This window comes from Arthrobacter sp. zg-Y1110 (assembly GCF_025244865.1).
In the GTDB taxonomy this organism is placed as follows: domain Bacteria; phylum Actinomycetota; class Actinomycetes; order Actinomycetales; family Micrococcaceae; genus Arthrobacter_B.
On the sequence record NZ_CP104273.1, the window covers coordinates 54,733 to 160,929 of the forward strand.

A 106,197-nucleotide genomic window follows, 5' to 3' on the forward strand; every position below is an offset into this window, starting at 1 on the left:
ACGCAGGCCGTGCAGCAGAGCGCCGCCGCCGATGAGCGTGATGCCGGCCAGGGACGCCGGGGACTTGCGCAGGTCAAGGTAGGACTGGATGGCGCCGCGGATGGCGCCGGTGGCCGTGAAGCAGTAGTCGTCAACCGCCTGGCGGACCCGGTAGTCACGGGAGAAGACAACCTTTTCCCGGCTGATCCGCTCAACATCCTCGTCCTGGAGGGCGGCGGCGATGGTGCTGCTGGCTGCCTCGCCGGCGGCACCGGTCTGGAGCGTGAGGGAGTACGGCTTGCCGTTGTCGTGGATCAGCACCGAGAGTGCGTCGCGGCCGACGTCGACAATGACGTCCAGGTTGTCCGCGGGGCGTTCGATCCGGGTCAGTGCGCGCAGGGCGGCAAGACCGGAAAGGTCGGCACCGGAAGGGTTCAGCCCCGCCTTCTGCAGGATCTCCACCTGGGTGTTCACCAGCTTGGAGGTCACACCGCACAGCAGTACGTCCAGCCGGCGCTTTTCGGTGGCCGGGTCGGTGAACTCATCGAAGACCACCGCATCAAGGATCACGTCCTCGGGGGCGCCCAGCAGCAGCGACGGATTGTCGATGATGTCGAAGGCAATCGCGGCGTGGAAATCCTTGGGCGCATGCCAGGGGGCGCTGGCCCGGTTCACGAAGATGTCGTCCACCGAATTCAGCCCCATGACCGCGTCGCGGGTGGTGAACTTCTCCGTCGCCAGGAAGGACTTCAGGTCCGCTGCGATAGTGGCAGCCGCCTTCGGATCCGGGGCGCCGTCGATGATCTGGCCCGGCTCAAGGGGCATGTAGGCCTGCTTGATGACCGTGGAGGTTCCTTTGACGGTTCTGACTTCAGCGAGCTTGATGCCCGATGACCCGAAGTCGATACCGATGACGCTGTCGGCCAAGGAATGTGCCCCTCTTTCGTGTGGACGTGGGTGTGTTCTGCCAAGGACATGCGTAGATTCCCGCAGCGCACTCCACTGCCTGGTTCGAGGTGCCGAGCGGGCGTGTCTACGCATGTGAAGAGGTAGCCCCCGCCGCCCCTTCAGTCAGGAACAGACACCCGATGTCCTCATTGCGCCTTTCCACCTTCTTCATTTCCAGAGGGATCCTCAGCCAGGAAGCCTGGGACGGCGCGGAGGCACAGGCTTCCATCGCCGGCAAGACGGTCCTGCGGCACCTGGTGGATACGCAGATGATCACCACGGCACAGGCCAGCGAAGCTTTCGCCTACAGCCGCGGATGGACCTACTACCCCCTGGGCACGGACCTGGAAATCCCCGAAGAGGTCATCGGACTGCTCAAGGACCCCTTCGCCCGTGAGCACCAGCTGATTCCCGTCTCCCGGGAAGGCGACGAACTAACGGTTGCCGTGCGCAACCCCTCCGACCTGAACGTTTCCAAGCTGCTGCGCGGCGCGACAGGCCTGAGCATCAACCTGGTCTACTCCACCGGCGATGAACTCACCCGCAGCGTCCACAAGTACTACTCCACCTCGGCCGAGGCACGGCGCAAGGGCGAACTGGCCACCAAGGCCGTGGAAGCCAGCAGCGTCAGGTACCAGGGCATCGGCAAGCTTGCGGACACCGGTGAGATCGTCGACGCGCTGAACATCATTATCGAAGGCGCCCTGCGTGTAGGGGCTTCCGATATTCACCTGGAGCCGGCGGAGCACCACCTCTCCGTCAGGTACTCCGTGGACGGCAAGCTCGTGTCCGAGCCCATCCAGTCCCGCTCCATCGCTCCCCGCCTTGCGTCACTGATCAAGACGCGCGCCAAGATGAACTCCGCTGCGCTGACCAACCAGGACGGCGGCATCCGCCACACCTATGAAGGCAGGGACTACGACATCCGTGTCGCGGTCCTGCCGACCAACTGGGGCGAGTCGATCACGATGCGTCTGGGCGCCGAAACAGTCCGCGACCTCACCGAGATCGGCTTCGCCACCGACACCGAGGCGCGCTGGCGCAGGGTTCTCGCCCAGCCCAACGGCATCTCACTGGCTGTGGGCCCCATGGGTTCGGGCAAGACGACCCTGCTGTACGCCAGCCTTGCCGAGCTCATGAAGGAGCAGCGCAAGATCGTCTCCCTTGAAGCCCCTGTGGAAATGAACTTCCCCTCCGGCATCACCCAGGTCTCCATCAACCCCGGGCAGAAGCTCACCTGGGAAGGGGCCATGGAGACCGTGCTCCGCAGCGCCGCCTCGGCCCTGCTGGTCGGTGAAATCAACAAGGAGGAGGTCGCCCACACAGCCATCAACGCCGCCATGACCGGCCACCTCGTCCTGTCGACCCTGCACACCAACGATGCCCCCGGCGCCGTCGTGCGTCTGAGGGAAATGGGGATCCGGCCCTCCGTGCTTGCCGACACCATGCGTTCGGTCTGCGCCCAGCGGCTGCCCAGGACCCTGTGCGAATGCAAGGTCCTCGAGGCCCCGTCCCAGCAGCTGATCCGCGACTTCGGACTCGACGCCGAATCCCTGGCCGCCAACGAATGGTTCGGCCCCAACCCTGCCGGCTGCCGTGTCTGCGCCGGCCGCGGCTACAAGGGACGCACCCCGATCCACGAACTGATGACCTTCCCTGCCGAGATCCGGGACCTGATCACAGAAGACGTTCCGAACCGCCTCATCGGCGAAGCCGCCCGGCGCAACGGGATGCGCACCCTCCAGGAAGACGGCCTGCTCAAGGCACGAGCCGGGATCACCAGCCTGTCCGAAATCCGCAGCAACATCCTCATTGACTAGGAGCACACCCCCATTGACTGAAACCCCGACGGTGCAGGCGCCGGCCGCCAGATACATTGATGCACTGCTCTCCAGGACCCTGGACATGCACGGCTCCGACCTCCACCTGGCCGCCGGCAAGCCCCCGTGGGTCAGCCGGCACGGCGTCATCATGCCCATGGAAGGAATCACCAATGTCTTTAGCGGCCCGCAGCTCGTCTCGATGTTCAAGCAGATGGTTGCCGCGACCGAATGGTCCCGGTATATGGCCAACAAGCGCCTGGACTTCTCCTACTCGATTCCGCAGTCACGGTTCCGTGTGCACTTCGCCGTCTCGGGCGGCCAGCCGATGGCAGTGTTCCGAACAATCCCCAACGAAGTGCCCGACTACGACGATCTGGGCCTGCCCCCGGGCGTGAAGGACCTCATCCACCTCGAGTCCGGGATCATCCCGTTCGTCGGGGTTACCGGCTCCGGCAAGTCCTCATCCCTGGCGGCGCTGATCAAGCTGGCCAAGAACGCCTACTCCAAGAAGATCATCACGATCGAAAACCCGGTGGAATTCAAGCACGCGGACGGCAAATCGCTGATCATCCAGCGCGAGATCGGCCCGGACGTGGACTCCTTCGCCCTGGGCATTGAGGATGCCATGCGTGAGGCGCCGGACATCATCGTCGTCGGTGAGATGCGCGACCCGGAAACCATGATGGCAGCCATTACGGCCGCCACCTCCGGGCACCTGGTCCTGACGACCATCCACGCCGAATCCACCGCCGACGTGCCCACCCGCATCCTGGACTCCATGCCCGAATCCCGGGTGGCCGACGTCCGGGCCCAGCTGTCCCGGTCACTGCGCGCTGCCGTCTACCAGAAGCTGCTGCCGAAGAAGGGCGGGGAAGGACGAGTCCTGGCCGCGGAAGTCATGATGATGAACTCCGCCATCGCCAACATGATCCGCCAGAACGACCTGGAAGGCATTGCCAGCCAGCTCATGGTGAAGTCCTCCGGCTCCATCCCCTTCGAGGTCTCCCTCGTGAACCTGGTCGCCGACGGCATCGTGAACGAGAGCGCAGCCATCCGCGCCGAGCTGACCCCGGGCAGCTACATGCGCCAGAAGGCAGCCGGCCGGCGTTGAGCACACGAAAGAGCCCCGCACCGGTTATCGGTGCGGGGCTCGTCCCTGGGCGGTCAGGCCGCGAAGTAGGGCTCCGGCCACTTCACGGGCTCTTCGGTAAGTGTTGCCCAGTCCAGTGCTTCACGGTAGGCGGCCATCACCTCGGCCGGGGAAGCATCCGCATCCAGGTCGGCGGTCGCATATTCGGCCAGCATGTGGGCAGTGCGCACGATCGCCAGCGAGGGATCCGAAGTGATCTGCGATTCGGCGGCGTGATGGCGGGTAAACAGGGACAGCTCGGAGGCGCGCGCACTGTTCAGGGCACCTTCGGTGTTGCCGGCCTCGAACAGGCGAAGGGCCAGCAGGCGCAGGCGGGCGGCTTTGGACAGGCGGCTCTTGACCAGCCACTCGGTGTCCCTGCCCTTGAGCAGGCCGGCGGCGAATGCAGCAGCTCCGCCGGATTCGAGGGTCGTATCGGACATCGCGTCCAGGGACGCCCACTTCCGGCGCATGGGCACGGCGAGCTCCCAGGATGCAGCGCATTCCAGGATTCGTTCGCGGTAGGCGGCCAGTGCGTCCTTGAGGCTGCCGGACTCCAGATTCAGGTTCCAGGCCGGGCCGACGTCGAGCAGTGCCTTGGGGTTGGTGGCCATCACCTCGGCGAGGACATACGAGTCAGCGCTGAGCTGGGCGGTGAGGGCATCCCAGCCTTCCCCCTGTTCCGCTTTGGTGCGGGCGATGTCGACCAGGGCTTCAGCCGGGCTTTTCCTCATATGTCCAAGGCTCGTTTCCTACCGGCGGTGCCGGTCTTGTTCCATCCGGATCGCGTCCGGGGCGCAGGCCGGAGCAGCTGTAAAAAGAGGGGTCCGGCCCAGCCTCTTACTGTACCAGTTCAGAAATTCGGCAACAACGAGAACCAACCACCCAGGAGGCACTAATTGAGTAGCCAGACAACGGCTGCCGCGGACGTTGACCAGGATCCGGAGGGCGCGGAGATCACCCCGTTCACCGATGAGCCGTGGGTGCCCAGAATCATGAACCTCGAGGTCGGGCTGCCCTCTGCCGCCGTTGCGGCCGGCGTCGGCCTCCTCACCTGGTGGCTGCGCGCAGACGCGGGTTCGGTCCTGGCCGTGGCCACCGGCATCCTGTGCGCCGTCCTGGTGATGCTGTGCGTCATCGACGTGATGACCAAGCGCCTGCCCGATGCCATCGTCCTGCCGGCATACCCTTTGCTGCTGCTGGCGTGCGCGGCGGCCGCGGCCGCAGGGGAAACCACCTGGGCCGCACTGGGAACCGCACTGGCCTGCATGGCGGGCTGCTACACGCTGTACTGGCTCGTGTGCTTCTTCTCAGGCGGAATGGGATGGGGAGATGCCAAGCTGGCCGGAGTCCTCGGCCTTGCTTTGGGAATGGCGGGACCGTGGGATGCCGCTTACGGCGCCCTCGTGCTGCCCATGGCGCTCGGAGGCCTGGTCGGCTTCCCGCTTCTGTTCAAGGGCGGAGGGAAGGCGGAGATGGCATTCGGCCCCTTCATGGTTGCCGGGGCCATCCCCGTGCTGATGATGCCGGACACGCTGGTTCCCTGGCTGATGGATCTCGTCCGCTGACGCACCGAGGGCAGCAAAAGGCCCCGCCGGAGCATTCCGGCGGGGCCTGATGGGAGTTACTTGGTGGGAACTACGCCTGTATCCACGGCCATCGGATCCCATACTCCGGTTCCAAGCAGGACCAGGAGAAGGAGGGCTACACCCAGGCCGATACCGTACGCCATGCGGCGGCGGTTGGACAGGCCGGCAAATTCGGTTTTCAAGCGGTTGATCAAAGGAGTCTCCAAGGGAAGCGGGGCGGTGGTCACATGCGTGCCGCCGGTTGTGGTATAGCGTATCAGTTTAGGAATTTTTACGGCAATGTCTCTCGCCCGGACAACAGGGGCCTGAAGGGCTACCGGCCTGCGGTGGATGTCAGCGGGAGAACAGCTTCACCGTCACAGTGGACGGAGTCCGGCGGCAGCACGGTGCATGTCGCATTCTCGCCGTCCAGGACAGCTTCGAACGGAGCGCCCGGGGTGAACACGTAGGCCTCCCCTGCCGGCACGATGCCGTAGTGCTCGCTCAGGCTCGACCAGACAACCGCGTCGTAGGTCGCTTCGTGCCCGAGCATGATGTTCACGAGCATGGCAATGCCGCCAAGTGCGATCACCAGTGCGACGCCGGCAATGGAGAACCCCACGAGGCGTGCACGGCTTCCGGGTTCGCTGCGGGCAGCTCCGGATCCTGCCTTGAAGGCTGCATATGCCAGGGCACCCACGGCAAGGATGACGATGACAGCAAGCGGAACAAGCGAGACGGACTGTGGAATCAAGTTTTTCCTAACGCTGGGTGCCGCACCGTCGTGCAGCCCGGCAATGCAGGATGCACCCCGGCAGGGCCTATGTGTGCGGCAGGCATCGGATCTGTCACCGGAAGGGCTCTGTTGCCGTAGAATCGGTAAAGCGAATACGCCATAACTTCCCAGGATCAGCTAGAGAGGCTGCTGCCCGCATGGCTGAGAACAGCACCCAGGCATACATGCCCGAGGATCAGGAGCGCGCGCTCATCCGCGCCTATGCCGACTTCGCCTCGGCCATGGACCCCTCCGACAGCTGGGCCAACCGGCGTCTTGCCTCGGTGGTGAACGCTGCAACCTCTGCCGGCTGGTCGCGGCGCACGACAGCGTCCGAGCTGGGCATCAGCCGTGAACGCGCCCTGAAGATCTCCCAGTACAAGCCCTCCCTGAGCTGCGACATCCCCCGGTACCGCCCGGGCGCACCCTTTCCCGCATCGGCCGCCGGCACCTTCCGCCGGATCGAACAGGAAATCCGGGACAGGCGTGAAGAGGCCCGTCGGGAAGTCACCGCACTGATCCGCGCCGCACACTCGGCAGGCTGGCCCTATCAGGTGTTGGGCGGCCTCGTTGGAGCGACCGGGGAATGGATCCGCCAGCTGCACGACAGCGATACCGACACCGCGGGAATACCCGCACCCGCCTTCCATGCCTACCGGCGTCCATTGAAGGGCAGGACCGCACCTAGGCCGCGGGGCACACTCGGCGAGGAGCAGCGCCGGACCATGAAAGCACTGGCCGCCAAGGCCCGAGGTGCCGCGAAGATTCCCCCGCTTGATCCCGTAGCGGAACTCCCTGCGGACAGGAAAGCCCGGCTGGAACGCACCCTCGAGGCCCGGAACGCCTCCGAGCAGCTCAGCGCCATGATCATCAAGGCCAAGGCCGATCGCGTGCGGTGGGAGGAGCTGGACGAAGCCTGCGGGTACAAGCCCGGCGGGGCCCGCGCCAGGGCCGTGCGCCACGGGTACGGGAAGCTTCCGCCGACCATGACCGGGTACGCTGCCGCCCGCCGGCAACGAGAGACACCTGACGAAAACCCCGAGAACGTGTAGCCTTCGGGAAAGTAACCACCCGTCTGCAGAAAGGTATTCCTCATGGCCGCCGTGCTTCCCGAGGCACTTCGCCGCCATCTGGCCGACCTGCAGCAAAGGTCCGGATCCGGCGAGGATGCCGAAAACCTCTTTGACGAGGCGCTGCGTGCAGCCAACGACGCCGGATGGAGCTACCGGCAGCTGGGCACAGCCCTGGGTGTCTCCCACTTTTACATCAGCGAACGGATCAAGCGCGCGCCCGGCAAGGTCACTGACTTCGGCTTCGACATCCCCGAGCGGCCGCGTCCGGCAGCTGTCCTCCAGCCCAGGGCACTGCCCGATGAGGTTGTCCGGGACCTGCATGCACGCCTGGAGCGCGCCGTCAGCGACCGCACCGCCGAACGGACCGAGAACGGCCTGACTCCCGCCGTCGCCGAATACTTCGGCGCCCTCGGAGCAGCGTCCGACGCAGGATGGGACCCGTACGAGATCGCCCAGCCCCTGGGCCTGAATCCGCGCGCCGTCGCACGCTTCACCACCTATCACGGCAGGGACAAGGGAGCAGTGGGCACCGATTACCCGCGGGCTCCGGAACGCACGGGACCGGCCGCATGGAATGCCCGCTACCCCCGTGCGGCGGCGATCACCATCCCGGGTGACGAAGCGGACCGGCTGAAGGAACTGGCAGGCCAGGCCCACCTGAACCGCGGGACGGCCGGCGACGAGGACGGAGGGGCGCTCGAGTCCGCTGTCGAGTACACCGCCCGGATTGCCTTCTGGTACCTGCGGGGCGCCAGCAGGCAGGACCTCGAAAAGGCAACCGGCCAGGGGTGGGAGGCACTGCGCAAGCGTCTGTCCCGGTGGGGGTACATGAGTCCTCCCAAGGCAGGCTAGGAACCGCAGGCCCCGGGCCCGCAGCAGAGGCTGCGGGCCTTTTTGCTGCCCGAAAACAAACGGAGCACCCCTACAGAAGTCCCCGCCCGCGCAAAAATCAGCAACTGATGTCACCCGCAAAGTGGATGTCTACGCATGTAACTCTTCGGACCCGGTCACCCCCACCCTGACCGGCTACCGAAGGGAAGACTTTGTCAGAGCACGCCTCAGGAACAGACGGGAACGCTTATCTCGTTCGCACGGTCAATTCCATGCCGTCCGCTGATCCTTACTACGGACAGTGGTGGGGCAGCGGTGAAGGACGGGACTTCTACCAGGAGGTCACCGAACGCATCGGCAACCCGATGGCAGCCAGCATCAACCGGCAGTACGGGATCGACTACGAAGCATCCGACGTCGCCAACACCGCCTTCACCGTCCTCCGCCAGGAATTCATCTCCGCCTACATCAAGCGTTCCGAAGACCCCTGGGCATACCTGTCCAGCGTCCTCAAACGGGAAATGGTCCGCGAAGCCGGCGGCTACTTCCGCAGCGAACTGACCGAAACAGTCCTGTTCGACAGTGCATCCCACACCCTGCACCGGCCCGCCGCCACCATCCGGGAAGCAGCTGAACTGACCTCGGCCGCACTGATGGCCGCGGCACCGGCAATCCCTGAGCAGATCCTGCACGAAGCGGTCTTCTACTTCGCAGAACGCGGCCATTACCGGCTAAGCCACGTCTACACCAACGCGACCAACGACCCGGAGCTTACCGGCCTGGGCCTGGGCAGGGAGGAGATCCTCGCCGTCGCCAACGCCGTTCTGGGAAGCCGCCCCGAAAACAACCTGAACTCCCTGATTGCCGCCTTCCTTATGGACCCGGCCTTCGACCCGAAGTCATCAATCCGCCACCGCAGGGCACTGACGAAATTCAGGTCCCGCATTGATAAGGCGCACCACCAGGAAATGAGGCATCTCGTTGGCTAGACGAGCAACCACCCGCAGGAAGTCCGAATTCCCACGCCACAGGGCAGGCTCGGACTACAGCGACCGTTCCCTCCCCTTCCCGGCACAGGCAATGGGCGCCGGCCCGGAAATACCTGAGGCTTCTGCAGTAAGCCCGGGCCTCACCGGGCTGCCCTTCATCGGTCCGCTGCCCATGCCCGAAGGGTACGAAGAGCCGCAGCCGGAACCGGAAGTCCAGTTGGAGCCGGTGCTGCCGGAGAACTATCTGGAAATCGAACCCGATGTTGCCGAATGGTTCCCGAACATGATCCAGGAATGCATGTCCCTGGGTGCCTCCGACGTGCTCCTGGCCACCGAATCCGGCAGGAAGGTCCTCACCGTCCAGGCCCGAGTTGACGGCCGGATGCGGCCCATCCGCCGGGTCGAAGGCCTCGAGGCCCGCCAGATCATCGGCAAATTCAAGTCGGGATCCGGGCTCTCCACCGGTGTCAGCTTCGTGCCCGAGGAAACCATCTACATGGTCGACGTCGACGGCGAGGAACGTAAAGCCCGCGTGGTGTCCTTCCATACCGCTGACGGAGGTGACGCCATCGTGCTCCGGCTTCCCCCGTCCGGAGACCTCCGCCGCCTGGACGAGCTGTCCTTCTCACCCCTGAACATGGCCCTGTTCAAGGACATGCTCGGCGCCGCCAACCGGATGATCGTCATTGCAGGCCCCATGGGTTCGGGCAAGACCACCACCGCCCACGGCGCCCTCATGCACGTAAGCACCGGCACGCGGACTGTCTGGACCGTGGAGGACCCGGTGGAGCGCAACCTTCCCGGGCTGATCCAGCTGGAGGTGGACGAGGAAAACCACGCCGGCTTCGATGCCCTGCTGCCGGCCCTGGTGCGCTCCGACTACGACACCCTGTTCATCGGCGAAATCCGGGACACCGTCACCGCGGCTGCAGCTGTCCGCCAGGCAAAGGCCGGACGCCAGGTCATTACGACCATTCACGCCAACAACAACGTGACCGCGCTGCTGCGCCTGATCGACCTTGCCGAAGACTCCCCGCTGTCCGTCCTGGACTCCGTCAAGGGCGTCGTCTCCCAGCGCCTCGTGGGGCGCCTGAACCCCGAGTGGAACCGCCGGGACCCGATGACCAAGTATCTGGGCCGCGTGCCCATCCATGAAGTCCTTACCATCACCGACGCGATGACCGAAGCAATCATGGCCAACGCCCCGCTCTCCCGCCTGCGCTCCATCGCCGCCGAAACGTCCCGGAGCACCTTCCGCCAGGACATCGAACGCCTCGTTGCCTCAGGCATCACCGACCGTGAAGAAGCCGCGAGGGTTATCGGTGAATAGCGCCGTGCTGACCCGGCGGGAAATGCGCGCCTCACCGCCGGCAGCCGAGCAGGCCACTTCGGCCTTCTTCTCACCCCGTCAGTCCGCCGTCGCCCGCCTGCACCGGCTGATCGACGAATGCGGTGACACCGGGGTCAGCGACATGCACATCCACCCTGCAAAGCCCATGCGCCGGCTGCGCAGCGGCAGGCTCTTCATTCCGGACGGCACGGAGGTCGTCTTCACCCAGGATGAGATCCTGCTGTGGCTTGCCGAAGCCACCGAAGGACGTCCGGATCCCCTGAACCCCCGCGGGCACGCCTCCGTTGCCCTGGCTACCGACAAATACCGAGTCCGCGGCACCTTCAGGAAGTCGCTCCAGGGCATCACCGTCACCTTCCGCATCATCCCCGGCGTCGTCCCGGACGTGAACGACATCGGCGTTCCGAAGGTCATCCAGGAACTGATGCGACGGGACTCCGGACTGCTCATCATGGAAGGCCCCACCGGCTCCGGGAAGACCACTGCCATTGCCGGGCTGATCAAGATGGCCAACACGGACTACGACAAGCACATCTACATGGTGGAGGATCCGACCGAATTCGTTCACGACGAAATCGGCGCCACTTCCATCATCCAGCGCGAAATCGGCACCCACGTCGTGGACTACCCCACCGCCATCGAGGATGCACTGCGGTCCAAACCGAACATCATTGTGGTCGGTGAGCTGCTCAATGCCGCCACCGCCAAGGCTGCCCTGCACGCCGCAACGACCGGCCACCTGGTCATCACCACCGCCCACGCCGGATCTATCACGGAAGCCCTGGACTCCTTCATTGGACAGTTCACCGCCGACGAGCAGCCCCAGATCCGGTCCCGCTTCTCCCAGTCGCTGCTGGGAATCATGGTCCAGAAACTGGTACCGACCGTGGACGGACGCCTCACCGCGGCCCGCGAAGTGCTGCTGAACGACCTGAACTTCACCGAAATCATCCGCGACAACCAGATGCAGATGATCCGCTCCCGCATCGCCGGATCCAGGGGCTGCTTCACGCTCGAGGATTCCCTGGCGGAGCTCGTAAAGCAGAACGCCATCACAGCCGAGACAGCAATTTCTGCAGCCAAAAACCCGGACGACCTCCGGGAAACCATGACCCGGAAAGGGGTGGCATTTTGAGCACCGAAGCTCTGACTGCAGAGGAGAATCCGGCACCCGCGTCACGGCGCGAGATGCGCGGGGCGAAACCCGGCAAGGCACCCGTACCGCCGCGGCCGCCGAAGCCTGCCAAGGAAAAGCGCCCCAAGCCGCCGAAGCCGGACAGGGCCAAGCCCGCCAAGGCTCCCAAGCGTGCCAAGAAGGGTGACCTCGGATTCGATGAGAACGGGGTGCCGCTGAAGAAGGCACCCATGTTCGTGCTCTACAAGGGCAAGAAATCCAAGCCGGCCACCATTGCGCGGTCGCTGCGTGCCCTGACCATGGTCCTGCGTGTCGGCCAGTCCGAAGCCCGCGCGCTCGAAATCGTGGGCGAGCAGTACCACAAGTTCGAAATCGGCCGCGCTTACGAGCACGCAGCCAAAACCATGCGTGAAGAGGGCGCCAGCTTCAAGCAGGCCCTCATGGCAGAGGAGATCCTGCCCCGGACCGTCCGCGAGCTCATCGAAGCTGCCCAGACCTCCCAGGCACTGCAGCGCAACCTTGACCAGGCCGCCATCCTCATGGGCGAAGCCACCTCGGTGAAGAAGAAGCTGCTGATGAACCTGATCCAGCCCGGCTTCATGCTCCTGATGTGCATCGCCCTGCTCTTTGTCGCTGTCAGCTTCATCATTCCCGGGTTCGTCGCCACCTTCGAGGACCTGGACGTGGAGACCCCGAAGATGACCATCGTCATCCTGGCGGTCGCCGAGTACGTGAAGTGGAGCCTGTGCGGAATCGGCCTGGTGGTCGGACTCTTCATGTCCTACTGGGTGACCATCGGCCGGAAGTCGGACCGCTTCAAGTCAGCCATGGATACCCTGGCCATCCGGACCCCGGCCATCGGCCCGATCCTGCAGCTCTCCGCTGCCAGCCGGCTCTTCAGCCTCCTGTCGGCAAACCTGTCCACCGGCATCGGGGAACCCGAGTCCCTGCGCAGTGCCGCCAACGGCTGCGGCAACGAGGCCCTGAAGCATCACTGCCTCGCCCATGCCGACAAGATGCTCTCCGACGGTGTGGAACTCAAAGGTTTCGTCCAGACCAAGCTGATGCCGATGGACGCCCGGCAGATCCTCTCCTCCGCGCCGTCGGTGCGCCAGGAAATCGAGATCATGAACGAGCTCTCCCCCGAATACCGGGATGAAGCAAACGTCCAGCTGGACACCCTGAACAAGACGATCGACCCCATCGTGAACTATCTGGTCTACGGCATTGCCGGCGTGCTGATCATCTCCATCGTCCTGCCCATGTACGCCATCTACCCGGCCCTCATGGACATGGGATAGGAACCGCGGGAGCAGGCCTGCAGCGCACGCCGCGGACCTGCTCCCGCCCGGTGGTCCCGCCTGTCATCGGGGATCTACGCATGTCCCCTGCCGGGTCCGGCCCACCAAGGCGGCCGGCAACGAAGGGGAGACCGTGTCCGTACAGACCGCAGACGTCCAGGAAACCGCCGCGGCAGCGGACAGCAGCCACGGGAAGGAAGAGGGGCTCCGGTCTCTTACAGGCAGGGACTGGCTGGTCTCGACCGCATGGGGCATCTTCTCCGGTCTTGCCGCCGGCGCAGCCTCCGTAGTGTTCCTGCCCGTTGAGGATCTCGCTCTCATGGTCCTGCTGGGAGCCGGCCTCGGCGTCCTGGGCTACCTGGACCATGTCACCCAGCTGATCCGGAACAGGCACAACCTCATCTTCGGCGCCATCACGGCCGTCCTGCTGCTGGCCACCCAGACCTTCATGGATGAGCAGATCCTTCTGCCCGCCCTGGTCTGCGCCGCACTGACCTTCGGGTTCTTCCTGGTCCTGACCATGCTCACCGGATACGCCGGCGGCGGGGACATCAAGCTCTCCCCCATTCCTGCAGCCCTGCTTGGCGCTGTCTCCCCGATCGCCGCAATGCTCTGGCTCCTGTTCACCTTCGTCTTCTGCGTCGGCGGCACCATCTACTTCCGGGTCACGGACCCGAACCGCCGGCACACCGCAATGGGCCCCTACATGGCCGCAGCCGCGGTGCTGACCATCGTCGTCTACGGCATCCTCGCGGCCCAGCTGGGGATCTAGGGGCTCAGCCGCACACAGGTGACCTGTATGCCCGGAAAACCGCGATCAGCCAGGAGACCCATTTTGCAACGCCCGCTCGTGCCCGAGCTCAGGAAGAGTTCCGGCGCCTTTGACCTTCCATCCATCATCACGGGGGTGGTCGTTGTCGGGATCCTGGCCGCCGGCGTCCTCGCAGCCATCTTCGGCGTCATCCCCTTCGCCCAGGACCGCGGAGCCAAACAGGACCTCTCCTCCATCCGCACGGCCGAAGGCGTAGCCAAAGCCAAGGACAACCGGTTCATGGACCACGCCGGACTGCTCGACACCGGATACCTGCAGCCCTCCAGCACCGAGAAGACCACTGTCAAAGCAGATACCAAGGGCACCTGTTACGTCGGTCTGGCCAAATCCGGCACCGGAAAGATCTTCTACTCCACCGACGCCAGAACCGACCCCGAGGTGCTCGAAGCCGATACCGACACCGGATGCCTCACCCCGGAGGAACTGGCTGAACTGATCGAAGAAGTCGGGGGCATCGAAGATGGCACACCCGAGGGTGCCCCGAAGAAGCTGAAGCTCACCGCCGTTTCCGCCCTCGAAGCCAAAGCCACCTGGAACCCGGTCAAGGGCGCCACCGGGTACAAGATCGAATACCAGGCCAACAACGGGGCATGGACAACCCGCCTGGAGAGCACCACCGAAACCACGGTGAGCATCTACGCCCAGCCGAAAGACACCGTTACCGTACGCGTCTACACCCTGAAGGGTGAAGGCATGTCAGAACCTTCAACGGCGACCGTCCGGCTTCCCGACTCCGCCTTCACCAACCCCGGCTTCGAAAGCGGCCTTCTGGGGTGGACGAAGGTATCTGCAGTGCTCACCAACACCACCTACAAGCATGCGGGGGGTATGAGTGCCGACATCCAATTCAGCTCTCATGCGGTGGAGCAGGTGGTGACGGTTCCCGTAGAGTCTCCGGTGCTGACCTTCTGGACCCGGAATGCTGTCCCGAAGGTCCTGGTCAACAACGTGGACGTGGCGACCGCAGTGACAGCGCCGGCAGCGGAGAACGGGTTCACCCAGCGCTCGGCTGACCTGTCGGCCTACGCCGGCAAGACGGTCACCGTGCGCTTCGCCGGCAGTTCCAGCGAAGTCTCCTACCTGGATGACGTGGCGTTCCAGGGCCCGATGGCACCCACTGCCCCGCGGTCGGTGACGGCACTGTCGAAGTCGGGTACGGCGACGGTGTCCTGGGTCCGGCCGGTGTTTACCGGCGGGGGCATCCCGGTCACTTCCTACACTGCTACAGCCTGGACGGGCGGGAGCCAGGCGGCATCGGTGAAGGTTGACGGGGACCAGCTGACGGCGGTGTTCACAGGTCTGGAAGCAGGAGCCAATTACACGCTCAGGGTGAGGGCCACGAATCAGGTCGGCACGTCCCCGGACTCGACCACATTCGGGCCGGTGGCATTGAACACCGGGGCGTTCGCCAACCCCGGGTTCGAAAATGACCTGTTGGGGTGGACGATAAGCAACACATACCTCAGCACCAGCAACAAGCACGCGGGGAGCAGGAGTGCCGCCCTGAACAACTTTGCTTATTGGGTGGAGCAGGTGGTGACGGTGCCTGCAGAGACTCCGGTGCTGACCTTCTGGGCCCAACAAAACCGTAACCCGAAGGTACAGGTCAACAACGTGGACGTGGCGACCGCAGTGACCGCGCCGGCAGCGGAGAACGGGTTCACCCAGCGCTCGGCTGACCTGTCGGCCTACGCCGGCAAGACCGTCACCGTGCGATTCACCGGCAGTACCGGCGTCGGCGAAACTTATCTGGATGATGTGACGTTCAAATAAGGGCAACAGCATCCGGGCTCGACTCCTTCAACCAGGAGTGCATGAATCAGGTCTGATAAGACAAAAAGCGGCGGTGTCCTTTACCGGGCACTGCCGCTTTTTGTAATCTGCCTCACATTTGAAAAGTTTTTCTCGTTTTTTGCGCGGCGGCGCACTTCTGTATGTGAGCCCGAAAGAAAAAGCCCTCCGAGGACTGTCTCAGGAGGAGCCGGCTCATCTCCTTTACAGAAATGGAATTACGTTGAGCTCTGCTTTCTCCATGGCCACTGCCTCCAAGGCTTCGGCTAATGCACGCATGTCCGACGCTTTCAAGAGCGAATCCGGCGCGTTCGACCTTCCGTCCATCCTTGTTGGCGTTGTCGTAGTCGGCATCCTGACCGCCGGCGTCATGGCTTCCATCTTCGGCGTCATTCCCTTCGCCCAGGACAAGGGTGCTCAGCAGGACCTGAACTCGGTTGTGACGGCCCAGGGCGTTTACCTGGCCGCTTCCACCGAGCAGTACGGCGAAAAGGTCAACACCTACGCCGAAAACCTCGGCGAGCTGGCCGAGCCGGGCGTCGACCTGATCGGCGACAAGGTTGCTGCTGACGGCGACATCAAGATGGCCGGCAAGGTCGGTGACTTCGTTGCCGTCACCGAGTCCGGTTCGGGCAAGTTCTACAAGGTCACTGGCACCGACAACACCCCGACGGTCGTTGAAGCTGACGACCTCGAGGCTGCTTTCGAAGCTGCCAAGACCGCTGCCGGCATCACCGAAGCTCCGGCAGCCACCCCGGAAGCATAGTCAACCCCGCCTTACTGATGGGCCGTCCGGTTTTCTCCGGGCGGCCCATCGCCGCGTCACCCCCATCTGATCCCCTCGAACGGAGTTTATGAAGAAGCTGTCGGCTGTTCTTCGATCCGAGCGGGGGGATCTTCTTGTCGGCGCCCTCGTGAGCCTCATCGTCGTGGGCATCGTCATGGGTGCCAGCGCGTCCTTCCTTGTCGTTGCCGGGAAGGCCTCCATCACCAACAGCCAGAGCACCTCCCGGACGATCCTGCTCAACAGCACCCTGTCCGATGTACTCCCCCGCGCAGCCGACTACACCTCATCTCCTTCCCAGCTGGTTACCGGCAACGGCGTGACGGTGAGCATTTGGCGCGAGGAGGGCGGAGCCGGCAGCGGTACCGACATGCTTCATGCCTCTGCGCCGCGGAGCGACCGTGAGGACCTGAGTTGCGCTGGGCCGTCCTCCAGCCCCGAGAACTGCGTCACAGCCCAGGTACCCGTCCGGAATGATTCCGCCGCCGCAGCACCCTCCTACGCCCGACTGGACCTGCTTCCCGGAACCGACGGCGCCAAGTACCGGGTAAACGTCCCGGAGGGCACTACGGAACTGCAGTACGTCTTCAAAGCCACCGCCGGCGAAGACCCTTCGACCCTCACGTTCACGGCCGGCGACAAGAAAACCACGGTGGACATCCCCGAGGACGGATCCGGCTATTACTACGGACGCCTCCTCGTTGAACCGGAATCCACCATCACCGTGAAGACCAAGGGCCCGGCCGCGTACGAGTCCGGAACCTTCACCGTCTACGAGGTGCCCGATGCCAGGTAACCGCTTCCGCTCCCCCGCCCGGATTCTCAGGAGCGAGGACGGCAACATCCCCGCCTCTGTCGTCTACGTCATCTTCACGACCCTTTTCCTGAGCATCATCGTCACCTCCCTGCTGGCCTCCATGGGCGCCGCAACGAAGACCAGGAACGACGTCGAAGCCACCCGGGCCGTATCCGCCGTCGCCGGCGCCTACCTCGACCGGGCCGCAGCCGGAGATGTCCCGGCCGACGGGCAGCTGTGCACCGGCACGATCTGCGCAGACGTCACCGCAGGCACAAACGCCGCAGGGGCACGCACGGTCACCGTCAAAGCCGCAGCCGGCGAAAGCACCCGGGCCCGGACACTGGACGTCCCCGCACAGCAGGGCACCATGATCACCGGATTCGACGACGGCCGCCCTGTCTGGGGTCAGCGCCCCGTTGAAGGTGCCGCCCCGGAACCGTCCGAAACCGACAAGCAGGAGAATCCGTGAAAGTCAGCCCGGCAGAAGCCCTGAAGGGTGAACGCGGAAACTTCATGATGCAGGCCCTGGCCGGATCCATCGTGTCCCTGCTGTCCATCGGCGCCATTGCCGGAGGCATCGCAGGGATCTCCCAGTTCCAGGTCAAGCAGCAGCTGCGCGCCGAAGTGACCAACCAGGCGTCCCTCACCGACTCCACCTTCCGCGGCGACGTCCTCTGGGCGGCCGGCATCAAGGCCGCCGATGAGCATCACGTCGAATTCACCGTGCCGGGCCCCTCCGGCGGATGCGAAATCTCCTCCTGGGCCATCGAGCCTGAAGGTGACAGGACCCGTGTCCGGGTCACCACCGTGTCGTATCCGGAAACGGACACCTCAACCGGCCAGGCGAAGTGTGCCGGGGAACCCTCCCACGCCTCCGCTGCGGACCTGATAGATGACGCTGCGCCCGAGAGCTCGTTCACGTACTCCAACGCCGCAGGACGGGCCCTGAGCTTCAATGACGGCACCCCGGAGGCTGACGCCGACACCGAAAAACCGGCAAACGTGGACGCGGGGGCATGGAAGTCCGTTTCGCCGGCCGCCGTGGCCCTGGATACAGCCGTGAAGTCCTCCAGCAAGATGAAGACCCCCTTCCGCTTCGCCCAGACCGCAGACAACCTGCACAGCTCCGAGGCGACACCGGATGCACCGGTCCACTTCGTACCCGACGGCGACCTGCGCTAGAGCCTGCTCCGTCCGAAACCGTAGTGAAAGTCTGGCAGGATGCTCATTGGCAACCGGTGGACGCCGGATGACGTTACTTCGTCCTGCCGACAATGACGTTTCCTATGGGGGAGATTTTGAAGAAGACTGTTACCGCCGCGTTTGTGGCACTGCTGGCACTGACTGCTACCGGCTGCGGCCAGGATGAGAAGGAAGCTGCCGCTGCCCCGGCGGCAACCCAGGAGGCAGCGGCCGACGAGAATTCGTTCGCTTCTTTCATGCAGGGCACCTGGCTTTGCGAGGGCGAGACTGAATTCGTCCGGGCCCACCTGCCTTTCCCCGGCATGAGCGTTGGTTCTTACAGGCTGGACGAGGGGAAATTCATCGTCGGCGACGGGACAATGCAGTTCATTGTTGACGACGGCGCACTGACGGTCGACGCCGACTGGGAACTTGAAGGACGGACGCTGACCGTCACCACCGACTACGGCACTCAGGTTATCGAGAACATGCCCGAGACATTCGAGTACGCTCTGGAGCCGGTCGACACCACGTTCGTGGGAGCAGACGGGAAGGAAGATAAGACCATCCGGATCCAGGCCCTGGGCGAGCGGCAGATCTCCATCAAGAACGAATACGCGTCTCACTGCACGAAGTCCTAGCCCTGGCGGCCAACAAAAAGCACCCCGGCACTGCATTGCGCAGACCGGGGTGCTTTTTGTTGGGGTTAGCCTTCGGTGGCGAAAACCTCTGCCAGGCCGAGGGACTCGACGCTGTCCAGGAAGGTTGTTTCCGTGTACGGGTCCATCCACAGGATGTTGCCGGCAGGCCGCGGCGTTGTCGTGTACGGGGCGTAACCGGAGGCAACCAGCACCAACGGGAAGGTCCTGTCCCAGGAGGCGATCTCGTCGATCTTCTCGGAGCGGTCCGTGAAGATGGTCGTCAGCGTGTCCTCGTCCTCCACGGACGGGTCGAAGATCCCGGCGTTGGCTGCATCGGCGGCGACAACCTGCTGGTGCATGTTCGCCAGGGCAACAGATGCCTTGTAGCGCAGCCACATGGCTGTGTCGTCACCTTCGGAGTCCTCGGGCAGCTCGTCGTATCCCTCAACAAGCTGGGCGACGAGTTCGGTGCGGGTGTCGGCGAAGATGGCTGCGCTCTGGGTTGCCATCGAGAAGGGGAACGGCGTGCCGTCTTCACGGACGGGCAGCTGGGACGGGAAATCGCCTTCAATAACAATGTGGGCCATGGTGTTCAAACTCCTAAAGTTGGTTTTCGTCTATTAGCTTCTATGCGGCCAAAGCCGTGATGGGTGACAGGTTTATTGCCTGGTCTATCCGGCGGGCCAGATCTTCGAGGCTTCCGTCGTTGGCCACGGTGGCCGCAATGAACCGCGGGTCGAGTCCCTTTTCGGAGGAATGGCCGTTGACCGGGCCGACTCCGGGGCGGGTGATCTCGATGATGCGGCCGCCGTTCCCGACAACCCATTCCGCTTCGGATGCGAACCGGACATCGGTCATGACGACGTCGGTGACACCTGCAGCGTGGATCTTCTGCTCTACCTTGACCACCCAGACGTCCTCGCCGTAGTTGGACCGGCACAGTTCCGTTGCGTAGACCTGCAGCATGCGGCGCACCTCAGGGCCGTGGAGGCGGTGGTCCTTGGCGGCCTCCCAGTCTCCGTCCAGCTGCTCCAGCAGGCCCGCCATGGTGGTGCCGCCGTCGAGCATCGGATCCAGGATCATCAGGTCATCCACGAGCTCTGAGTCCGGACGGTGGTCGGAGAATTCGGCTGCGATCAGGGCCTTGTACGCCTGCAGGGTGCGCCGGACCTCGGCTCCGTACGCGCGGTGGCCGGCAGCAGCATCCCAGCCGCCTGCGGACTCCGCCAGCATGGCAAGGGACAGGGTTCCGTCGAGGCGGAAGTCCAGTGCGGCCATCTGCTCCTTCAGGGTGTCCCCGAAGGCAAAACGGGTGGCGTTGTGGTGCTCGACCAGGTGCATGCCGGCGGTGTCCTTGCCGGAGCGGGCGAAGCCGTGCAGTCCAGTGATGTTCATGGTGCCTTTCAAGTCGGGATTGCTCTACTTATCTCTATGCGTGCAAAAGCCGGGCGGGTGACAGGTTTTTGGTTCCTGGCCCGCCCGGCTGAAGTGGGGATGCCCGCGGTGTCCTAGAAGGCGCTCATGCCCGGCATCGAGGCGGCAGCCGAGTTGTGGTAGACCATGTCCTTCAGCGTCTGCTCGACTTTCAGCGCGTGCGGGACGTCGGAGAAGATCACGCGGTTGCCGGACTGGGCCGCTTCACCGTTGGCGGCGTTGATGATCACCAGGGTTCCGCAGCGGAAGATCCGGTCCAGGATTCCCCGGTCGACGTGGATGTCCGACACCCGGGTCAGCTGGGAGCTGATGGACTTCTTGTACAGCACGCCCTCGCGGATGATCAGCTGTTTGGTGGTCACGATGTAGACCTTCTTCCACCACTGCAGGATCGGCCAGGCAGCGTAGTGGATGGCCAGGGCGCATGTGATGGCCTGCAGGCCCAGGTACAGCCACCCCTCGAGCATGTCCCGCGGCACGAACATGTAGCAGGCGACAGCCGCGGCCAACAGAATAAGCCACGTCACGGCCGGCACAAACAGGACCTTGGGGTGGGTGCGCAGCAGGTAGACGGCTTCCTCGCCGGGATTCAGGCGGACATCCCTGGGAAGGGTCACCGTGCTGGCGCGCGGCGCGGGCTGGGCGCCGGGCGCTTCAGTATCAAAGGTGCTCATGTGTTCCTATCGGGATTGGCGTGGAGCCTGAAAAGGCCGGGCCCGCGTGATGCTGCGGACCCGGCCCGGTGGAGATGGGTGTTAGACGGCGCCCGCGGCGGCCGGCCGGCGGCGGCGTTCGGCGTCGGTGATCCGGGCCATGGCCAGTGCGTTCTCCCTGGCCCAGGACTCCATGCGCAGCGCGTCAGCCTGACCGGGTGCAAAGGTGTCGACCGGTGCGTCGTTGACGGAACGCTTCAGCGAACCGTCTGGCTCGACGTCGATGCGGGCCTCGTAGGATCCTGCGCTGATGCTGACCTCTGCCCGGCGGGCGGGGCCGTTGCCGCGGACATCGAACCCGGCGGCGCTGCCGGAGCCCTGGAGTGCTTCGACCTCGCGCCGGTACACGCGGTTGTCCATGATCGGGTTGACCAGGTGTGCAGGACGGGCCGGTGCCGCCTTGGGGGCTCCCGGCTGTGCTGCAGCTCGTGCCGGTGCCTTCTTCAGTCCGGGTGCGCGTACCGGTGCCTTCGGGGCCGTTGCCTGGGCGGCAGGCTTCGCGGGTGCAGCTGCCGGGGCGGCTTTCGGTTCCGCTGCGGCTGCCTTGGCCGGTGCTTCCTTAGCGGGGGCTTCGACCTGGACGCCGTGTGACCGGCTGCCGGCGACAATCTCGGCGCGGCGGCGGGCACGTTCGGTGTGCTCCGGGTTCAGGTCGGCTGCCGGGCGGTGGCCCTTCGGGCAGACGTGCGTGACCTCGATGTTGCTGAAGCGTCCGCAGTTCCCGCAGCGTTCAACGCCGGCGCCCTGGACGGTGCGTACGAGCTTGTTGAACACGGTGCCCGGGCGTTCGGAATTGGCCATGGCTGCGAAGGTGAACTCATTCACGCGGTGCCCGTACAGCTTGTCGCCGATGCGGGTCGCCATCGTGTTGGTCGCCGGATCGTAGCCGACCTCGTCGATGAAGGATGAGGAGATCGGATTCATCTCCGCGCCCTTGGCTGCTTCACGCTTGCGGCGGGCCTTGATGAGGTTGTCCACCCCGGCCAGTGCCACGGAGGGGCGGCGGGATTCCAGGACGGCGGCAACGGCTTCGGACACCATGACGGAAGCTTCAGTGCCCTCTGCGCCGCCCAGATGGGTGGTTTCCCAGGAGTGCGGGCCGGTCTTGGTGACGCGGACCCAGGTCTGCTTCGGCTCGCCGCCGCGGATGGCCACCGAAACGGGGACGTCGAATGTGGGGTTGCCGTGGTCGCCGGAGTAGCGCTTGATGGACGTGGCGGAGGGCATGCGAAGGTCGATGTCCTTGTTGCCGTAGTTCATCCGGTGCGTGCGCCGCTTGCCTGACATTGCCTGGCCGAGGGTCTGGGCCGGGGTGTAGTCGTCGGGCATCTGCGGGTAGCTCTTGCCCTTGTCTGCACCGTATTCGGCGCTGACGAAGTTCCGGTTCCACCATTCCTCGCGGTCAGCGGCGGTCTTGGGCGACGTCGCCGCCGTGAGGGTTGTTGCAGGAACATAGCCGCCGGCCTTGAGCAGTTCGCGCCGTTCCGCCATGCTCTGGCGGTGGGCGAAGCTGCTGAGGGCGATCCCTGCTTCGGGGTGTGCTGCGGTCGCGTACTGGCCACCGATGGGAATGCCCATAGGCTGGCGATTCTGTGCTGGTCTCATGCCTACTCTGTGTGCGGCCGGAACCGTTTTGGAGCAGTCCGGCGCCCGGCGCCCGAAGGCGGACCTAGATTCCCAGTGCCCGCTTGGCTGCCTCATGCGTGCGGTGGATGAAGCCGGAGTCAACCTGGGTTCCGTCGAGCCGGGCGCAGTGCAGGTCGATGGCCTTATCGAAATCGGCCAGGAGCGCGCGGTCGGCCAGGGACGGAGCCGGAAGCCGGTTGAGGTAGACGGTTGCCTTCTGGATGTTGGAAATGACCGGTTCGGTCCGTGCGTGCTCGGAAACGGTGGCGGCGGGGGTGGCGATCATGGTGCCTCTTTCGACGATGCAGGGGGTACTCCCTCTATGTGTGCGGCCGGGCCGGGACCTCTCACCGCACACAAAAGGCCGGGACCGCCCCCGTAATGGAGACGGTCCCGGCCCGTGGCTGCCGCTAGGCTGCGGCGGCTGTTACGCCGTAGCGCGTGTGGCTGAACAGTTCCATGAACGCGTTCTTGAACACTGCGGGAATCCGCGTATCGGCAGGAACGTTGTTCACGAGCTTCTGTGCACCGGGCATAGCCACGTCGGGCTTGCCGTTGGAAGCGCAGGCGGTCAGGACCATAGCGGCCTTCTTCCAGTCCTCAGGGCGGGACAGGCCCATCGTCGTTACGGAGTTCACCAGCGAGAACAGGCGGTCGGCGCGGGTGTCGGACCAGTCGACGATGGACGGGTCCTGCAGTACCTTGGCCGGGTTGTAGAGGTCGTTGGCTTCCATCCAGACAAGCAGCTGGGTGGCGGCTCCGTCACCGACAAGGCCTTTCAGGACGTACAGGGCGGCTTCGTCGTCGTCGGCTTCCAGCTGGGACAGGACGTTGATTGCGTTGGTCCAGGAGCGCGGGGAGGGCCATGCGCCGCCTGCCTGGGCCGGGTCGGTCGGGACCGGCGGGGTCAGCAGTTCGGGGCGGTGGCGCAGGAACGTGGTCACGGCACCGGCGACGGCAGCCTTGCGGGCAGTCGGGTCCTCGGCCAGCAGGGCACGCATGGACGGGTAGACCGTGTGGGCGAAGCCGGTGCCGACACCGTCCAGCCATTCGGCGGAGTCAAAGGCCCAGTCGATGTGCAGCATACGGTTGGCCATAGCGGCCGGGAGGTCGTAGGCATCCACTGCGGTTTCGGTCGGGTTCATAATGGCCACGAGTCCGACGTGGCCGCCCAGCCGGGTGTCGCCGACGAAACGCTCCTGGAATACGCGGAGCATGCCCTTCATCGTGGAGGGACCTGCGGTGTTGAACTCGTCGAACACGGCCAGGCCCTTTTCGGCGTTGTTCAGGTTTTCCACCCAGTTGAACGACGAGTAGCTGACAACGCCGTCGTTCTCGATCATCACGCCCAGGAAGTCGGTGGCTTCGCGGGTGGAGCCGATGATTACCTCGGGGTGGTAGCCCCAGCCCTCGGCCATTCCGGTGATCTTGGCGGTCTTTGCCTGGCCCGGCTCGCCCACAATGACGACGGGGACGTTGGCGCGGACAGCGGCGGCAAGTGCGCGGTTGAAAGGTGAGGAAACGAGGTTAGCCACGGGGTTCTCCTAGAGAAAGTAATTTGGGCGGTTGCCCTGACATTCCCTATGTGTGCGGCGTTCGGGCAGTCTCTCACCGCTCCTGAAGGGCAGCGCAGATTTCCCGGGCATCCTTGCGTACGGCGGCAATCATCCGTGCGTTGGTCAGTTCGTCCACCTTCATTTCCCGGTTGCGGCGGGAGAGGACGGCCAGGCGGTCCGCCAGCTCGTTCAGGGGGTGGCCGTCGTGGCCGCGTACCCACTCGAAGCTGATGTTGATGCCGCGTGCGGATCCAAGGATGCGCCGGCACTCGGAGACTGAATCCGAGTCGTCGAACGCGTCGTGGGCATCCCGGGAAACGCGGTCCAGCAGGTCCAGGGCCGGCTTGGAATCGGTGAGGACCTTCAGGGAACCGACGCCTTCACGCAGGATCGGGTGCAGGCTCAGGGTGGACTGCAGGCCCCGGCGGATGGCAGCAAGCTCGCCGGCACGGATGCCGCCGTGGGTGCTGACGGAAGTATAGGAGCCGATCACCGGGTCAGCGCCGTTGGAGTAGGCCAGGACCCAGCCGCAGCCGTTCACGGTCCGGCCCTTGCCGCGTGAGGAATCGCAGGCGATGGTCAGGTTCTCCACCATCCGCGATTCAACCTTGGCGATGGCTTCGCGGGCGGCGGCAAGTGCGGAGGGCGGGGCGTACAGGCCCGAGACGGGCAGTGCCGTCTTCGCCCGCAGCAGTTCGGCGGTCATCCAGTCGGAAGTGAAGACCTGGTCCAGTTCGCTCAGGGGCACGGCACGGGAAACCGCATCGGTGATCTGTGCGGCCAGCTGGCGGTTGGAGGGGTTGGATTCCTGATCGCCTGAAGGTCCGGAAATGACGGTGTCGCGTCCGGCGGCGTCCAGGGAATGCACGGCCCACCGGCACAGGTTCGGCTGGCGGTCCACGACAACGGTCACCCCGCGCCGTTCGGTGACGGCAGTGATAGCGGGGACGAAACGGCTCACCGGAGGGGCCGGCATGGGCATGGGGCTCATCGTTCTCCTCCTGCAAGGTCGCTCAGGGTGATGGGTTTCAGGGATTTTTCAACGCGGAGCTGGTGCTCGGGCATGGATGCCATGAAGGCCATGGCCTCCCCGGGCGAGGAAAACTCCTGCTCGTGGGCCAGCGCATGAAGTGCGTGGTGCACACGGGCTTCCATTGCCGGGATTTGGGCCAGGATGTCTTCGGCCTGGGTCAGCAGGTCCACTCCGGGCAGCGGCGAGCCGAACTCGATGCGGAACATGCCGGCGGGGTCGTCGGGATCGGTGCCGCGCAGTGCGCGTTCCCAGATGATGCCCCGTGCGCCCCATTCGGTTGAGCTGATGCCCATCGGCCGGGACTGCCCGGTCGCTTCCTCGTCCCAGTAGGGGAAGTATTCGGCGATGCAGAGTTCGTCGATGCCCCGGGCGTATTCCTCGTGGCCGTGGAAGGCCAGGAGCATGAGGTCCCCGGTGTCCGGGTCGTCAGTGAAGGCCATTGCCAGGTTGACGGTCGCGCAGTCGTGGTCCCCGGACATGATGGAGGCAGCGTGCTCGGCCTGGGCGCTGAGCGCGTCGAACATGACGGACGACGGACGCTCAGCGCCTGCAAGGTCGGCTTCGTCCAGGATGCCGGCGGCGAAGCGGGCGATTTCGCGCAGCTCCAGCCGGTTCCTGATCGGTTCGGCCATGTTCCGCATGATGGCTGCCAGCTGCAGGGGGTCGGTTCCCCGGGGCAGGCGGTAGCCGTGCAGGATTGCCAGGTCGGGGTCAGTCATTGCTCTTGACCTCGACAACATGGGCCCACTCGGGGATGTTTTCCTTCCAGTATTCGCCGCGCAGGTTCACCAGCAGGACGACAACGGGAACGGACGGGCGCTCGGTCGGCCAGTACGTCTCGCCGTCCGTGGCGATCACAATGACGGAGGGCTTGTTCTTGAGGTTGGACGCGTGGACGATTGCTTCGCCCATTTCCGTGCCGCCGCGGCCCTGGATTTCCGTGATGGAGTCCAGCCCGGCGAACTTCTTGGACTGGTGAACCTCGGTGTCGATGTCCGAAACGATCAGGTCGTCACCGCGGATGCCGAGCTTCTTGGCAATAGCGAGGACTTCGTTGGTCGCAAGGGCCAGGTCGTGGTCGTTCACGGAGCCGGAGGTGTCCCGGTAGAAGTGGACGGAGGGAACCGGCTTGATGTAGCCCGGTGCGATCACGCGGCCGATAACGCGGCCCTGGCGGTTGCGCAGGGTTTCATTCATGCGGCGGCGGTGGCGGCGGGCGTAGGTCGTATCGTGCTGGCCGAGCTTGAAAGCGACGGCGCGGCGGATGTAGGAGGCAAGCACGCGCTCCCACGGCGTAACCGACGGGGCGAGAATGTCATCGACGATCTGTGCGATACCGCCGGGAACCGAGCCGATGCCGTGCTGCTCCTGGTGCTGGCGGACGGATGCGGCGGTGGAGATACGAACCATCGTCTTTTCGGCGGTGCTGGCCGCAGGAGCCTTTCCCTGCATGTCGTCGTCACCAAGTTCAAAGCCGCCCTTGACCGAACCGGAACCGGAGCCGCAGCCCTTCATCGGCTGGCCGTTACCGTCGGTGGGCTGGCCCTGTCCGCTCTGGCCCTGGCCCTGCTGGGGCTTGCCGGCGCCGCTCTGGGGGCGCTTGGGCTGGGAAGCTGCCTTGCGGCGCAGGACCTCCATGTAGGTCAGCGGGGTCTGGTAGTCGGGCTGGCTGATCTGGGCGGCGAACACACCGTGGGCGGCAAGGGCTGCGCATCCGGCGTCCCGCAGGTCGTCGTTGATTGCCATATCCCCGGCAATGTTCCACATCCTGCGTTCTTCGTCGGTGACACCGGCAACCTCGGCCAGCATCGAGTGCTCGGCAAGGATGTGGGAGCACTCGTGGAGCAGGCCCTCGGCGCAGAACTGCGCTCCCAGGCCTTCGCACTTGTCGAAGTTGATGTAGACGCGCAGCCCATCATCGACGGCGAACGTGTCCACGGCCTGCGTATTCACCGGACGCAACGCAAAGAGGGTGGAGGCCATGTACGGCATGATCTGGAGCGCGGTTGCGCGCCATGCCTGAAACAGAAGCATCTGGGACTTGGAGGGAGTGGTGAGTGTGCTCATACCTCCTATGTGTGCGGCATCCGGCAGAGGTCTCACCGTGCCTGCGGCGGATCTCCTTCTTCCTGGCCGGCATCGGCTGCAGCTTCCTTCAGCGACCGGGCACGGGAAATGCGCGTGCGTTCCTCCAGGTAGCCGCGGGGTTCGGCTTCACCCCCGTGGCAGGGGCAGTCGCACGGCGGGTTCGACCCGGTCTTGACGGGGCAGCCGCCGCGGACGCCGTCGGCGTCGCAGTCGTCGGTCATGCACCATCCGGTTTTGTTGCTCATGGGTTCCTGTTCTGGGACAGCAGTGTGCCGGGCCTGGACGGTGGGTCCGGACCCGGCACGGGGTGAAAAGTCAGTCGAGCCGGAATCCCGGCGGAAGGATGAGGCCGTTTCGCTTCAGGATGGAGAGCATGTTCTTCGATGCCCTCCAGTCCGATGCGGTGCCTGCGGCGTGGGTGACGGTTCGGCCGCTGGCGTCGAGGATGGCGATGTGTCCCTTGGCGGTGGGCGTGTAGTCCCAGTCCTGTTCGCGCAGGACGGGCTTTAGCTTGCGGAGGGACTTGGGTAGTTGTTTTGTGCTCATACCTCCTATGTGTGAGGCAGCCCCGGAGTCTCTCACCACCTGGCCGGATGCCTTTTCCCGGGCAGACCAAAGCACCCCGCCAGGTGACAGCCGTGCGGGGTGCTTTGGGGGTTTTGGGGTCAGCCCTCGGTGGGAGCGCCTGCCAGTGCCACGTCCAGCGGAACCTCGCGGCCGCCGATGCGTTCCACGTCGCCGCCGAGCCAGCGCTTGTTTTTCAGGGCGCGGCCGCGGCTTTCAAAGACGCCCTCAACTGCGTAGAGGACACCCTTTCCGGCCTTGGCACGGGAGATCATCAGGGGGCCTTCGCCGCGCTGGGACGGCATGTCCAGGACCGCGTGCAGGACCCCGCCGCCGAAGCGCAGGGATTCCAGCGTCGTGGTGGCAAGGGAGATACCGTCTGTCAGACGGACCTCGCGGCCCTCTTTGAGCTTGAACGGGGAGGACACCGAGGCCGTGAAATTCTTCTGGGCCACGTTCATCGGGACGAGCTTGCAGGACTGGCCGTCCATAGCGTGCAGCGCCAGCAGGCCGGGGTCCACGGCACGCAGTCCGTTGGCCTTGGCGTTGAACGCTTCGAGCATCTGGTAGACGTAAATGTCGGTGGAGATACCGGACCACTGGCAGTTGTCCATGAGCCGGGTTTCCAGGTCCATCATGCCCTTGACTGCCTTCTCGTAGCCGAGGGTGCCGGTGGTCTTGCCGGTGGAGGCAAGGTCGATCAGGGTGCGCAGGGCGGTCGGAAGCTTGTGCCCGGTCAGGCCGAACGCGGTGGCCCAGTCCTCCACGCTCTTTTCCTCCAGCCCGTCCTGCATCCAGTAACGGGTGGTGAGTGCTTCGGTCAGGATGGGCAGCTTCACGGAACCGGGCAGACCGCGGCTGATGCGCAGGCGGCGGGTCAGGGACTTGAAATCGTTGGAGGGCATGTTGTCGCCCATGACCAGGAGCTTGGAAAAGGTGTACGGGTCGGCAACGACGGTGCTGGTGCCCTCGCCGGTCAGCAGGGCAGCCAGCTTCTCCGGGGTGAGGGTTTCGGCAGTGGCTCCGTGCATGGAGCGGTAGGTCAGGGTCTTGGCACGCAGGTAGATCATGCCGGTGGCTTCGCAGCGCAGTCCGGGGAAGGCCGAGCGGTCCAGGGGCGCGTTCTGCGCAGCTGCGTCGAGCCGCTTCTCAGTTCGGTGAGCGGCGAGGAGTTCTTTGGGGGAGGCTGTGGCTGTCATACCTCCTATGTGTGCGGCAGACCCAGGCTTCCTCCCCGCCCCGGCTGCCCTTTCGATGCGCTGTCTGCGGGTAATCCTGACGGTGAGACTTCGCCCGGACGCCGCACACATAGGAGGCATGACAACCATTGGACTTGACCTCTCAGACTTCGGCTTCGCGCCCGACGATGACTTCGACGAAACCGTAGTGCTGCCTGCCGGTGCCGCGGTAATCCCCGAAGGCCGCTCCCTCGTGGACGGTTCCGCACTGGCGAAGGCGCTCTACAGCGTGTGGTCCGGCGCTGCGGTCACGATTGTTGACTCCCCTCCCGGTGCAGGAAAGACCACCCTGGTCACGGAGCTGACTGCTTACTTGAAGGAACGCTCGGACCTGAAAATCATCATCGCCTGCCCGACGCGGCGCGGTGCCTCCGACATTGCCGAGCGCATCGGTGCCGAACTGGGCCTGGACAAGGACGGCCAGCCGCAGATCGCCCTTGCCGTCAACGGCATGGAGCCCCCTCCCGGCGTAGCAAAGGGCGGTGTCGGTACCGGTGGACGGAACCTGCCCGTCGTCCGCACGGTTGCCTCCTGCAAGGCCTCCAATCCTCCGGTGTGCGACGTGATGATCGTTGACGAGGCATACCAGGTGACGTTCGCGGATATTACTGCCGCAGCGGACAACGCCGAGCAGCTTCTCATGGTGGGCGACCCCGGACAGATCGGCCCTGTCGTCACCGCCGACGTTTCCGCGTTCCGCGGCCACGACATTGCTCCGCAGATGCGTGCACCGGAAGTGTTCGCCAAGCAGGATTACACCGAGACCCACGCCTTGGAAACCACGTACCGCCTGGGCCAGGAGACGGTTGATGCCATTTCCTGCCTGTACAAGTTCCCGTTCACCTCGGCCCGCCCCGACCGCTACCTGACTGACGAGGACGGGGACCGCGTCTCGGAAATCGTCCCGATGCTCGTGGAGCCTGCAGCAACGTTCGACGACCTGCCGACCCTGGTCCAGGTTGCTGAATACGCCGCCGGCCTGATCGGTGTGGAACTCGTGGAGACAAGCCGGGACGGCGAGGCGTTCGCCCGTCCGCTGGAAGCAACCGACATTGCCATCGTGGTTGCCCACAACGCGCAGTCCTCCGGCATCACCGCAGTCCTGCGCTCCCTTGATGCCGAGGGGATCTTCGTCGGCACCGCTGACAAGATGCAGGGCGGCCAGTGGCACGCGGTAGTGGCCCTGGACCCGTTCATCGGCTACACCAACGCAGGCTCCCACCAGCTTGCTCCCGGCCGCCTGTGCGTCATGGCTTCGCGCCACATGACCCACCTGACCTGGGTGCATGACGGCAACTGGGAGACGGCGCTTCTGGACCCCGACATCGACCAGGAGGAAGCACGCCTTGGCCGCAAGGTCCGCTACGCCCTGACCGCCGAGTAGGGGCAGGCGGGTCGCCCGCTTCCCCGGCGCATGAAAAAGGACGGCTCCCGAAAGGGGGCCGTCCTTTGTGGTTTGGGGTCTTAGGCTGCTGCGGCCGCGGCTGCTTCTGCTTCAGCCACCTCGGTGCGGGCGCGGTAGCCGAGGTAGCCGGTGATGGCTACTAGCCCGAGGGCCAGGAGGGTGAGTCCGTTGTATGCCGGGTTCAGCAGGCCGATCAGTGCGGCGGCGGTCAGGAGGACGATTTGGGAGATTCGTGCGTTCATGTTTTCTATGTGTGCGGAGTGGCGCAGGTCTCTCACCACTTCCGTTTGTGTGCGGCGCCGTTTGCCGGACGATGTACGAAAAACGGCCCCGGACCCTTTTTGGGCATTGTCCGTAACCCATGCCCGAATCGGGACTGCACCGGCGGCGGACCGGCAGCAGACCTGATACATTCCTTCGCATGGGGAATCTTCTGGGCTATGCCCGCATGAGTACCGTCGACGAGCATCCTGATAGACAGGTGCAGGCCCTCACGGCGGCCGGCTGCACGCAGGTGTACACCGACCGCGCAACAGGGTCTCTTGAGCCGCGCCCCGAACTTGAAAAGCTCCTGTCGGAACTGTCTTCGGGCGACACCATGGTGATCTGCAGCCTTGACCGGCCGGGCCGTTCCATGCGGCACATTCTGTCGCTGGTTGCCGGCCTTTCTGAGCGCGGTATCGGGCTGCAGATCCTGGATGACGGGATCGACACCGAGGCCGCCGGCGGGTCAATGGTTTACAGCGTTTTCGCCGCCTTGACCGGGTTCGAACGAGCCCTGATCCGGGAGCGTACCAACGCCGCCCTTGCCGCGGCACGCGCCCGGGGACGGACCGGCGGGCGTCCTGCACTGCTTACTGAAGAGCAGACAGCCCAGGCCCGCGAAATGTACGCGCTCGGGGAAAAGACCGTATCCGAGATCGGTGAAGTGTTCGGCGTCAGCCGGACCACGGTCTACAGGGCCCTGGAACATAACGGAGACGCACCCGTACCTCCGCGCCGGCCGACGCGCAGGCCGGTTCCGGAAAGGTCCGGCACCTCCTCCTAACGGGCCGCGGTCAGGCCGCCTGGGCGCCGACTCCGTTGATGCTCCACAGCTCCCCGGGGGTAATCCAGAAGCTGGCCGGATCGTTGGACATCAGATTCTCAAGGTGCAGGCGCATGTGATGGCCGCACAGCATGATTTCGGCAACCGGGAAGACGAAAACGGCCCGGGCCGCGGACGGACAGTTGTCACAGGTGTCCCGGTAATCCAGGGGGCTTTCTGCACTCTGGGCAGCTAAAGCCGTGTTCAGGCGTTCGGACAGGGTTGATTCGGGAGCGGCGGGTTCCGCTGCGGTGGAAATACTCATACAGGCTATGTGTACGGCAGCCTGTCCGGCCCTCTTCAGTCCAGGGGTTCGGGGGTGCTGCGCAGGGCAGCGGAAACAGTATGGGTGACCATGGCGGCAATGATGGCGAAAGCTCCCCAGCTCATGACGTCCCCGGTAAAGTTGACGGCCCAGAAGAGTCCCAGGGTCACCGTCGCCAGCGCAGGCTCTACAGGGCTCCGGAAGCCGTTCCAGCCGGCCATCCCTGCGCTGATGATGTAGCCGACCGCCTTGAAGGTGCCGTAAACGGTCAGGGCGGCTATGACGATCCAGGCGCCGACCTGCTCGGGGCCGGCATACTCGAGCTGCATCGTCAGCCGGGCAGGATCCAGTGCGATGACCTTGAAGATGGTCATCAGGGTCGGGATGGTGAAGAGCACGGTCATCACCTTCACGGAGTTCTCGTACAGCTGTCCCAGCTCACTGACTTTTACGGAATCGCGTCTGATCCTTGTTTTCTCCATACCCTCCTACATGCGTCGATAACTGCGTGCAGGAGGGTGTGGGCTGCCCTCAGTCCAGCAGGGACGACTCCGCCTCCAACGAGCTGTGTTCCCTGGCGCCGAGGTAGTCCCACAGTTCCTGATTCGTGTCGTGGAAGGCTGTGTCCCCGGAACCGGTGGCCAGCAGGTCTGCGGAGAAGGGTGCCAGGCGGTGCATGATGACGGCCTGCAGCAGGGTCAGCTGGACGCGGTTTGCCCGCATCACGGCCGGCATCATTTCGAAGCCCTGGTGCGCGGACAGGTATTCGGCGTATTTCTCCGCAGCCCGGCGGCGGGAGCGCCTCAGAGGGGTTCTGGTGTTGTACCCCAAGGCCAGTGCATCCGAGGACTGGAGGGCGGTGACGACCTGTCGGGTGCGGGTATCGCCGGGCTCGCGCAGGTTCCACAGGTCCATGGTGGTGTCCGAGCGTCCGCCGGGAAGCATGCGGGTCCAGACCTCCGCGCGCTCGGCCCATTCCTTGTCGCTGACGCCTTCGGGGATGTTCTCGATGATGGCCTGGTAGCCGTACTCTTCGATCCCGGGAAAACCGTCCAGTGCTTCGATGTACTCGCGGCGGTCCGTGGCCATGATGAACAGGTGCCGTCCGGTGGCGGTGTCCTGTCCGATGCGCAGGGCCAGGGAATGGGGGTCGAACCAGACATAGTTCCGGTTCATGGATTCCTGCTCTTTGACCCAGGCGTTGTAGGCGTCGTCCAAGGGTGCCGCAGGACGGGGCCGGCCGTAGACGTCCGCGCGGTCGATGGAGTCGATGGCGGCGTCGATGAAGTATTCAGCATCGAGGCGGTCGCGGACGGGGTTCATGGCCAGGGCCAGGCGTCCAAGGAACTCAGCCGGGTCTGCACCGGGAGCAAGGCGGTATCCGTTGGGAACGTGAAGGAGTGTCATACCCCCTATGTGTGCGGCACGGTACCGCCTTCTCCCCCGGCTCCGGTTATTTCCAGGGAAGGCTGGATATGGGGTCCCCGTCGGCGATGGAATGCAGCAGGATGAACTTGCCTGTCCTGCTGTCCAGTTCTTCGATCAGCATGTCGTCGTGGGCGCGCCCCGCATACATTGCGCCGGTGATGGCGGCACGTGCGTAGCCGCGTGTGCGGTGGGTCTTGACGCGCGGTATGCGTGAGGGGATGGTCGTGCGCCATACAACCGGCGGCACATACGGGGCCGGCACTTCAGGGCTCCAGAGCAGCCATGCTTCTGCAGGATCCTCGCCTCCCACCCAGCTCCAGGCCCACCCGGTGGAATGGGTGCCGGGGATGCCGAAAGCGGTCCAGGAGTCCGGACCCGTTTTGATGACACCAAGGTCAGGGCGGCCGGCGGGGCAGGCAACGGAGTTCTCGGGCAGATCGGCCAGCTCGGCCTGGGACGTCATGGTTTTGAACGGATGCATGCCCTCCATGTGTGCGGCACGGCAGCGGCCGCTCTCCGATCCTTGTGCCCCGTGCGGGAAGTGCGGGTCGCTCCGCCGCACACATGGAGGGCATGAGTACTGCAGATGACCGGCCGCTGATCCTGCTGGATGTGGACGGCAACATCCTCACCTTCCCGGACCCTGCCAACGACTTCTCGGACCCCCGGGTGTCCTGGGCAGAGCACCCCGACGCCGGCCGGTACAACCCCCGGGTTGTGCCGTGGCTGCACGAGCTGGCCACCCTTGCCGAAGTCCGGTGGCTTACCTCCTGGCATGACGAGGCACGGACGGTTCTCGCCCCTGCCCTTGGACTGCCGGACTTCGAGGTTGAGGATTACCGCCGCTATTCCGACCCGGGCACCGACTACAAAATCCAGGCCGTCCGGCGCTACCTGGCTGCAGGGCGGAGGGTGGTCTGGATTGATGACGACATCCCGCACAGCCACGCCTACGACGATCTGTTCCACCGCGGGCAGGCCGGTTCCGGGCTGTTCATGGTCCGGCCGACGATCGAGGACGGCCTGACCGAAGCCCACATGATGCGTATCCGCTCCTTCCTGGCCGGATAGCCCCGGACACAGGGAAGGGCCCCGGGACGACTCTTTGCGGAATCGTGCCGGGGCCCTTCGTGTCTGCGCTAGAAGCGGGAGGAGCTTCCCGAGCCGGAGAAGCTGCCTCCGGAGGAGCCATACCCGGTGCTGGGCCGGCTGGCGGCCGCTGCTGCCTGACGGGCTGAACTCACACTGGAACGCCCTGCTGAGTAGCCGTGGTTGAACGATCCGGCGGAAATGAACACGGTGCCGGGGTAGGCGGTGTCCAGGATGCCGTTGGAACGGCGGGAGGGGCGCATGAAGGAATCGTCCATGGCCCGGCGCATCATCCTGGCTTCCTCCTGTGTCTTCGCATAGGCGTCCGACACGGCATAGGCATGCTGGCGGAGAAGCTCGGAGAGCTGCTGGCGGGCATCCCTCAGCCGGTCCAGCGCACTTTCGGGTGTGATTGCCCGGCGACCCAGATTCTCTGCCCAGTCGGACAGATTCCGAGAGGCAGCGTCACGGAATGCGGCCAGGGCGTTGGCTGTTCCGGGAGCGCCGGGGAAGCTGACGACGTTGTCGACTTCTTCCAGGTCCTTGCGGAAAGGCGCTACCTGGCGGTCCCACGCGCTTTCCCATCCGGGCGCAAGGTTCAGCAGGGAGTTGGTGTCGGCGATCAGGTCGTCGTCACCGTCCAGCTGAACCGCGATGCGCTCATACTCTTCCGCCTTCTTGCGGTTGCGGCCCTTCTTCATTTCCTTGTCGGTGAAGGCGTGGACCGTGTTGCTCAGGGTGGTTGCCTGCGAATAGGAATCTCCGAAGACGCGGTACTTCTCCAGGACGCGGGCACCGTAGGCGGAGCCGGAAGGAATCGTGTTGGCATTCAGCTCGGTGACGTCCAGGTCGGCGGTAACGCTGGAGTAGGAGGCGTCACCCTTGCGGATTGCTTCACGGGCCAGGCGCAGGTTCCTCGCACGGACGACCAGCCGGGTAATGAAACCGGCGGCACAGCCCAGGCCCAGGAATGCCATGGTGCCGAGGAAGGCCGGGGACTTGTACCAGGGCCGGTTGATGATCTCGGCGCCGGACTCGATGCCCTTGATAGTGCCGTCGGTCCACTGGGCGTCGCGCAGGAAGTCGTAGGTCGATTCCTGGATCGCGGTACGGTCGGCAAGGTCCACCTTGCGGTCCTCGCCCATGTAGGTTCCGACCTGCCTGCCGACCGGGTCCAGTGCGAACAGGTAGAGTCCGTCCGCCCATTTCTGTCCGTCGGCCGAAAGCCATTCGGGGTGTTCGGCGCGGGCATAGGTGAGGACTTCCTCGTTGAAGTTGTCCTCGTAGGCGCCGGCGCGGGTGTAGACGGCCACGGTCGTCGGCTCGTAGAAGTCGATGTCCTTCACGGCCGGAATCAGGGTGTTCTTGTCCAGGACGCCGGCGGTGTCCTCAACGATGATGTCGACGGGCTTGTCTGCAAAGGCCGCCGTGGCGGTGCCGGTCAAAGCTGTCACTGCAAGAAGCAGCGCGGCGAGTGTTCTGCGCATTGGTTCCTTATGGGTTGGTCAGGGCCCGGAGGCTAGGAATCGGTGAGTCCGTCACCGGCACGGCGGTTGTCCGGGGCCGGTACGTCCACACCGTTCACCGTCCAGAGGTCCTCGGCGGCAACCCAGAAGGACACGGGCTGCGCTGCCATGAGTGCACCCAGGTACGCGCGCGTGTGGTGCCCGCAGAAGCGCAGGGGGTTCTCGGCGTGGGGCAGGGTGAACTGGGCTTTGGCGCCCTTGCTGCAGCGGTCGCACAGATCCAGCGCATTCAGCGGGGATTCGGGGGCGGTCTTAATCGCCTCGTTGATCTGGTCCAGCTGGACCGGGCTCAGCGTGGTCGGCTTGGTCATCGTATTGGTGCTCATGTCACCTATGTGTGCGGACCTGCCCTAGCTGCTCCCCGCGCGGATCCCGGCGGTGTCGTGGATGCTCACTGCAACGTCGTAGCCCATGGACCTGAAGGAGGCTGCTGCAATGTCGGGGTCTTCGTGCAGGGCCTCGAAGGCCTTCCTGAAAGCTGCGGGGTCCACATCTTCAGGGGTTGCCGGACCGGGCTTGGGTATCCCGGCGAAGATGCTGCGGATGCGCCGTGGGAGCCCGGTGGACTGTGCCCAGGTCAGTTCGAGCCTGGTGCCGGTGGGGACGGATAGAAATCGGTGTCGTAGGGATGGCTTCATGCCGGGGAACATGCGTCGATCCCCGGCAGTCCGGCACCGCCTGCAGCTAGTTCCGGCCCACCCTCAGGACGGTTGCGTTGAGGGTTCCGGCACGGCTGACGAGGCCCCAGGTGTTCATGGGCTTCTTCCGCCCGGTGAGCAGCCAGCCCTGGGGTCCTGCCTCGGCAACCAGGGTACCCACTGTGATGATGGTTCCCTCGGGGAGGGCGTCGATGCTCTGGAGGCTGTGCATGTCCTTGCCCGCGGCTGCGGGTTCTGCGGTTGTAGTCATGGATCCCATGTGTGCGGAACATGCCGGCTCTCTCACCGGAAGGCTTAGGCGGAGAGCTCCTGGGCAGGCTCCGCCGAGGGAAGGTAATGGACGTCCTTCCGGGCGTGCAGAAGAACTGAGTCGTCCACGCCGTCGATGCGCACGCGCAGCAGGGTGCCCCGGGCGCCGATGATGGTGCCGGTCCGGGGGTTCAGTTCCTTGGTGGCTACCCTGGCACCGCGGACGGCGGGGACGTTGAAATGGTCTTTGATGTACTGAAGGCTCACTGGCCGACTCCTGTGGGGGTGGTGATGGCCCGGAGTATTAACTCTCCGGGCCTGGTCTAGCGTTTTGTGGTCTTGATTGTTTCTTCCCAGAAGACGGTAACGGGTTCCTCTCCCGGCTCTGGATTCTCCTTATGCTGCCTGGCGGGTCTCGACGGTTCCGGCGGTGACGAATCCGGGAATGCCGCCGGGAATCATGGCGTGGACCCGTCCGGCAATTTCCCACCGGTCAGCCTCGCGGCCGTCCTCTTCCGTGATGCCCAGCTCGGCCTTGGCCCGGGCAACCAGCTCGGGAGAGTCGATGAAGATTTTAGTGGCGCGGTCCATCAGGCGGCTCTTTGCCTTCCAGCCGATGAGCACAAGCTTGTCGCCGTTGACGGGGTATTCCGCGTCGCATCCCTGAAGGTAGGTGGTGCCGTCTTCCCGCTGCCTGACCAGTGTCTTATCCATATCTCCTATGTGTGCGGCATGGACCCGCTCGCTCACCGGGTACGGGAAAGGGGCGCCTCCGGTTGGAAGCGCCCCTTTGGGTGGATGGTGGTCAGGCGGACTTGGCGGCTTCGCGCTTGAGGCGGCGCTGCTCGGCTTCCTGCTCGCGTATCTCACGCGACCGGTCATCTTCCAGCGTTACGTGCGCGTAGTAGGTGACGTTGAAGTAGTCGGACTGCATGTCGACGTCGGAACGGTTGTACGCGTTGGCGATCTCTTCGACCCGCTTGCGCAGTTCCTTGGCTTCCGGCTTTTCCCCGTACAACCGGTAGACCTCGTCGTAGTCCTCCGGATCCAGCCGGTCTTCGTCGGTGAGGCCCTGCACGGTGATGTCCAGGGACTGGCCGCCGGCGAACTTGGAGGTGCGCACGGAGTACGTCAGCCCCTTGGGAAGGTAGTTGCCCTGGGTGGCAGCCTTCAGCTCGCTGCGGACGTCGACTGCCACCGCGGCGACGTCGCGGTACCGGTCGTATTTTCCGCCGGTTTCCAGGACGCCCTGCTGGTAGCCCTGCTGCACGGTTGCGCCCGGAGGGGTGTAGTCGGGGCTGATGGACCCGCCGGGGTGCAGCTCGGTGTTGCGCTGGGCGGCTGTTTCGCAGAAGCCCCTGCGGTCGGCTTCCTCCGCGTCGATGGCCATGTAGAAAAGTTCCTCGGCCTCTCCCCGCGGCAGGTGGGGCGTCGAGGCGACGAAATTCTCCATGTAGCGCTCAGGCATCCCGTGGTCAGCTGCCATGCGTGCCTGGAACTCGAGCTCGAAGGCCAGCCGGTCGTTCTGGATCTGCCCCATCAGCAGCTTCTCGGGGATCCGGTGGACCGGTTCTGCGTGCTTGCCCAGGCTTACGCCGGTGGCTTCGCCGTGTGCAGTGGCTGCGAACTGGCCGCCGGCGGGAATCCCCTGCGGCTGGCGGTTTCGGTTTATGTCGATGACGTTGCTCATGCCTGTCCTGTGTACGGCGAGGGGCGTCGGCGCGCAGTTCAGCGACTCTGTTAGTACCGGACTCTGTTACTACGGGAGTCTGTTGGTCCGGTCCCCTGCCCTACATGCTCATGGCACCGCGGAAGAGGGAGATCACGATGTTGATGACCGTGCTGAGTACGCCGAGCAGCAGCGGGACGATGACCGTAGGCGCCGTGAGCAGGGAGCCGATGATCATTGCTCCCCATACCGGCCTGGCGGCCTGACCCTGGCCGCGGCCTCGCCGGGAGGCCCACGCCCACTGCATGAGCGAGAGCACTACGATGGCTACGCCGACGAAGGCCAGGGCGCTGCCAAGGCCCGGGTACCCGTTGGTCAGGGAAGCCCAGGCGGCATCCCACCCGCGGGCGAGGTCGATTTTCCCGTCCGGGGACGCCGGAGGAAGAACGATCGGCTCAGGTGTCGGAGCGTCGGGGGCGGCGGGTGCAGGGTTCTCAGTCTTCACGCTTATCTGTGTGCGGCTCCCCGGCTGCGGAGCAGTCAGAGCTCCGGAATGCAGATTCCCTGCCCCAGCATCGCCAGTCCGTTGAGGTCTCCGGTGCTGAATCCGGTCACTGAATCGCTGGTGCTCGGCGCCATCAGCTGGCTCGGGTCATCGACATGGTCCAGCCCGACGACGTGGCCGAGTTCGTGCATGATGACCGACCTGACCTCTTCCTCTCCTCCGGGCTTCATGAGGTCATCCGAGAGTGCGGCCGCGTTCAGCTGCACTTCCCCCGTGACGTACACGCTTCCGGAGCCTTCAAGGGTGTAGGCGACGCTGCCGCCGATGCCGACGGTGTTTGCTCCGTACGGGTGGTTGGTGAACTGCGGCTGCTGCTCCTGGGTTTTCCAGATGAACAGCAGCGGGGCCCACCTGTCACCGTAACGGTCAGGCTGGAAGGACCTGCGCGCCGCCGAGGCAGGCTCCTTGGTCATGCCGTCGTCAATGAACACGAGTCCGGTCGCGCGCGACACTTCGGCAACCGCCTCGGTAATCAGGGTGCGGGAGCCTTCGGGCATGTTGGCGGCACTGGTGACGTAGTGGATCGGCCGGCAGGGGTCGTAGGCGGTGTCCTCACGCAGGAGCGCATACCTGTTGTCGACGGCCGGAAGCTGTGCCGGCCTGCCCAGGGGCGAGTCGGATGCTTCCCGGCCCGGTGTGGGCCTTTCCTGGCCGGGGTCCGCCGGTGCCGGCTGGGGTACGGCCTGAGGCACTGTGTCCGGTGCTTTCGGAGACAGCAGATCGGGGGAATACGTGTCAGGAACCGAAGGCAGGTCCCAGTCCAGGAAGGGTGCCTGCGCCATGATCTTCGACGCTGTTCCAGGCGAGAGCTGGCTGAGGACAGTGAACCCGGCGACCAGGAACACGGTGGAGACAACCAGGAAGCTGGTGAACCGCCACACCCCCGTCAGGAAGCCGCCGACGATCCCCCGTCCGCGGCGGGGACGACGTCGTCCTTGAGGCGGATCCATGGGTGTGGGGCCGAACGGATCCAGCGGGCCTTCCGGATACATTATTCGGACCGGCGCCCGAAGTTCAGGGACCTCATGGCGTCCATGGCCGCCCGCACGCCGTCTTCGTACGTGTCCCCGCGGTTGATGGCCCGCGGCTGTTCCAGCAGGCGGTGGACCTCCCGGATCTGGGCATCGGAGCAGTCCCCGTATGCCTTCTCCAGCTTGGCTTCGGCGATGCTGCGCAGCTCGTGCGGGGTCTGTCCGGCGGAGCGGCAGAACGTCAGCAGGTAGCGGTGCCCGGATTTGGGGTCACGGACGGGCATCTCGAGGTAGTTCTCCGCTTCAGGGAACTCTTCGAAGGCCTGTTCGATGACGGGCAGGAGGTTCGCTGCGACATCGGCCGGAGTAAGGACGCTGACGCCGGCCGGTCCCATGCTGGTGACCTGCACGTCGCCGTCCGGTTCGGGCTCAAGGATGAGGGCTTCGGCCTCCTCCGGCGTCACTGTCCGTGCGGGCCGGTTCCTGATCCGGAAGATCACCTGGTTGACGCGGCCGTCGTGGTTGGTGGCAAGTTCGGCTCCGGGCCAGGCTGCGTCGATGAGCCCGCCCACGGTGAGCAGCACGCTCGAGGGCAGCGGCGTGGCGATGCAGATGTCGATGGTCTCGGTCATGAGGCCCTCCGGTAGTTGTAGGGGCGTGCAGGTTTGCGTGCGGGAGGGAAGAGTTCGTGGATGTCCGTGATGCCGGTTTCCTCGGCGATGCGGATGGCAACGTTGGCGCAGGCAACCGCGTCCTCGCCGGCATCATGGTGCGTGAAGCCGGGCAGCTGCAGCCGTGTGACCAGATCGTTGAGCTTGTAGGAGGGCGCATCGGGCATCCGGTACTGCGCCAGCTTCTGGGTGCACAGGTACTCGAACTCCGGCGGGACGATCCCCAGCGCCTCGGAGGCCTGGACGATCACGGACTTCTCTACGGAGACGTTGTGGCCGACCAGGGGCAGGCTGCCGGTGAATTTGACCAGCCGCGGCAGGATTTCCTCCCAGCCGGGGGCGCCGTCGATCATGCGGCGGGTGATGCCGTGGATCTTGATGTTCCAGTGTCCGAAGTTCTGGAACCCCGGCGGGGGCATGACGTATTCGGTGGACATGTGGGTGACGACGCCGCTGCGGATCTTTGCGATACCGATCTGGCACACGGACGCACGCTTGGAGTTGGCGGTCTCGAAGTCGATGGCAACGAAGTCCAGTCCCGGGACGCTCACTGGGCAGCCCCTGACGGATTTCGGGCTGGCTGGATCTTCACGCTGTGACTCCTTGAAAGTAGATGGCTTGCCGGGCACGGCGGAACTTCCGCGCGGGGCCCGGCTACTCCTATGTGTACGGCGGGGCCGGGAAACCTCTCCGCCGCAGAGGAAGGGCCCGCACCCCGGTGACGGAATGCGGGCCCTTCGCAGGTCCTGCTAGCTTTCGATGGCGGTGGTGCCGCCGGCCTTGAGCATGGCAAGGCGTGCTTCCACTTCGCTGCGCTCCCCGAGGTCTTCAAGTGCCTCGAACTGGGCATCCAGGCTGGATTCGGCCAGTTCGTTGGCGCCGCGGACCCGGGCCTCTTCGCGGCGGATCTTCTCTTCGAAGCGGGACACCTCGGAAGTCGCATCCATCATGCCGACGCTCTTGATTGCATCGTGCATCTTGATCTGGGCTTCAGCGTTGCGGGACCGGGCCACCAGTTCATCGCGCTTACGGGCCAGCTCCCCCAGCTTGCCCTTCATCTGGGACAGGCCGGTCTTGAGCTTCTCCACGACCTCTTCCTGCGAGGCAATCGTCGGCTCGGATGCCTTCGCCTCGTTCTCGGAGGAGATCTGGCGCTCAATGGCGACCTTGGCCAGGTTGTCGAACTTCGCTGCGTCGAACTCCTTGCCTGCAGCCCGGAATTCGTCGGCCTTGCGGGAGGCTGCCAGGGCTTTGTTGCCCCAGTTGGCGGCGTCGCGGATGTCCTCTGCCCGGTCATCCTGGAGCATGCGCAGGTTGCCGATGGTCTGGGCTACGGCAGCTTCTGCCTCACTGATGCTCGAGGTGTAGTCGCGCACCATCTGGTCCAGCATCTTGCCCGGATCCTCTGCCTGGTCCAGCAGGGAATTGACGTTGGCCTTTGTCAGCTGGGCAATGCGGCCGAAGATGGACTGTTTCGCCATGGATATTCCTTCGTTTGGGTGCGGTTCCCGGTTCCGGGACCGCGGACGGAGCCGGTATGGCTGCCCGTCCACCGACTATGTGTGCGGCATCCCGGCAATCCGTCGCCGACGGCCGGGAAGGTACGGCACTGCTGCCGCACACATAGTCGGGGAACGTCCCCTATCGAAGGAGCACCACCATGGCTGAAGGCCGCCCGTACGTCGTGATTGAAGCCGACTACCTTGATGAAGAAGACGGCATCGTCCGCGGGAAGCAGGTCATCGCCGAACCCGGCACCCGTGACGGCCAGCTGCTGGTGACCAGCATTGACGGTGTACCCCTTGCTGCGCCCGTCGCCGTTTACACCCACCAGCTCAGGCCCGCTGCAGAAGGTGCGGCAGCAGCATGACGTTCTTCTCCATGCTGATGCTCAGCGGAGTGCTTATCGCAGCCACCACTCTGTTCCTCTTCCTGCTTATGGTCCAGACAGGAGGGGACCCGAAGAAGCTGAAAGCCGTGCCTGTCAGGGTTCCGTTCGCCGTCGTTGCCGGACTCTGCCTGCTGGCCATGGGTACGCAGGCGGTCCTCACCAACCAGGCAGCCGTAAGGGAAGTCGAAAGCCAGCGCGCTTACGCTGCCTTCGTCCAGATCGAGGGCGAGGCCACCCTCGGAGAAGCCGGCGATCCCGGCAGCAACCCGTTCACCGACGTCAGCGCCGGAGGCAACGACTGGGGGGATGAGGGCCTGCGCCGGGCACTGGGCTCAGGTGAGGAAATCCAGCTCAAGACATCCAGCGGCAAGCCGGCCTTACTGAAGCTCGTGGGATCCGGCGACGGCGCCTTCACCCCTGAGCTCACCTATGACGGTGAAAAAGTCGGCTGGGGCACTCCCGTCAGAGTCGATGCCGAGAACACCAGGGGCTTCCCGCAGTTCATGAAGCCCGCGGACCTGCCCGGCTCCTAGCGGATACAGGGAAAGCCCGGACCTAAGGATTAAGGTCCGGGCTTTTTGCTGCCTCAGCTGTCCTGGAGCAGCCGCTCCTGCCACTGGGTGGCGAAGATGTAGGTGAAGAAGAACAGCACAGCCTGGGCTGGCATGATGATCGGATCGTGCAGGACCGCCGCCGATCCTACGGCTGCAGCCGTGCCGGCCGCGGACCAGCCCCTGATGACGTTGGCCAGGCGCAGTGACTGCTGCACGGAACCCTGCGCGCTATGCACTGGCAAGCCCGTCGAACCCTTCGAGTCCTTCCAGGCTGTCGGGGACGGTGAAGCCTGAGAATGCGTCTTCTTCTGCAGCCTCGTCGTCAGCCGGTGCCAGCTGGTCAAGGACTGCCTGGGTGCTGTGCCAGATGATGGGCAGCAGGGCCGTGGCCATTTTGTTCTTCTGAAAGGGGTCCAGCGTTCCGCCGGGCGAACCCTTGGATTCGTGGATGGCGTTGATCGTGGCATCCACGATGGCGGTCATGTCGAGTTCTTCACGCTTCTTCATGCCCACTATGTGTGCGGCGGGAACAGGCTCTCTCTCTCCGGCCGTCCTAGCGCAGGACCCGCTGGGTTATGTCGACGTTCCAGCCTGCCCCGGGCGACTGGACGAACAGGATGTACTTCCCGGGTGCCGGAGACTTGGTGATGCTGCCTTTGGATGCCTCGAAGGATGAGACGAGGGGTTCGGCGCCGTCGGGGACCGCTTTGGTGCCGGCCGGAAGGAGGTAGATGAAACCGGCGTCCTTCATTGTGTAGTCGAAGGTGACGCCGTCGCCCGTGACCGTGAACGGTTTGGAAGGTCCGGCACCGCGGCCGCCCGAAAGCGTCGCCAGGTGCTCCCAGACAGGTTCGGGGTGCTCGGGAACGACAACAGCCATCAGGTCATCGGCTGCATCATCGACGCCGGGTGCCAGCACGGCCACTGCAGATGCTCCTGCTCCGGCGATCAGCGCCAGGGACGCCCCTCCTGCAATCAGCCTGTGGCTTCGTTTGCCGGCCATCGGGTGACCTCCGGCGTCGGTGACCTTTCCGGCTGCAACTGCCAGCTGGTCGGTTGCCCACCAGAGTCCGGCGCCGCCCAGGGTCAGAAGTTTCAGGGTTCCGGTGACGTGCTGTCCACGGTGGAAGCGGTCGGCGCCAAGCGGGCCCAGCAGTGCCGAGAGCATCCAGTTTGTCCGGAAGTCTTTCAGGTCGGCGACCGGTGCGGGGAACGGACCGTATTTGACGGCCATGGACAGTCCGGAGGTGTGCTTCCCGGTGTCCCATTTGCGTGCAGCCAGCGTTCCGACGAGTCCGCGGGGGATTTCCCGGCCGGCCTCGCGTGCCAGGCGCAGGTCGCGGCGTGTCGGATGAGTGGGCCACTCCAGCGGGGCTTCTGCCGCTATCCGCGGTACCGGGTCTGTCACAGGGGCGGGGGCAGGGATAGGTTCCAGCGTCACGGGCGGTGCGGTATGCCGGGCACGGCCGCGCGGGCGCATGGGTGCCGGCTGCAGGTACGTCTCCGGGACGACACCCTGGGCAAACGGGTCTGCCGGCATCGGGGGAAGCTGGTGCTTTGGATCTAGTCTGTGCTTGGAAGTCATGTCCGGCCTGGGGGAAGTAGGGGCCCTGTTGCCCTCGGTTGCTATGTGTGCGGCACGGACGGCGCCTCTCACCGGCGAGGAGGGGTCCGGATACGCGAAAACAGGCCGCCCGCGGGATGCGGACGGCCTGCTCACCGGTAGGGAACCTAGACCGGCTGGGGGAAGTTGGTCTTGCTCCAGACAGAACCCTTCGGACGCTGGAACTTGTACATCGAGTTCCCCGCCCGGTACGCGTTCCAGGCCATGATCAGGAATGCCAGGTGGTCACGGGTGGACGTCTTGGTCCTCTCGCGCCGGATGCGTGCCAGGCGTTCGCGCAGGGTCAGCACCGGGTGTCCCTCGTAGAGGTTGGCGCCGGTGGCCAGCATCGTGAGGAATTCATCGGCTGCTTCGGCGTCGATGCTCCTGAAACGGGAGTAGGCGGCTCCGACGATGCTGATGGGCGCATCGACGCTGTTCCGGTATTTCAGGGTGGACTGGACATCCTCGATGAACCAGGGGTGCTCCTCGAGCCAGACCTGGGTTTCGGTGTTGCTGGCCTTTCCGGCGCCTGCGAGGGTGTTCGACTGGAAGAGGCGGTTCTCGGACCACAGGATGAAGGTACGGGCCGCGGAGGCGATGTTATGGCCGTTCTTGATCCCGGCAATACCCAGGTTGTCACCGGCCGTCCGGCGCGAGCCCTGGTCCATCACGGTCTGGGATTTGGTGTCCAGGCCAGTGACGATGAGGAACTTGATGACGGTTTCCGGGTGGCTCTCCTTCAAGGAGGCCAGGCCCATGAGGCGGTGCTGGCCGTCCAGCAGGACGCCTTCGGTATCGAACTTCAGCGGCTCGGCGGCGTAACGCCAGCGCGCAGACGTCATGTCGTTGGCGTACTGGGCGATGATCTGGGTGCGCGCGCCGCGGTTGCTGGTGTTCCGGGTGAGGAGGTCTTCAGCATCCGAGGGAGTGAGGATCTCTTCAAACGCGTCGGGCCGGCCGGAGATTACACGCGCCAGCAGCGCGGAGGGGGCAATGGTGGTGCTCATGGGGTGTGCCTTTCGAGGAGGTGAGGAGAGCCGTTACTGGAAGGTGGCCATGCGGGCCTTGACGGACTCCACATAGGCGATCGTGTCGTCGTACATGCCGATGGACTGCACGGAGCCCTGACCCTGGTAATAGGAGGCGATTGCCTCGTCCAGGCTCGAGCTGGAGTTCTGGAGCGCGTAGAGGATTGCCACACCGGCGGCAACGTTTTCGTCGGCCGAGTGCAGGTTCAGGCTGCGGCCCACCAGTTCGGAGGCCCAGATTCCGGAGTTGGGCATGACCTGCATGATGCCGATGGCGCCGGCGCCGGAGAGCGAGTTCTGGTTGAAGTGGGATTCCTGCTCTGCGATGGCCAGTGCAAGTGCCCGGTCCACTCCCATTGCATCTGCCGTGGCGATTACCAGCTGCTGCACGGATGCCGTGTCGTTGTATCCGCCGGTGAGGTGTTCGACGTCGGGGCCCGGAACGAATACGTCCTCTTCCACCGGTGCCGGAACGGACGGGGTCGGGACAAAGGTGTCGTCGGTACGGGGAGCTTCGCCGGCGGTCTTGATGACCTGGCCGGGGTAGATGACCGTGGAGCCGTTCATGTTGTTGGCCGAGAAGATGGTGGACAGGGAGACGCCGTGGCGGGATGCGATCCGGCCAAGGGTGTCGCCGGGGGCAACGGTGTAGGTGGAGGCCGATGCGGATTCCTGGACTGCCGGAGCCGGAGCTGCAGGCGACGGGGCAGGGGCGGCCTGGGTGCCGCCGCCGAGCAGGATGCGGTCCCCCGGGTAAATGATGCTGGAGCCGTTCAGGCCGTTGGCGGAGAAGATGGTGGAGAGGCTGACGCCGTGGCGGGATGCGATGGCGCCGAGGGTGTCTCCGGGGACGACGGTGTAGGACGAAGCGGAGGCGGGTGCCGGGGTTGCCGGTGACGGTGCAGGGGAAGTCTTCGCTTCGCCGCCGAGCACGATGCGGTCGCCCGGGTAGATGATGCTGGAGCCGTCCAGGCCGTTGGCGGAGAAGATGGTGGAAAGGCTGACGCCGTGGGTTGCGGCAATCCCGGAGAGCGTGTCCCCGGAGACGACGGTGTAGGCCGGCTCGGCAGCCTGGGCGGGGGCGCCTCCGACTACGGCAGCAATGGCCAGGGCTGCGAGGGTGGTGATGGACGCCCGGCGGGCGGCGGGGGAAATGCTGGACAAGGGGTGTACCTCAAAACTGTTGCGGCCGGTCGAGCGACCTGAAAATGCTGACAGCCCCTATGTGTGCGGCGTTTCGCGTCTCTCTCCCCGGCAGCCCCGGCGGAGTCAGGCGCAGCGCAGATCCGGGCCGTCGTAGCCGAATTCCATGAGGTCGTTGCCGTCGGAGAAGACAGACGACGCCGGCACTTCAGCACTGATGACCGGCCAGTCGTTCGCCTCGTCATCGTCCTGGGCAGCATGCTGGCGGGCGTACCCGGCGGAGAGCGTCACCCAGTCGGTTCGGTTGATCCGGTCCAGTCCGGCCGGCAGGGCACGGTACACGCGGACCGTTGCGTCAGGGTTGTCCCTGGCGGCGGTCAGCTGGGCCATTGTCTCTTCGTCCGTTTCGCCGCTGCCGTACCACTCGGGGTGTTCGTAGACGTCGTCGGGGAAGGCTTTTGTCAGCTCCGAGATGGCCGAGCTGTATCCGTCGTTCGAGGGAGCAGTGTGGGAGCCTTTGTAATCCAGGGAGGCTTCGGGTTCTGCGTGGGCTGCTGCTGCGAACTGGCCGCCGGCGCTTACGCCCGGAGGGACCCGGTGAAGTGGGGAAATACTCATGCCCACCTGTGTGCGGCCGGCGGGCAAAAGGAAAGGCCCGGGGGCGCTAAGCCACCGGGCCCTTCCGTGTTATCACCAGGTCAGCTGGACCTTTACCGTTGATGACTCACCCGTCGGACGGTAGGTCACCTTCACTTCCATCTCGTTCCACCGGGGATCTTCAGGTGCGGTGTCGAAGCCGGCCATACCATTGGCCACCCTGAGCTCGGGCTGGTTTTTCGCTCCCGTGTACATCGTTGCGCTGAGGCGCCCGCTGTTGCCGTCGCCGAACTCGGGCTCGACGTAAACCGAATGGTCCGACCTCTCCTCGTACGTTTCCCCGTCGAAGACCACCTCGAAGGCGTAATCCACGGGCTGGTATCCGTCCTCGACGCGTACGGCGGCAAGGCCGCCGTACTGCTGGTCCACTACAAGCTTCGGATGTTTGCCGAGCTCAGGCTCTACGAGCGTGTACTCGAAGACGTGGGAGTCGCTGGCGTTGGTGACCTTATCCGTCACCGTGTGCCTGACCTTGATCGTCCCCGGCGTTGTTGTCTCTTCCCCGTTGCTGTACCAGCCCAGGGTCACTCCGCCGCTGCCGTCGTCGTGGTTTGACATGCCGGCGCCGTAGAATTCACCACCGGTGTTCTCGAGGGTCACCGTTTTCCTGATGTAGTTGTAGCCCCGTTCCGGTACGGTGCCGTCGAACTCCAGGGCGTAGCGGAAATACTTCGCCGGGTCAGCTTCGGCGCTGCCGATGTGGTTGATGTGGTGGTCCCATGAACCGCCCAGCCCTGCTGTTGTGTCGCTTGGAGGCTGGTAGGCACCCTGGACGATTTTCACTGTGACGGGGTTTGCCTTCAGGCTCCAGGTCCAGGACTCAGGGGTGGTTTTCCCCGTCGCATTTTTCCGGTCCACGGTGACGTCCAGCTTGAACTCTTCAGGAGACTCTCCCCAGCCTGAGGCCTTGGGGGTCAGGGTCGTCCGCCAGAGGGGCCTGCCGTCAACCATCGTCGAGGTGGTCGTTGCAGTCTTGAACCCCGGGATGCCCTCGGTCCCCTTCAGGGTGAAGGTGAGGTCGTCGTCGCTGCCGAAGGCGGTGTTGTATTCCATGACGATAGGGTCGGTGGAACCGGTGAGTGCGTGAAGCCTCGACACCTCGTTCCAATCCCCTGCAAAAGTGGGGTCGGAGATCCAGGGAACGGGACCGCCATAGCTGGAACAAAACTCCTTTATGGTCTCATCGGCAAGGGCCGGAACACCTGCGAAAGTTTCAGTGGTGAGCAGCTCGAACTGGCCGTTGTAGGGGGGAGCCATAAAGAGCTCGTAGAGCTTCGGGGACAGAACTTGCATGAGGTCCCCGAGTACTTCGTATTCTTCCTCCCCCAGGTCCAGCGGTTCGCCGGTGCCCTGCCACTCCATGAAGGACATCGCCGCATCCATATCGAAGTCCTCCAGCCCGTTCATGGCCTTGAAGTAGTCGGGGAAACCAGGATGCTGGAAGGCGGACACTTCCAGCTGAACGGCCTCCAAGACGTTCGGGGTGCAGAACCCCATCGCCACGGCTTCCTCACCTGTTGCGGCGCCGCATTCACGGGGTTCGGTGTCCTCGTTGGAAATACACCACGAGATGCCCGCTCCCGAGAGCACCGAAGCGGTAAAGGCCTTGCCCTCTTTACCGACCAGCACTGCAGCCTTTGCCGGATCCAGCCCGGAAACCAGCCCCGATGACTCCAGGCCGGACAGGTCCTTGTACTTCTGTCCGTCCTTGGCGTACGCGACGCCCTCGCCGGTGTTGATGGCTGCCAGATCCTGCTTGGCGGCATTGTTCTGCACGAAAGGGATGACACCGAAGATGGCTGCCAGCACACCGGCGGCAAGGATCCCGATGACGACCACCCCGGTAATGATGGACGGCAGGTCGAATGCGCCGGCGCTGGAGCGCAGCGTGGTCGACGGACTTGGCAGTGATGCTCGGTTCATAGGTCCGTTCCCGGGGGTGGCGATGATAATTACCCGGGGACATGCGCAGACAATTCACCGGAGGTCTTCACTGCAGCCCCGGGCGTTTGTGTCCTGGCCTTAGTGGCTATCCTTTCCGCGCCACGTCGCTAACATCAGATCCAGGCAAGGACGGCACAGGGATGCTCCTGTATATGAGCCTGCCTCCCGTTTTCTCGGCCAGCTTTTCAACGTTGCCGCCGGTGACTGCCCAGTTGACCCCGTGAACGGCGATACCTCCGCGGTCCAGCCCGGTCCTGCCGTCGCCGGGCCCGCCGGAGACGGCTGCAATGGAGGCGTCTATTTCCCGCTCGTAAAGGGACAGCGTCACGTTGTCCGAGCAGGTGCCGGCCGCAGTTGCACGGGGAGGCAGCACTTCGCTCACCTTCCAGTCTCCGCAGTCCATGCCTGCCTCCTGGTAGGCGGACTTCAGTTCGTCGAGGGAGGCGTATTCACCGCCGTCCTCAGGCGGGCCGCATGCGCTCAGGCTCAGGACCGCGGCGGCGGCCGCAAGCAACATTGGTTTGGTGTTCATAATGCTCCTGTCTTTGGCAGTGAAGCCAGGCATGGCAACCAATCCACTGCTGTTCCGCGAGGACATCTTTCCTGCCCCTTTATGCTTCTATGCGTCCCGGACACTCACGGCATACGAGGCCCCTGGGGTGGCTCATCCCCGCCGGTACGCCGGATCCGCCGTTGCGGCCGCGGCGAACCTGTCCAGGTCGTACTCGAAAGCCGCCCCGGTTCCCACACCGCCGCCTGCTTCGGAAAGATCAGCGAGGATGGCTTCGGTCATCCGGGGGCTGACCTTTGAAGCCTCGGCACCCAGGACCTGGATGCGGGTTCCTGCTTCGCCTGTGGCTTTGCTGCGGATCCGTTCGACCCTGTACCTTCCGATGGAATTTCCCGCTGTCACCGCTGCGACCCGGACGGCGTCGTCTTCGGTCACGGAGTAATCCTCGAAAGTGGCCGCCGGGTGCACCCCTTCAGGCGTGCTTCGCATCCTGGTGTTCCCTGCCCAGGCATCGGACAGTGCCGCACGGTGCTGGGCCTCCCTGAACGCTTCCCCCAGGACTTCAGGTGTGACCGGAACGCCCCGGCCCATGTCGATGCTTACGGCGCCGCCGTCCATGTCCTGCCCCGGCCGCGTGACGGTGAGGGTGCTGTGGCTCATTTCCAGATGGTAGGAACGTCCGTCCGGGGTTTCGATGAGCGCTTGGAGATCCTTGCCGTGTTCTCCACGTGCCTGCATCTGCCGGACTGTGCCGTTGATTTCCGAAAGCTTCAGCCGGGCAGTGTGGCGGTCCATCGCTCTCTCGTCGGCGCCGGCCGGGAACTCCCCCTCGAACTGCAGGCCCTTGAGTGCCTGGATTTTTGCTCTGCGCCGGGCCAGGAGGGCATCGGGATCCCGGTTGTCGAACACGGTGACCATGAGTTCGGTGCCGATGCTCTCGTGGATTCCGGACCGTCCGGCAAGGCGGGCGTTCTTCCCGCGGGCGCGGAGTTCCTGACCCAGTCCTTCCAGTGCCGCTGCCAGCTCTCCTTCTTCCAGGCCTGCATGCTTCAGGACACGCAGGCGTAAAGCTGACTCCGTGTAGGCGGCATGCCGGGCGTCGCTCTCTGGGCTGGGCGCGAGGTAATCCATGTCATCCATGAAGCCGTCATCAGCGTCAAGCAGTGCTGCACTGTGCTCGAGGTCCCCGATGACTCTGTCCAGGGCCCGGTGAAGGGTGCTGGCCGGGGCGGCAAGGGTTACTGTTCCGGCTTCGGCATGGGCAGTGGAGGCAAACTGGCCTCCGACGGGAATGCCTTCGGGCTGTCTGTTGCGGATATTCATACCTGCTTGTGTGCGGCCCTGCCCCTAGGCCGCCGGATACTCTTCGAAGCCGGCCAGGAACTCGTCCAGCCGGGCGGCGCGCGCGGGGTCGGCAATGGCGGGGGCTGATGCAAGCCAGGCGGCAAGCTCCCGCCGGGTGCCTCCGACCGCTGCCGGTGAAAGGCGCCCTTCGGTCCGGACAGAGTCCTGAAGGTCCGCAAACCAGCCGTCCCACCTGCTGTTCACTGCCGACGGCAGCTCCTCGATGGCGCTCAGGCACTGCCTTATGGCGGCTCCGAATTTTCCTGCCTTTCCGGAATAGGCCCAGCGCAGATGTGAAGCGTTCCAGAAGAGGATGGGCTCATGATGGAGGTCCGGCAGGCGCCCGGCGTCCTGAATGAACTCCAGGATCTCCTGCGCCTCCCGGTCGGCTTTCACGGCCGACGTCGGCGGGTAGGTGTCCTGGAGGGCAAGGATGCGGTTCCGGATCATCCTGGTCTCGTCTGTTTCCACAGGGTTGTGCCGGCGGTGGACGTGACGGTAGAGCCAGCGTCCCAGGTGTTCCTCCAGCTTCTCTGCTTCAGTGGACCGGTTCAGGATGTCGTACCGCGGCATCCGCCGGCTGGCTGCGCACCAGGCTTCCAGTTTTTCCAGCTCGGGCAGCGGCGGCCGGCGCACGACGGTGAACACACCGGGAATCCCGGACAGGACCTCGACCGCCTCGCTGGAGAGTTCCCCGACGGAGTGCCGGTGGCGCAGGTTCCGTAGGGCCTCGTAGAGCTTTCTTTCGCTTTCAATACGGTTCAGCGGCAGGCGCCCGTTGGCTTCGTGGAAAGCGGCAAGCCGTCGGGCAGCCTGCATGCCCCTGGGCTTGAAGGACCTTCTGGGCTTGCCGGAATCGCTGAGTGACTTCCTGACCGCGTCCCGGGCACCGGTCATGGACGCGAGGGCTTCCTCCTCTGCAGCGGTGCGGTCCTTTCCTTTCAGATACAGGTAGGAGCTGTAGAGGAATTTCTCAGCCGGATCGGGTGAGACCCGCGAGGGCACCAGCCCGGTCCGGCTGATCCAGTTGATGTAGGACGCTGCGCGGTCTTCAGGCGTAATTCTGGGCATACCGGCTATGTGTGCGGCATTCCTGCCCGCACTCTCCGCCAGGGCTATACGCAGCCCACCCCGTCCCCGTCACGGTCCAGCTTCTTCGAATACCCGGGGTCTCCGGAATGGATGGGGGCGGCGCCGGCGGCCCGGACCGCGGCGCAGTTGGCGTAGGCGGCACTTCCGTCGGCGGCCGGGGCAGGCTCAGCTGCCGGTGCCGGTGCTTCCGCAGGGGCTTCTTCGACCGCAACGGCCTCGGTGCGGGCAGCCCCGTTCCCGGCGACAGGCTCGTCGGGGCAGGAGGCAAGGATCCTTGCGACGGCGTCGTGCTCGGCCTGGGTCATCCAAAGGTCGTATTTTGCCTTCACTGCAGTCTGGCGGGCCACGTATTCGCAGCGGAATGCCTTGTTGGGCGGAAGCCAGCTGGCGGCATCCGAGTCGGACTTGGAGCCGTTGGCCGGGCCGTCGGCCGCCATGAGGTTCAGCGGGTCCGTGGCCAGGGACATGCGCTGGTCGGAGCTGAGCTGCTGCGCGCCCTTCTGCCAGGCATCGGAGAGTGCGACGACGTGGTCGATCTGGACGGCAGAGCTGGACTTGGTACCGCGGACGAAGTCGATCGTCCGTCCGGTGTACGGGTCGTTCAGCGTTCCGGCAGCCACGACGCAGCGGCCGTCCTTGTAGGTGATGCCGGTCAGGTCACGCTGCAGGATCTCGTTGCGCTCATCGCACCCGTCACGGTCCATGTCAGGCCACGCGGATCCGAACATATCCCGGGAGTATCCGGTTTTGGGGGCGCGGCCCTTGACGGCGATGGTTTCCAGCTGCGCCAGTGCCGTGCCGGCAGATGCCGGTGCTTCCCCGGCGGCACCGGCCGCGGGGGCCGGAGCGGAAGACACAGCTGCAGGAGCCTGCTCCGGGGCAAGGGCGGCGTCGCAGCCTGCAAGGCTCAATGCCAGGAAAGGAAGGGTGAGGCCGGTAAGAATGCGCACGCGAAGGTTCTTGGTCGTCATGCCCACTATGTGTGCGGCACCGCGCAGGAACCGTTTCGGCGCCGGATTCCCCGCTCTGTCCGGTGTTCGGAACAGACAGTAGGATGAGCAGGCTGCACTCAGTTGAGGCGGCTCAGAGCAAGGTCAAAGGATCGAAGAATGAACAAGCGGGGCATTACGACGGCGGTTCTGATTGCAGGCTCACTGGCACTGGCAGGATGCGGAAGCTCTTCCGCTGCGGAATCGGAGGCCACGCCGTCAGCAACCACCCCGCCTGCCGACGGCGGCACCTATGCAACCGTCGAAGAGCTGAAGGATGCTTTTGTCGCCGCAGGCGGCTCCTGCCCCGCGTACGAACAGAGCAACATCGTGACCCTCGCCGCCGAGTCTGCCGAATGCTCTTCGGAAGCAGTTCTTTCGACGTACTTGAGCAGCAGTGACATCACCCAGCTCATTCAGGAAAACAAGGACATCGCCGAGCAGTACGACATCGAATTCAGCTCCTGGCTCGTGGGGGAAAACTGGGTCATCAACGCTCCGGGTGCAGAAGAGCTGCATGAAAAGCTCGGGGGCACCGTCGTCAGCTGGTAGGCCATCCGCATCTCTTCACCAATGACAAGGCCCCGCTCCCGGATTCGATCTCAGGAGCGGGGCCTGTTTCATCCCTAGGCCCGTTTCCACCCTATGGCTTCGTGGAACCTGTCTTCGAAGACCGGTGCGGTGGACCTGGTGAAGGTGGATGTCAGATGGTTGTTGTCCATGTAGACGTGCACATTTCCGATGACCGGCGGGCAGACACCGTCGGGGCACACCTGGTCCGTAAGGTCCATGAAGGCCATGCCGGGAACCTGCGCGCCGAGCTGGACGGTGGGTGAAGTGTCTGCGAGCTTTTCCGTTTTGCGGGTGTTGCACCTGTCCCCGTCCGGCCCTTCCTCCTTGATGCAGACGGCCATATCGAAGGCGAAGCGAGGGGTGTCCCTGATGCCGACCACCTGGATCCCGGCTTCTTCGAGTTTGTTCGCAGCCTCGGCGAGACCGGGGACCGGGTGCTCGGAGGCGTCTTCGGGCTGGGCGGCTGTGGCCACGGTGAACACCGCGTCGGGCTTCAGATCGAGGGCATACTGCAGTGCCGCCTTGTTGAACTCAACGCAGTCCGCGGGCCGGCCTTCATCGGTGGCGCCGAAGCTGCACCCGCCCTTGCTGACGAAGACGACGTCGTATCCGTACTTCTCGGCCATCGGGGCCAGGGCTGCGGTCCACTGCTGAGTGTGCGAGTTGCCGATTGCCAGGATCCGCTTGGCCCCATCCCTGCCGGCCAGATGCTGGCAGCTGTCGGCGAGCATGTCGTTGCCGGTCGGTTTCAGGCCTTCTTCGCATTTGGGCCCGACGGAAGCCCATTCGGATCCGAGCATGTCCAGTGCCGGCAGGGTTGCTGCGCCGGGGGTTCCGGGCGGTGGAGCCTGGTCGAGGAGGGAGAGGGCTCCGGGGTTGTCCTTCTGCTCCTGCGTGTACATCTCTCCCCGGGCCCTGGCTTCGGCGAGTTCGCGTTCGTGGGCTGTTACGGCCTTCTCGGCTTCGATGCGGTTCGCGGTCTGCCAGCCGTAGGCGGGTCCGGCGGCGATGGCTGCCAGGGCGATGACGGCGATGAGCTGGCCACGCTTGTTCTTCATGAAGCCCAGTCCAAGGAGCGGGCGTTCAATCAGGCGGGTTGTCAGCCAGGCCAGCAGCAGGGAGAGGGCGATAATGGCGCTGCCGCCCGGGACTCCCACGGCTTCGCGGCCCCTCCATGCCATGTAGATGACCAGCACCGGCCAGTGCCAGAGGTACAGGGCGTAGGAGATCCCGCCAAGGCGCACCATGGGCTTCCAGGAGAGGAACCGGTCAACACCGAACCTGCTTCCGGACGTTCCGGCACTGATGATCAGTGCTGCAGCAATGAGAGGCCAGAGGGCTATGTATCCGGGGAAGCTGCCCTCGACGTCGATGAGGAAGCCTGCGCTGAGCATCAATGCCAGTCCGATCCAGCCGGCGGCGGCCGCGGCAGGGCGGGGAAGACGGATCAGGGGAAGGGCTACGGCCAGCAGGGTGCCCAGCGCGAATTCCCAGAGGCGGGCACGGGTGTCGAAGTACGCGAAGGCCTGGTTGGCTGATGTCTCCCATACGGAGAAAGCCAGGGAGGCTGCGAAGACCAGGGTGAACAGGGCGGCAACGACACTGCGGTACCGGAGCCGGAAGGTCCTGGCGACCAGGGCGGCAAGAGTGAACAGCAGCGGCCAGAGGATGAAGATCTGCCCCTGGACGGAGAGGGACCAGAAGTGCTGGAGCGGGCTGGCGCCGGAATGGTCGGCGTAATAGTCCACGGACTCGGCGGCCAGCGCCCAGTTCTGGAAGTAGCCCAGGCTCGACCACACCTGCTCCAGCAATGAATCCCAGCGGGCCTTCGGGAGGAAGAGCCAGGCCGCGGCCATGGTGCCCAGCATGGCGGTGACGCCCGCCGGCAGCAGCCGGCTGAAAGTACGAAGCCAGTACGAGACCAGTCCCATGCCTGTGCCCTCGTCGCCCTTGCGGAGGAAGGACAGCGTCATGAGGAACGCAGAGATCAGCAGGAAGATGTCCACCCCGCCCGAGACCCTGTCGAACCAGACGTGGTAGGCGACCACCATGAGCACCGCCAGCGCGCGCAGCCCCTGCACCTCCGGGCGGTAGCCGGGCCGCGGCTGCGTCCGGGCTGCACGGTGCCGCCCTCTCGTATTGGGCGCGCTTGGGGCAGCAGCCGGGATCAGGTCGGTCACGCAGGTTCCTTTGGGGGTAGACGCCGGCCCGGTATTTAGGGGCCTTATGTTTCTATGCGTCTCCGGGTCCGACGGCGCCCGCGCGGTCCGGCTGTTAAACAGGAAAAGCCCCGCCGGCGGGCAGGGCTTTTCGAGCGGGAAGGACTTCTATTCCTCCAGGGCGGCCTCAAGGTCAAGGTAAATTCCGTGGCCGGAGACCAGTGCGTCTTCAAGGGCCTGGACGAAGTCTTCGTCGAACTCGATCTCGGATGCGGCCTCAGCCTGCAGGGTTGCCGACGTGTCGCCGATGTCCAGGACCGAGAAGGTCGTGTTGGCGAAGGTGATTTCCTCTACCTGCGCGATGTCTTCTGCAAAGTGCTTGCGTCCGCCTTCACGGGCAGATGCCCGCAGGGTGAAAACGGTGGTTTCGCTCATATCTGCTCCTTCTGATGTTCCGGCTCCGGGCCCTGCACTGATCGGCAGCGCCCTGCTATGTTCACGCGTTGGTCTCTGTGCTTTCCGTACCGGTCTGCTTCCTGCGCCGCATCATGACATAGATGCCGGCAACTGCAGCCAGCAGGACTGCGGCTATGATCCACGGGACGGCCGGGCCCATCCCCTGATCCTGCGCAGGTTCCTGACGGTCCTGTCCGGCGGCTTCAGGCGACGGGGTCTGCTTCTCTGCTGCAGGGGCCGAGGCTGGTGCGGACGTTGGTGCCTGGCTGGCACTGCCCTCCGGCGTCATGGCCGCGGTGTATTCCTCCTCGGTCAGGATCTTCTTGATGGCCTCTTCCTGAATGAACATCGGCTCGAAGTCCATTCCGTACCCGCCGTTCTTCCACCATCTGCTCACAGCCCGCCATTGCGATCCGTCGCCCGCGGTGAAAACGTCGCTGACGTTGAATATCCGCTCGTTGCCGGACTCGAAGACAACCTCGTCGATGATGTAGGCGTCTTCTGTCCGCAGCGGCGTCCCCGGGGCTGTGGCCGTGTATACGGGAGCCTCCTTGAGGGTGGCGTACGTGGTCAGTTCGGATCCGGTGACCGGAGGGACCGGAATGTTTCCCGGAGCTGCCGAGGCCGGAACTGCCCCCCACAGCGCAGCAATCCCCAGGGCCGCTGTCAGGAAGGCACGGGTTGTCTTCTTCATTCGAGACTCATTTCAGGTGGTGCGTACGATGACCCGGGGCCGGCTTGAATATCCCGCCGGCCCCGGCATCAAAGCTTATCCGTGCACCTTTACCTCCTGCGCCCTGCATCAATGCGGTCGGCGATGTCGAGCAGGTCAGCCTCGGTGCAGACGGCAGCATCCCTTGCCCGGGTGATCGCTGCAGCGGCATACGTTCTGGCTTCGGCTTCGCTGGGGAAAGTGTGGGGCAGGGCAATGTAGGCTTCTGCGTCTCCGAAGAAGTACGCCTCGGCACGCCATTCCCCTTCGTAGCTGGGGTATTCGGAGAAGCTGAACTTCTCAATGCCGGTGATGTTATGAAGGTCTTCGTCGATCTGGATGAACATGGGGGCCTTGCCTGTCAGGAATAGAGCTGTCGGTTATTCCTATGCGCCCCGGGGTCTGACGGCTGCTGCCGGCCCCGGGGCGACTGTGGGTCAGAACCTTCGGGAGCCTGCCAGGAATGATCCCTTGAGGGCCATCGGGTAGAGGAGGATCCCGGCGAACCGCCCCTCGTAGGCGCTGGCATACTGCAGGTCACCACTTCGTTTGATCGTGATCAGGCCGGTGTTGCTGCGGTGATGGGACACGACGGAGGCGAGGGCGGTCGTATCGCTCCACCCGGCCGAGGCTACTGTCCGCTCGGCGCCCTTGAAGCTGCCCTTGCCGTTGGACTCCTGATAAATCAGCTTTGCGCCCGAACGTCCGACGAGACCCTGGCGGCCGGTGCCGGCCATGTCGATCATGGCGATCTCCCGTCCCTTCCAGCCTGTGCCGAGGACGAAACCGGCACCGATGCCGCCGTTGGCTCCGACGGGATGGCGGCGTACCTCCCCTGCCGTGTCAACACCGATGACCGTCGGGTAGATGCTGTCTGTCCAGGGCCCGACAGTCAGGCGTTTGGATGCCCACCCCGACGCTGTCTTGACCGGGGCCTCGAAGCCTCCGCCCACCTTGCCGTAGCTGACCTCCAGGACTCCGTTTGTGCGCTGGACGAGGATGTCAGGGATTCCGTCGCCGTTCCAGTCCGCAACGTGGAAGCTGAGGATCGTTTTGGCATTCCAGCCGGTACCGCGCTTGACGGCAGGACCGTATCCTCCGGCACCGTTGGAGGGTGCGACCATGAGGTCCCCGGCCGCGTTGATGGTCACCAGGTCCGAAAGCGATGAGATGGACGGGCTGTGTCCGGTGTGCAGCTCCGCGATGTGGTTGGACTCGTAGGAGGCGAAGACCCGGCCATCGGGCATGACGGCGATCGGGGTCCCGACACTTCCCTTGGCCAGGATGGATTGGGTCCGCTTGGCGACGTCGATCAGCAGGACGATGCTGCCGGAACTGTGGACGATGCGGCTCGTTCCCGGGATGCGCAGGGCGCGGGCGCTCTGGTAGCCGGGCCGGGCGGTGCGGCTGCGGACCTGGAGGGTTTCCTTCAGTTTTCCGTTGGCCGGGTCCAGGGCGAGCAGGCCGTTGATCGTGGCGACGTACAGGACGCCGTCGATGAGGATCGGGGAGTAGAGATCCCGGTGTCCCTTCAGGTACGAAACCCACAGGGTCTTGTCCGTCTTCGGGTTGTAGGCGAAGACTGCTGCGTCGCCGGTGTAATCGTCGATGCCGTAGCCGCCGCGGCCAGAGGTGGTTCCGTAGGCGATGTCGCCGTAGCCGGCCAGGCCGACGATCGACTGTTCGGGGATGAACCTGTTCATGACCTTCCCCAGTTTGTTCGTCACCGGGTCGACGACGGCCAGTGAGCCGCCCCGGTACCCGTACTCCGGGACTGTGCCGGCCAGGACCTTTCCCCCGGCGGCCGCCCACCCGAAGGGGCGGGACTGCATGTGGGGGTTGCGCAGGGTGGTGATGAGCTTGAATGCCGCCTCGCCCTCACCGATGCGGTTCCTGTCGAAGGAGTAGAGCTTGGCCGAGCCGTAGGAGCCGATGTAGAGGCGGTTGCTGTCGTACTGCATCAGGTGCTCGATCTGGGAGATGCCTAGGGTGTCCGGGGATTTCCACCGTGCGTCGGTGGCCGGATTCAGTGAGGCGACCCCGTCTCCCTGGTAGGCGCCGAAGTAGAGCAGCCCGTGGTCTGAGCCGATGAGGGACTGAACGCTCAGGGAGCCAAGGAGGACATCAGGGCGCACCCGCCGGGATTCCCTTTTGCCTTTGATGGAGTACTCGGCGACAACGGGTTCGCCGTCCTTGTTTCCCGCAGCGAAGACCCTGTCCCCCGAAACCAGAACGGAGCGGGTCAGTTCCATACCCGAGGGGCACAGGATGTCTTCCTTCATGGTGGCGGTGTCCGTCTTGATGATCAGCGACCGTGCCGCGTGCCATGTGGTGGAGCCGCTCTTTCCGGAGAAGGCCTTCGATGCGGACTTCAATCCGTCGGGGTTCTCCCATGTGGATTTGACCGGGTTGTAGACGTAGCAGCGCGTGGCATGTGAGCTGTCCTCGGCGAAGACAAAAAGCTTGTCGCCGCGCACGATGATCCTGTGGACGAATCCGGTGGCCCCGGGATCCGGAAGTTTGATAACGGTTCGCTTTAAGGGATTCCCGGCCGGGAAGGAAACCAGATGCGGATTCCGGGATCCGGTGCCTGCAAAGACGGTGTCCTTCCAGATGCCGATGGCCTTCACGTAATCGGTCTGGGCATCAACGGCCGGGTAGGAGGCGAACTTGCCCGTGCGGGGAGTGTAGTTCCAGATGATGCCGTCCGGGTAGGAGCCGCCCCAGAGGCGTCCGGAGGAGTCAATATCGAAGCCGTACACGCCCGAAGCCGACGGGGCGACCTGCCCGAGCGGGACGAGCTTGCGCGTGCTGAAGGACCAGGCGATGAGCTGGCCTCCGCCGCTTCCGGCGTAGACGGTGCCGGTGGCCGCGTCCCAGGCCAGGTCCGAGGCGATCTTGGATCCGTCCGGCGTCGTCGAGGCATACTCCCTCTTGCCGGTGGCAGCGTCGAAGACCTGGAACTGGTTGGTGTTGCCTGTCGTGGCGGTAACCAGCTTGGGGACGCCCTTGAGGTCGGGAACCAGAAGCATGTCCAGGAATGCCGATGCCTTGAAGACGTCCTTGTAGACCTTCTTGATGCCTGCGCCGGGCGCGACCGACCTGAGACCGGATCCGCCGGCGGCGGCTGCAGCAGAGGGCACCTGGACTGCAGTTGCTGCCAGGGCCGGCAGGGAGGGTCCGGCTGCGGCGAAGAAGCCGGTGACGGCTGCCAGGGAGAGGGCAGTTCGGCGGGTGAGGCGGGGGGAGGTTTTCACGGGGTCCTTTGCGGCTGTTGTATGCCACGGGACATGCGTAGACCGGGCCCGTTCCTTCCGCCGGAGATTGTGACGGGAAACGGACGGTGCCGCACACATAGGGTGTATGAACGCACGATTCCAAACCCGGACGGCCGGCCTCCCGAACCGGATTCCGCTGCCCTCCACGCCCGGTGAGATCCACGACGCTGCCGTGCTCGTGCAGAGGCTCCGTGCCGGAGGAATGAGCTGGCGGGAAGTGTCTGAACGGACCGGATACGCCAGGGTGGATGCGATACAGCTGGCACACAATCTGTTCGGGCTTACCGATGCTGCCTACGAGGCTTCCAAGGAGCAGGTCCGCACCGGGGTCTGGTACGAGGGTCGCTCAGCCTAGGCTGCGGGGCTTTCCCGGCTGCCGACCTGCCGGCCAACCGGATCCAACCGGCAGCCGACTTAAGAGTCGGTGAAAAAATCCCCGGAATCCAGGGGCAAAAGAGGGGGCCCCTATATATAACCAACTTAACCAACCTGTTAAGAGAGAGATATATATAAGGGGCCCTATATATGTTCCTCCAATGTCGCTCCCATATATAGCCCTTTCTCCCTTATGGAGGCCTCCCCCTCCTGTCGGCAAGGTTGGTTTAGTCGGCAGGATTTCGAAAAACCACGGAATCATGCGGCAAAACGGGGTACCGGCGCCTGGTCAGGGGTCGGTTTACCAGCTGTTTCCGGTCGCCGGACGGTTGGCGGAACGGTAGGGCATAATGTCGTTTTGGAGGCTCGTGATAACCTGAGGAACGATTTTATCGGGCACGAGAGACGATGGTTATCACGCCCCGGAAGGATTCCCCGGCGGCCCGGCGGACTTCACTGCTTAGGCGCCTCTAGCCTTCGTCGACGAAGACGTGGTTTATCCCGTGAACGCCACTGAAACTGCCCGCCTCACGCATCCCCCTCGCCGCATAGAAGCGCCTTGCCGCATAGGACGTGTCGATAACCGCCAGCGCCGGCTGATACCCGGAGCTGCGCCCGGCAGCCAGGGCTTCCTCGAACAATTCGGCGCCCACACCGTGCCCCTGATGGAGCGGATCCGTGAAGAACTTCGAGATCTCGCAGTAGCCGTTCGCCGATGTAGAAGCGAAACCCAGGATTGCCAGTGCATCCGTCAGATACCGGTGCGCGCGGGTGAGACTGATGTGGCCGGCGGTGAGTCCATCGACCTCTGCTACCCAGCGTCCGAGGGTCTGCTCTGCCATGAGCCAGTCCTCGAATGCCGGGACGGTGGCAGGTGTGTCCCTGGGCGGCGGGTACGTGGGGTCTGCAATCCTCACCCGAAGCAGCGCCTCGGCAGCGGGCCGGATGTGCTCGTCCCTGAAAGGAGCAACGTTGATGCTGAGCGTTTCGGCTCTCATGATGCTTCTTCCTGCTCAATGAGGTTCTTCAGCTCGGCGGCGACCCGTGAGGCTTCGGCGCGGTAGTGCATAGCCTCGCTTTCACGGCCGTTTTTCTCAGCCTTGGCAGCCTTCGCCTCGAACCTGCTCGCATCCACCCGCGCCTGCTGGATTGCTCCCTTCCGCTGTCTTGCCGCCTCCCACCTGGGGCGCTCCACGGCGATGACGGCTTCACGGTTTTCGATGGCCCACGCAACAGCGCCGTCAGTGTCTGAGAAGACTCCTTCATCCTGTGCCGCCAGGGATGCCCTGACGATCCATCCCCACTCCTGCCCCTTCGGGAAGCCGGCTGCTGCCAGATCCTGTCCTCGAAGGATCGGAGGGTCAACCTTCACGGTTTTCGCCACAGCAAGCCACGGTCCGGAGACGGGCGGCTTGGCTCCGGGCCCGCGGCCGGCAAGATCTGCGTCCACGACCCGTGCCCAGTCCTGGATGGTGGGTCCGCTTCCGTTCTCCCCTGCAAGGTCCCTCATCAGCCGGCGGACCGCTGACGGTGTGGGTGCCTCGCCGAAGGACGTGTGGCGCATGTGCTCCCGGATGAGGGGCAGCACTTTCTCACGCACCTCGTTCGGGGCGCCGATGGATTTGAGGAATTCGTCAGCAGGGGCGACGCCGCCGGCGGCATGGCCGTAGTTGGTGATGCCTCCGTCGGGATTCTCCTGATGGTGCTCGGCTTTGCCGACGTCGTGAAGCAGGGTGGCCAGGACTGCGATGCGCCGGTCCTGCTCCCCTGCCCCGTCGCGCTCGGCTGCAGCCGCTGCGGCATCCGCTGCCAGGCCGAGGTGGACGTCAACGTCCCCTTCCGGGTGCCAGACGGGGTCCTGACGGCTTCCGCGGACGTCAGCCAGTGCCGGGAAGCTGTCCGCAATGCCGGTCTGGTAGAGAGCCTCCAGGCCCTTGGAGGGTTCGCGTCCGAGGGTGACGAGCTTGTTGAACTCTTTCCAGAGACGGTCCTTGGGCAGCTGGGCGACAGTGTCCTTCATGGACCGGCACAGCTCCAGTGTCTCCGGATCCATCTCCAGGCCGAACCGGGCGCTGAACTGTACGGCGCGCAGGGGCCTGAGCGGGTCGTCGGGGAATGTGTCTGCGCGGGTGTGCCGAAGGATGCGGTCAGCCAGGTCGGCCCGGCCGCCGAAGGGGTCGATCAGCTCTCCGGTGTACGGGTCCCAGCCCATGGAGTTCATGGTGTAGTCGCGCCGCGCGAAAGCGTCCTCGAGGCTGATGTCCGGATCCAGGTCGACGGTGAACCCGCGGTGCCCGTCGCCCGTCTTGGAGTCGCGCCTGGGCAGGGAGACGTCAAAGTCCTGCCCGTTGATGTTCGTGGTCAGCACGCCGAAGGAGGAGCCGACGTCGTTGACGTCTCCGGGCAGCGCCGCACGCAGCTCATCGGCGGTGGTCCCGTGCACTTCGATGTCGACGTCCTTGAACGTGACCTGTTCCCCGGTCTCCCTGGAGAGCAGCGCATCGCGTACCGATCCGCCGACGATGAGCGGGCGGCCTCCGGTCGTCAGGCACGCGTCAAGGACTGCCCTGGCTTCGGGTGTCAGGTCGATGAGGTCAGGGATGACAGCCCCGGTGCCCGCACCGATTTCCACCGACGGCTCTGAATGGAGGGCGGCGGCGTACTGGCCGCCTACCGGAAGGCCGGCAGGCTGGCGTCTGGGGTTGTTTCTCACGCACCTACTGTGTGCGGCTGCAGCGTTCGGCGCCAAGGCTGCGCAAAACACGCGCCGGCCGCACACAGAGGAGTCACCTGGCCCGGTGGACGGTTAGATCTCCGCCGGGCCTGGCATCAACTTCCGTTCGGTATCAGCCCACCGCTTCAATGACGAAGCCCAGGGCAAGGAACCAGCTGACGGCCGTTACAGCGGCAAAGCCGAACAGCCAGACCGGGGACGGGATCATCGTCTGCCGGAACAGGATGTAGGCATCGGAGCTTTCCAGCTCTGTCCGGCGCCGGAAATGCACATGGATGACTTTCCCGAGGTCGCGCACGGCGCCGACGAGCATGGCGATACCGATGACCAGGGTGGTGTGCCCGAGGAAGACCGGGCCTGCGAAGAGTACGAGCAGCAGGGATATGGCCAGGACCGATCCCAGGATGAGAAGCCCTTCCGCGTTGCGGATCAGCAGGAGCGTGAACATCAGCACAAGGCAGCTCACGGACAGTGCCGCCGAGGACCACCCCTGAAGCCCGGCCCAGACCAGTGTGGCTCCGACGACGGCCGGCACCGGGTAGCCCCAGAATGCTGACCAGACGGCGCGGATGCCACCGGGCCCGTAGGTGTTGGTCGTGCCGCCGTGGTTCAGGTGCAGCTTGATGCCGGTAACCATCTGAAATGTCGTCAGGGCGGCGACGGCGTGGCCCAGTTCGTGGATCACGGTGGTGAACATGCCGAAGTACTTCCAGGTCAGCTTCGGCACGGCAAGGCCCACTGCTGCCACCAGGATGAGGACCAGCTCGACCGCAGTTACTTCGGGGGCATCCAAGCGTGTGAGACCGGAGGTGATCCGGTCCCACACGATGCCGGGCAGTCCGGTCATGCCTTGACCAGGCGGACGTAACCGCGGCGGTCCTTGGTGATCACATATTCGGTACCGCGGAGGATGACGTGGTCGCCGTCCTCGACGAGGATCTCCTCACGCGGGGTCTGCTTGTGTGCCGTGAGGGTGACGGCGTTTTCGTTCATCCATGCGACCGGGCCGTTCACGCGGGGGCCGTCCTGGACGATGCGGTGGTAATTGCCTTCTTCCCAGCCGCCGACGCTGTACGTGTTGTACAGGTCCGTGCCGCGGTGGTTCTTGTAGAACATTGCCAGCTGGGCGCCTTCGAAGTGGTCCTGGCTGAAGATGTGCTGGGGGATCCCGGCGTTGGGCTGGTCGTCTTCGTAGGTGAACGGCTCTTTGTCCTTGAAGGTCAGGAGTTCATCCAGGTTCAGCGCGGGCTTGGTTTCAGTCATCGTCTTCATCCTCAGCAGATAGTTCCAGGTGCGGGGTTCCGCCTCACAACACATATGTGTGCGGCAGCTGATGAGAATGTCTGCAGGGCGGGCACGGACCTGCCCCGCAGTGTGCGGTGAAAGGTCCGGAGAGCGCCGCACACATAGGAGGCAACGACCCGACTTACCGAAGGACCACCAATGTCTTCCATGCCGATGCTCCCGCTCCCCACCAGGCAGGCCCCTGACACCGACGACGTGCAGGTACTCAAGGCGCGCATCCTGGAACTGGAGGAGCTGGCCTTCCGGCGCGGCCGCGGCCTGCACATTCTGCACCGCCACCTCAGCACCGGCGGAACCGACCACGCCATTCTCCTGGGCGTCGTCGAGAACACCCTGACCGGCTACAGCCCTTCCAGCGTTGCCGAAGCCAAAGCCCTGACCGACGCCGCCGCGGCCGCCTGATGAGCGCCGGCACGGACTACCTGCTGCCTGACGGCTCCCCGCGCTACGGGGTACGGACCACCGGGGCAGGGCAGGATCACGCCGTCGTGAAACCGGTACGTCCGTTCCTGGGATCACCCGCCGCCCTGATCTCCGAGGCCGAAGCCATGGATGCAGGGCACCTGCACGCCGCTGTTAAGCTGCGCTACTCGCAGGAGTGGGCAGATGCCCCGGACCCGGTCCTTGAAGCGTGGCGGAAGGAGCATCCCGCAGAACTCAAAGAGGCCGAGGCGCTCGTCGGGAAGAAGCTGGGCAAAGGGGGCGGGTCGATGGCCCTGACCTCGCCCTGGTATCTGTCCGCGCTCGTGCTGGAAAGCCGCCGGAACCAGCCTGTGCGGATGCGCCGGCGGGAAACGCGCACCGGCCGCGGGACCAGGCTGGCCAACATGCTGTTCCGTGCTGCCATGCTGGGGGCCCTGATCGGGATGATCCGCAGCGGCGGGGACCCGCAGGTGGTGGTGTCGATGGTCCTGTTCTACCTGCTGGTGAGCGAACCGCTGGCGGTCAGCTCCAGGCAGTCCCGCCGCCTGCCGGACACCGCCGCAGTTCCCCTGACCGGGCTGGACGAGCTGCGCGGGGATCTGGTCAATGCCGTCCTGCTGGGGATCGTCCTGGGCAAAGGCATCGACGTCGACCCAGTGATCCGTGCGGCAGCTGAGCGCGGGTGGCGCCATGTCAGGCATGCGGCCGACGGCGTGGACAGGATCCGCCGCGGCCCGAAGTAAGTGCCCGCACAAATAGAGAAGCCCCGGAGTCCGTTCACTCCAGGGCTTCTTCTGCACCACCTCAACGCTTCAACCCCTCGTGCGGGGTTCCGGCATCCCTCGTCCCCCAACGAAAGCGGACGCCGTGAGAGTGGATGATCCCGGCTGGTTCCCCCGGCCGGGATCATCCGTCGGCTTGCCTTTCCCATAGGTACTCGGCGTGCAGTGGTAATTCTCTGTATGGCTTGCCGCGGACCGAAGTCTGCGGCGTGCTGTGAATAAGACATTAGGGTCGGCCGGCCGGAGCAGACAAGGCGGTCGGGAAAAATTCCATTTGTGACGTCCCCGAATACTCAAAAAGCCCCCGGATGGCTATCATCCGGGGGCTTCCTGTGGGAGTGCCCTTCTATCAGGCCGCCTTGACGTCTTCAGCGAGCTCTTCGCGGCCCCAGACGATGGGGCTGACAGCCTCGGCAGCAACGCGCTTGTGGCGGCGGGCCATGAAAGCCTCGAGGCCGGTGACGGTGTTCTTCAGGCGTACAGCCTCGGGAACGCGGCGCTGGCGGGCGGCCGGATCCTCTTCGTAGAACCCGGCGAGGTCTTCGCTGTCGATTCCGTACTCCTGGTCGTTGTCTTCGGACATTGCTGCAGTAACTTCCTTCTCAAGCAGGTGGGGGCGCCGGGCGGCGGTGGTGTTGGGCTGGATGCAGGACTTGCACTGTCCCGAGTGGCCCCAGGCCATGGTTCCGGGAGCATCCTTCTTCAGGACGCCGCGGGGACGCATGCAGCGGGAGCACTTGCTGCACTTCAGGAAATCTTCAGGGTTCTGGAGGCTCATTACCGCGCTCCCTTCGTGTTGATGTTGGCGATGAGTTCATGGATGGGCGTCCGGCCGGCCGGAATGCGCCCGGAGGCCGGGACCCCGCGGCGGCGGCGGCCGGATTCGATCCCGTCCCGCAGACCGCCCAGGTAGGCGATGCGCTGCTGGGTGATGAAGCGGTCTTCCGGATCCCGTCCGGCTGCGGTGTAGTCGCAGGCGCGGCACTGGCCGTTCCCCCAGCTCGGGACCGTGCCCGGGTACTGGGAGGCGTCGGTGCCTTCGGGTCGGATGGCACTGCCGCAGACACAGAACGTGACACCGTAGACGGCTGCCTCGTCGTTCTCGCTGTTGCTGAAGCTGCCGGCGGTGCGGCCTTCAACGAGGGAAAGGATGGTCATGGGGGGTTGTTCCTAGTGCTCTGCGGGCCACGGAGTGCGGGCCAGGATCGTGAGGGTGTTTCGTGCGTGGTCACCGAAGCAGTCCATTGCGTGGTTCCTGCGGTTGGGGCAGGCGCCGGCTGCACGGCATTTCTGGTCATGCAGCCCGGTGGCCAGCGAGAGCACCGTTGCTTCGTCGACTGCCACGTAGATGACGGGGCAGGTACCTGCCGTGCTTGCGGTCTTGGTTTCGACTGGCATTGGTTTTCCTTTACTGCTTCGGAGGGGTCCTGATGCTTTCTATGTGTGCGGCTGCGCAAGGGTCTCTCACCACCCCCGACCCGGACACCAAAACAGCCCGCCCGGTATGAACCGGACGGGCTGTGAACGGAGGCGGCTACTGTGCGCCCAGAAGGACGAAGGCGAGGGTGATGAGCACCCCGAATGCTGATCTCCATGAATCACCGGGCTCGCTTTCGAAGCGCATGGACCCTTCGATTTCTCTCAGATGGTTCCCGAAGTACCGCGAAACCCAGGATGCTGCAAGACAGCCGGCAACGCAGCCGAGAATTGCCCAGGCAGGCCCTGCACCGCCCTCCGACGGCCATTCGAGTATGCCGCCGCCCGCAAGTACGGCTACTGCCGCCCAGTAGAGGGCGAGGCTGGCAGCCAGACGGACGAGGGTGCGGCCGGGCCCGCCGCGGAGGAAGAAGGCCAGCGGGCCAAGGATTCCCGCCGAGGTTCCAGCGATGAGGTGCAGCGTAAGGCCGGGCACGATGGGGTCCAGCACTGCGGCAGTGGAACCCAGTGCCGTCCCCCAGACTGCTGCGAAGGCCAGGACGAGCAACGCCGACGGCTTGTCCCTGAAGATATTGGCTACAGCCAGGATCAGAGCGCCGGCAAAAGCTGCTGCATACAGGACAGGAATGCTCCATCCGACTGCAGTCCCGGCCAGCAGCACGACCATGCCCCCGAGCGCGGCGAGGAAGAAGCTGAGGCGCCGGCGCGATTCGCCCGCATGGCCGTGGTCTGCGATCTCCTCTGTGGATTCTTTCAATGTATCTCTCCGCTCTTTGGCCGCCGGGCGGACGCCTCGACACCCCTTATGTGTGCGGAAGCTGACCGAAAGAGGAACAGCCCGCCCGGTTTCCCGGACAGGCTGTTCGTTATCGCTTGGCTGATGCAGACGGCTGTTAGTCGTCGCTGCGGAGAATGGCCAGCAGGCGCAGGATCTCCATGTAAAGCCACACGAGGGTGACCATGAGGCCGAAGGCAGCCGTCCAGGACTGCCTCTCATCGGCACCGTAGCGGACCGCATCCTGAATATCGGTGAAGTCCACGATCAGGCTGAAAGCTGCAAGGCCGATGGCGAAGACACCGATGATGGCGCCCAGCGGAATGCCCATGACCTCGATGCCGTCCAGCCCCCACGGGGTGGTGACCACACCGGTTGCCACCAGGAGAAGGTTGAGCAGGCTGTAAACAATGAGGCCCAGCATGGCGAAGATCAGGAAGCGCGTAGCCTTCGGCGTCGCCCTCACCTTCCCTGAAAGGAAGAGGAACAGTGCCACTGAGAACACTGCAAGGGTGCCGACGACGGCCTGCAGTGCGATACCCGGATAGAGGGCGTCAAGCTTGCCGGAAATTGCGCCCAGTGCAATGCCTTCGAAGCCGGAATAGGCCAGGATCAGTGTGGGCGAGATCTTCTTCCTGAAAATGTTGACCATGGCCAGCGCGAATCCGATGAGCACGCCCACGATGTAGAGGCCGGGGAAGATCCAGCCGATGACGGCACCGGCGAGCAGCACGGCCAGGCAGGCCAGCGTCTTACGGACGACGTCGTCGTAGGTCATGGCACGACCCGGCACGGCATCTGCTGCCGGGCGGAAATCTGTGCGGCTTAAGACGGGGTTGCCGCCTGATTTGCTCAAGTTGAACTCCAGTTCAAGTAGTCGGCTTCCGGCCGCCGGGCCCGGGCGGTAATGCCCCGGCACCCACTATGTGTGCGGCGGCCGGCCGAAACAGCTGCAGATGCGGTTACTGTCCGGGTTCGAAGACGTCGTCGTAGTAGATCTCGAACTTCAGGTCAGGGTCGGCCAGGCCATCCACGGCACGGCTGCCGACGGGCCCTTTCCTGTTCGTGGTGCGGACCGGGGACCCATGCTGGAGGAGGTGGGGCAGCTGGTCCTCGAATTCAGCAAGCCCGTCCCCCAGGTCATCGCGGCGTGACTTGGTCATGTCGGAGCCGACGATGAAGGAGTAGGGGGTGTCCTGCTCAGGGTCGCTGACGTTCTCGCCCCGGATCGTGGCGGCGTACGTGTAGCCGATGAGGCTGGCGGCCTGTTTCCGCTCTTCTTCGCTGAGGGGCCGGTTGGCCTGGAAACGCATTGAGTACGGGGTTCCGGCAAAGGTGCCCGGGCGCCGGCGGTGGAAGACGGTTCCGTCCTCGGTCATGACCCTGTCGAAGATCTCCCCGTTCTGCACCCTCTGGTCGGAAGTATCCACCGGGGCGTTGATCCCGTCGGGCAGCAAACGGGAGGCCAGTTCTGCGAGTTCCTCGTCACTGGCAAAGGTGTCGTCGCCTTCGTTGAGGTAATCCATCGGGCTGGCCGCTGCGACCCGGGCCAGCGCATTCGCTTCCTCGATCCGGCCCGCTTCGCGCAGCTCCTTTTCGAGGGTCGTAACGGTCCGGGCATCGTCGGCACCGTAGCCGCGGTCGCGGCGCAGGATCCGGTCGGCGGTCTTTTCGATGCTCTGGTCCGTGAAGTCCAGGTCTGCGTTGAGTCCTTCGATGAGTTCGTCGGTCTGTTCAACGCTCATCCGCCCGTTCAGGCCGTAGACGCGGAGCCTCTCCCTGACGTAGGCGGGATTGACGGTGGGAGGGCCCAGGCTCACCTGGGACTCGGAGTGGGCAGCGCCGGCGAACTGGCCGCCCGTGGGGACCCCTGCCGGGGTTCGTTTCTGGATAATCAGTGTCATGCCCTGACTGTGTGCGGCTGGGCATGCGAAAAGGCGCCCCGCCGAAACGGGACGCCTTCCATGGCCGGTGCTACTGCTCGGCGCTGCCGCTGAAAATCATCGACGTAATGCTGCCGAACAGCAGGTCCAGGCCGGTGATGAGCAGGATCATGACCGCCACGAAGGCGAGCACGACGCCGGTCATCTTGAACAGCTCGCCGCGCGTCGGTTTGACGACCTTGCGCAACTCGGCGATGACCTGGCGGACGTAGAGGAAGATTGCGCCGAAGAATCCGCGCTTCTTCCCGTCGGACGGCACTCCGATCCGGTCGGGCTGCTCGTCGACTGTCAGGGTCTGGGTCATTCGGGAACGGTTCCTTGCTGTCAGGTGGTGCCGGCACACCCGGTCAGGGTGCACAGGCCTCTCGGTACCTATGTGTACGGCAGGACGGGGAAAGCTCCCCGCCCTGCCGTGCGGGCATCTACGCTGCCTCTGCCTGGGCCGTTTCTGCTCCGGGAATACCGAAGAGCTGGACATGCCGCAGCCACGGGTCGGTGCCCGGCTTGGGCTGCATGGCATCGAGCAGGTCCATGGTGCAGGGCTCGAAGAACTGGACGTAGCGGAACCATGCGTCGGTGCCGGGTTCGGGGGTGAGTGCTTCAAGCAGCTCGGTGACCGATTCATCGACAGGGTCCTCGCTGTCGCCCTCGAAGGAACGCAGCAGGGTGCCTTCGCTGTTGAAGACTGCAGCGCTGTGGGCGCGGACGCCTTCCTCGAATTCCTCAGGCACCACTTCGAGGCGGACGGCGGAGGGTTCCAGCGTCAGGACCCTGCGGGCAAGGAGCGTCCGGGTGATGGTGCGGATGTTCTCCTGCGCCTTCATCAGGTCGGCGTTGTGCCGGGCGATCAGCTGGACGAGCATGGTGTCGCCGGGGTTGTTTTCGATGCTCATGCGCCCGGCGCCCAGTCTGCAGCCTTGGCCAGGTTCAGGGTGCGGGAGTCCGATTCGAAGCTCGTGACGTTGAACTCTTCTGCACGGAGGGTGTATTCGGACCATGCCGCATTGTCGGCGTCAGGGCTCATTGAGCGCAGCAGGTCGGTGACGGCCGCTTCGTCTTCGGTGAGGTCTTCGCCATAGGTGGTGATGACGTTGCCTTCGGCGTCCTTAATGGTTGCCTCGCCGAGGAACTCTCCGTCGTCGTATCCGACTGTTTCCAGCTCGGCGGATACAGCTTCAGGGTGGCGTTTGAGGATTTCGCGGCTGAACATGGCCATGGTTGCCAGCTCACCGGCGTTGCGGGCCTCGGAGGCAACACTGCCTGCATTGGCGATGAGGCTGTTGAGGTCTTCATCGGAGGCCCGGACCGGCTTTCCGGTGGCTTTGGCGGCGGTGCGTGCGCTAATGAAGTCCGCTGCCATTTTCATGTGCCGCCGAAGTTCCGTCTCCATTTCCAGGTGCCGCTCAGAGGTCCAGGCGACGACCTTCTCCATGGTGTCCTCGTCGACGTCCTCGAATTCACCAACAAACTGCTCATAGTCGCAGCGGCCGGTACTCGGATTGTCTGTGAAGACCGTAATGGAGCCGTGCCCCTCAACCGTGAGCTTCGTGCTGACTTCCATTTCATCGCCCACTTCGATGCTCAGCTTAGGGTCGGGCAACGATGTGGGCCAGCCTTCGAGCTCAGGACGGCGCGGCTCTGCGAGGCTAATGGGAGCTTCTGGATGGAGGGCGAAAGCGAACTGTCCGCCGGCGGGGATGCCTTCAGGCTGGCGGGGCTTCATATCTGTCATGCCCTCTATGTGTGCGGCAGGGGCAGGGAATGTCACATCGTCGGCTGCCGGTTACTCCCTGAATGCCCAAATAGGATTGGGTGATGAGCCAGGATATTGATCAGTCCCCGGAGCCGCTGAACTTCTTTGATCCGTCCGGTGGCGGCAGGCAGCCCCGGACTCTGGCTCAGCTGGTTGCCGCCGGGGAAGCTGCAGTGGCCGCGGTGAAGGCTTACCGCTCGGCCATGTACGACTGCATGACGCCGCTGAATCTGCTCCGCGAGAACACTGAGGCGAAGGCAGCGGCGACCGCCCTGGAAATGCAGGTCAGGGAGATCGCCCAGGCTCAGGAAGCCATTGAATCCGACGCCCCTCTTGCCCGCCGGCTCGAAGACAGCGACCCGTGGGCTGCCCGGGACACCGTTGTGCTGAGCCCGAGGCAGATCAACGCACTGGCGGCCCGCGGCCGGGTTGCCCGTGCCACTGCATCGACATACAGGCAGGTCCTCTCCAAAGCTGCCGGGGAAGCACTGGTCCCGCCGCTGATTGCCATGGACCGGGAATCCAGTGCCTCATCGGACAGCCGCGGAGCCTCTGCCGAGACCGCTGCAGCCAGGAACGCTGAACGGGACCGCATGGTGCTGGAGATCCTCACCGAGATGGAGTCGGTTGAATGCGAGACCTGCTCGGTCCAGCCGGGCCTGCCCTGCCTGACCGCGTCCGGATATGTCGCCGAGCGGCCGCACGCTCCCCGGTTCCGGTCATCACCGCTGGCCCAAGCCAACAGGGAGGAATCCTGGCTGGCCACGCGCCGGAAGGCGGACGGCTGGGCCCCTGCGCCGCTGGCCGAGTACCAGGGCCCGCTTCCGCGGCTGTCCGACGGCGTGCCGCGCTCCGCTGCAGCCCAGTCCGAGGCGTTACGCAGGCAGCGCACGGTTCCCGGCCGGACGGAACGCTGACCTTATGTGCGCCGGGACAGCTCCCTGAGTGAAACCTTCGAGCCGTAGCGGATGCTTCCGTGGCGGAAGAGCTTCACGGCGGCTGCGAGCATCAGGCCACCGGCGAGGAACATTTCGGCCGAAACGATGACCGCCTGCATCGTGGTGAGGGATCCGAGCCCGTTCAGGAGCATGGCGGCCACGGGGGCAGAAAACGGGAAGTAGAGGAAGACCTGGACAAGGGGTGAGCCGGGGTCGCTGACGAACAGGGAGACGGCGTAGAGCGGAACGAACAGCATGATGGTGATCGCGCTGAAGAGCCCGTTGGCCTCCTTCGCAGTGGGCATGACGGCTCCGATCGCCATCAGGGTCGCGGTGAAAAGGACGAATCCCCCGACCAGCAGGACCGCCCCGGTGATCATGGCCTCGGGCTGTGGATCCATCCTGGCCAGCACGGCCGCCGCAGTTCCTCCGCCTCCGTCCGCAAGGAAGTACCCGGCAGCGGGCAGGGCGAATACCGCCATCTGCACCAGGCCGGTGAGAAGCAGGGCCAGGATCTTGCCGGTGATAAGCGTGGTCGGGTTCAGGGTCGTCAGGATCATCTCGGTAACCCGGTTCTCCTTCTCCTCCACGGTGCTGTTCAGTATCTGGTTGCCCAGGAACAGGGTCACCGCGTAGAAGAGCGCCAGGAAAAGAAGCGGCGGCACGACGGCGTACATTCCTCCGGTGGCCTGCCCGTCGGCGTACATCGTCGAGCTGAAGGATGTGCCGCCGCCTGCAAGGGCCGCAAGTTCCGGGGATCCGATCTCCGTTACCGCTGCCTTGCTGACCATCTGTCCGGCGACGGCACTGTAGGCCTCCGAGTCGAAGATGCCCAGGTCCTTCCCGTGGATCTCGATGTCCTGACGGGCGGGATCTTCGGGGATGGCGAAGAATGCCTGGGCGCGTCCGGCACGGACGTCGTCCATGGCAGCCTGCGGGTCATCGGTCCGGGTTCCTCCGTAGCCGGCCGCCAGTTCATCGGCGATGAGCCCGGAGGCGTCCGTGAACGTGAAGGTGATCGAGGCGTTCTTCTGCTCGTCGGCGCTGCGGCTGGCCGTACCCGAGGTGAGGATCATCAGGGCCATGACGATGCCGATGACGACGGGGACGCCGAGGGTGCCGAGCCAGAAGGACTTCTTCTTTACTGCCCGCAGGAACTCGAACGCGGTGACTGTTCCGAGATTATGCCCGGCCATTGCCGCCGCCTTCGCTTGAGGTTCCGTAGATGTGCATGAAGATCTCCTCCAGGGATGTTCTGGAGGCGGTGTACGAGGTGACGGGCAGGCCCTGGTCCATGAGGCTGCGGAGGACTCCTTCTTCGGAGGCAGCCTCCTCCAGCTCCAGACGGGCAGACCCTCCGGTTCCGGCCGGCACATTGGCCAGGACCCTGTAAGCCCCTGTGCGGTCCTCGATCTCCCGGAGCCGGCCCGCGTAGGTGAGAGCGACGGTACGGCCGCCGTAGAGGTCCTGAACGTCCCTGATGGTCCCGTAGGCGTGGGCGGTGCCGTCCCGCAGCAGCAGGATCCGGTCGCACATCCTTTCCACTTCGTCCATGTGGTGGGTGACCATCATGACGGTGGCGCCGGCAGCCTTCTGTTCGTCGATGATGTCCATGAGGAGGCGGCGGTTGACGGGGTCGAAGCCCTTCGTGGGCTCATCCAGGATGAGCAGTGAGGGGTTGCTCATGACGGTGACGCCAAGCTGGACTTTCTGCTGCTGGCCGCCGGAGAGCTTGTCCAGGCGCTCCCCCGCCTTGCCGTCCAGTCCGACGCGCTCCAGATACTGCCGGGACCAGCGGGCAGCCTCCCGGCGGCCCATTCCCTTGAGCCGGCCGAAGTAGACCATGACATCCAGCACCGGCTCCTTGCGGTACAGTCCGCGCTCCTCCGGCAGGTACCCCAGGTCCGCTCCGTCCCGGGGTCCAAAGCGGCGTCCGTTGACCAGCAGTGTTCCGGCGGTGGGCTGGTGGATCCCCAGCAGCGCGCGGATCGTGGTGGTCTTGCCGGAGCCGTTGCCGCCCAGGAATCCGAAGGTCTCCCCGCGGCCGACGTCGAAGGAGAGGTTGCGGATAACCTTCCGGGGCCCGAAGTCCATGCGGAAGTCTTCAACGCTCACGATCGCCTCAGGGTTACTTAACGGCGGTCCTCCCGTGGCCCCTATGATCCTGTTTTTGCTCATACCGTCCTATGTGTGCGGCAGCTCCGGATTCAGTACCCGCCGAAAGTTATCAGGTCGAGGCATTCATACCGACGGGTAATTTACGATCCTCGAATGTGTTCGGTTCCATCATCTTCGGGATCCTTATCCGTCCGTGACGAACGGCTCCGCCGGGAGCGTCTGGTCATGGAGCACCTGCCGCTGGTCGGGTATGCAGTCTCAGAGTTCAGCAGGCGCGTACCGGGGATAGTTACCCGGGATGAGCTTGCGTCTGCAGGCTTTCTTGGCCTTGTGTCGGCCGCTGCCGCCTACGATCCCTCACGTAAAGTCCCGTTCGGCGCCTATGCGCGCACCCGCATCAACGGAACAATTTCCGACGAACTGAGGTCATTGGACTGGGCCAGCCGCGGGACCCGCCGGCGGATAAAAAACGCACGCACCGCAACGGATTCCCTGACGGCCGCCCTGGGCAGGGATCCCTCGCAGAAGGAGGTCTCGGAGCTCCTGGGAGTGGATGCCGAAGCTGTCCGCCTGACGGCCGTAGACGCCGCCCGGACCGTGGGCGACCTCGACGCTGAAGACGTCCAGGAGGTCAGCGACCAGGACCCGACACCCGAAGGTGTTCTCATGGCCGCCGAGGAGGAACTCCAGTTGCGGGCCGGCGTCCGGACGCTGCCGGAGAGGGTTCGATACGTGATCGAGGAGGTGTACTTCAACGACCGGAGTGTCAAGGACATTGCGGAAGAGATGGGCCGGACCAGCTCGGCAGTCTCCCAGGTCAGGGCCGAGGGCATCAGGCTGCTTCGGGACTGCATGTCGGTCTACGAGACCGGTGAGGGTACGGGTGCGGCACCGGACACGGTCTCCAAGAGGCGCAGGTCGGACTATCTGAGGAATGTCTCCGAAGCGACTGCCGGAGGTATTGTCCGCCAACGCCGCACATTCCAATCGTGATGTAGAACGCATTTACTGCATACGCGGGTAATGACCGGTATCGGAATTCAAACCATTGCAAGCCGGCTGATAATGTATTCGCATGGCTCAGAAAATACAGGTAATCCTTGAAGATGATCTCGACGGTTCCCCCGCAGATGAAACTGTCAGGTTTGCTTTCGAGGAAGTCGAATATGAAATTGACCTCTCGACGGCACACTCAAAAGAGTTCAGGGATTCGCTGGCTCCATTTGTGAGCGCAGCACGCAGAATTCACCCCAGGGGGCGCCGGACTGCTGCGGTAAAGACCGGACCTTCCACAGGAGAAATCCGGGCATGGGCAAAAGAGCAGAACATTGATGTCAACCCGTTCGGGCGCCTGGCCCGGTCCGTAATCGACGCCTACACGGCAGCCCACTAGCCCTTCACGAATGCGGGCCTGCATTCTCTTCCCGTCAGGCAGGCCCGCAGGAAAGACTGCCGATCAGGCTGCGGCAGCAGGGGCTTCGGCTGAATGGTTCTTGAGCAGCGCAGCGAAGCGGTTGATGAACAATGCCGCAGTATCGGGATGTTCGAGCGGATCGCGCAGCGTGGAGGAAATATTCAGCTGGATTGCGTCCCCGCCGCGGCCCTGGGCGTAAGTGCGGATCGTAGCCGGAGCCGGAGGGTTGAACCGGCCGCCGGCAACAACCTTGAACTCAGGGAAGGCATCGCCGATGGCTTCGGCGGTCAGCATTGCCTCTTCGCTGGGGCGGGGCCCAAAACCGATGAAGATGTCCCCCGGTGCCCGAAGCGGTGCGGCCCGCAGGTCGATGACGAACTGTCCCCGGTCCAGTCCGGCGTCAAGGGCCTTGCGGAAGCGGTCCTGCCGCTCCTCCCAGCTGGACCATTCCGAGATGACGCCGTCGGCTGCCAGCCAGCTCTGCCCCGACCGGGTGGCCAGCAGCTGTGCCATCGACCCGGTGTACCGGTCGGCCATGCGCGGGCGCCCGTCAATCATGCGGTTCGAGGAGTGCGGCGCGACCAGGAGGAACCGTCCGGCGGTGGCATGCTGGCGGATCCTGTCCGGCAGATCACCGTTGTAGAACTGCCTGGCGAACTTGGCCTCCAGGCGGACGTATTCCTCGATCATCTTCATACCCGGGAGCATGCGTAGATATTCCGGGGACACCTGCTGGGGCGCGTCATCTGCCTCGGGGGATCCCCCCGTGCCCCGTTCCATTGCTCCGCACCCGGGGTTCGAACCCGGTCCGACGGCTCCAAAGACCGTAGTGCTGCCGTTACACCAGCGCGGAAGGCGGGCAGCCCCGGATCACCGGAACCGCCCGCGGCTGCCTCTGTTAGAGGGATGCCAGGTAGTGCTCGACGTCCTGGGCGGCCACGCAGCCGGAGGCGGCGGCCGTGATCGCCTGCCTGTACGTGGGGTCGATAACGTCACCTGCAGCGAAGACGCCGGGCAGGGAGGTCACGGAGCTGCGTCCTTCAACGGTGATCGTACCGCTGTCCGGGTTGATGGGCAGCTGGCCTGCAACCAGTGCGGTACGCGGGTTGTTGCCGATGGCTACGAACAGTCCCTGCGCGGCCAGGGGCTTCCGGACGCCGGCGGTCATGATCGTCAGACCGGTCACCTGCTGCTCGCCGTGCACTTCGAAGACCTCTGTGTTGTAGAGGAAGGTGATGCCCGGGTGCAGGCGTGCCCGGTCGGCCATGACCTGGGATGCCTTCAGGTTCCCTCCGCGCACCAGGACGGTCACCAAGGAGGCGAATTTGGTGAGGAACAGGGCCTCCTCCATTGCCGAGTCTCCGCCGCCGACAACGACGACATCCCTGCCGCCGAAGAACGAACCGTCGCAGGTGGCGCAGTAGCTGACGCCGCGGCCGGAGTATTCAGCCTCTCCGGGGACGCCGAGGGGGCGGTAGAAGGACCCGGTGGCGATGATGACCGAGCGGGCACGGTAGGTGGTGCCTTCGGAGACAACCTGCTTGACCTCACTTTCAAGGTCGACCGATTCGACGTCCTCGAAGAGGATCCGGGCGCCGAAGCGTTCAGCCTGGGCCTCCATCTTTTCCATGAGTTCCGGACCGAGGATGCCTTCAGGGAACCCGGGGAAGTTTTCCACTTCGGTGGTCTTCATGAGTTCGCCGCCGGCCTCCAGCATCCCGGCGAAGACCAGGGGCTTGAGGTTGGCGCGTGCGGCGTAGATGGCCGCTGTGTAGCCGGCGGGGCCGGAGCCGATGATGATGACGTCGTGAATCTTATCCATGGTGGTGCTTTCAGGGTGGTTGGCGGTCAGTGGCTAAGGATCAGCTCCACCAGCCGCGGCGGAAGCGTCCGTGCCGGTGCTGGGAGGGAAGGGTGTAGCTCTCTTCGATGTCGCCGGCGGCGTTGTACTCATCGCCCAGCCGCTTCAGGGAGGATCTTTCTGCTGCCCGTTCGGGCTTCCAGTAGAACTGCCTCAGATCATCCCTGGACGGCCGGTGTGATTTACCGGATCTGCTCAACGATGGGTTTTTGCCCAGGACCGGCTGACGAGCATCGGCTCCTCCGCCGGCGCCAGCTCCGGATGCACGGTATCGGCTTCGGTGCCGTCGGGATCCAGGGTGCCCAGAAGTTCCAGTGCCGCTTCAGCTTCCTCAGGCGGCATGTTCCCGCTGATGATCTGGTTGCTGATGAAGGCCTTGATGCCCTCGGTCTGCTGCTCTGCCTGTGACATGGGAACTCCTTGATGGTCTGGGCTGCGGGAAGCTGCCGGAGGGAAGCACCCTCTTCTTGCTTCTATGCGTCCCGGACCCTGACGGCGTATCCCGCAGCCTCAGTCCGTCCAGAATTTCCCGCTCCGGTAGCGCGGTTCCGGCTCTATTCCGCGGCGCAGCAGGCGGCGCGCCATCCGCCTCAGCCGGCGGTTCGTAAACGGCTCGGAACCGTATCGGATGATGCTCCGGCCCCTCATGCCCCTGCCCGGGTGAAGGCCCAGCAGGCGCCGCAGGGATGGCTCTCCTCGTCAAGACGGAGGACCCCGGCATTAAGCAGGTGCAGGACAGCCTCCTCATACTCCGACCTGCCGCGGGGCGGATTCTTCGGCGCAGGAGTGCGGGCCAGGGTGTCGGCGAATGCGCTGACGGCCGCCGCGCGGGACGGGAGGCTGACACGGTGGCATCCTCCGGTCCCGGCGAGGAAACCTGTGACTTCGGCCGCTGCGTCGGGCATTGCTGCTTTGTCGATGATCTTGGGCATCAGATGCCTTCGTGTCGGGCCGTCTGGCCGGTGCGGAGCAGTTCGACGGCGGCACGGACTTCTTCGGCTATGGCCTCCGCGCTCTTCCCGGCGAAAGTGACCACTGCCCGGTTGTGGATGGGGATGATCTCGATCGCGTCATCCACGACGTAGGCCGCCATCTCAGGGAACGGGCCGGTGCCGATTCTGTCGCCCACCGGGTTGGCGGCGATTTCAGCTTCGTCGAAGATTTCAGCCTCGGTGTAGATGACGCCGAGCTTGTTCAGTTCGGGGATGACGTCGTTGAAGTTTGTCATGGCACTCCTCTCGTGCGGTCGTGCAGGTGCCGGTGTCATGCCCGGATGCCTGAGGGTGTGTCCGTGTAATCCCAGTGGATGTCGTACCCATCCCAGTCGTCGCCCGTCCACCAGGACTCGATGATGCCGTCGCGCAGGACCGTCCTGCCGCCCTTGTGGGTGAAGGGGAGCAGGTCGTCTTCCTCGAACTCGGTTTTGTCGCAGTGCTCGGCCGCCTTGTGAAGGCAGGTCAGTCTGGCCTTGGCCACGCCGTCGCAGATGTACCAGCGCACGTCATGGAGCTGGGGCGGACGCGTCCTGTTCGAGCTGCCTAACAGGCCCGGGGAGGCCGGCGTGGTCTCGGCTGCTCCGCGCGGGCCGGATTCAGGAAACGCTGCCCGGACGACAGGGGCCTCCTCGTAAACCCAGCTGTAGGTTGCGCTTACTCCAGGCTGGGCCCACCAGGACCTGATAGTCCCGTCGCGCAGCGGCGTCTCGTCTCCCTCGTGGAATTCGACAAGCTCATCTGCACCCCCGGCCTCGAAGTTCACCGCGTCGCAGACCTCAGGCGCGGGAACCGGCGGATGCAGGCATTCGAACTCTGCGCGGATTCCATTGTCAATGAACCACCTGACACGGTGGCGCTCCTCCCCGCGGTCAGCCGGGCGGACCGCATTGGAGAGCAGCAGCTGGATGTCGTTCGGCGTTCTCATGACCCCTATGTGTGCGGCAGGACGGTTTTCTCTGCCCGGACCTGGTTGACGCGCCGGAGGGTTTCGGCGTGTACGGCTTCCCAGTCGATCTCAGGCTCTTCGTCCATCAGGTCCCAGAGCAGTTCCGACTCCGGCGAATCGTTCAGCGGCCAGGACTCGATGACACCGGTGCGCATATGATCCGGCTCCCTCTCGCCCTGGAACCCGTCGGCAAGGATGGCGTCGTCCGCTTCGACGTAGACCTTGAAGCATCCGAAGGGGTCGGCGACCTCGCCGTGCATGCAGGTGAGCACCGGATAGGAGACACCCCGGTCATCTTCAAACCAGACGAGGGCGTGGCGTTCGCGGAGTTCGGGGGCAGGGCGTTCGGACCGGGGCTGAATGATCGTTTCCATACCCCTTATGTGTGCGGAACCTTGCCGGCCGCTCCCCGCCGGAGGAGACGGGCACTCCCCCGGCGGTCTGTCGGCAGCTTAGGCTTTACGCTCCGCCGCGGCGTCTGCCAGTCCGGCTTCGAACAGGGCCCGCTCGTCATCGTCGAAGCAGTCGACGACTGCGGTCACGTCGCCGGTAATGCGGAAGACGACGTTGCGCGCACCTGTCGTCTTCTCCGTAGCGATCCTCTCGGGGGTGGTCCCGATGTCCATGAGCAGTTCACTGCCCACGAGGGTGTTGCTGACGGTGTCATTGTGCTGTTCTGCATCGTGGTCCACCATCTCGTCCAGGTCCAGGACGGCAAGGGCTGCCACGTAGCCGTCTTCGTCGATGCGCGCGCCGAGCTCGTAGGGGCTCAGTGGCGACTCGATGGGGACGTTGGGGTGGCGGACCGTCATTTCGTGCGGGTAAGGAGTAGCGAAATAGTCCGGGTTTTCCGCCAGTGCCTCATCCAGGGACTCCTGGACATCGACTTCAAAGGGTCCGTCGTGGATGGGGATGAAGCCGCGGGCCATCGCCTCGTTGAAAATGTCGTCCCTGGTGCTGTAATCGAGGGCTGCCAGGTCCTCCCTGCTGAGGCTGGGTGCGATTCCGGCAAGAATCGGGGCGGCATCGAACTGGATGGTGCCGGCTTCCTCCGCTTCGTCGTCGTCATTCCATTCCTGCAGGGTGGCTGTGGCCATGATCGGCCTGGGCCGGACGGGGGTGCCCTGAGCCGAGAGCATGACGCCGACCGCCTCGGACTGCTCTTTGGGTGCCCATTTGCCGTCGCCTGCGCGCGGGTGTTCGTTTTCCTGGAACGTCATGGTCCTGCCTTCACTGGTGCTGGACGGCATATTGCCGCTGTCACCCCTCTGTGTGCGGCACGGCAGGAGAAGGCGCATGTCGCCGGTTGTCAGAGGACCGCGGTATTTTGTCGTGAAGACGGACCCGCCGCAGGATCCGACGTTCAATCAACGGGGGATAGATATGGACTCTGACAGCCGCGCTCCGGAAGCGCACCTCAACGCCGGAACCCACACAGGTGCATTCAGTGGATAAGACCGCCTACGAAGTCAGCTTCCCGTCGAGGGGATGGTTCGATCTGGAACCCGGACTGATCAACGCCATGAACACCCCCGGCTCCGGATCCCGGATGCGCCTGCCTGTGAGCCCCTGGCCGGCTGCCTTCAGCAGCGGGAACGGAGAGTACGGCACCCCGACCTTCACCGGTGAAGAAGCCGGCTGGCTTGGACACATCGTGGGAGAGACCTTCAAGCCAGAACCGGCGTTCAGCCTTCCCCTGCATTCAGGCGGATGGACCGCCGAAAAGGTCGCTGACTACGTCGAGTCGCGTGAAGGTGCCCAGGTCGTAGTCGATGGCCAGATCAGCCCCACACTCGCTTTTCTGGCATGGTATTTCGGTACCTCCGTCGTGGTCAGCCAGCGACATGAGGATGGTTGGATGCTTTACCTCATCAGCGGGCTCGGTGAGGTAACGCCGGCGCGGTACACCGGTGACCAGGAAGGGTTCGCCCGCTTCCGGTACACGTACCTGCAGAGAAGCCCCGAAGAGGGAATTGCACTGCCGGGCGTGGAGGTCCTGGCGTCTTTGCCGGCCGACCCCCTGCCGTGGGAACACCGCGCGGACACCTGCCGCAGCCAGCTGGCAGACTGGAAGCGCCGGCATGCCGACGGGTCGTTGCCTGCACCGGACGGAGCCGTGCTTGCCCCCGGGGATCTGGAGCTAACTCCTGTCGGATCAGGGGAAGTGCTGGCACGTGCCGACGTAGAAGACCACCGGTATGAGCTCCTCTACCCGCAGGACGGGGATCCGGAGAGCCTGGAAGTCCTGTGCACCGTGGACGGGGAACGGCGCCGCTTCCTGAATCTGGTGACCGGTGTCGCCGAAGGCATGGGCGCGCCGGCCGCCGACTGGGCTCAGCGGATCCTGAAAGACTCCGCAGCCAAGGCCAAGGAGTCGACCCCGAAGCTTTGGGAGACGAACGAACCCGACGCCGACCTGTTCCGGATCGTGAACAACATCGTCCGTTACGACGAGCATGAAGCAGCCACATCCCACTTCCGGACATCCGATGAACTCCAGGAATGGCTCAAAGAGGCACTGGGCCATCACAACGCTCCGCTTTTTGTCCGCACCCTGGAGGACGTCCGTATGGTTCTGCGGCACGACAGCAAAGAGTTGCCGATGTTCCAGAACAACACCTTCGAACGCGCCGCCGGGCCCGAACCGACGACGACCTACGCTCCCCGGCCGTTCAACCCCTGGAAGGGGCTGGAGAACTGGCTGAACGGCGCAACCGGGATGTACTCGCGCCACCCCCTGCTTCAGACGGTCATGGACGGGCAGGAGCTGGAGTCATACGCTGCCAGGAACTGCCTGGACTATGAGTACGTGACCAACGAGCTGCTGCCGGGAGATGCGGAGGTCGGACCCAACTCCTGGTTCATCCTCGGCATCCGGCACGGCCCGTACCCGCGGACCTGCATTGCCTTCCCGGCTGCAGAGAGCATGCTCTCGGTCGTCACTGACAATGACGGTGCATCCGCGATGATCACCGCCCGTGACTACGACAGCCGGAACATTGAACTGCACCGCGAAGCCGACTTTGAGGACAGGTGGTCCGCCTGGCTTGATGAGGACCACCAGCTCACGAAGGACGAGATCCAGGCGGGGCTGGCGAAGGTAGAGGAACTGATCGAGGAGCACACGCCATGATCCGCACCAAGGATGACACCACCGACGACACCGGCCTGGCCGCAGGGTTCGGCAGCGGCAGGTGCGCCTGGGACCGTTCGGTCTGTGTGGACAAACCCACCCACTTCGTGACCAGCGACAGTGTCGAGGGCAGGAGTGCCGACGTCTACTGTCTGCGGCACTACGTGCTCTCGCTGGCACTTCTGTGCGAACTTCACCTGCCGGACTGCGCCGGCGACTTCCCCGGACACATCACGCGGCACGGAAAGTTTTAGCCTGCAGGCAAAGCGAAAGGCCCCGGAACCCGCGCAGGGTCCCGGGGCCTTTCTTCCGGCTTAGCTTCCGAAGGTGTCCTGGAAGAAGTGCCGGTTGGCATCAGCCTTGGCCAGCAGCTCCTCGCCGGTGAAGTATTTCCGGTCGAACTGCTCCCACTCCCCGACGTACATCGTCCACTCGCCGTCGACCTGGACGGGCCAGCAGCGGCGCACCCGGTTCAGCTTCTCGCTGGCCTCGCCGGTCCCCGGGTCGGTGCCCGTGTACTGCAGGACGGTGCAGTTGTGCACGGTCTGGGACTTGTCCTGGTCGCGGGCCATGAACTCTTCGTCGCTCCAGCGCTCCAGCACGAGGCGGGTGGCCCACATGAACTCGCCGTGGGTGACCATCAGGACGTTTTCGCGGGCGTTCTCCCGGTGCAGGGTGTTCAGGACGTTCCGGACCCGGTTCTCGGCCACGTTGGCAATGGATTCCCCGGCCGGCGGCGCCCAGTACAGCGGGTCGGTGTCCCGGTACTCCGCATTGCGGGCATACCGCTTCCGGAAGTCCTGCTTGGACATGGAGCCGATCTCGCCCCACGAGCGTTCGCGGATGACGCGGTTCTCTTCCCAGCGCACGTCCAGGCCGAGGTTGGCCGCGGTCTCACGGGTGCGGGTGTACGTGGAGACGATGGAGCGGTCGAAGTCGATGCCCTGCTCGGCAATCCACGCGCCGGCTGCCTTAGCCTGCTGGACGCCCAGTGCCGTGAGGCGCCAGGAACGGTCAGGGACCGTCATCGTCTCTTCGGTGTAGAGGCTTTCGTCGCCGGCCTTGGAAGCCTTCTGCATGATGTTCGCTTCGCTCTGTCCGTGACGGACCAGGAAGAGATTGCGGGGCATGACCATCGGAGACTCCTTAGTGTGGCGTTGGCTCAGCCTTATCGGCTGTTACACCCTATGTGTGCGGCAGTCAGGCAGACGCTCCCCGGGCGGTTCAAAGCCGGAGCCGGGGCACCGTCGGCTAAGCCCAGTTGACGGCCAGGCCCCGCTGCTGAGCGAACAAGGCAATGGCCTCCAGCTCCGGGAGGCGCTCCAGGAGGTATCCCGACTGGGTCCCGAAAGCGCCGCGGGCAGCTGCCTCACTGCCTGCCCGGATGCCGCGAAGGACGGTACCCGCCGGCGCCGAACCGCAGTAATGATCCGGCAGACCAACGGCACGAAGGATGCGGTGGCCGTTGCTGCCTGAGACCTTAAGTGCCGGAGTTTCCTCGCGGGTCACCGGGATGATGGACATGCCGCCAGCTCCGGAGGTGCAGTACTCGTCACCGCAGACAGCCAGGGAACCTGCGTGCCCGTGCTGCGCGACGACGTTGCACAGGGAGGTGTAAGCATCAATCCGGCGCTCGAATGTGTGCGCGGTCTGGCCGTTCGGGTGGCCGCAGGCGAAGGCGTAACGCTCAACATCCGATTCACGGAATTCCGGCTCAAACTGGATACCCATGGTGATCTGCCCTTTCATCCGGCAGCCCACTGCGGCCTGCTCTCTAAGCCATATGTGTGCGGACAACATCCTCCCGCTCACCGCACCGACGCGCTCGATGTGCAGCCTCTCGTCAGAGATACGCCGGATCTCAATGCCTGCAGGCTTGCGCAGGAAAGGGATCGGGACCCTTAGGCGCCTTCGATCACGGGAGTGGGCCGGTCAGCCTACCCACACGGCGCGCGCCGGACGAAGCTGCAGGAGCTGCTGCGGGTCCAGGAAGTTCCCCAGGTGCTGGACCAGGTGAACAACCGCCCGCGGAATGGCAGGAGCGATGCGGGATGCAGCCTCATCGGGGTGCGTGAAAGCCGGGGTGCTGTCCCCCTGGAACCGTACCCGTGCTGCGGCCTGGTTCCCGCGCTCGGTGCCGCGGAGGGTGACGGCGTCCCCTGCGGGCCCCGCCAGCGCACGTCCGGTGAGTGCATCCATCCACAGATGGGAGAGGGGGAACGGGTTCGAGCGCGTGTAGGTGATCCGGTTCTCTATCGGCCCGTCCTCGGCGAAGGCGCAGTCCAGGTCATCGTCCATCCGGTGCCAGTCCTTCAGGTAGGTCGGCGGAATGAGAAGCATGGTGCCGCCGTCGAGCTGCGGGACATGGAGGACGCATTCGTCGAGGGCCCGGTTCCGGTCCTGAACGAGCAGGTCAGCGTCGTAAGTGATCTCGTCGCTGGTTTCCTCATCACCGACCGCCGACGCTTTGTCCCGGAGCCAGCGGGCATGGTCTTCCAAGGACGGGAGCACCAGCACCGATTCGCCGTCCATGGGGTCTGTCTTCCGGAAGAGCCATTCAGGATGGTCGCCTGCGGCGATGCGGGTCAGCATCGCTCCGCGGTCCAGAGGGTCTTCAGGACTGGGCACTGCCCATCCAATGGCTTTATGCAGGTGGTCGCCCACTGGTCTTCCTCCGAGTCCGGGCCGCCGAGTGCAGCCTCTACACCTAATGTGTGCGGAAGACAGGAGGGCTCTGCCCATCGCCGGCTGGCCTGTGAAGCTCCGTAGGCGCTGCCTGGCAGTCCGCTACTACCGGCCCTGCTTCGCGAGCCAGATGATCTGGTCGTCAGTGGGTCCTCTCCGCGGGGGTTTACCCGGTGCATTGAGGACAGTGACCGGTACGGTCCACACTGTCTCTGCCTCCGCCTCCCTCAGCTGCCAGACGACCTGCTCCCTGCCGTACCGCCTCACGGTCCGACTTACCCGTTCCAGGTGGGTGTGCCGGACCTCGGCGCCCAGCCACCTTTCACGCCGGCGGGGCCGAGCACCTGACGCCTGCAGGTGACGGTCAAGGATGCGCCGCATTGTCTCCCCGCCGATGTGCCCCCACACGACCATTTCGTCGGGGTCTTCCATGATGCTGCACAGGTGCCCCTCGGCGTCATAAGCCAACAGGGTGGATGTACGGAAGTCAGTTGGCTGGGGGATCGGGGTCGTGCCCCGTTCGGGGTTGGCCAGGGATGTCTCCATGAGGTGCAGGACCTGCTGCGCCCATTTGAGTGACTGCTCCGGGTGGAAACACCAGGGCGGAACATTCGACCCTTCGGCGTCCGGTTCACGGAGGAAGTCTCTTACGGTCTGTCTTAGCCGGTCACCGGTAGGTGCGTCCGCGTGGCCTGCCGGCCAGACATGAACTCTGTTGCCGATCTTCTCCGTGGCAAGGATCCCGAGTGCAGCGAGCTGGTCGACAAGGTAGCTGACCGTCTTGCGGTCCGTGCCCGGGCAGTGTGCCAGCAGGTCCACCTGGCGGATCCCGGGTTCGCGCTCGGCAGCGTCCCGGATGGACTGCAGGTGCGGGATCGACTCCCGGGCTTTCATCTGCACTGCGATCCTCGCATCGTAGTGCCCGCCGTTGTCCGTGTGGGCATCACTGTTTGCCTGCTCGAGTGCGATGGCCCGGTCGATCAGGTCCGCCCTGCCGGCAATGGCCGCATCCTCCAGAAGGAACGGGTCGATGTATTGCAGGGTACGGAATCCGAAAGGACCGTGCGGTGTTTTGAAGACCTGCTCCCTGGCGTGGAGTGCCGTTTCCAGTAAGTCCATCGCTGCTGCAGTGTCGCCGCGCGTCATGGCCCGCTCCCCCGCGAGCAGGGCGTAGTTCACCACTTCTGAGTACAGCCCGTGCAGGGCCATGTCAGTTTCATGCGTCTCAAGATCAGGGTCGTGCTTCAGCCACTCGTCCAATTCAGCCGATCTTGCCTGGATAGACTCCTGCTCAGAAACGTCCATGGTCCCCCGTCATTGTCGATGCGGATACTCTAGCTCCCGGCACGCAGGACTTCCGGACATGAAGAATCCCGGGAGCGGCATCCGCTCCCGGGATTGTGTGGAGATGGGGGGAGTTGAACCCCCGTCCACCCTCCGGTTCCAAACTCTTCTACGGGCGTAGTCCGCCTTGATGTTTATCGACCCGGTTCCGTCACGGCGGACGACGGCGTGACCCGGTCTAGCTGCTGATACGAACGGCTGCTCGCAGCACAGCGGCCGTTCAGGACTCCTTTGGCTGATGCCTATCCTGCGGCCGAGTTCCGGTTGCCTGATGCAGGATGAGACAGACCACGCTTAGGTCCCGGCGTAACTAAACGGCGAGAGCGTAGTCGGAGCGAGTTGCGTTGGCATCTCTTGGGTGCACGAACTGTTTAGCCAGATGGCCGTGCATTTCTGGGCCCGCTTCTTTTCGGAAGCACCGAAGGATGTCGAAACCCGGCATCCCCTGGGGTGCCGGCCACTGGGACCGGGGTGATCTACTGCGGGAGGCCCCGCGGAAGCTAGTTCTTCCAGCCGGGAGTGCACATGGCTGCTCCTCTCGTTCGTAGTTCGTGGGAGCGACAGGATTCGAACCTGCGTCTCATCCGTTTCCGGTGACGGCATACCCTTTAGCCGCACGCTCCCGTGCGCAGGTTCCGCCCCGAACGGCTTCACCTGCGTTTCACTGCTCCAATCCGGATAACACCGGCCACGGTATGCAGCACCGGCCCCGGTCTCGAACTGCCACGTCTCAAGGCTTGATCATCCGACGGGCGGGGAACCCGGCAGGGATCCGTTCGGGGAGCACCTGCAACTCCTATGTGTGCGGCAGCCGGCCGAAGTGTCACCATCACGCACCCAAGGGCTCCCCCGCCGGCCGGGCTGCACTTCCGACCCTGCAGCCGCACACAGGTGGGCATGACGAACTTCAGCGAAAACGAGCATCCCCGAAGCGGCAACGGCCAGTTTGAGAACAAGATCCACTCCGAGTCGGGAGTAAGCCTCGCACCAACCAACCCGTACCTGGATGCCGACGGCACCGAATGGGAAACCGATGGCGACGAGTACACCGACACGGTTGTCTCAAACGTCGGCGGCATCAAGATCGAGGTGTCCAAAGACATCCGCGGCGAAGAGCTCCACCTGAACGTCTCCGACCACCGCGGCGGCCGTCCTATCTGGCTGGCCCGCGACGTCGTAGACTCCATCGAAGAGGGTAAAGAGCGCGGCAAGGCCCTGAGGGAGCGGGCCCACGAGTACGAGCACAACAAGCTGGAAATCGGAATGCGTTCGCCCTGGGGAACAATCGACTACCACCGGGTGCACGCGCCCGGCATCGACGAAGTCGGCACGGCCGGCCACGGCGGCTATAAGCTCTCCCGGAAGCGCCAGGCAGAGGTCGACCCACGCTGGCGCCAGAGGTCGGGTTGGTACGAAGAGGACTGCGCGTGGAGCATTGCCGAGATCACCCATCACCGTGACCTGACCAAGATGAAGCTCAAGGATGCCCACGAGACAGCACGGCGCTGGTACCCGGAAGAGTACACAGAGATCGTCGGCAAGAATCCGGAACACTACGGGCTCACCGAGTTCACGCCGATCACCGCCAAGGAATCGCACATCGTTGAGGAGCGGGAGTTCCTGGCGCCCCGTGCTGAGACCCACGACCGGATGCTCCGCCTGGATCTGGAACCCGAAGGCCACCCGGGCATGGTTGCCGTAGACCTCTCCGACATCCCGGCCGACGGCAAAGTGAATGACGAGAAGCCGCTGAACCCACGGACGGTACTGATCCCGGCCGAGGAATGGAAGGAAACGGCGCCGGCCTGGAACGAACGCCGGACGCTGCCGAAGGCTGAAGGACGCCAGGTTTTCCAGCAGGCATCCTGACATAAAAGAGGGGCCGGGAGATGATCTCCCGGCCCCTCTTTCGCTTTTCGGCTCAAGCAGCCGCGCAGAATCTATGCCCGCGGGCCGCGCCCGGGGACAAAGCGGACACTGTCCGGCAGCCTGACCGCATCGGCCACGGCCCGGGAGATTTCCTCCCCCATCAGCACGCCGGCCGCGCCGTAGCGTTCACCGGCGTTCCGGATGATGGCGTCCACCGCTTCAAGTGCATCGGCCAGGTCGACCGCGTCCTTGTAGAGTGTCCGGCGGGCCGGATCGTCGGGGTCGCTGCAGGACATCCGGTGGGAGCGTTCGCTAACCCGCCTCATCTCCCGGACCCGGGCCATCCCTTCCGCTTCACCGGCGGCGGGGAGGTTCTGTCCAGTCATGTCCTGCTCCTTATCCGTAGGGTTAGTTGGTTCCGGTGTGCCCGAAGCCGCCTTCGCCGCGGACCGATTCGCTGAACTCAGCGGTCTCCTGGAAGGCCGGCACCAGGTATTCCTGGATGACAAGCTGGGCGATGCGCGTTCCGGCGTCGTAGACGAAATCCGTGTCCGAGGTGTTGGACAGCAGGACCTTGACCTCGCCGCGGTAGCCGGAGTCGATCGTGCCCGGTGCGTTCAGGACGGTGATGCCGTTCCTGGCGGCCAGCCCGGAGCGCGGGTGGACGAGGCCGACGGTGCCGGGCTCCAGCTCAATGGCGATGCCGGTGTCAACTGATGCCCACGAGCGGGCGGGGATGATGCCTCCGGTCAGCGAGGACAGGTCCGCGCCGGCGTCGCCGGGGGTTGCCGTCTTCGGGAGGACGGCTTCGGGGTACAGCTTCTTGATGAGGACCTTGGTCTGGTTCATGTTCTCTTTCTTCGGCCCGGGCGCAGCCGGGCATGGAGGTCCGCACGGTAGGGCGGGAGGAGGTAGCCTCCGGGGATGGATCCCGAAGCCGGGACGGGGTGAAAGGCTAGAGCTTGAAGCTGAATCCCTTGCCAAGGCGGATGCTGGCTTTCCCGCGGCTGTTGATCGTGAGCGGCCCGATCCTCGTCGACGCCGAGATTCCCCTGCGGGAGGCGTTGAGGGTGGTCCGCTTGCCGATCTTCCTGCGGCGGTTGAAAACAAGTCCCATGGCAATGCCCTTCGTTGTCCTGGCGGGGTAATTCCCCCGGCTCACTCTATGTGTGCGGCATTGGCGGAAGCTTTCCACAATGCCGGGCAGGCAGATGCTGGAGAGACTGAAAGGGTGCCTGACGGGGTTCGAACCCGCGACCTCCCGGACCACAACCGGGCGCTCTGCCACTGAGCTACAGGCACCAAGGACACCGGCTAAGCCGCCGGCGCCAAATCTGATCTTCCTGACTGCTGTCCGATAGTCTGCACGGACGACAACAGGGGGGAAATATGAAGAGCGAGGATCTGAACCTCAGCACGGCCCATTACAAGGCGTTGATTCCGGAGCGGGCTCCGCTCGGCGTCGGTGAGCGGGTCGTCTTCGTCAAGGACTACACGATCTATGACGGGAGGGTTTCCGCACTGAACGGGGACTCTGCCACCGTAGTCCGGGTCCTCCCGGGACAGACCGCCATCGAAGTGAAGATGGACGTCCCCCGCCAGCCGGACTACGCCACCCAGTTCACGTCAAGGGACCACCTGGCACCTGAGCGCTAGGCGAGGTAGAGGTAGGCCCTGCCTCCCGCCTGCAGGACGTCTGTAATCGACCAGGCGTCGTCGCTGCGGTGGTTCCGTTCGCGGACGCGCACCGGGAGGTCGGGCGTGATCGCCAGAGGATTGAAAGGCTCGCGGTCCAGGACCTTGTATTCGGCCAGCTGCTCCAGGAACTCGCCCACTGTTGTGCGCTGCGCTGCAACGTTCAGGGAAACTTCCCGTTCCGTGCTGCCATGATGGAAGGGCCGGCCGGGACTCTTCATCTCGCCGTCAACGCGCATGCGCAGGAGCATCTCGGGATCGAACGCCTCCAGCGCGGCCGTCAGCTCACCCATGGTCATCGTCGGGCCGGGGAGGAGCGCATCGACCCCGCCGGGGACATAAGCAAGCTCCACGGACTGGAGCCCCCTGGCGTACAGCAAAGTCCATGCTGCAGGACCAACAAGCAGGGTGGACGCAACGGTCACATCCTGCTCATCATCGTGCTTCAGGACGTTCCACTGCCTGTTCTCGCCCTGCAGTGTTACGAAGGCATAAGTTCCGGCGGGCAGGGAGTTCCACTGGTCGAGGGTAGGTGTCTTCATAACCACTATGTGTGCGGACCCTGTCCGGGCCCTCACCGGCCGGCGGTTGAAGACGAAGAGCGGAGGACGGGATTTGAACCCGCGACACCCTGGGTGGAAGCCAGGTGCTCTGGCCAGCTGAGCTACCTCCGCATGAGCCGTCCGGCAGCTGCCGTCCGACGTCGAGCCTGGTGCGGGGATTGAACCCGCGGCCTCGTCCTTACCAAGGACGCGCTCTGCCACTGAGCTAACCGGGCGGAACCACCCGGGGGTGGCTGCCTGCTGAAGCAGGACTTCGAGTGGCTGACCGGGATCGAACCGGCGACCTCCACCTTGGCAAGGTGGCGCTCTGCCAGCTGAGCTACAGCCACGAAGCGTGCAGGACACGCAGTGCTACCGGCCGGGTTCGAACCGGCGACCTCTCGATTTTCAGTCGAGCGCTCTACCAACTGAGCTACAGCAGCGGGGCGGCCCGGACCAGGTCCAGGCCGTTTGCGGCGGGTGAGGGATTCGAACCCCCGACCGTTTCCGGTTACGACTTTCCAAGCCGCTGCCTTAGGCCGCTAGGCAAACCTGCCATTGGAGGGGCGCCGGGAGTGGCTCCCGATGCCCTTTGTCGGAGTGACAGGATTTGAACCTGCGGCCTCGTCGTCCCGAACGACGCGCGCTACCAAGCTGCGCCACACTCCGAAACCCGGGACGATGCCCGGGGTACTGCAAGCGGAGGATGAGGGATTCGAACCCCCGCCGGTTTCCCGGGACGGTTTTCAAGACCGCTGCCTTCGGCCGCTCAGCCAATCCTCCATATTTCGCTACCCGCGGGATGCCTTGTACCCGTCCAGGATGCGTATTTCCTCCCCGGTCGGGTAACCGCTGTACCGGTCCTCCTCCAACTCCGGGTGGTCGGCAATCCGCTGCCAGCCTCCCGACAGAACCAGGAACGGGGAGTCTGTGAGCCGGTGTACGAGTTCAGGCTCAATCTGGGCCTTGAACTGCGGGTACAGGACGACTTTCTCCGCCATGGTCAGGCCCTCGCTGTGGGTCTCGAAGAGGGTCTCGTACACGTAGTCGTAATGCACCGCGCCGATCCCGTTCAGGATGCTGAAGGCCTCGGAGACCATTGTGTCGACCAGATGCGAAGCCATTTCCAGAGCCTTTCGTTGAAGTTGTTGCCCTGCCGGCCACGGATTCGTACCGTGACCTCCACGCTGCACGCGCAGTGTGACTGTTACACCAGCCGGCAGTTGTCCGTCGGGGCGGCCCGGCTTGATGACGGCCGGCGTTCCCCGCCAGGGGGAATCATCCCCTTACGGACTGCGAGCCCCATGCCGGGTTCGAACCGACGACCTGCCGCTTACGAAACGGCTGCTCTACCAACTGAGCTAACGGGGCAATGACGACGGACCCGCTAAAGTACCGCCGGGCAGTTGTGCGCGTCAGGCCAGGTTCCGCCGCCGCCGGGCGTTAGCGCGCACCGACATTGCCTTTCCCTGGCTTCACCGCTGGGGGAATTCACCAGCCCCCTCGAGCCTCCTGCCGGATTCGAACCGGCGACCCCCGTATTACAAGTACGGTGCTCTGGCCAACTGAGCTAAGGAGGCATTACGACCACTCCGGGACACCCGAAGTGACCGCCGCTTCGACCTCAGCCGGGCATATGCGGACAAGCCCCGTACCTGACCGGGGTGCTGACCCCCGTACCTCCCGCGTGTCGGGCGGGTGCTCTACCGATGAGCTAGACAGGCCTGTCGGCCGTTCCGGTTGGGGCCGGAACGGCCGCCGCTTGACGGGGAATCTCAGCCCCTGGGCGTATGCGGGAAGCCCCGTGCCTGTACGAGGTGCCGACCCTCGGACCTCCCGCGTGTGAAGCGGGCGCTCTACCGCTGAGCTATACAGGCCTTGTCCCGGAGCCGGAGCACCTGGACGTCGCAGCAGTCAGCTGCGCGTTATGCCGTCACCTCGTAAACCATGTGGCGGCAGGTCTTGCCTTCCTCCATGTAGCGGACGTCTGCGACGACAGGGAGCCTGCCGTCCCGGGTGCCCCAGGAGGTGAAGATGAGTGCTTCCCCGAATGTGCCCTCCGTGTCCGTGAGGCTCGACCAGACAGACAGCTCGCGGCCGGGTCGTGCCGCTTCGCTTTCGGCGCAGGTTGCCTCACGCCACTGTCCCGGCCGGACTTTATGGTCCGAGGAGTCGGGGTCGGTGTCGTGCTCTGCCAGCTGGCATCCGCCAAGTGTCGCCATTGGATTGCTCTCGCTTCTTCATGAGGGAGTAGGTGCATTGTGCTTACTCCCTATGTGTGCGGCGAACCTGAAGCTTCTCACCGCGGCGCCTGTAAGGGCTGCCGGCAAGTGGTCTGCCGCTGAGCCATGCAGGCTGAAACCTGCCGAAGCAGGAGTTTCGAGGCAATGAGGGGACTCGAACCCCCAAATTCCGGCTTTGCAGGCCGTCGGCTCTACCAATTCGCCTACATCGCCAGGTGCCGGGCCCGAAAGTCCGGCAGGTGAAGCTAGATTGCATCCCCGCAGCTGCCGCAGGATCCCCCGTCGAGCTGGGTGCGGAAGACTGCCTTCGGGAACTCGTCGGCGTCGAAAGTGGCCTCCTCATCACGGTTGATGCTGAACGCTGCAGCTATCTCGTCAAGGTTCTTCTCGACGGTCATCGTGATGCCGGCGGCCAGGCCCCATCCTTCGAACTCCGGAGTGGATGCCATGACGTCGACGATGCACGCCGGGTCGTAAATGTCAGCCTTGAAGGTGTAGGCGGCGGGAGCAGTGGCAACAGACATGGGTTCCTCCTGGAAGTCCTGGGGCTGTATCGCCCCGTTCATTTCCAATGTGTGCGGAGACCCATGGGGCTCTCACCACTGCATCCTGCAGCTAGTCCTCTTCGATCTCGGCCATGACACCTCCCTGTCCTTCGCAGCGGATTCCGCACCGGCGCCCGTGGAAGGGCTTCCTATGCGAAGAGTTCCGTGACGGGGGCGACCAGCGCATCCTGATCCCATTCGAAGGCAATATGCCAGTGCTTGCCGCCGGCGAGCATGTAGTCCCCGGCATCTACCCGGATGTCGCCTTCAACGCGCAGCACGAAGATGATGATGTCTGTCTCGCCGCCGTCATCGTCGACTTCGACCGTCTCGATGCGAGCGACGGTTCCCACCGGCAGCTGATCCCATTCGGACTGGTCCGATACTTTCCTGGCCATGGCCACCTTTCTGTTTGGTGCCCACTATGTGTGCGGCATGGCTGCCGGCAGTGCCCGCCCCGGGACTCGAACCCGGCGCCTCTAGCCATTGGGCCAGGCGGGCGGAGTCCCTCCAGCTGGACTTGAACCAGCGGCCTTCGAATTATGAGTTCGCTGCTCTACCAGGCTGAGCTATGGAGGATCAATGGTGCGTGCCCCGGGCAGGATTCGAACCTGCGGCCTCCTGATCCGTAGTCAGGTGCTCTATCCGCTGAGCCACCGGGGCGGGTCGTGCTGAGTACCCCCAACGGGATTCGAACCCGTGTCTCCGCCGTGAGAGGGCGGTGTCCTAGGCCACTGGACGATGGGGGCAGGTGCCCGGCCGGAGCCGGGACTGGTTTAGTGGTGGCTGGATTCGAAGCGGGCTTTCACTTCGCTGATCCAGGCCGAGACCTTTTCGGGGTCGGTGCCGTGGGTGAAGGTCGGGTGGCTTTCCCTGAAGTCGCCGCCGGTGGATTCGACGTACCAGGTGGCGTTCGGGTCATCGTTGGCGGCCACCGGGCATCCGGAGGCGAGGATCTCATCCTCCACCGATGTCGGAACGGTCAGGTAGATGCCGTCGCCGTCGTTGTGGGACTCCGAGCCCTCCAGCACATCCTGGACACGCAATGCGGCCCGGTCCGCGTTCAGGCCGGCGTCGTAGCGGTCCTTCGTTTCGTAGATCCACGCAGCAACTGCACCCGGGTCCGCGTCGTGGCCGAAGTCCGGGTGGTCCCGGCGGAAGGCCCCGTCAGGGGATTCCACGTACCATTTCGCGTCCGGATCCCCGGTAGCCGAGACGGGGCATACCGCCCGCAGGCTGTCCTCTCCGAAGTGATCGTAGTCAACCCGAAGATGCAGGCCGAGATCGTCCCCGTTGTCGACGGCGGCGGTGTCGGGCATGCGTTCCTGCACTCTGGTGGCTGCAATCCAGGTCATCAGTGTGTGGTCCCGGGAAGCCGGGCTATTCAGTTCAACCTTTGGCTCCTGGTGCTTGACGCCGGCAAACTGCCCGCCGGACGGGATGCCCTGGGGCTGCCGGTTCATGTTTTCTGTCATGCCCCACAGTGTGCGGCAATTTCGGGATTGCGCAGAATCCCTCGTACCCCCAACGGGATTCGAACCCGTGTCGCTGCCTTGAAAGGGCAGTGTCCTAGGCCGCTAGACGATGGGGGCCTGGTATTGGTGCTGCGTGCCCGCGGCAGGATTCGAACCTGCAACCTTCCGCGCCGGAGGCGGATGCTCTGTCCATTGAGCTACGGGGGCATCCCTCACAGTGCCGGTCGGAAACCGCCCTGCATCGGGGAGTCATACATGTTGAGGCTCTCCCTGACTTCGTAAAGCCAGCCAGCTACCTCACCGGGGTCGGCCGTGTGATCGAATGCCTGGTGCTCGATCGCGTATCCGCCGTCCATAGTGTGGCACTGCCACTTGGCGGTGATTTCCCCGCTGGCCAGGGTCGGGCATGAGGCAACCAGCTCGCTGCCCTCGTACTCCCCCAGGTTCAGGTACATCCCTGCGCCGTCGTCTCCCACGGTGACGTAGTCATCCTCCATGGCTGCGTAAACAGCGGTAGCTGCGTCATTTCCGGCCTGCTCCAGCCGGGCCTGGAGCGCGTCAGGAGATGCCAGGGACACTCCTTCTGCTTCGTGGTGGCCGGTGGGTGCGAACTGTCCGCCTGCGGGTGTGCCTTCTGGGTGGCGCCTGATGTTATCCATGCCCTCCTGTGTGCGGCTAACCGCCGGAACTGCGCGCCCCGGACGTCAGCCGTACTCATACAGGTATGAGGCCCTGCAGTCGCGGGGCAGGGATTCAACGGGTCGAATGTGCCCCGCTAACCAGTACGCCGGCAGATGAAGACCACCGGCAGAGAGCAGGATCATGACCGTGGCCCAAATCCAGACAGAAGCCATCCGGCGTGTGGACGGCGGAGTGGTGTACTCCAGCCCCTACCTCGAAGTTGTCGAGGACAGGATCATCCGGCCCGACGGGTCATCCGGACAGTACATGTACACGCGCGGCGGCCTTGGAGTCTCGTGCATTGCCATTGCCGATATTGACGGCATCGACCATATCGCCCTGGTCCGCCAGCACCGGTACCCGGTGGGTGAGTTCGTTCTCGAGCTTCCCGGCGGCGGTGCGGACACCCTCACATCTGATCATGCCGTCCGCGAGCTGAAGGAAGAGACCGGGCTTCACGCTGAAACCGCCAAGCTGCTGGGCACCTTCTACGAAGCACCGGGCACCACCACGACCATGGGGTCGGTATGGCTGACCCGGGTCAGTATGGAAGACGCCGACCGGGACTTCATCGAAGGCGAGTCCGGCGCCGTCACCGAGTGGTACAGCGTCGACGAGGTCCGCGACCTCATGGGCAACGGCGGAATCAGCAGCGGGGTCACCCTCGCAGCACTTGCCATTGCGTTCGCCGGCGGACACCTGTCCTAGCAGGTCGTGCCGGCCGCACCCGCAGGGGGTTGATTCCTCACGGGTACGGCCACCGCTGCGCCGCCTGGACTCGAACCAGGAATCCCCTGCTCCAGAGGCAGGTGGGTTGCCAATTACCCTACGGCGCATCATCCGGACTTGAACCGGCCACCCCAAAAAGGGATGGGTGAGCGGAAATGACGGGATTCGAACCCGCGGTCTCCCGCGTGACAGGCGGGTGCTCTAGGCCAACTGAGCCACATCTCCAGATCCGGACTTTTACCGGGCACATCCGCGACGGTGGGAAGCCGCCCGTCAATGCGCATCTACGGCCGTGTGCCGCATAGCTCCCCCACCTGGATTCGAACCAGGAACCTGCCGATTAACAGTCGGCCGCTCTGCCAGTTGAGCTATAGGGGATCAAAGGACCTGACGGTCCCGGTAGCTGCTCGGGGAGTTGAACCCCGGACCTCCGCCTTATCAGGGCGGCGCTCTAACCTTCTGAGCTAAACAGCCTCACGCGCGTTCCACCGGTTTCGGCTTTCCCTTGCGGGGCCCGGCGTCGGCGGCCGGGTTTGTAGCCCGGACTTCAGCACTGGTGGAACTGCGGCCGGATTTCGGATTTCTCCGAGGGGAGCCGGCGCCCGGTTCGGCACAGTGATGTTTTCCCGGCATTCATGTAGGTGCGTCCTGCCGCGGATGCTTTCACTGCTGCGTGCCCTCGCTGGGATTCGAACCCAGGACCCTCCGATTAAGAGTCGGATGCTCTAACCAACTGAGCTACAAAGGCGCTGCCGTCTTTCCGGCTGTCATAGTGCGTGCCTCCACAGGGGCTCGAACCCTGGACCCACGGATTAAAAGTCCGTTGCTCTACCAGCTGAGCTATAGAGGCGCATCCGTCTTTCCGGACCGTCATTTTTCCGTTCCCTAGCCGGCCGGGGCGTTCATGATGAGCCAGGCTCCGAATCCAATGAACACGGCGAAGCCGAGAGCGCATCCGCCCAGGAAGGCCGCAATCTGCTGGCCCTCCGTCGGAGCCGGCCTGGCTGCACGTTTGGCCTTGCGTACTTCTCTTTTGGAAACCGTCAGGTCTTCCGTGGAGACGGCCTGCGTTGTCATGATGCACCTTCCGGAGTGTGGATCAGGACTGGATGTCCTCACTCCCCATGTGTGCGGACACCCATGGAAACCTCACCGATGAACGCCTCGATTTCCGCAATGTGGTCCCGGGTCACGCCGACGGCGGTCTTCGGGGAGATCACCAGATGCGGGATGGCCACGGTCTGCAGCCAGACGATCGTGTTCGGGTCGAAGGGGACGTCGTCCTCGATCCAGATGAACGCGTCCGGCCTTGTTGCTGCCAGATCGTTCTTCAGGGCGGCGAGCTTCCACCACTGCCATTTGGCCGGATTGTCATACTCGACCCCGACGATCACAGGCCAGTCGGCACCGCCGGCGATGGAAAGTGCCGGGGCAAGCTGCTCCGGCGCCCCTTCCTCCCATGTCGTCAGCCACTTGGGCACCACCAGCGGATGCCCGGTGAGGCGATTAGTCTCTGCGACCATTTCCTCGGACCACCAGCCGGGGAACGCTCCCCCGATTTCCATCGGCTTCCAGTTCCCGTCCCAGCCTGACGCAGCTTGCGGAGCCGGATCGAAACGGTGGTCGGTGTACGCGTTGTAGACGCCGTCGACGTCCGAGTACCAGTTGATCACCGTGATTCCTTCCTTCGGGCCCTGGCAGCCGGAGGATCCGGCCGCTCGTGGAAACTGCGGGGTTCGAACCCGCGACCTCCTGTTTGCAAAACAGGCGCTCTACCAACTGAGCTAAGCCCCCGTGGAGATACCGGGACTCGAACCCGGGACCTTCTGCATGCCATGCAGACGCGCTACCAACTGCGCCATACCCCCTAGTGGAGGAAGCTTTGCCCGCCCGCATCGCAGACGTAACCCGGCCGTACCGGGAGGGGCTTCCAAACCCTGTCCTGCACATGGATCCACCGTGCAGCCGTCGGGGTGACAGGATTTGAACCTGCGACTTCCTGGTCCCAAACCAGGCGCTCTGCCAAGCTGAGCTACACCCCGTCATGCGCTGTTTCATCCCCGTCGAGGGGAACCCGGGCCGTCACCGGGAGGGGCGCGAGCCCTGGGGCAGTTCGGGTTGCCCAGCCACGTCGGGATGACAGGATTTGAACCTGCGGCCCCCTGGCCCCCAGCCAGGTGCGCTACCAAACTGCGCCACATCCCGAAACCGGACCGAAGCCCGGGGTACTGCCAGCGGAGAGCCCGGGATTTGAACCCGGACGACGGGTCGCCCCGTCTTGACCGATTAGCAGTCGGCCCGCTGGCCACTCGCTTACTCTCCAGGTGTTACTGCGCGGAGACCGGGAGGTTCGAACTCCCACGCGTTTTACCGCAACCGAATTTCGAATCCGGCGCCGCCGCCATCATTCGGCTGGGGCCTCCAGTGTCGTGCTGTACTGCGTGCCCATCCCGGGACTTGAACCCGGACGCCCTTACGGGCACCGACTCCTCAAGCCGGCGCGTCTGCCGTTCCGCCAGACGGGCGAAGATCACCGGGGCGCTTCCCTGGGCTACCGGCGCTGACTGGGCGCTTTCACCGTCCGGAACCCTTCTGGACCGAAGTCCACCCCGGGGCAGCCGATTATTTGTCACGGTCGGGGCAGACTGTCGCCGGTCAAGGCGCTTGTGTCCGCGGATCCTTCCCGCTTAGGCCGTACTGCAACAGCCCTCGTGCCCACCCCGGGACTTGAACCCGGACGCCCTTACGGGCACCGACATCTGAAGCCGGCGCGTCTGCCGTTCCGCCAGACGGGCATTGCAGGCATTTGTATTCCAATCGGTTCGCCACCCTGGTCGGCCGGTCATTGCCGGCTCCCCTGTGTCCCCCCGCGGGGCCGCCCTGCAGCGGCTGCGTGCCTATCCCGGGGCTCGAACCCGGACGTCCATTACGGACACCGGCTCCTAAGACCGGCGCGTCTGCCATTTCGCCAGACAGGCGTTGCGGCTGCCGGACACGGATGCCCGGCGGCCTACGTTGCACAGACGGGATTTGAACCCGTGACCTCCTGGTTATGAGCCAGGCGAGCTGCCGAACTGCTCTACTGTGCGGAGTGGCAGGGGTGGGAATCGAACCCACGAAGGCGTATGCCGGACGATTTACAGTCGCCATCCTTTGGCCGCTTGGATAACCTGCCGAGATTCCTCCGGCGTCCGGTCCCGGCACCTCTGTGGGTACCCGGCCGGCTCACCGGAGGAGTCGGTATTGCTCACGGATTCGTACTGTCTGCTCCGGGTTTGGCGACCCGGGGCCCGATCCGTGTATTTCTCGTTCACTATGGAGTTCTCAATATGCTGTTGCATCACCTTCCGGTGTGCGTTGCGGGGCTGGCAGGGCTCGAACCTGCGGCCTTCGGTTTTGGAGACCGACGCTCTATCCAACTGAGCTACATCCCCTTTTCCGGTTTCCCGGCGGAGGCGGTCATTCATTGGCCCGTTTTTGGGCAAAAAGAAAGCCGCCTCGGTGTGGACTTACCCGAAGCGGCTTCGACTGCATTGCAGCGTAAAAGTCTAGCTTCGGTGCCTCTTGTGGGCCGTCCATGCCTGATCCTGTCCATAAGCTTTCGGGGCACGGAGGCTCAACGGCTTTTCGACGGACAGGGAATTCACGGGCAGGGCAAAGCCACGGCCGCAGGCGGTCGAAATGCTGGGCATGATTGCTGCTGACATGGCTTTCCTTTCGTGAAACGTTCGGCACCCGAAGGTGGTTTGTAGGGATTACTGTACGTGAGAGAAATCGGTTCTGTAAACATTTACGGTTGACCCGTAAATACACCTGCCGGTTAGCCGGTATTACTCATGTGTGCGGCAGGTGCAAGGAATCTACCCATCGCGTTCCGCTTAGCCGGCTGCCGCCCTCATGCGGGTGTCGATGGTGTCGGTGGTGGCCCGGTCGCAGTCCATGATGTCCGCCCAGATGTTCATCTCCGCCAGCCAGTCGTCGGTGCCGGGGGTGACGTATTGGGCGGCGTCCTGGAACAGCTCGATGTCCTCGGCGCTGACGCCGGTCTCACGGGATAGGAGGGCCGCTTCGTCCTTCAGCCTGACAGTGCGGAGTTCCTCCGGGGACCGTACGGCCACGGTCGAGGCGGCGTCGAAGATCTCGCCCATGGCGTCGTAGTACCCGTCGGTGCTGTCGGCACGGTAGGTACCGGTGAGGTTCCTGGCCCATTCGACCTTTTCCGCACTGAGTTCCCGGTTCCCGGCGGTTCCCTGTTCGGCTACTGTCCGGGCGGCGTCGAAGATCTCGCCCATGGCGTCGTAGTACCCGTCGGTGGAGTCCGCGTCGTAGGTGCCGGTGAGGTTCCTGGCCCATTCAACGGTCGATGCTGCGAGGACGGGGTTGGCCGGCAGGATGACGGCGGACTCAGCGTGCTCTTCGGAGGCGAAGCGGCCGGCAATACCGGTGCCGGTTTCACGGCGGCGGCTGGAGACATCAGGCATGGGTCTGTTCCTTCGTCAGGCCGCAGTGCGGCGGTTGGAGGCTTCAAGGGCCTTGTTGATGTCGAGGGTGAAGGTGCAGCCGCCGGCATAGACGCCGAAGTTGCCTTCGCGGGGCTTGGAGGTGAGCGTGGCGGCTTCGCCAAGGTGGTCGAGCCTGCCCTGGAGGTCCGCAGTCAGTGCAGCCGTGGATTCTTCCCCGCGGCCCATGGACGCCCATCGGGAGTAGACCTCGGAGGGGGTTCTGGATGATCCGCCGCGGCGGGCAAGGAGCCTGTCTTCCGGACCGCGGATCCCGGTGACCCTGGCTCCGTTGCCGTGGACATCGTCGGCAGTGATCTCCAGGTATTCGGCGTCGGGGAAAACGTCCCGCGTGTGGGAGGCGAGAGCTGCTGCGGACTCGATGGCGATCTCTGCCTGCAGCTCGGCGGCACGGCGGGCAAGTTCCTCCCGTCGGCTCAGGCTCTGCCTGGTCGTTTCGGAGGGCTGGGCGGCCAGCGGTCCGATACCTGGTTCGGCGTGGGTGTCGAAGTCGAATCTGCCGCCGCGGTCACGTTTCTGGAAAGGGTTGGAAGTCATGCCCCTCTGTGTGCGGCGGCTCCGGCAGCCGAGCGGAACCGGGGGCGGCCGCTGTTAGTCTGGCACTCCACCTGGACCGGGTGGCCGGCGGCCGGGGTGGCTTCCGGGTGACGACCGCTGGGGGCGGATCCATGATCGGCAGCGGGCGCAGTCCTGCCCATAGGGCCCACAGGCCACGGGACAGATTCCTGTCGGGCGCGGTGCCGGGGATGGCCGTGGCAGGTGCGTTCTGGCTGGCGACGATGGTTCCGATGACCTCTGCCGGGGTGGGAGCAGGGCTCGAGGCACTCCGCGGTGACTGGCCCCGCGCCGGCGGCGGCACAACCCGGGCAGGAAACGTCACAGCTGATCCTTCTCCGGATGCTCCCTACGCTTTCACGGGCACAGCCGGCCAGGCAGTTGTTGCCTTCGATCCGTGCGATCCGGTCCGGTACGTGATCGCCGAACAGGGCCGCCCGGACGGCAGCGACGAGCTGGTGTTCGAGGCGGTCGACGACGTCGCCGCAGCAACCGGACTGGATTTCGTCTACGAGGGGTTGTCCTCGGAGCGGCCTTCCACGGACCGGGAGAAATATCAGCAGGCCCTGTACGGAGACAGGTGGGCACCGGTGCTTATCGCATGGTCCGGCCCTGCGGAGGTTCAGGCCCTGGAGGGTCCCGCTGCCGGGCTGGGCGGCAGCACGCCGGTGAAGGCCGGGTCCCAGCCGTGGATTTACGCCACCGGTCAGGTGATCCTGGACGCCCCGCAGCTCGGGCCGCTGCTCGGTGACCGGGACGGTGCCGGTGTGGTGCGTTCGGTCATCGGACATGAACTGGGGCATGTGGCCGGACTGGCCCATGTCGGGGACCCGGATCAGCTCATGAATCCGGAGGCCGGTGAGGTGGCTGTATTTGCTGCCGGGGATCTTGAGGGCCTGTCGGTGCTTGGCCGTGGATCCTGCGTGGCCGAATACTAGGCTGCCTCGGCGTGGGGCAGGCCCAGGCCGGCTTCCTCGTTGGCGGCAATCCGGTCCACCGCCTCCTTCAGGCTGCGGCTCACTGCCAGCCGCTGGCGCTCACATTCAAGGGCCAGGTCCGGGAATACCCGGGCAATCTCTGCCAGGCATTTGATCTTGAGCTCGATGTTGTACGAGCGGCGCAGGTCATTGGAGTTCAGGCTGTTGACGATCAGGGTGTGGTCGTACTTGGTCCTGTTGTGCCGGATGTAATTCACGGTGACGCGGTCAAGGTTCTCCGGGCGCATCTTCTCTATGTCCGGGACCCGGCGTCCGTCATCCCAGGCCAGTTCCGCATAGGTGTTGTACGCGAGAACCCGAAGGTCGGCGAGGGTTTCGTCGCAGGTCATGGTGATCTTCAGGCTGCGTGCCGAGCGGCGGACTTTGTTCAGTTCGCTGCGCGTGGTCAGCCGGACCGCTTTGCGTACGTCCGGGTTGGAGGAGCGGTAGGCGGCCAGCCGTCCGCGCCCCTTCCGGAGCCGTTCCATGGGTTCCTGATCGCTGTCGACAAATGCCTGGTACCGCGGCGGGATGTGCATGCGATGGGTCCCCTTTCAGGAAATAGTGTGAAGTGCTCCTATCTCTCTCTATGCGCTCCGGGCGCTGACGGGGGTTTCCGGTCGCCCTCAGGCGGCCAGGGCCTCTTCGCCGGCCTGCGGCACTGCCAGTCCCTGGAGCTCGCAGAGGGCACAGACGGTATGGGCGCCGTTGATGTCACGGCCGCCTCCGCTGCAGATGATGCACAGGAGCTCGGGACGCTTGTTCTTCTTCGGCATGGTTTCTATGTGTGCGGCAGGACGTTGTTCACTCGACCGGGCTGGTCCCGGCGGAGGCCACACGGACCATGGCCCGTGCGGCGCGGGCCAGATCCCCGGCAGGGTCCGCGTTCCGGTTGGCAAGGCTCAGCTGCAGCAGCTGTACCCGAAGGAAGTCTGCGTCCGGGTCCCGGGTGCGGGAGGTTGTGAGGCCCATGGAGTATTCCGTCACGTCCCACAGCGCCTCGTGCAGCTGCCATGCCCGGATGAGGCGTCCGGAGAGCAGTGCGGCCCGGTAGCGGCGGGCGATGAGGCGGCGAAGGGCCCCGGACATGTAGATGAGCACCATGGTTCGGGCACTCGTTTCCGTGTCCGGGGGCGAAGCGGCGATGGCGCTGTTCATGGTGCGGACCAGGTCCAGTTCCGTGGTGTCGCCGCTCCGCAGCTGCCCGTCCAGGATTTCCACCAGGACGGGCCTTCCTTCCCCTGTCACCTCAGGAGGCTGCCGTAGTTGCGCTGGTCGACCTGCGAGCTGATCTGCTTGATGGTTTCCAGTCCCACCCCGACGATGATCAGGATGGCTGCGCCGCCGAACGGGAAGTTCTGGTTGGCGTTGATCAGCACGAGGGCAATCAGCGGGATGAGCGACAGGATGCCGATGTAGAGGGCACCGAAAGCCGTGATGCGGTTCGAGGTGTACGCCAGCAGGTCGCGGGTCTGTTTGCCGGCACGGTAGCCGGGAATGAAGCCGCCGTACTTGCGCATGTTCTCGGCGATCTCGTCCGGCTCGAAGGTGATGGAGACGTAGAAGAACGCGAATCCGACGATGAGCAGGAAGTAGACCGCCATGTACAGCGGGTGGTCACCGACGGTCAGGTAGCGGGTGATCCAGACGGCCCAGTCGGGGCTGGTCCCGTCCGGCTTCGTGGCGAACTGGGCGGCCATGGACGGCAGGGAGAGCAGCGCTGACGCGAAGATGACGGGAACGATGCCGGCCATGTTGACCTTGATGGGCAGGAACGTGGCGTTGCCGCCGTAGGTCTTGCCTGCCACGACGCGCTTGGAGTAGACGACCTTCAGGCGGCGCTGGGACTGTTCGACCAGAACGACCAGCGTCATGGTGAGCAGGCCGACGGCGATGACGGCAGCGAAGACGCCCCAGCCCTGGGTCTGTCCGATGGCTCCGAGGGAGGACGGGAAGCCGGCGGCAATGGAGGTGAAGATGAGCAGGGAAAGACCGTTGCCGACGCCGTGCTCGGTGATCTTTTCACCCATCCACATGACCAGCATGGCGCCTGCGGTCAGGGCAATGATCATGATGAGTGCGGTCATGACGGAATCGTTGGCCACGATCGGCAGCTGGCAGCCGCCCATGAGAGTGCCGTTGCGGGCCATGGTGACGACGGTGGTGGCGTTGACCGCGGCGAGGCCGACGGCGACGTAGCGGGTGTACTGGGTGGTCTTGGCTGTGCCGGAGGCGCCTTCCTTGTGCAGTTCCTGCAGACGGGGGACGATCACGCGCAGCAGCTGCATGAGGATGGACGCAGTGATGTACGGCATGACGCCCAGGGCGAGGATCGACACGGAGAGCAGTGCCCCGCCGGAGAACATGTTCACCAGGTCATAGACGCCGCCGGTGGTGGTGCCGCCGTCCAGGCACTGCTTGACGTTGGTGGCGTTGATGCCCGGGGCGGGAATGAATGATCCCAGGCGGTAGAGGGCGAGAACGCCCAGGGTGAAGAAGATCTTCGTGCGCAGATCAGGGCTCTGAAATACGCGTTTGATAGGTTCCAGCACGGGCTGGTCCTCCTTTGAGGAGTCGGGGCGGGGTGGAAGGAGGATCAGGCGTTGAAGCGCACGAGCACACCGGTCGCGGCAATGGACAGGGTCCAGAGCACGGCGATGGTGACGGTCACGCGCAGCATGTTCTTCTCGGCGACACCGGT

130 protein-coding genes, 37 tRNA genes and 1 other RNA gene (2 of these 168 cut by a window edge) are annotated in these 106,197 nt (G+C 64.6%); 34 read left to right on the plus strand and 134 right to left on the minus strand.

Annotated elements, in window-relative coordinates:
- Positions 1–906: the 5' portion of a pilus assembly protein PilM gene (pilM, locus tag N2K99_RS16745; protein WP_227934454.1), read on the minus strand. Its footprint begins 150 nt before the window's first position; only the first 906 of its 1,056 coding nucleotides appear in the window; its start codon is at positions 904–906; its stop codon lies off the left edge, out of view.
- Positions 907–1,067: 161 nt separating this feature from the next.
- Between pilM and N2K99_RS16750 the strand changes: the two genes are divergently transcribed.
- Both N2K99_RS16750 and N2K99_RS16755 read left to right on the plus strand, forming a co-directional pair.
- Entirely contained in the window at positions 1,068–2,747 is a 1,680-nt protein-coding gene (locus N2K99_RS16750) for a GspE/PulE family protein (protein WP_227934453.1), read from the plus strand.
- Positions 2,748–2,760: 13 nt separating this feature from the next.
- Positions 2,761–3,861: a type IV pilus twitching motility protein PilT gene (locus N2K99_RS16755; protein WP_227934452.1), complete on the plus strand. Its 1,101-nt coding sequence runs from the start codon at positions 2,761–2,763 to the stop codon at positions 3,859–3,861.
- Between the two features lie 53 nt (positions 3,862–3,914).
- Here N2K99_RS16755 and N2K99_RS16760 read toward each other — a convergent pair whose 3' ends face one another.
- On the minus strand, positions 3,915–4,613 hold the full coding sequence (locus N2K99_RS16760) for a hypothetical protein (protein ID WP_227934451.1): 699 nt from the start codon (positions 4,611–4,613) through the stop codon (positions 3,915–3,917).
- Between the two features lie 165 nt (positions 4,614–4,778).
- Here N2K99_RS16760 and N2K99_RS16765 point away from each other — a divergent pair, with 165 nt between their 5' ends.
- Complete coding sequence (locus N2K99_RS16765; protein WP_227934450.1) at positions 4,779–5,447, plus strand: A24 family peptidase; 669 nt, start codon at positions 4,779–4,781, stop codon at positions 5,445–5,447.
- Positions 5,448–5,503: 56 nt separating this feature from the next.
- Here N2K99_RS16765 and N2K99_RS16770 read toward each other — a convergent pair whose 3' ends face one another.
- Positions 5,504–5,650, minus strand: coding sequence for a hypothetical protein (locus N2K99_RS16770; protein WP_227934449.1), 147 nt, complete (start codon positions 5,648–5,650; stop codon positions 5,504–5,506).
- A 131-nt stretch (positions 5,651–5,781) separates the two neighbouring features.
- Positions 5,782–6,201, minus strand: coding sequence for a hypothetical protein (locus N2K99_RS16775; protein WP_227934448.1), 420 nt, complete (start codon positions 6,199–6,201; stop codon positions 5,782–5,784).
- Positions 6,202–6,380: 179 nt separating this feature from the next.
- Between N2K99_RS16775 and N2K99_RS16780 the strand changes: the two genes are divergently transcribed.
- The 13 genes from N2K99_RS16780 (at position 6,381) to N2K99_RS16840 (ending at position 18,931) form a co-directional block, all read left to right on the plus strand.
- Entirely contained in the window at positions 6,381–7,274 is an 894-nt protein-coding gene (locus N2K99_RS16780; RefSeq protein WP_227934447.1) for a hypothetical protein, read from the plus strand.
- Positions 7,275–7,316: 42 nt separating this feature from the next.
- Positions 7,317–8,147, plus strand: a complete 831-nt coding sequence (locus N2K99_RS16785) for a hypothetical protein (RefSeq protein ID WP_227934446.1) — start codon at positions 7,317–7,319, stop codon at positions 8,145–8,147.
- A 251-nt stretch (positions 8,148–8,398) separates the two neighbouring features.
- Positions 8,399–9,115, plus strand: coding sequence for a hypothetical protein (locus tag N2K99_RS16790; protein ID WP_227934445.1), 717 nt, complete (start codon positions 8,399–8,401; stop codon positions 9,113–9,115).
- Positions 9,108–10,445, plus strand: a complete 1,338-nt coding sequence (locus N2K99_RS16795) for a GspE/PulE family protein (RefSeq protein ID WP_227934444.1) — start codon at positions 9,108–9,110, stop codon at positions 10,443–10,445. Before N2K99_RS16790 ends, N2K99_RS16795 begins: the two co-directional genes overlap by 8 nt.
- Positions 10,438–11,601: a type IV pilus twitching motility protein PilT gene (locus tag N2K99_RS16800; protein ID WP_227934443.1), complete on the plus strand. Its 1,164-nt coding sequence runs from the start codon at positions 10,438–10,440 to the stop codon at positions 11,599–11,601. Before N2K99_RS16795 ends, N2K99_RS16800 begins: the two co-directional genes overlap by 8 nt.
- Positions 11,598–12,902, plus strand: coding sequence for a type II secretion system F family protein (locus tag N2K99_RS16805; RefSeq protein ID WP_227934442.1), 1,305 nt, complete (start codon positions 11,598–11,600; stop codon positions 12,900–12,902). Before N2K99_RS16800 ends, N2K99_RS16805 begins: the two co-directional genes overlap by 4 nt.
- A 133-nt stretch (positions 12,903–13,035) precedes the next feature.
- Positions 13,036–13,674 (plus strand): prepilin peptidase, encoded by a 639-nt coding sequence (locus N2K99_RS16810; protein WP_227934441.1) that lies wholly within the window; start codon positions 13,036–13,038, stop codon positions 13,672–13,674.
- 78 nt (positions 13,675–13,752) lie between these two features.
- Entirely contained in the window at positions 13,753–15,507 is a 1,755-nt protein-coding gene (locus tag N2K99_RS16815) for a fibronectin type III domain-containing protein (RefSeq protein ID WP_260554913.1), read from the plus strand.
- 241 nt (positions 15,508–15,748) lie between these two features.
- Positions 15,749–16,291, plus strand: a complete 543-nt coding sequence (locus N2K99_RS16820; protein WP_227934439.1) for a hypothetical protein — start codon at positions 15,749–15,751, stop codon at positions 16,289–16,291.
- Between the two features lie 88 nt (positions 16,292–16,379).
- Positions 16,380–17,105: a hypothetical protein gene (locus N2K99_RS16825; RefSeq protein ID WP_227934438.1), complete on the plus strand. Its 726-nt coding sequence runs from the start codon at positions 16,380–16,382 to the stop codon at positions 17,103–17,105.
- Positions 17,095–17,577: a hypothetical protein gene (locus N2K99_RS16830; protein ID WP_227934437.1), complete on the plus strand. Its 483-nt coding sequence runs from the start codon at positions 17,095–17,097 to the stop codon at positions 17,575–17,577. Before N2K99_RS16825 ends, N2K99_RS16830 begins: the two co-directional genes overlap by 11 nt.
- The gene (locus tag N2K99_RS16835) at positions 17,574–18,290 is read left to right on the plus strand and encodes a hypothetical protein (protein WP_227934436.1); all 717 of its coding nucleotides are present in this window, start codon (positions 17,574–17,576) and stop codon (positions 18,288–18,290) included. Before N2K99_RS16830 ends, N2K99_RS16835 begins: the two co-directional genes overlap by 4 nt.
- A 116-nt stretch (positions 18,291–18,406) precedes the next feature.
- A complete protein-coding gene (locus N2K99_RS16840) occupies positions 18,407–18,931 on the plus strand; it encodes a hypothetical protein (RefSeq protein ID WP_227934435.1) in 525 nt (174 codons plus the stop codon).
- A gap of 65 nt (positions 18,932–18,996) precedes the next feature.
- Here N2K99_RS16840 and N2K99_RS16845 read toward each other — a convergent pair whose 3' ends face one another.
- The 12 genes from N2K99_RS16845 to N2K99_RS16900 form a co-directional block, all read right to left on the minus strand.
- A complete protein-coding gene (locus N2K99_RS16845; RefSeq protein ID WP_227934434.1) occupies positions 18,997–19,518 on the minus strand; it encodes a hypothetical protein in 522 nt (173 codons plus the stop codon).
- A 40-nt stretch (positions 19,519–19,558) separates the two neighbouring features.
- Positions 19,559–20,326: a hypothetical protein gene (locus N2K99_RS16850; RefSeq protein ID WP_227934433.1), complete on the minus strand. Its 768-nt coding sequence runs from the start codon at positions 20,324–20,326 to the stop codon at positions 19,559–19,561.
- 113 nt (positions 20,327–20,439) lie between these two features.
- Complete coding sequence (locus N2K99_RS16855) at positions 20,440–21,039, minus strand: PH domain-containing protein (RefSeq protein ID WP_227934432.1); 600 nt, start codon at positions 21,037–21,039, stop codon at positions 20,440–20,442.
- A gap of 81 nt (positions 21,040–21,120) precedes the next feature.
- Complete coding sequence (locus tag N2K99_RS16860; RefSeq protein ID WP_227934431.1) at positions 21,121–22,683, minus strand: KTSC domain-containing protein; 1,563 nt, start codon at positions 22,681–22,683, stop codon at positions 21,121–21,123.
- Positions 22,684–22,747: 64 nt separating this feature from the next.
- Positions 22,748–22,990 (minus strand): hypothetical protein, encoded by a 243-nt coding sequence (locus tag N2K99_RS16865; RefSeq protein WP_227934429.1) that lies wholly within the window; start codon positions 22,988–22,990, stop codon positions 22,748–22,750.
- A 124-nt stretch (positions 22,991–23,114) separates the two neighbouring features.
- Positions 23,115–24,239 carry an ATP-binding protein gene (locus N2K99_RS16870; protein ID WP_227934428.1) on the minus strand — a complete coding sequence of 375 codons (1,125 nt, stop codon included), beginning with the start codon at positions 24,237–24,239 and terminating at the stop codon, positions 23,115–23,117.
- Positions 24,240–24,312: 73 nt separating this feature from the next.
- Positions 24,313–25,251 (minus strand): RNase H family protein, encoded by a 939-nt coding sequence (locus N2K99_RS16875; RefSeq protein ID WP_227934427.1) that lies wholly within the window; start codon positions 25,249–25,251, stop codon positions 24,313–24,315.
- Entirely contained in the window at positions 25,248–26,012 is a 765-nt protein-coding gene (locus N2K99_RS16880; RefSeq protein WP_227934426.1) for a hypothetical protein, read from the minus strand. Before N2K99_RS16880 ends, N2K99_RS16875 begins: the two co-directional genes overlap by 4 nt.
- Positions 26,005–27,360 (minus strand): DUF2201 family putative metallopeptidase, encoded by a 1,356-nt coding sequence (locus tag N2K99_RS16885; RefSeq protein ID WP_227934425.1) that lies wholly within the window; start codon positions 27,358–27,360, stop codon positions 26,005–26,007. The genes N2K99_RS16880 and N2K99_RS16885 overlap by 8 nt, the downstream gene beginning before the upstream one ends.
- A 32-nt stretch (positions 27,361–27,392) precedes the next feature.
- On the minus strand, positions 27,393–27,626 hold the full coding sequence (locus tag N2K99_RS16890) for a hypothetical protein (RefSeq protein WP_227934424.1): 234 nt from the start codon (positions 27,624–27,626) through the stop codon (positions 27,393–27,395).
- A gap of 70 nt (positions 27,627–27,696) precedes the next feature.
- Positions 27,697–27,927 carry a hypothetical protein gene (locus N2K99_RS16895; RefSeq protein WP_227934423.1) on the minus strand — a complete coding sequence of 77 codons (231 nt, stop codon included), beginning with the start codon at positions 27,925–27,927 and terminating at the stop codon, positions 27,697–27,699.
- Positions 27,928–28,046: 119 nt separating this feature from the next.
- Entirely contained in the window at positions 28,047–29,144 is a 1,098-nt protein-coding gene (locus tag N2K99_RS16900) for a hypothetical protein (protein WP_227934422.1), read from the minus strand.
- Positions 29,145–29,262: 118 nt separating this feature from the next.
- On the opposite strand from N2K99_RS16900, the gene N2K99_RS16905 reads away from it, so the two are divergent.
- Positions 29,263–30,567, plus strand: a complete 1,305-nt coding sequence (locus N2K99_RS16905; RefSeq protein ID WP_227934421.1) for an AAA family ATPase — start codon at positions 29,263–29,265, stop codon at positions 30,565–30,567.
- 80 nt (positions 30,568–30,647) lie between these two features.
- Here N2K99_RS16905 and N2K99_RS16910 read toward each other — a convergent pair whose 3' ends face one another.
- Positions 30,648–30,830, minus strand: coding sequence for a hypothetical protein (locus tag N2K99_RS16910; protein ID WP_227934420.1), 183 nt, complete (start codon positions 30,828–30,830; stop codon positions 30,648–30,650).
- Positions 30,831–31,009: 179 nt separating this feature from the next.
- Between N2K99_RS16910 and N2K99_RS16915 the strand changes: the two genes are divergently transcribed.
- Positions 31,010–31,636 (plus strand): recombinase family protein, encoded by a 627-nt coding sequence (locus N2K99_RS16915; protein WP_227934419.1) that lies wholly within the window; start codon positions 31,010–31,012, stop codon positions 31,634–31,636.
- Positions 31,637–31,646: 10 nt separating this feature from the next.
- On the opposite strand, the gene N2K99_RS16920 is transcribed toward N2K99_RS16915, so the two are convergent.
- The 4 genes from N2K99_RS16920 to N2K99_RS16935 are packed head-to-tail and all read right to left on the minus strand — an operon-like array spanning position 31,647 to position 33,849.
- Positions 31,647–31,940 carry a hypothetical protein gene (locus N2K99_RS16920; RefSeq protein ID WP_227934418.1) on the minus strand — a complete coding sequence of 98 codons (294 nt, stop codon included), beginning with the start codon at positions 31,938–31,940 and terminating at the stop codon, positions 31,647–31,649.
- Positions 31,941–31,975: 35 nt separating this feature from the next.
- Positions 31,976–32,422 (minus strand): hypothetical protein, encoded by a 447-nt coding sequence (locus N2K99_RS16925; protein ID WP_227934417.1) that lies wholly within the window; start codon positions 32,420–32,422, stop codon positions 31,976–31,978.
- Positions 32,423–32,471: 49 nt separating this feature from the next.
- Positions 32,472–33,347, minus strand: a complete 876-nt coding sequence (locus N2K99_RS16930; RefSeq protein WP_227934416.1) for a hypothetical protein — start codon at positions 33,345–33,347, stop codon at positions 32,472–32,474.
- Positions 33,348–33,393: 46 nt separating this feature from the next.
- Complete coding sequence (locus N2K99_RS16935) at positions 33,394–33,849, minus strand: hypothetical protein (protein ID WP_227934415.1); 456 nt, start codon at positions 33,847–33,849, stop codon at positions 33,394–33,396.
- Between the two features lie 92 nt (positions 33,850–33,941).
- On the opposite strand from N2K99_RS16935, the gene N2K99_RS16940 reads away from it, so the two are divergent.
- Positions 33,942–34,439 carry a hypothetical protein gene (locus tag N2K99_RS16940; protein WP_227934414.1) on the plus strand — a complete coding sequence of 166 codons (498 nt, stop codon included), beginning with the start codon at positions 33,942–33,944 and terminating at the stop codon, positions 34,437–34,439.
- A gap of 68 nt (positions 34,440–34,507) precedes the next feature.
- Here the strand turns inward: N2K99_RS16940 and N2K99_RS16945 are convergent, their stop codons facing one another.
- The 12 genes from N2K99_RS16945 to N2K99_RS17000 all read right to left on the minus strand — a co-directional run bounded on the left by N2K99_RS16945 (position 34,508) and on the right by N2K99_RS17000 (position 42,248).
- Positions 34,508–35,944: a DUF5129 domain-containing protein gene (locus N2K99_RS16945; RefSeq protein WP_227934413.1), complete on the minus strand. Its 1,437-nt coding sequence runs from the start codon at positions 35,942–35,944 to the stop codon at positions 34,508–34,510.
- Between the two features lie 32 nt (positions 35,945–35,976).
- Positions 35,977–36,309 (minus strand): hypothetical protein, encoded by a 333-nt coding sequence (locus tag N2K99_RS16950; RefSeq protein WP_227934412.1) that lies wholly within the window; start codon positions 36,307–36,309, stop codon positions 35,977–35,979.
- A gap of 24 nt (positions 36,310–36,333) precedes the next feature.
- On the minus strand, positions 36,334–36,621 hold the full coding sequence (locus N2K99_RS16955) for a hypothetical protein (protein ID WP_227934410.1): 288 nt from the start codon (positions 36,619–36,621) through the stop codon (positions 36,334–36,336).
- A 46-nt stretch (positions 36,622–36,667) separates the two neighbouring features.
- Positions 36,668–36,892, minus strand: coding sequence for a hypothetical protein (locus tag N2K99_RS16960; RefSeq protein ID WP_227934409.1), 225 nt, complete (start codon positions 36,890–36,892; stop codon positions 36,668–36,670).
- Positions 36,893–36,936: 44 nt separating this feature from the next.
- Positions 36,937–37,158: a hypothetical protein gene (locus N2K99_RS16965; RefSeq protein WP_227934408.1), complete on the minus strand. Its 222-nt coding sequence runs from the start codon at positions 37,156–37,158 to the stop codon at positions 36,937–36,939.
- Positions 37,159–37,287: 129 nt separating this feature from the next.
- Positions 37,288–37,605, minus strand: a complete 318-nt coding sequence (locus tag N2K99_RS16970) for a hypothetical protein (protein WP_227934407.1) — start codon at positions 37,603–37,605, stop codon at positions 37,288–37,290.
- A gap of 91 nt (positions 37,606–37,696) precedes the next feature.
- The gene (locus tag N2K99_RS16975) at positions 37,697–38,581 is read right to left on the minus strand and encodes a hypothetical protein (RefSeq protein WP_227934406.1); all 885 of its coding nucleotides are present in this window, start codon (positions 38,579–38,581) and stop codon (positions 37,697–37,699) included.
- Positions 38,582–38,681: 100 nt separating this feature from the next.
- Positions 38,682–39,065 carry a hypothetical protein gene (locus N2K99_RS16980; RefSeq protein ID WP_227934405.1) on the minus strand — a complete coding sequence of 128 codons (384 nt, stop codon included), beginning with the start codon at positions 39,063–39,065 and terminating at the stop codon, positions 38,682–38,684.
- 35 nt (positions 39,066–39,100) lie between these two features.
- The gene (locus N2K99_RS16985; RefSeq protein WP_227934404.1) at positions 39,101–40,117 is read right to left on the minus strand and encodes a matrixin family metalloprotease; all 1,017 of its coding nucleotides are present in this window, start codon (positions 40,115–40,117) and stop codon (positions 39,101–39,103) included.
- Entirely contained in the window at positions 40,117–40,728 is a 612-nt protein-coding gene (locus tag N2K99_RS16990; RefSeq protein ID WP_227934403.1) for a hypothetical protein, read from the minus strand. Before N2K99_RS16990 ends, N2K99_RS16985 begins: the two co-directional genes overlap by 1 nt.
- Positions 40,725–41,318: a 3'-5' exonuclease gene (locus tag N2K99_RS16995; RefSeq protein WP_227934402.1), complete on the minus strand. Its 594-nt coding sequence runs from the start codon at positions 41,316–41,318 to the stop codon at positions 40,725–40,727. The genes N2K99_RS16990 and N2K99_RS16995 overlap by 4 nt, the downstream gene beginning before the upstream one ends.
- A 198-nt stretch (positions 41,319–41,516) precedes the next feature.
- Positions 41,517–42,248 (minus strand): PspA/IM30 family protein, encoded by a 732-nt coding sequence (locus N2K99_RS17000; protein ID WP_227934401.1) that lies wholly within the window; start codon positions 42,246–42,248, stop codon positions 41,517–41,519.
- Positions 42,249–42,427: 179 nt separating this feature from the next.
- Between N2K99_RS17000 and N2K99_RS17005 the strand changes: the two genes are divergently transcribed.
- Positions 42,428–42,637, plus strand: a complete 210-nt coding sequence (locus N2K99_RS17005) for a hypothetical protein (RefSeq protein ID WP_227934400.1) — start codon at positions 42,428–42,430, stop codon at positions 42,635–42,637.
- Positions 42,634–43,191 carry a hypothetical protein gene (locus tag N2K99_RS17010; RefSeq protein ID WP_227934399.1) on the plus strand — a complete coding sequence of 186 codons (558 nt, stop codon included), beginning with the start codon at positions 42,634–42,636 and terminating at the stop codon, positions 43,189–43,191. The genes N2K99_RS17005 and N2K99_RS17010 overlap by 4 nt, the downstream gene beginning before the upstream one ends.
- 53 nt (positions 43,192–43,244) lie before the next feature.
- Here N2K99_RS17010 and N2K99_RS17015 read toward each other — a convergent pair whose 3' ends face one another.
- The 11 genes from N2K99_RS17015 to N2K99_RS17065 form a co-directional block, all read right to left on the minus strand.
- On the minus strand, positions 43,245–43,454 hold the full coding sequence (locus tag N2K99_RS17015; protein WP_260554917.1) for a hypothetical protein: 210 nt from the start codon (positions 43,452–43,454) through the stop codon (positions 43,245–43,247).
- Complete coding sequence (locus N2K99_RS17020) at positions 43,441–43,719, minus strand: hypothetical protein (protein WP_227934397.1); 279 nt, start codon at positions 43,717–43,719, stop codon at positions 43,441–43,443. The genes N2K99_RS17015 and N2K99_RS17020 overlap by 14 nt, the downstream gene beginning before the upstream one ends.
- A 46-nt stretch (positions 43,720–43,765) precedes the next feature.
- On the minus strand, positions 43,766–44,752 hold the full coding sequence (locus tag N2K99_RS17025; protein WP_227934396.1) for a TM2 domain-containing protein: 987 nt from the start codon (positions 44,750–44,752) through the stop codon (positions 43,766–43,768).
- 191 nt (positions 44,753–44,943) lie between these two features.
- Positions 44,944–45,825 carry a hypothetical protein gene (locus N2K99_RS17030; RefSeq protein WP_227934395.1) on the minus strand — a complete coding sequence of 294 codons (882 nt, stop codon included), beginning with the start codon at positions 45,823–45,825 and terminating at the stop codon, positions 44,944–44,946.
- A gap of 33 nt (positions 45,826–45,858) precedes the next feature.
- A complete protein-coding gene (locus N2K99_RS17035; protein WP_227934394.1) occupies positions 45,859–47,010 on the minus strand; it encodes a LysM peptidoglycan-binding domain-containing protein in 1,152 nt (383 codons plus the stop codon).
- Between the two features lie 105 nt (positions 47,011–47,115).
- A complete protein-coding gene (locus N2K99_RS17040) occupies positions 47,116–47,607 on the minus strand; it encodes a hypothetical protein (protein ID WP_227934393.1) in 492 nt (163 codons plus the stop codon).
- A gap of 72 nt (positions 47,608–47,679) precedes the next feature.
- Entirely contained in the window at positions 47,680–49,569 is a 1,890-nt protein-coding gene (locus N2K99_RS17045) for a hypothetical protein (protein WP_227934392.1), read from the minus strand.
- 106 nt (positions 49,570–49,675) lie between these two features.
- The gene (locus N2K99_RS17050) at positions 49,676–50,122 is read right to left on the minus strand and encodes a hypothetical protein (RefSeq protein ID WP_227934391.1); all 447 of its coding nucleotides are present in this window, start codon (positions 50,120–50,122) and stop codon (positions 49,676–49,678) included.
- 132 nt (positions 50,123–50,254) lie between these two features.
- Positions 50,255–51,424: a hypothetical protein gene (locus N2K99_RS17055; RefSeq protein WP_227934390.1), complete on the minus strand. Its 1,170-nt coding sequence runs from the start codon at positions 51,422–51,424 to the stop codon at positions 50,255–50,257.
- A 24-nt stretch (positions 51,425–51,448) separates the two neighbouring features.
- Positions 51,449–52,516: a hypothetical protein gene (locus N2K99_RS17060; protein WP_227934389.1), complete on the minus strand. Its 1,068-nt coding sequence runs from the start codon at positions 52,514–52,516 to the stop codon at positions 51,449–51,451.
- Positions 52,517–52,560: 44 nt separating this feature from the next.
- Positions 52,561–53,508 (minus strand): DUF1524 domain-containing protein, encoded by a 948-nt coding sequence (locus tag N2K99_RS17065; RefSeq protein WP_227934388.1) that lies wholly within the window; start codon positions 53,506–53,508, stop codon positions 52,561–52,563.
- 138 nt (positions 53,509–53,646) lie between these two features.
- Here N2K99_RS17065 and N2K99_RS17070 point away from each other — a divergent pair, with 138 nt between their 5' ends.
- Complete coding sequence (locus tag N2K99_RS17070; RefSeq protein WP_227934387.1) at positions 53,647–54,078, plus strand: hypothetical protein; 432 nt, start codon at positions 53,647–53,649, stop codon at positions 54,076–54,078.
- Between the two features lie 74 nt (positions 54,079–54,152).
- On the opposite strand, the gene N2K99_RS17075 is transcribed toward N2K99_RS17070, so the two are convergent.
- The 5 genes from N2K99_RS17075 to N2K99_RS17095 all read right to left on the minus strand — a co-directional run bounded on the left by N2K99_RS17075 (position 54,153) and on the right by N2K99_RS17095 (position 60,683).
- Entirely contained in the window at positions 54,153–56,279 is a 2,127-nt protein-coding gene (locus N2K99_RS17075) for an acyltransferase family protein (RefSeq protein WP_227934386.1), read from the minus strand.
- A 147-nt stretch (positions 56,280–56,426) separates the two neighbouring features.
- The gene (locus N2K99_RS17080) at positions 56,427–56,693 is read right to left on the minus strand and encodes a hypothetical protein (RefSeq protein WP_227934385.1); all 267 of its coding nucleotides are present in this window, start codon (positions 56,691–56,693) and stop codon (positions 56,427–56,429) included.
- A gap of 61 nt (positions 56,694–56,754) precedes the next feature.
- Complete coding sequence (locus tag N2K99_RS17085; protein ID WP_227934384.1) at positions 56,755–57,408, minus strand: hypothetical protein; 654 nt, start codon at positions 57,406–57,408, stop codon at positions 56,755–56,757.
- 89 nt (positions 57,409–57,497) lie between these two features.
- The gene (locus N2K99_RS17090) at positions 57,498–57,773 is read right to left on the minus strand and encodes a hypothetical protein (RefSeq protein WP_227934383.1); all 276 of its coding nucleotides are present in this window, start codon (positions 57,771–57,773) and stop codon (positions 57,498–57,500) included.
- A gap of 90 nt (positions 57,774–57,863) precedes the next feature.
- Positions 57,864–60,683, minus strand: a complete 2,820-nt coding sequence (locus N2K99_RS17095) for a hypothetical protein (protein ID WP_227934382.1) — start codon at positions 60,681–60,683, stop codon at positions 57,864–57,866.
- 106 nt (positions 60,684–60,789) lie between these two features.
- Between N2K99_RS17095 and N2K99_RS17100 the strand changes: the two genes are divergently transcribed.
- Positions 60,790–61,059 carry a hypothetical protein gene (locus tag N2K99_RS17100; RefSeq protein WP_227934381.1) on the plus strand — a complete coding sequence of 90 codons (270 nt, stop codon included), beginning with the start codon at positions 60,790–60,792 and terminating at the stop codon, positions 61,057–61,059.
- A 490-nt stretch (positions 61,060–61,549) separates the two neighbouring features.
- Here the strand turns inward: N2K99_RS17100 and N2K99_RS17105 are convergent, their stop codons facing one another.
- The 4 genes from N2K99_RS17105 to N2K99_RS17120 all read right to left on the minus strand — a co-directional run bounded on the left by N2K99_RS17105 (position 61,550) and on the right by N2K99_RS17120 (position 65,076).
- Positions 61,550–62,077, minus strand: a complete 528-nt coding sequence (locus N2K99_RS17105; RefSeq protein ID WP_227934380.1) for a GNAT family N-acetyltransferase — start codon at positions 62,075–62,077, stop codon at positions 61,550–61,552.
- On the minus strand, positions 62,074–63,792 hold the full coding sequence (locus tag N2K99_RS17110; RefSeq protein WP_227934379.1) for a CCA tRNA nucleotidyltransferase: 1,719 nt from the start codon (positions 63,790–63,792) through the stop codon (positions 62,074–62,076). Before N2K99_RS17110 ends, N2K99_RS17105 begins: the two co-directional genes overlap by 4 nt.
- Before the next feature lie 133 nt (positions 63,793–63,925).
- Entirely contained in the window at positions 63,926–64,660 is a 735-nt protein-coding gene (locus N2K99_RS17115) for a M50 family metallopeptidase (protein ID WP_227934378.1), read from the minus strand.
- Complete coding sequence (locus N2K99_RS17120; RefSeq protein WP_227934377.1) at positions 64,657–65,076, minus strand: hypothetical protein; 420 nt, start codon at positions 65,074–65,076, stop codon at positions 64,657–64,659. Before N2K99_RS17120 ends, N2K99_RS17115 begins: the two co-directional genes overlap by 4 nt.
- A gap of 180 nt (positions 65,077–65,256) precedes the next feature.
- Here N2K99_RS17120 and N2K99_RS17125 point away from each other — a divergent pair, with 180 nt between their 5' ends.
- Positions 65,257–65,520 carry a hypothetical protein gene (locus tag N2K99_RS17125; RefSeq protein ID WP_227934376.1) on the plus strand — a complete coding sequence of 88 codons (264 nt, stop codon included), beginning with the start codon at positions 65,257–65,259 and terminating at the stop codon, positions 65,518–65,520.
- Positions 65,520–66,284, plus strand: coding sequence for a hypothetical protein (locus tag N2K99_RS17130; RefSeq protein ID WP_227934375.1), 765 nt, complete (start codon positions 65,520–65,522; stop codon positions 66,282–66,284). The genes N2K99_RS17125 and N2K99_RS17130 overlap by 1 nt, the downstream gene beginning before the upstream one ends.
- A 388-nt stretch (positions 66,285–66,672) precedes the next feature.
- Here N2K99_RS17130 and N2K99_RS17135 read toward each other — a convergent pair whose 3' ends face one another.
- The 9 genes from N2K99_RS17135 to N2K99_RS17175 all read right to left on the minus strand — a co-directional run bounded on the left by N2K99_RS17135 (position 66,673) and on the right by N2K99_RS17175 (position 72,210).
- Positions 66,673–67,101: a hypothetical protein gene (locus tag N2K99_RS17135; protein WP_227934374.1), complete on the minus strand. Its 429-nt coding sequence runs from the start codon at positions 67,099–67,101 to the stop codon at positions 66,673–66,675.
- A complete protein-coding gene (locus N2K99_RS17140; protein ID WP_227934373.1) occupies positions 67,101–67,481 on the minus strand; it encodes a hypothetical protein in 381 nt (126 codons plus the stop codon). The genes N2K99_RS17135 and N2K99_RS17140 overlap by 1 nt, the downstream gene beginning before the upstream one ends.
- 12 nt (positions 67,482–67,493) lie before the next feature.
- A complete protein-coding gene (locus N2K99_RS17145) occupies positions 67,494–67,721 on the minus strand; it encodes a hypothetical protein (RefSeq protein ID WP_227934372.1) in 228 nt (75 codons plus the stop codon).
- A 136-nt stretch (positions 67,722–67,857) separates the two neighbouring features.
- The gene (locus N2K99_RS17150; protein ID WP_227934371.1) at positions 67,858–68,517 is read right to left on the minus strand and encodes a Bax inhibitor-1/YccA family protein; all 660 of its coding nucleotides are present in this window, start codon (positions 68,515–68,517) and stop codon (positions 67,858–67,860) included.
- A gap of 136 nt (positions 68,518–68,653) precedes the next feature.
- Complete coding sequence (locus tag N2K99_RS17155) at positions 68,654–69,391, minus strand: Bax inhibitor-1/YccA family protein (protein WP_257793709.1); 738 nt, start codon at positions 69,389–69,391, stop codon at positions 68,654–68,656.
- Positions 69,392–69,497: 106 nt separating this feature from the next.
- Positions 69,498–70,439, minus strand: a complete 942-nt coding sequence (locus N2K99_RS17160; RefSeq protein WP_227934369.1) for a hypothetical protein — start codon at positions 70,437–70,439, stop codon at positions 69,498–69,500.
- A 70-nt stretch (positions 70,440–70,509) separates the two neighbouring features.
- Positions 70,510–70,782, minus strand: a complete 273-nt coding sequence (gene secE / locus N2K99_RS17165) for a preprotein translocase subunit SecE (protein WP_227934368.1) — start codon at positions 70,780–70,782, stop codon at positions 70,510–70,512.
- A gap of 118 nt (positions 70,783–70,900) precedes the next feature.
- Positions 70,901–71,371, minus strand: coding sequence for a hypothetical protein (locus tag N2K99_RS17170; protein ID WP_227934367.1), 471 nt, complete (start codon positions 71,369–71,371; stop codon positions 70,901–70,903).
- The gene (locus tag N2K99_RS17175) at positions 71,368–72,210 is read right to left on the minus strand and encodes a hypothetical protein (RefSeq protein ID WP_227934366.1); all 843 of its coding nucleotides are present in this window, start codon (positions 72,208–72,210) and stop codon (positions 71,368–71,370) included. Before N2K99_RS17175 ends, N2K99_RS17170 begins: the two co-directional genes overlap by 4 nt.
- A gap of 83 nt (positions 72,211–72,293) precedes the next feature.
- Between N2K99_RS17175 and N2K99_RS17180 the strand changes: the two genes are divergently transcribed.
- Positions 72,294–73,148: a hypothetical protein gene (locus N2K99_RS17180; protein WP_227934365.1), complete on the plus strand. Its 855-nt coding sequence runs from the start codon at positions 72,294–72,296 to the stop codon at positions 73,146–73,148.
- Between the two features lie 2 nt (positions 73,149–73,150).
- Here N2K99_RS17180 and N2K99_RS17185 read toward each other — a convergent pair whose 3' ends face one another.
- Positions 73,151–74,365 (minus strand): ABC transporter permease, encoded by a 1,215-nt coding sequence (locus N2K99_RS17185; RefSeq protein ID WP_227934364.1) that lies wholly within the window; start codon positions 74,363–74,365, stop codon positions 73,151–73,153.
- The gene (locus N2K99_RS17190; RefSeq protein ID WP_227934515.1) at positions 74,352–75,263 is read right to left on the minus strand and encodes an ABC transporter ATP-binding protein; all 912 of its coding nucleotides are present in this window, start codon (positions 75,261–75,263) and stop codon (positions 74,352–74,354) included. The genes N2K99_RS17185 and N2K99_RS17190 overlap by 14 nt, the downstream gene beginning before the upstream one ends.
- Before the next feature lie 177 nt (positions 75,264–75,440).
- Here N2K99_RS17190 and N2K99_RS17195 point away from each other — a divergent pair, with 177 nt between their 5' ends.
- Complete coding sequence (locus N2K99_RS17195) at positions 75,441–76,280, plus strand: sigma-70 family RNA polymerase sigma factor (RefSeq protein ID WP_227934363.1); 840 nt, start codon at positions 75,441–75,443, stop codon at positions 76,278–76,280.
- Between the two features lie 82 nt (positions 76,281–76,362).
- Complete coding sequence (locus N2K99_RS17200) at positions 76,363–76,680, plus strand: Lsr2 family protein (RefSeq protein ID WP_227934362.1); 318 nt, start codon at positions 76,363–76,365, stop codon at positions 76,678–76,680.
- A gap of 63 nt (positions 76,681–76,743) precedes the next feature.
- On the opposite strand, the gene N2K99_RS17205 is transcribed toward N2K99_RS17200, so the two are convergent.
- From N2K99_RS17205 to N2K99_RS17250, 10 genes are all read right to left on the minus strand, one after another.
- Complete coding sequence (locus N2K99_RS17205; protein WP_227934361.1) at positions 76,744–77,397, minus strand: hypothetical protein; 654 nt, start codon at positions 77,395–77,397, stop codon at positions 76,744–76,746.
- A gap of 86 nt (positions 77,398–77,483) precedes the next feature.
- Positions 77,484–77,554: transfer RNA gene (locus tag N2K99_RS17210), tRNA-Gln, on the minus strand.
- Between the two features lie 45 nt (positions 77,555–77,599).
- The gene (trxB, locus tag N2K99_RS17215; RefSeq protein WP_227934360.1) at positions 77,600–78,523 is read right to left on the minus strand and encodes a thioredoxin-disulfide reductase; all 924 of its coding nucleotides are present in this window, start codon (positions 78,521–78,523) and stop codon (positions 77,600–77,602) included.
- A gap of 40 nt (positions 78,524–78,563) precedes the next feature.
- Entirely contained in the window at positions 78,564–78,761 is a 198-nt protein-coding gene (locus N2K99_RS17220) for a hypothetical protein (protein ID WP_227934359.1), read from the minus strand.
- Positions 78,758–78,973: a hypothetical protein gene (locus N2K99_RS17225; RefSeq protein ID WP_227934358.1), complete on the minus strand. Its 216-nt coding sequence runs from the start codon at positions 78,971–78,973 to the stop codon at positions 78,758–78,760. The genes N2K99_RS17220 and N2K99_RS17225 overlap by 4 nt, the downstream gene beginning before the upstream one ends.
- 233 nt (positions 78,974–79,206) lie before the next feature.
- Positions 79,207–79,494 carry a hypothetical protein gene (locus tag N2K99_RS17230; protein WP_227934357.1) on the minus strand — a complete coding sequence of 96 codons (288 nt, stop codon included), beginning with the start codon at positions 79,492–79,494 and terminating at the stop codon, positions 79,207–79,209.
- Entirely contained in the window at positions 79,494–79,790 is a 297-nt protein-coding gene (locus N2K99_RS17235; RefSeq protein ID WP_227934356.1) for a hypothetical protein, read from the minus strand. The genes N2K99_RS17230 and N2K99_RS17235 overlap by 1 nt, the downstream gene beginning before the upstream one ends.
- A 35-nt stretch (positions 79,791–79,825) precedes the next feature.
- On the minus strand, positions 79,826–80,482 hold the full coding sequence (locus N2K99_RS17240) for a hypothetical protein (protein WP_227934355.1): 657 nt from the start codon (positions 80,480–80,482) through the stop codon (positions 79,826–79,828).
- A 5-nt stretch (positions 80,483–80,487) separates the two neighbouring features.
- On the minus strand, positions 80,488–80,877 hold the full coding sequence (locus N2K99_RS17245; RefSeq protein WP_227934354.1) for a hypothetical protein: 390 nt from the start codon (positions 80,875–80,877) through the stop codon (positions 80,488–80,490).
- Positions 80,878–80,955: 78 nt separating this feature from the next.
- Positions 80,956–81,723: a hypothetical protein gene (locus tag N2K99_RS17250; protein WP_227934353.1), complete on the minus strand. Its 768-nt coding sequence runs from the start codon at positions 81,721–81,723 to the stop codon at positions 80,956–80,958.
- 227 nt (positions 81,724–81,950) lie between these two features.
- Here N2K99_RS17250 and N2K99_RS17255 point away from each other — a divergent pair, with 227 nt between their 5' ends.
- Positions 81,951–83,636 (plus strand): hypothetical protein, encoded by a 1,686-nt coding sequence (locus N2K99_RS17255; RefSeq protein ID WP_227934352.1) that lies wholly within the window; start codon positions 81,951–81,953, stop codon positions 83,634–83,636.
- Positions 83,633–83,890: a hypothetical protein gene (locus N2K99_RS17260; protein ID WP_227934351.1), complete on the plus strand. Its 258-nt coding sequence runs from the start codon at positions 83,633–83,635 to the stop codon at positions 83,888–83,890. The genes N2K99_RS17255 and N2K99_RS17260 overlap by 4 nt, the downstream gene beginning before the upstream one ends.
- 60 nt (positions 83,891–83,950) lie before the next feature.
- On the opposite strand, the gene N2K99_RS17265 is transcribed toward N2K99_RS17260, so the two are convergent.
- The 6 genes from N2K99_RS17265 to N2K99_RS17290 all read right to left on the minus strand — a co-directional run bounded on the left by N2K99_RS17265 (position 83,951) and on the right by N2K99_RS17290 (position 88,289).
- Entirely contained in the window at positions 83,951–84,772 is an 822-nt protein-coding gene (locus N2K99_RS17265; protein ID WP_227934350.1) for a histidine phosphatase family protein, read from the minus strand.
- Positions 84,773–84,887: 115 nt separating this feature from the next.
- Entirely contained in the window at positions 84,888–85,367 is a 480-nt protein-coding gene (locus N2K99_RS17270) for a hypothetical protein (protein ID WP_227934349.1), read from the minus strand.
- A gap of 201 nt (positions 85,368–85,568) precedes the next feature.
- Complete coding sequence (locus tag N2K99_RS17275; RefSeq protein WP_227934348.1) at positions 85,569–86,300, minus strand: hypothetical protein; 732 nt, start codon at positions 86,298–86,300, stop codon at positions 85,569–85,571.
- A gap of 126 nt (positions 86,301–86,426) precedes the next feature.
- A complete protein-coding gene (locus N2K99_RS17280; RefSeq protein ID WP_227934347.1) occupies positions 86,427–87,626 on the minus strand; it encodes a hypothetical protein in 1,200 nt (399 codons plus the stop codon).
- A gap of 95 nt (positions 87,627–87,721) precedes the next feature.
- Positions 87,722–88,111: a transfer-messenger RNA gene (gene ssrA / locus N2K99_RS17285) on the minus strand.
- Positions 88,112–88,217: 106 nt separating this feature from the next.
- Positions 88,218–88,289: transfer RNA gene (locus N2K99_RS17290), tRNA-Phe, on the minus strand.
- A 273-nt stretch (positions 88,290–88,562) separates the two neighbouring features.
- Here N2K99_RS17290 and N2K99_RS17295 point away from each other — a divergent pair.
- Complete coding sequence (locus tag N2K99_RS17295) at positions 88,563–89,534, plus strand: DUF7007 domain-containing protein (protein ID WP_227934346.1); 972 nt, start codon at positions 88,563–88,565, stop codon at positions 89,532–89,534.
- Positions 89,535–89,605: 71 nt separating this feature from the next.
- Here the strand turns inward: N2K99_RS17295 and N2K99_RS17300 are convergent, their stop codons facing one another.
- The 4 genes from N2K99_RS17300 to N2K99_RS17315 all read right to left on the minus strand — a co-directional run bounded on the left by N2K99_RS17300 (position 89,606) and on the right by N2K99_RS17315 (position 90,836).
- A complete protein-coding gene (locus tag N2K99_RS17300; protein ID WP_227934345.1) occupies positions 89,606–89,920 on the minus strand; it encodes a hypothetical protein in 315 nt (104 codons plus the stop codon).
- 22 nt (positions 89,921–89,942) lie between these two features.
- A complete protein-coding gene (gene dut / locus N2K99_RS17305; RefSeq protein WP_227934344.1) occupies positions 89,943–90,383 on the minus strand; it encodes a dUTP diphosphatase in 441 nt (146 codons plus the stop codon).
- Positions 90,384–90,489: 106 nt separating this feature from the next.
- Positions 90,490–90,651 carry a DUF4236 domain-containing protein gene (locus N2K99_RS17310; protein ID WP_227934343.1) on the minus strand — a complete coding sequence of 54 codons (162 nt, stop codon included), beginning with the start codon at positions 90,649–90,651 and terminating at the stop codon, positions 90,490–90,492.
- Positions 90,652–90,764: 113 nt separating this feature from the next.
- Positions 90,765–90,836: transfer RNA gene (locus tag N2K99_RS17315), tRNA-His, on the minus strand.
- An 87-nt stretch (positions 90,837–90,923) separates the two neighbouring features.
- Between N2K99_RS17315 and N2K99_RS17320 the strand changes: the two genes are divergently transcribed.
- Entirely contained in the window at positions 90,924–91,190 is a 267-nt protein-coding gene (locus tag N2K99_RS17320) for a hypothetical protein (protein ID WP_227934342.1), read from the plus strand.
- On the opposite strand, the gene N2K99_RS17325 is transcribed toward N2K99_RS17320, so the two are convergent.
- The 23 genes from N2K99_RS17325 to N2K99_RS17435 form a co-directional block, all read right to left on the minus strand.
- Entirely contained in the window at positions 91,187–91,771 is a 585-nt protein-coding gene (locus N2K99_RS17325) for a hypothetical protein (protein ID WP_227934341.1), read from the minus strand. The genes N2K99_RS17320 and N2K99_RS17325 overlap by 4 nt on opposite strands.
- A gap of 58 nt (positions 91,772–91,829) precedes the next feature.
- Positions 91,830–91,903, minus strand: a tRNA-Gly gene (locus N2K99_RS17330).
- Positions 91,904–91,935: 32 nt separating this feature from the next.
- Positions 91,936–92,007, minus strand: a tRNA-Thr gene (locus N2K99_RS17335).
- A gap of 41 nt (positions 92,008–92,048) precedes the next feature.
- Positions 92,049–92,121: transfer RNA gene (locus N2K99_RS17340), tRNA-Gly, on the minus strand.
- A 20-nt stretch (positions 92,122–92,141) separates the two neighbouring features.
- Positions 92,142–92,214 (minus strand) — tRNA-Phe (locus tag N2K99_RS17345).
- A gap of 31 nt (positions 92,215–92,245) precedes the next feature.
- Positions 92,246–92,328 (minus strand) — tRNA-Ser (locus N2K99_RS17350).
- Positions 92,329–92,366: 38 nt separating this feature from the next.
- A tRNA-Pro gene (locus N2K99_RS17355) sits at positions 92,367–92,440 on the minus strand.
- Positions 92,441–92,471: 31 nt separating this feature from the next.
- Positions 92,472–92,554 (minus strand) — tRNA-Ser (locus N2K99_RS17360).
- An 8-nt stretch (positions 92,555–92,562) separates the two neighbouring features.
- Positions 92,563–92,895: a hypothetical protein gene (locus N2K99_RS17365; protein WP_227934340.1), complete on the minus strand. Its 333-nt coding sequence runs from the start codon at positions 92,893–92,895 to the stop codon at positions 92,563–92,565.
- 174 nt (positions 92,896–93,069) lie between these two features.
- A tRNA-Thr gene (locus N2K99_RS17370) sits at positions 93,070–93,142 on the minus strand.
- Positions 93,143–93,277: 135 nt separating this feature from the next.
- Positions 93,278–93,351, minus strand: a tRNA-Thr gene (locus N2K99_RS17375).
- A gap of 225 nt (positions 93,352–93,576) precedes the next feature.
- A tRNA-Val gene (locus N2K99_RS17380) sits at positions 93,577–93,648 on the minus strand.
- A gap of 48 nt (positions 93,649–93,696) precedes the next feature.
- Positions 93,697–93,993, minus strand: a complete 297-nt coding sequence (locus tag N2K99_RS17385) for a hypothetical protein (RefSeq protein ID WP_227934339.1) — start codon at positions 93,991–93,993, stop codon at positions 93,697–93,699.
- A 160-nt stretch (positions 93,994–94,153) separates the two neighbouring features.
- Positions 94,154–94,227, minus strand: a tRNA-Cys gene (locus N2K99_RS17390).
- A 32-nt stretch (positions 94,228–94,259) separates the two neighbouring features.
- Entirely contained in the window at positions 94,260–94,538 is a 279-nt protein-coding gene (locus N2K99_RS17395; RefSeq protein WP_227934338.1) for a hypothetical protein, read from the minus strand.
- Between the two features lie 170 nt (positions 94,539–94,708).
- Positions 94,709–94,957 carry a hypothetical protein gene (locus tag N2K99_RS17400; protein ID WP_227934337.1) on the minus strand — a complete coding sequence of 83 codons (249 nt, stop codon included), beginning with the start codon at positions 94,955–94,957 and terminating at the stop codon, positions 94,709–94,711.
- 107 nt (positions 94,958–95,064) lie between these two features.
- Positions 95,065–95,138, minus strand: a tRNA-Ile gene (locus N2K99_RS17405).
- An 11-nt stretch (positions 95,139–95,149) separates the two neighbouring features.
- Positions 95,150–95,222, minus strand: a tRNA-Arg gene (locus tag N2K99_RS17410).
- 13 nt (positions 95,223–95,235) lie between these two features.
- A tRNA-Glu gene (locus tag N2K99_RS17415) sits at positions 95,236–95,308 on the minus strand.
- Between the two features lie 27 nt (positions 95,309–95,335).
- The gene (locus N2K99_RS17420; protein ID WP_227934336.1) at positions 95,336–96,034 is read right to left on the minus strand and encodes a hypothetical protein; all 699 of its coding nucleotides are present in this window, start codon (positions 96,032–96,034) and stop codon (positions 95,336–95,338) included.
- Between the two features lie 44 nt (positions 96,035–96,078).
- Positions 96,079–96,151 (minus strand) — tRNA-Glu (locus N2K99_RS17425).
- Between the two features lie 17 nt (positions 96,152–96,168).
- Positions 96,169–96,241: transfer RNA gene (locus tag N2K99_RS17430), tRNA-Arg, on the minus strand.
- 5 nt (positions 96,242–96,246) lie between these two features.
- On the minus strand, positions 96,247–96,693 hold the full coding sequence (locus tag N2K99_RS17435) for a hypothetical protein (RefSeq protein WP_227934335.1): 447 nt from the start codon (positions 96,691–96,693) through the stop codon (positions 96,247–96,249).
- Between the two features lie 169 nt (positions 96,694–96,862).
- Between N2K99_RS17435 and N2K99_RS17440 the strand changes: the two genes are divergently transcribed.
- Positions 96,863–97,423: an NUDIX hydrolase gene (locus N2K99_RS17440; RefSeq protein WP_227934334.1), complete on the plus strand. Its 561-nt coding sequence runs from the start codon at positions 96,863–96,865 to the stop codon at positions 97,421–97,423.
- Between the two features lie 55 nt (positions 97,424–97,478).
- Here the strand turns inward: N2K99_RS17440 and N2K99_RS17445 are convergent.
- The 22 genes from N2K99_RS17445 to N2K99_RS17550 form a co-directional block, all read right to left on the minus strand.
- Positions 97,479–97,551, minus strand: a tRNA-Gln gene (locus N2K99_RS17445).
- 43 nt (positions 97,552–97,594) lie between these two features.
- Positions 97,595–97,669, minus strand: a tRNA-Asp gene (locus tag N2K99_RS17450).
- 80 nt (positions 97,670–97,749) lie between these two features.
- Positions 97,750–97,822 (minus strand) — tRNA-Asn (locus N2K99_RS17455).
- A gap of 22 nt (positions 97,823–97,844) precedes the next feature.
- Positions 97,845–97,918: transfer RNA gene (locus N2K99_RS17460), tRNA-Ile, on the minus strand.
- Positions 97,919–98,118: 200 nt separating this feature from the next.
- Positions 98,119–98,192, minus strand: a tRNA-Lys gene (locus N2K99_RS17465).
- Between the two features lie 29 nt (positions 98,193–98,221).
- Positions 98,222–98,294 (minus strand) — tRNA-Lys (locus N2K99_RS17470).
- 35 nt (positions 98,295–98,329) lie between these two features.
- Complete coding sequence (locus tag N2K99_RS17475) at positions 98,330–98,521, minus strand: hypothetical protein (RefSeq protein ID WP_227934333.1); 192 nt, start codon at positions 98,519–98,521, stop codon at positions 98,330–98,332.
- Between the two features lie 38 nt (positions 98,522–98,559).
- A complete protein-coding gene (locus N2K99_RS17480) occupies positions 98,560–99,117 on the minus strand; it encodes an HAD domain-containing protein (RefSeq protein WP_227934332.1) in 558 nt (185 codons plus the stop codon).
- 48 nt (positions 99,118–99,165) lie between these two features.
- Positions 99,166–99,238 (minus strand) — tRNA-Ala (locus tag N2K99_RS17485).
- A gap of 1 nt (position 99,239) precedes the next feature.
- Positions 99,240–99,312, minus strand: a tRNA-Ala gene (locus tag N2K99_RS17490).
- Positions 99,313–99,412: 100 nt separating this feature from the next.
- A tRNA-Pro gene (locus N2K99_RS17495) sits at positions 99,413–99,486 on the minus strand.
- 89 nt (positions 99,487–99,575) lie between these two features.
- Positions 99,576–99,649, minus strand: a tRNA-Pro gene (locus N2K99_RS17500).
- Between the two features lie 30 nt (positions 99,650–99,679).
- A tRNA-Ser gene (locus tag N2K99_RS17505) sits at positions 99,680–99,766 on the minus strand.
- A 13-nt stretch (positions 99,767–99,779) separates the two neighbouring features.
- Positions 99,780–99,867, minus strand: a tRNA-Ser gene (locus N2K99_RS17510).
- A gap of 19 nt (positions 99,868–99,886) precedes the next feature.
- Positions 99,887–99,969: transfer RNA gene (locus tag N2K99_RS17515), tRNA-Leu, on the minus strand.
- 187 nt (positions 99,970–100,156) lie between these two features.
- Positions 100,157–100,239 (minus strand) — tRNA-Leu (locus N2K99_RS17520).
- Between the two features lie 99 nt (positions 100,240–100,338).
- Positions 100,339–100,422 (minus strand) — tRNA-Leu (locus tag N2K99_RS17525).
- 37 nt (positions 100,423–100,459) lie between these two features.
- A tRNA-Met gene (locus N2K99_RS17530) sits at positions 100,460–100,533 on the minus strand.
- Between the two features lie 3 nt (positions 100,534–100,536).
- Positions 100,537–100,619 (minus strand) — tRNA-Tyr (locus N2K99_RS17535).
- Between the two features lie 185 nt (positions 100,620–100,804).
- Positions 100,805–100,878: transfer RNA gene (locus N2K99_RS17540), tRNA-Trp, on the minus strand.
- Positions 100,879–101,322: 444 nt separating this feature from the next.
- Entirely contained in the window at positions 101,323–101,925 is a 603-nt protein-coding gene (locus tag N2K99_RS17545; RefSeq protein WP_227934331.1) for a hypothetical protein, read from the minus strand.
- Positions 101,926–101,940: 15 nt separating this feature from the next.
- Entirely contained in the window at positions 101,941–102,501 is a 561-nt protein-coding gene (locus N2K99_RS17550; protein ID WP_227934330.1) for a hypothetical protein, read from the minus strand.
- Positions 102,502–102,710: 209 nt separating this feature from the next.
- Here N2K99_RS17550 and N2K99_RS17555 point away from each other — a divergent pair, with 209 nt between their 5' ends.
- A complete protein-coding gene (locus N2K99_RS17555) occupies positions 102,711–103,457 on the plus strand; it encodes a hypothetical protein (RefSeq protein ID WP_227934329.1) in 747 nt (248 codons plus the stop codon).
- Here the strand turns inward: N2K99_RS17555 and N2K99_RS17560 are convergent.
- The 5 genes from N2K99_RS17560 to secG form a co-directional block, all read right to left on the minus strand.
- Positions 103,454–104,035 (minus strand): hypothetical protein, encoded by a 582-nt coding sequence (locus N2K99_RS17560; protein WP_227934328.1) that lies wholly within the window; start codon positions 104,033–104,035, stop codon positions 103,454–103,456. The two genes, N2K99_RS17555 and N2K99_RS17560, sit on opposite strands and share 4 nt — an antisense overlap.
- 87 nt (positions 104,036–104,122) lie before the next feature.
- Complete coding sequence (locus N2K99_RS17565) at positions 104,123–104,272, minus strand: hypothetical protein (protein ID WP_227934327.1); 150 nt, start codon at positions 104,270–104,272, stop codon at positions 104,123–104,125.
- Positions 104,273–104,300: 28 nt separating this feature from the next.
- A complete protein-coding gene (locus N2K99_RS17570; RefSeq protein ID WP_227934326.1) occupies positions 104,301–104,744 on the minus strand; it encodes a hypothetical protein in 444 nt (147 codons plus the stop codon).
- On the minus strand, positions 104,741–106,048 hold the full coding sequence (gene secY, locus N2K99_RS17575; RefSeq protein WP_227934325.1) for a preprotein translocase subunit SecY: 1,308 nt from the start codon (positions 106,046–106,048) through the stop codon (positions 104,741–104,743). The genes N2K99_RS17570 and secY overlap by 4 nt, the downstream gene beginning before the upstream one ends.
- A 44-nt stretch (positions 106,049–106,092) precedes the next feature.
- Positions 106,093–106,197 carry the 3' end of a preprotein translocase subunit SecG gene (gene secG / locus N2K99_RS17580; protein WP_227934324.1) on the minus strand. The gene runs 141 nt beyond the window's last position, so only the last 105 of its 246 coding nucleotides appear in the window; its start codon lies beyond the right edge, outside the window; it ends in the stop codon at positions 106,093–106,095.

Bases quoted from the DNA above. Each gene is read 5' to 3' on its own strand.
- N2K99_RS17310 (WP_227934343.1), bottom strand. From the start codon at position 90,651: ATGGGACTTGTTTTCAACCGCCGCAGGAAGATCGGCAAGCGGACCACC.
- N2K99_RS17235 (WP_227934356.1), bottom strand. From the start codon at position 79,790: ATGACAAACTTCAACGACGTCATCCCCGAACTGAACAAGCTCGGCGTC.
- N2K99_RS17160 (WP_227934369.1), bottom strand. From the start codon at position 70,439: ATGACACTGATTATCCAGAAACGAACCCCGGCAGGGGTCCCCACGGGC.
- N2K99_RS17190 (WP_227934515.1), bottom strand. From the start codon at position 75,263: ATGGACTTCGGGCCCCGGAAGGTTATCCGCAACCTCTCCTTCGACGTC.
- N2K99_RS16850 (WP_227934433.1), bottom strand. From the start codon at position 20,326: ATGAACATCACTGGACTGCACGGCTTCGCCCGCTCCGGCAAGGACACC.
- N2K99_RS17065 (WP_227934388.1), bottom strand. From the start codon at position 53,508: ATGACGACCAAGAACCTTCGCGTGCGCATTCTTACCGGCCTCACCCTT.
- N2K99_RS17040 (WP_227934393.1), bottom strand. From the start codon at position 47,607: ATGAGTATTTCCCCACTTCACCGGGTCCCTCCGGGCGTAAGCGCCGGC.
- N2K99_RS16920 (WP_227934418.1), bottom strand. From the start codon at position 31,940: ATGAGTATTTCCACCGCAGCGGAACCCGCCGCTCCCGAATCAACCCTG.
- secE (WP_227934368.1), bottom strand. From the start codon at position 70,782: ATGACCCAGACCCTGACAGTCGACGAGCAGCCCGACCGGATCGGAGTG.
- N2K99_RS17000 (WP_227934401.1), bottom strand. From the start codon at position 42,248: ATGGCGAAACAGTCCATCTTCGGCCGCATTGCCCAGCTGACAAAGGCC.
- N2K99_RS17140 (WP_227934373.1), bottom strand. From the start codon at position 67,481: ATGACCATCCTTTCCCTCGTTGAAGGCCGCACCGCCGGCAGCTTCAGC.
- N2K99_RS17195 (WP_227934363.1), top strand. From the start codon at position 75,441: ATGTGTTCGGTTCCATCATCTTCGGGATCCTTATCCGTCCGTGACGAA.
- N2K99_RS17185 (WP_227934364.1), bottom strand. From the start codon at position 74,365: ATGGCCGGGCATAATCTCGGAACAGTCACCGCGTTCGAGTTCCTGCGG.
- N2K99_RS17105 (WP_227934380.1), bottom strand. From the start codon at position 62,077: ATGAGAGCCGAAACGCTCAGCATCAACGTTGCTCCTTTCAGGGACGAG.
- N2K99_RS16845 (WP_227934434.1), bottom strand. From the start codon at position 19,518: ATGGCCCACATTGTTATTGAAGGCGATTTCCCGTCCCAGCTGCCCGTC.
- N2K99_RS16955 (WP_227934410.1), bottom strand. From the start codon at position 36,621: ATGAAGCCATCCCTACGACACCGATTTCTATCCGTCCCCACCGGCACC.
- N2K99_RS16855 (WP_227934432.1), bottom strand. From the start codon at position 21,039: ATGAGCACCTTTGATACTGAAGCGCCCGGCGCCCAGCCCGCGCCGCGC.
- N2K99_RS17395 (WP_227934338.1), bottom strand. From the start codon at position 94,538: ATGTCTGTTGCCACTGCTCCCGCCGCCTACACCTTCAAGGCTGACATT.
- N2K99_RS16880 (WP_227934426.1), bottom strand. From the start codon at position 26,012: ATGACTGACCCCGACCTGGCAATCCTGCACGGCTACCGCCTGCCCCGG.
- N2K99_RS17260 (WP_227934351.1), top strand. From the start codon at position 83,633: ATGATCCGCACCAAGGATGACACCACCGACGACACCGGCCTGGCCGCA.
- N2K99_RS17555 (WP_227934329.1), top strand. From the start codon at position 102,711: ATGGCCGTGGCAGGTGCGTTCTGGCTGGCGACGATGGTTCCGATGACC.
- N2K99_RS16905 (WP_227934421.1), top strand. From the start codon at position 29,263: ATGACAACCATTGGACTTGACCTCTCAGACTTCGGCTTCGCGCCCGAC.
- N2K99_RS16790 (WP_227934445.1), top strand. From the start codon at position 8,399: ATGCCGTCCGCTGATCCTTACTACGGACAGTGGTGGGGCAGCGGTGAA.
- N2K99_RS17090 (WP_227934383.1), bottom strand. From the start codon at position 57,773: ATGTTCATCCAGATCGACGAAGACCTTCATAACATCACCGGCATTGAG.
- N2K99_RS17240 (WP_227934355.1), bottom strand. From the start codon at position 80,482: ATGAGAACGCCGAACGACATCCAGCTGCTGCTCTCCAATGCGGTCCGC.
- N2K99_RS16865 (WP_227934429.1), bottom strand. From the start codon at position 22,990: ATGATCGCCACCCCCGCCGCCACCGTTTCCGAGCACGCACGGACCGAA.
- N2K99_RS17005 (WP_227934400.1), top strand. From the start codon at position 42,428: ATGGCTGAAGGCCGCCCGTACGTCGTGATTGAAGCCGACTACCTTGAT.
- N2K99_RS16895 (WP_227934423.1), bottom strand. From the start codon at position 27,927: ATGAGCACAAAACAACTACCCAAGTCCCTCCGCAAGCTAAAGCCCGTC.
- N2K99_RS17280 (WP_227934347.1), bottom strand. From the start codon at position 87,626: ATGGACGTTTCTGAGCAGGAGTCTATCCAGGCAAGATCGGCTGAATTG.
- N2K99_RS17265 (WP_227934350.1), bottom strand. From the start codon at position 84,772: ATGGTCATGCCCCGCAATCTCTTCCTGGTCCGTCACGGACAGAGCGAA.
- N2K99_RS16910 (WP_227934420.1), bottom strand. From the start codon at position 30,830: ATGAACGCACGAATCTCCCAAATCGTCCTCCTGACCGCCGCCGCACTG.
- N2K99_RS16950 (WP_227934412.1), bottom strand. From the start codon at position 36,309: ATGAGCACCAATACGATGACCAAGCCGACCACGCTGAGCCCGGTCCAG.
- N2K99_RS17025 (WP_227934396.1), bottom strand. From the start codon at position 44,752: ATGCCGGCAGACCCGTTTGCCCAGGGTGTCGTCCCGGAGACGTACCTG.
- N2K99_RS17175 (WP_227934366.1), bottom strand. From the start codon at position 72,210: ATGACAGATATGAAGCCCCGCCAGCCTGAAGGCATCCCCGCCGGCGGA.
- N2K99_RS17205 (WP_227934361.1), bottom strand. From the start codon at position 77,397: ATGAAGATGATCGAGGAATACGTCCGCCTGGAGGCCAAGTTCGCCAGG.
- N2K99_RS17135 (WP_227934374.1), bottom strand. From the start codon at position 67,101: ATGAGCCTCCAGAACCCTGAAGATTTCCTGAAGTGCAGCAAGTGCTCC.
- N2K99_RS17475 (WP_227934333.1), bottom strand. From the start codon at position 98,521: ATGACAACGCAGGCCGTCTCCACGGAAGACCTGACGGTTTCCAAAAGA.
- N2K99_RS17295 (WP_227934346.1), top strand. From the start codon at position 88,563: ATGACGAACTTCAGCGAAAACGAGCATCCCCGAAGCGGCAACGGCCAG.
- N2K99_RS16780 (WP_227934447.1), top strand. From the start codon at position 6,381: ATGGCTGAGAACAGCACCCAGGCATACATGCCCGAGGATCAGGAGCGC.
- N2K99_RS17070 (WP_227934387.1), top strand. From the start codon at position 53,647: ATGAACAAGCGGGGCATTACGACGGCGGTTCTGATTGCAGGCTCACTG.
- N2K99_RS16885 (WP_227934425.1), bottom strand. From the start codon at position 27,360: ATGAGCACACTCACCACTCCCTCCAAGTCCCAGATGCTTCTGTTTCAG.
- N2K99_RS17385 (WP_227934339.1), bottom strand. From the start codon at position 93,993: ATGGCGACACTTGGCGGATGCCAGCTGGCAGAGCACGACACCGACCCC.
- N2K99_RS16970 (WP_227934407.1), bottom strand. From the start codon at position 37,605: ATGGATAAGACACTGGTCAGGCAGCGGGAAGACGGCACCACCTACCTT.
- N2K99_RS17420 (WP_227934336.1), bottom strand. From the start codon at position 96,034: ATGACAGAAAACATGAACCGGCAGCCCCAGGGCATCCCGTCCGGCGGG.
- N2K99_RS17085 (WP_227934384.1), bottom strand. From the start codon at position 57,408: ATGAAGAAGACAACCCGTGCCTTCCTGACAGCGGCCCTGGGGATTGCT.
- N2K99_RS16915 (WP_227934419.1), top strand. From the start codon at position 31,010: ATGGGGAATCTTCTGGGCTATGCCCGCATGAGTACCGTCGACGAGCAT.
- N2K99_RS16935 (WP_227934415.1), bottom strand. From the start codon at position 33,849: ATGCATCCGTTCAAAACCATGACGTCCCAGGCCGAGCTGGCCGATCTG.
- N2K99_RS17120 (WP_227934377.1), bottom strand. From the start codon at position 65,076: ATGACTGAAACCAAGCCCGCGCTGAACCTGGATGAACTCCTGACCTTC.
- N2K99_RS17300 (WP_227934345.1), bottom strand. From the start codon at position 89,920: ATGACTGGACAGAACCTCCCCGCCGCCGGTGAAGCGGAAGGGATGGCC.
- N2K99_RS16875 (WP_227934427.1), bottom strand. From the start codon at position 25,251: ATGAGCCCCATGCCCATGCCGGCCCCTCCGGTGAGCCGTTTCGTCCCC.
- N2K99_RS16975 (WP_227934406.1), bottom strand. From the start codon at position 38,581: ATGAGCAACGTCATCGACATAAACCGAAACCGCCAGCCGCAGGGGATT.
- N2K99_RS16750 (WP_227934453.1), top strand. From the start codon at position 1,068: ATGTCCTCATTGCGCCTTTCCACCTTCTTCATTTCCAGAGGGATCCTC.
- N2K99_RS16925 (WP_227934417.1), bottom strand. From the start codon at position 32,422: ATGGAGAAAACAAGGATCAGACGCGATTCCGTAAAAGTCAGTGAGCTG.
- N2K99_RS17550 (WP_227934330.1), bottom strand. From the start codon at position 102,501: ATGACTTCCAACCCTTTCCAGAAACGTGACCGCGGCGGCAGATTCGAC.
- N2K99_RS17055 (WP_227934390.1), bottom strand. From the start codon at position 51,424: ATGAATATCCGCAACAGACAGCCCGAAGGCATTCCCGTCGGAGGCCAG.
- dut (WP_227934344.1), bottom strand. From the start codon at position 90,383: ATGAACCAGACCAAGGTCCTCATCAAGAAGCTGTACCCCGAAGCCGTC.
- N2K99_RS17045 (WP_227934392.1), bottom strand. From the start codon at position 49,569: ATGAACCGAGCATCACTGCCAAGTCCGTCGACCACGCTGCGCTCCAGC.
- N2K99_RS17125 (WP_227934376.1), top strand. From the start codon at position 65,257: ATGTCTTCCATGCCGATGCTCCCGCTCCCCACCAGGCAGGCCCCTGAC.
- N2K99_RS17010 (WP_227934399.1), top strand. From the start codon at position 42,634: ATGACGTTCTTCTCCATGCTGATGCTCAGCGGAGTGCTTATCGCAGCC.
- N2K99_RS17170 (WP_227934367.1), bottom strand. From the start codon at position 71,371: ATGAGCATCGAAAACAACCCCGGCGACACCATGCTCGTCCAGCTGATC.
- N2K99_RS17080 (WP_227934385.1), bottom strand. From the start codon at position 56,693: ATGAGCGAAACCACCGTTTTCACCCTGCGGGCATCTGCCCGTGAAGGC.
- N2K99_RS17435 (WP_227934335.1), bottom strand. From the start codon at position 96,693: ATGGATAACATCAGGCGCCACCCAGAAGGCACACCCGCAGGCGGACAG.
- N2K99_RS16945 (WP_227934413.1), bottom strand. From the start codon at position 35,944: ATGCGCAGAACACTCGCCGCGCTGCTTCTTGCAGTGACAGCTTTGACC.
- N2K99_RS16990 (WP_227934403.1), bottom strand. From the start codon at position 40,728: ATGACCGAGACCATCGACATCTGCATCGCCACGCCGCTGCCCTCGAGC.
- N2K99_RS17180 (WP_227934365.1), top strand. From the start codon at position 72,294: ATGAGCCAGGATATTGATCAGTCCCCGGAGCCGCTGAACTTCTTTGAT.
- N2K99_RS16930 (WP_227934416.1), bottom strand. From the start codon at position 33,347: ATGACACTCCTTCACGTTCCCAACGGATACCGCCTTGCTCCCGGTGCA.
- N2K99_RS16830 (WP_227934437.1), top strand. From the start codon at position 17,095: ATGCCAGGTAACCGCTTCCGCTCCCCCGCCCGGATTCTCAGGAGCGAG.
- N2K99_RS17225 (WP_227934358.1), bottom strand. From the start codon at position 78,973: ATGTCACAGGCAGAGCAGCAGACCGAGGGCATCAAGGCCTTCATCAGC.
- N2K99_RS16760 (WP_227934451.1), bottom strand. From the start codon at position 4,613: ATGAGGAAAAGCCCGGCTGAAGCCCTGGTCGACATCGCCCGCACCAAA.
- N2K99_RS16900 (WP_227934422.1), bottom strand. From the start codon at position 29,144: ATGACAGCCACAGCCTCCCCCAAAGAACTCCTCGCCGCTCACCGAACT.
- N2K99_RS16960 (WP_227934409.1), bottom strand. From the start codon at position 36,892: ATGACTACAACCGCAGAACCCGCAGCCGCGGGCAAGGACATGCACAGC.
- N2K99_RS16825 (WP_227934438.1), top strand. From the start codon at position 16,380: ATGAAGAAGCTGTCGGCTGTTCTTCGATCCGAGCGGGGGGATCTTCTT.
- N2K99_RS17060 (WP_227934389.1), bottom strand. From the start codon at position 52,516: ATGCCCAGAATTACGCCTGAAGACCGCGCAGCGTCCTACATCAACTGG.
- N2K99_RS17130 (WP_227934375.1), top strand. From the start codon at position 65,520: ATGAGCGCCGGCACGGACTACCTGCTGCCTGACGGCTCCCCGCGCTAC.
- N2K99_RS17030 (WP_227934395.1), bottom strand. From the start codon at position 45,825: ATGAGCACCACCATTGCCCCCTCCGCGCTGCTGGCGCGTGTAATCTCC.
- N2K99_RS16860 (WP_227934431.1), bottom strand. From the start codon at position 22,683: ATGAGACCAGCACAGAATCGCCAGCCTATGGGCATTCCCATCGGTGGC.
- N2K99_RS17230 (WP_227934357.1), bottom strand. From the start codon at position 79,494: ATGCCCAAGATCATCGACAAAGCAGCAATGCCCGACGCAGCGGCCGAA.
- N2K99_RS17560 (WP_227934328.1), bottom strand. From the start codon at position 104,035: ATGCACATCCCGCCGCGGTACCAGGCATTTGTCGACAGCGATCAGGAA.
- N2K99_RS17365 (WP_227934340.1), bottom strand. From the start codon at position 92,895: ATGGCTTCGCATCTGGTCGACACAATGGTCTCCGAGGCCTTCAGCATC.
- N2K99_RS17320 (WP_227934342.1), top strand. From the start codon at position 90,924: ATGAAGAGCGAGGATCTGAACCTCAGCACGGCCCATTACAAGGCGTTG.
- N2K99_RS17200 (WP_227934362.1), top strand. From the start codon at position 76,363: ATGGCTCAGAAAATACAGGTAATCCTTGAAGATGATCTCGACGGTTCC.
- N2K99_RS17100 (WP_227934381.1), top strand. From the start codon at position 60,790: ATGAACGCACGATTCCAAACCCGGACGGCCGGCCTCCCGAACCGGATT.
- N2K99_RS17145 (WP_227934372.1), bottom strand. From the start codon at position 67,721: ATGCCAGTCGAAACCAAGACCGCAAGCACGGCAGGTACCTGCCCCGTC.
- N2K99_RS17545 (WP_227934331.1), bottom strand. From the start codon at position 101,925: ATGCCTGATGTCTCCAGCCGCCGCCGTGAAACCGGCACCGGTATTGCC.
- N2K99_RS17565 (WP_227934327.1), bottom strand. From the start codon at position 104,272: ATGCCGAAGAAGAACAAGCGTCCCGAGCTCCTGTGCATCATCTGCAGC.
- trxB (WP_227934360.1), bottom strand. From the start codon at position 78,523: ATGGATAAGATTCACGACGTCATCATCATCGGCTCCGGCCCCGCCGGC.
- N2K99_RS16785 (WP_227934446.1), top strand. From the start codon at position 7,317: ATGGCCGCCGTGCTTCCCGAGGCACTTCGCCGCCATCTGGCCGACCTG.
- N2K99_RS17270 (WP_227934349.1), bottom strand. From the start codon at position 85,367: ATGGGTATCCAGTTTGAGCCGGAATTCCGTGAATCGGATGTTGAGCGT.
- N2K99_RS17400 (WP_227934337.1), bottom strand. From the start codon at position 94,957: ATGGCCAGGAAAGTATCGGACCAGTCCGAATGGGATCAGCTGCCGGTG.
- N2K99_RS17325 (WP_227934341.1), bottom strand. From the start codon at position 91,771: ATGAAGACACCTACCCTCGACCAGTGGAACTCCCTGCCCGCCGGAACT.
- N2K99_RS17020 (WP_227934397.1), bottom strand. From the start codon at position 43,719: ATGAAGAAGCGTGAAGAACTCGACATGACCGCCATCGTGGATGCCACG.
- N2K99_RS17115 (WP_227934378.1), bottom strand. From the start codon at position 64,660: ATGACCGGACTGCCCGGCATCGTGTGGGACCGGATCACCTCCGGTCTC.
- N2K99_RS17050 (WP_227934391.1), bottom strand. From the start codon at position 50,122: ATGAACACCAAACCAATGTTGCTTGCGGCCGCCGCCGCGGTCCTGAGC.
- N2K99_RS17245 (WP_227934354.1), bottom strand. From the start codon at position 80,877: ATGGAAACGATCATTCAGCCCCGGTCCGAACGCCCTGCCCCCGAACTC.
- N2K99_RS17250 (WP_227934353.1), bottom strand. From the start codon at position 81,723: ATGACGTTCCAGGAAAACGAACACCCGCGCGCAGGCGACGGCAAATGG.
- N2K99_RS16985 (WP_227934404.1), bottom strand. From the start codon at position 40,117: ATGTATCCGGAAGGCCCGCTGGATCCGTTCGGCCCCACACCCATGGAT.
- N2K99_RS16890 (WP_227934424.1), bottom strand. From the start codon at position 27,626: ATGAGCAACAAAACCGGATGGTGCATGACCGACGACTGCGACGCCGAC.
- N2K99_RS16940 (WP_227934414.1), top strand. From the start codon at position 33,942: ATGAGTACTGCAGATGACCGGCCGCTGATCCTGCTGGATGTGGACGGC.